Source organism: Clostridium sp. 10cd* (genome assembly GCF_044336395.1).
Lineage (GTDB): Bacteria > Bacillota_I > Bacilli_A > Erysipelotrichales > Erysipelotrichaceae > Clostridium_AQ > Clostridium_AQ innocuum.
In genome coordinates, this window is sequence record NZ_CP172347.1 from 2,647,810 (window position 1) to 2,763,152 (window position 115,343).

The 115,343-nt window shown below is 46.7% G+C and carries 100 protein-coding genes, 1 tRNA gene, 3 rRNA genes, 2 pseudogenes and 2 other annotated features (1 of these 108 running past the window's edge); of the genes and pseudogenes, 15 read left to right on the plus strand and 91 right to left on the minus strand.

Annotated features, from left to right (window positions below):
* Positions 1-823, minus strand: the 5' portion of a protein-coding gene (locus ACG3M1_RS13170; protein WP_008817154.1) for an alpha/beta fold hydrolase. Its footprint begins 116 nt before the window's first position; 823 of the gene's 939 nt are visible here — the first part of the coding sequence; the start codon lies at positions 821-823; the stop codon falls past the left edge of the window.
* 161 nt (positions 824-984) lie between these two features.
* On the opposite strand from ACG3M1_RS13170, the gene ACG3M1_RS13175 reads away from it, so the two are divergent.
* A complete protein-coding gene (locus ACG3M1_RS13175; RefSeq protein WP_021420758.1) occupies positions 985-2,091 on the plus strand; it encodes a nucleotidyltransferase family protein in 1,107 nt (368 codons plus the stop codon).
* A complete protein-coding gene (locus tag ACG3M1_RS13180; RefSeq protein WP_100933557.1) occupies positions 2,088-2,666 on the plus strand; it encodes a YdcF family protein in 579 nt (192 codons plus the stop codon). Before ACG3M1_RS13175 ends, ACG3M1_RS13180 begins: the two co-directional genes overlap by 4 nt.
* Before the next feature lie 225 nt (positions 2,667-2,891).
* On the opposite strand, the gene ACG3M1_RS13185 is transcribed toward ACG3M1_RS13180, so the two are convergent.
* The 11 genes from ACG3M1_RS13185 to ACG3M1_RS13235 form a co-directional block, all read right to left on the minus strand.
* Entirely contained in the window at positions 2,892-3,383 is a 492-nt protein-coding gene (locus ACG3M1_RS13185) for a nucleotidyltransferase domain-containing protein (RefSeq protein ID WP_008817151.1), read from the minus strand.
* A gap of 86 nt (positions 3,384-3,469) precedes the next feature.
* Complete coding sequence (locus tag ACG3M1_RS13190; RefSeq protein WP_008817150.1) at positions 3,470-4,261, minus strand: EFR1 family ferrodoxin; 792 nt, start codon at positions 4,259-4,261, stop codon at positions 3,470-3,472.
* Between the two features lie 73 nt (positions 4,262-4,334).
* On the minus strand, positions 4,335-4,808 hold the full coding sequence (locus ACG3M1_RS13195) for a GNAT family N-acetyltransferase (protein ID WP_008817149.1): 474 nt from the start codon (positions 4,806-4,808) through the stop codon (positions 4,335-4,337).
* A gap of 447 nt (positions 4,809-5,255) precedes the next feature.
* Complete coding sequence (locus tag ACG3M1_RS13200; protein WP_009270369.1) at positions 5,256-5,684, minus strand: hypothetical protein; 429 nt, start codon at positions 5,682-5,684, stop codon at positions 5,256-5,258.
* A 35-nt stretch (positions 5,685-5,719) separates the two neighbouring features.
* Positions 5,720-6,091: a hypothetical protein gene (locus ACG3M1_RS13205; RefSeq protein WP_227761412.1), complete on the minus strand. Its 372-nt coding sequence runs from the start codon at positions 6,089-6,091 to the stop codon at positions 5,720-5,722.
* 62 nt (positions 6,092-6,153) lie between these two features.
* Positions 6,154-6,654 (minus strand): GNAT family N-acetyltransferase, encoded by a 501-nt coding sequence (locus ACG3M1_RS13210; RefSeq protein WP_008817145.1) that lies wholly within the window; start codon positions 6,652-6,654, stop codon positions 6,154-6,156.
* A gap of 40 nt (positions 6,655-6,694) precedes the next feature.
* Complete coding sequence (locus tag ACG3M1_RS13215; protein ID WP_009587392.1) at positions 6,695-8,896, minus strand: RelA/SpoT family protein; 2,202 nt, start codon at positions 8,894-8,896, stop codon at positions 6,695-6,697.
* A 46-nt stretch (positions 8,897-8,942) separates the two neighbouring features.
* On the minus strand, positions 8,943-9,458 hold the full coding sequence (locus tag ACG3M1_RS13220) for an adenine phosphoribosyltransferase (protein ID WP_008817144.1): 516 nt from the start codon (positions 9,456-9,458) through the stop codon (positions 8,943-8,945).
* Between the two features lie 61 nt (positions 9,459-9,519).
* Positions 9,520-11,127: a single-stranded-DNA-specific exonuclease RecJ gene (locus ACG3M1_RS13225; protein ID WP_002609227.1), complete on the minus strand. Its 1,608-nt coding sequence runs from the start codon at positions 11,125-11,127 to the stop codon at positions 9,520-9,522.
* Between the two features lie 92 nt (positions 11,128-11,219).
* Positions 11,220-13,511 carry a protein translocase subunit SecDF gene (locus tag ACG3M1_RS13230; RefSeq protein ID WP_021420755.1) on the minus strand — a complete coding sequence of 764 codons (2,292 nt, stop codon included), beginning with the start codon at positions 13,509-13,511 and terminating at the stop codon, positions 11,220-11,222.
* Positions 13,508-13,798, minus strand: coding sequence for a post-transcriptional regulator (locus ACG3M1_RS13235; protein ID WP_002609229.1), 291 nt, complete (start codon positions 13,796-13,798; stop codon positions 13,508-13,510). Before ACG3M1_RS13235 ends, ACG3M1_RS13230 begins: the two co-directional genes overlap by 4 nt.
* A 141-nt stretch (positions 13,799-13,939) precedes the next feature.
* Here ACG3M1_RS13235 and ACG3M1_RS13240 point away from each other — a divergent pair, with 141 nt between their 5' ends.
* Entirely contained in the window at positions 13,940-15,244 is a 1,305-nt protein-coding gene (locus ACG3M1_RS13240) for an oligosaccharide flippase family protein (protein ID WP_224727199.1), read from the plus strand.
* Here the strand turns inward: ACG3M1_RS13240 and ACG3M1_RS13245 are convergent.
* Entirely contained in the window at positions 15,241-15,903 is a 663-nt protein-coding gene (locus ACG3M1_RS13245; RefSeq protein ID WP_008817141.1) for a DUF421 domain-containing protein, read from the minus strand. The two genes, ACG3M1_RS13240 and ACG3M1_RS13245, sit on opposite strands and share 4 nt — an antisense overlap.
* A gap of 63 nt (positions 15,904-15,966) precedes the next feature.
* Here ACG3M1_RS13245 and ACG3M1_RS13250 point away from each other — a divergent pair, with 63 nt between their 5' ends.
* Entirely contained in the window at positions 15,967-16,320 is a 354-nt protein-coding gene (locus tag ACG3M1_RS13250; RefSeq protein WP_008817140.1) for a DUF3792 family protein, read from the plus strand.
* Between the two features lies 1 nt (position 16,321).
* Here the strand turns inward: ACG3M1_RS13250 and ruvB are convergent, their stop codons facing one another.
* The 3 genes from ruvB to ACG3M1_RS13265 form a co-directional block, all read right to left on the minus strand.
* Positions 16,322-17,335, minus strand: coding sequence for a Holliday junction branch migration DNA helicase RuvB (gene ruvB / locus ACG3M1_RS13255; protein ID WP_008817139.1), 1,014 nt, complete (start codon positions 17,333-17,335; stop codon positions 16,322-16,324).
* A 3-nt stretch (positions 17,336-17,338) separates the two neighbouring features.
* Entirely contained in the window at positions 17,339-17,920 is a 582-nt protein-coding gene (gene ruvA / locus ACG3M1_RS13260; RefSeq protein ID WP_002609234.1) for a Holliday junction branch migration protein RuvA, read from the minus strand.
* A 489-nt stretch (positions 17,921-18,409) separates the two neighbouring features.
* On the minus strand, positions 18,410-18,994 hold the full coding sequence (locus ACG3M1_RS13265) for a hypothetical protein (RefSeq protein ID WP_008817138.1): 585 nt from the start codon (positions 18,992-18,994) through the stop codon (positions 18,410-18,412).
* Positions 18,995-19,266: 272 nt separating this feature from the next.
* On the opposite strand from ACG3M1_RS13265, the gene ACG3M1_RS13270 reads away from it, so the two are divergent.
* A complete protein-coding gene (locus ACG3M1_RS13270; RefSeq protein WP_044947570.1) occupies positions 19,267-20,547 on the plus strand; it encodes a helix-turn-helix domain-containing protein in 1,281 nt (426 codons plus the stop codon).
* Between the two features lie 422 nt (positions 20,548-20,969).
* Here the strand turns inward: ACG3M1_RS13270 and ACG3M1_RS13275 are convergent, their stop codons facing one another.
* The 4 genes from ACG3M1_RS13275 to ACG3M1_RS13290 form a co-directional block, all read right to left on the minus strand.
* On the minus strand, positions 20,970-21,734 hold the full coding sequence (locus tag ACG3M1_RS13275; protein WP_002609236.1) for an exodeoxyribonuclease III: 765 nt from the start codon (positions 21,732-21,734) through the stop codon (positions 20,970-20,972).
* A 127-nt stretch (positions 21,735-21,861) separates the two neighbouring features.
* On the minus strand, positions 21,862-22,431 hold the full coding sequence (locus ACG3M1_RS13280; RefSeq protein WP_008817137.1) for a DUF4352 domain-containing protein: 570 nt from the start codon (positions 22,429-22,431) through the stop codon (positions 21,862-21,864).
* Positions 22,432-22,474: 43 nt separating this feature from the next.
* Complete coding sequence (locus tag ACG3M1_RS13285) at positions 22,475-23,227, minus strand: serine/threonine protein kinase (RefSeq protein ID WP_008817136.1); 753 nt, start codon at positions 23,225-23,227, stop codon at positions 22,475-22,477.
* Between the two features lie 63 nt (positions 23,228-23,290).
* Positions 23,291-24,364: a serine/threonine protein kinase gene (locus ACG3M1_RS13290; RefSeq protein WP_009270367.1), complete on the minus strand. Its 1,074-nt coding sequence runs from the start codon at positions 24,362-24,364 to the stop codon at positions 23,291-23,293.
* A gap of 60 nt (positions 24,365-24,424) precedes the next feature.
* Here ACG3M1_RS13290 and ACG3M1_RS13295 point away from each other — a divergent pair, with 60 nt between their 5' ends.
* Positions 24,425-24,853 (plus strand): hypothetical protein, encoded by a 429-nt coding sequence (locus ACG3M1_RS13295; RefSeq protein ID WP_008817134.1) that lies wholly within the window; start codon positions 24,425-24,427, stop codon positions 24,851-24,853.
* Positions 24,854-25,156: 303 nt separating this feature from the next.
* Here the strand turns inward: ACG3M1_RS13295 and obgE are convergent, their stop codons facing one another.
* From obgE to ACG3M1_RS13365, 14 genes and pseudogenes are all read right to left on the minus strand, one after another.
* On the minus strand, positions 25,157-26,446 hold the full coding sequence (obgE, locus tag ACG3M1_RS13300; RefSeq protein ID WP_002609241.1) for a GTPase ObgE: 1,290 nt from the start codon (positions 26,444-26,446) through the stop codon (positions 25,157-25,159).
* Between the two features lie 69 nt (positions 26,447-26,515).
* Positions 26,516-26,800, minus strand: a complete 285-nt coding sequence (gene rpmA, locus ACG3M1_RS13305) for a 50S ribosomal protein L27 (RefSeq protein ID WP_002609242.1) — start codon at positions 26,798-26,800, stop codon at positions 26,516-26,518.
* A gap of 2 nt (positions 26,801-26,802) precedes the next feature.
* Positions 26,803-27,117 carry a ribosomal-processing cysteine protease Prp gene (locus ACG3M1_RS13310; RefSeq protein ID WP_002609243.1) on the minus strand — a complete coding sequence of 105 codons (315 nt, stop codon included), beginning with the start codon at positions 27,115-27,117 and terminating at the stop codon, positions 26,803-26,805.
* A 3-nt stretch (positions 27,118-27,120) separates the two neighbouring features.
* On the minus strand, positions 27,121-27,432 hold the full coding sequence (gene rplU, locus ACG3M1_RS13315; protein ID WP_002609244.1) for a 50S ribosomal protein L21: 312 nt from the start codon (positions 27,430-27,432) through the stop codon (positions 27,121-27,123).
* 17 nt (positions 27,433-27,449) lie between these two features.
* Positions 27,450-27,523, minus strand: a sequence feature (ribosomal protein L21 leader region).
* Positions 27,524-27,860: 337 nt separating this feature from the next.
* Complete coding sequence (locus ACG3M1_RS13320; protein WP_009270366.1) at positions 27,861-28,349, minus strand: GNAT family N-acetyltransferase; 489 nt, start codon at positions 28,347-28,349, stop codon at positions 27,861-27,863.
* Positions 28,350-28,367: 18 nt separating this feature from the next.
* Positions 28,368-31,448 carry a DNA polymerase III subunit alpha gene (gene dnaE / locus ACG3M1_RS13325; RefSeq protein WP_395814241.1) on the minus strand — a complete coding sequence of 1,027 codons (3,081 nt, stop codon included), beginning with the start codon at positions 31,446-31,448 and terminating at the stop codon, positions 28,368-28,370.
* A 244-nt stretch (positions 31,449-31,692) separates the two neighbouring features.
* On the minus strand, positions 31,693-33,081 hold the full coding sequence (locus ACG3M1_RS13330) for a hypothetical protein (protein WP_395814244.1): 1,389 nt from the start codon (positions 33,079-33,081) through the stop codon (positions 31,693-31,695).
* 8 nt (positions 33,082-33,089) lie between these two features.
* Positions 33,090-34,783: pseudogene (locus ACG3M1_RS13335) on the minus strand (Hsp70 family protein).
* Between the two features lie 17 nt (positions 34,784-34,800).
* Complete coding sequence (locus tag ACG3M1_RS13340) at positions 34,801-37,302, minus strand: SMI1/KNR4 family protein (RefSeq protein WP_216880756.1); 2,502 nt, start codon at positions 37,300-37,302, stop codon at positions 34,801-34,803.
* A 121-nt stretch (positions 37,303-37,423) separates the two neighbouring features.
* Positions 37,424-38,374 (minus strand): DHH family phosphoesterase, encoded by a 951-nt coding sequence (locus ACG3M1_RS13345; RefSeq protein ID WP_008817126.1) that lies wholly within the window; start codon positions 38,372-38,374, stop codon positions 37,424-37,426.
* A gap of 2 nt (positions 38,375-38,376) precedes the next feature.
* Positions 38,377-39,570 (minus strand): acetate/propionate family kinase, encoded by a 1,194-nt coding sequence (locus ACG3M1_RS13350; protein WP_008817125.1) that lies wholly within the window; start codon positions 39,568-39,570, stop codon positions 38,377-38,379.
* 15 nt (positions 39,571-39,585) lie between these two features.
* Positions 39,586-39,900, minus strand: a complete 315-nt coding sequence (gene ylxM / locus ACG3M1_RS13355; protein WP_008817124.1) for a YlxM family DNA-binding protein — start codon at positions 39,898-39,900, stop codon at positions 39,586-39,588.
* Positions 39,893-40,864 (minus strand): signal recognition particle-docking protein FtsY, encoded by a 972-nt coding sequence (gene ftsY, locus ACG3M1_RS13360; RefSeq protein ID WP_395814247.1) that lies wholly within the window; start codon positions 40,862-40,864, stop codon positions 39,893-39,895. Before ftsY ends, ylxM begins: the two co-directional genes overlap by 8 nt.
* A complete protein-coding gene (locus tag ACG3M1_RS13365; protein WP_009270362.1) occupies positions 40,864-43,794 on the minus strand; it encodes a chromosome segregation protein SMC in 2,931 nt (976 codons plus the stop codon). Before ACG3M1_RS13365 ends, ftsY begins: the two co-directional genes overlap by 1 nt.
* 285 nt (positions 43,795-44,079) lie before the next feature.
* Here ACG3M1_RS13365 and trhA point away from each other — a divergent pair, with 285 nt between their 5' ends.
* On the plus strand, positions 44,080-44,733 hold the full coding sequence (gene trhA, locus ACG3M1_RS13370) for a PAQR family membrane homeostasis protein TrhA (RefSeq protein WP_009270361.1): 654 nt from the start codon (positions 44,080-44,082) through the stop codon (positions 44,731-44,733).
* Positions 44,734-45,043: 310 nt separating this feature from the next.
* On the opposite strand, the gene ACG3M1_RS13375 is transcribed toward trhA, so the two are convergent.
* The 13 genes from ACG3M1_RS13375 to alaS form a co-directional block, all read right to left on the minus strand.
* Complete coding sequence (locus ACG3M1_RS13375; protein ID WP_009270360.1) at positions 45,044-45,343, minus strand: GIY-YIG nuclease family protein; 300 nt, start codon at positions 45,341-45,343, stop codon at positions 45,044-45,046.
* Complete coding sequence (gene bilS, locus ACG3M1_RS13380; RefSeq protein WP_009270359.1) at positions 45,312-45,812, minus strand: flavodoxin family protein BilS; 501 nt, start codon at positions 45,810-45,812, stop codon at positions 45,312-45,314. The genes ACG3M1_RS13375 and bilS overlap by 32 nt, the downstream gene beginning before the upstream one ends.
* A gap of 19 nt (positions 45,813-45,831) precedes the next feature.
* Positions 45,832-47,034 carry an L-serine ammonia-lyase, iron-sulfur-dependent, subunit alpha gene (locus ACG3M1_RS13385; protein WP_009270358.1) on the minus strand — a complete coding sequence of 401 codons (1,203 nt, stop codon included), beginning with the start codon at positions 47,032-47,034 and terminating at the stop codon, positions 45,832-45,834.
* Complete coding sequence (holA, locus tag ACG3M1_RS13390; RefSeq protein ID WP_009587393.1) at positions 47,031-47,990, minus strand: DNA polymerase III subunit delta; 960 nt, start codon at positions 47,988-47,990, stop codon at positions 47,031-47,033. The genes ACG3M1_RS13385 and holA overlap by 4 nt, the downstream gene beginning before the upstream one ends.
* Before the next feature lie 139 nt (positions 47,991-48,129).
* Positions 48,130-50,097 carry a ComEC/Rec2 family competence protein gene (locus tag ACG3M1_RS13395; RefSeq protein ID WP_008817115.1) on the minus strand — a complete coding sequence of 656 codons (1,968 nt, stop codon included), beginning with the start codon at positions 50,095-50,097 and terminating at the stop codon, positions 48,130-48,132.
* Positions 50,094-50,558, minus strand: coding sequence for a helix-hairpin-helix domain-containing protein (locus tag ACG3M1_RS13400; RefSeq protein WP_008817114.1), 465 nt, complete (start codon positions 50,556-50,558; stop codon positions 50,094-50,096). The genes ACG3M1_RS13395 and ACG3M1_RS13400 overlap by 4 nt, the downstream gene beginning before the upstream one ends.
* An 84-nt stretch (positions 50,559-50,642) precedes the next feature.
* Positions 50,643-51,122, minus strand: a complete 480-nt coding sequence (gene greA / locus ACG3M1_RS13405; RefSeq protein WP_002609263.1) for a transcription elongation factor GreA — start codon at positions 51,120-51,122, stop codon at positions 50,643-50,645.
* Positions 51,123-51,147: 25 nt separating this feature from the next.
* Positions 51,148-51,780 carry a uridine kinase gene (udk, locus tag ACG3M1_RS13410; RefSeq protein WP_009270296.1) on the minus strand — a complete coding sequence of 211 codons (633 nt, stop codon included), beginning with the start codon at positions 51,778-51,780 and terminating at the stop codon, positions 51,148-51,150.
* 9 nt (positions 51,781-51,789) lie between these two features.
* Positions 51,790-52,860 (minus strand): endolytic transglycosylase MltG, encoded by a 1,071-nt coding sequence (mltG, locus tag ACG3M1_RS13415; RefSeq protein ID WP_008817112.1) that lies wholly within the window; start codon positions 52,858-52,860, stop codon positions 51,790-51,792.
* Complete coding sequence (locus ACG3M1_RS13420; protein ID WP_008817111.1) at positions 52,838-53,098, minus strand: DUF1292 domain-containing protein; 261 nt, start codon at positions 53,096-53,098, stop codon at positions 52,838-52,840. The genes mltG and ACG3M1_RS13420 overlap by 23 nt, the downstream gene beginning before the upstream one ends.
* A 36-nt stretch (positions 53,099-53,134) precedes the next feature.
* On the minus strand, positions 53,135-53,548 hold the full coding sequence (gene ruvX, locus ACG3M1_RS13425) for a Holliday junction resolvase RuvX (RefSeq protein ID WP_009270295.1): 414 nt from the start codon (positions 53,546-53,548) through the stop codon (positions 53,135-53,137).
* Positions 53,548-53,805, minus strand: coding sequence for an IreB family regulatory phosphoprotein (locus ACG3M1_RS13430; protein ID WP_002609268.1), 258 nt, complete (start codon positions 53,803-53,805; stop codon positions 53,548-53,550). The genes ruvX and ACG3M1_RS13430 overlap by 1 nt, the downstream gene beginning before the upstream one ends.
* Before the next feature lie 61 nt (positions 53,806-53,866).
* Positions 53,867-56,494, minus strand: coding sequence for an alanine--tRNA ligase (gene alaS, locus ACG3M1_RS13435; RefSeq protein WP_395814250.1), 2,628 nt, complete (start codon positions 56,492-56,494; stop codon positions 53,867-53,869).
* Positions 56,495-56,534: 40 nt separating this feature from the next.
* Positions 56,535-56,733, minus strand: a binding site (T-box leader).
* 240 nt (positions 56,734-56,973) lie between these two features.
* On the opposite strand from alaS, the gene ACG3M1_RS13440 reads away from it, so the two are divergent.
* Entirely contained in the window at positions 56,974-58,254 is a 1,281-nt protein-coding gene (locus ACG3M1_RS13440) for a helix-turn-helix domain-containing protein (protein WP_008729262.1), read from the plus strand.
* A 310-nt stretch (positions 58,255-58,564) separates the two neighbouring features.
* Here ACG3M1_RS13440 and ACG3M1_RS13445 read toward each other — a convergent pair whose 3' ends face one another.
* The 12 genes from ACG3M1_RS13445 to ACG3M1_RS13500 all read right to left on the minus strand — a co-directional run bounded on the left by ACG3M1_RS13445 (position 58,565) and on the right by ACG3M1_RS13500 (position 75,286).
* On the minus strand, positions 58,565-59,662 hold the full coding sequence (locus ACG3M1_RS13445) for an AI-2E family transporter (RefSeq protein ID WP_009270292.1): 1,098 nt from the start codon (positions 59,660-59,662) through the stop codon (positions 58,565-58,567).
* 22 nt (positions 59,663-59,684) lie between these two features.
* Positions 59,685-59,861 (minus strand): hypothetical protein, encoded by a 177-nt coding sequence (locus ACG3M1_RS13450; RefSeq protein ID WP_002609272.1) that lies wholly within the window; start codon positions 59,859-59,861, stop codon positions 59,685-59,687.
* A gap of 43 nt (positions 59,862-59,904) precedes the next feature.
* On the minus strand, positions 59,905-62,076 hold the full coding sequence (locus ACG3M1_RS13455) for an ATP-dependent RecD-like DNA helicase (protein ID WP_009270291.1): 2,172 nt from the start codon (positions 62,074-62,076) through the stop codon (positions 59,905-59,907).
* Positions 62,077-62,095: 19 nt separating this feature from the next.
* On the minus strand, positions 62,096-62,803 hold the full coding sequence (locus ACG3M1_RS13460; protein WP_008817105.1) for a CPBP family intramembrane glutamic endopeptidase: 708 nt from the start codon (positions 62,801-62,803) through the stop codon (positions 62,096-62,098).
* The gene (mnmA, locus tag ACG3M1_RS13465) at positions 62,793-63,953 is read right to left on the minus strand and encodes a tRNA 2-thiouridine(34) synthase MnmA (RefSeq protein WP_008817104.1); all 1,161 of its coding nucleotides are present in this window, start codon (positions 63,951-63,953) and stop codon (positions 62,793-62,795) included. Before mnmA ends, ACG3M1_RS13460 begins: the two co-directional genes overlap by 11 nt.
* Positions 63,954-64,226: 273 nt before the next feature.
* Positions 64,227-64,340: ribosomal RNA gene (gene rrf / locus ACG3M1_RS13470) — 5S ribosomal RNA — on the minus strand.
* 68 nt (positions 64,341-64,408) lie between these two features.
* Positions 64,409-67,315, minus strand: a 23S ribosomal RNA gene (locus ACG3M1_RS13475).
* A 236-nt stretch (positions 67,316-67,551) separates the two neighbouring features.
* Positions 67,552-69,091 (minus strand): 16S ribosomal RNA (locus ACG3M1_RS13480).
* The 16S, 23S and 5S rRNA genes sit together here, the layout of an rRNA operon.
* Positions 69,092-69,873: 782 nt before the next feature.
* Positions 69,874-71,289, minus strand: a complete 1,416-nt coding sequence (locus ACG3M1_RS13485; RefSeq protein WP_009270954.1) for an MATE family efflux transporter — start codon at positions 71,287-71,289, stop codon at positions 69,874-69,876.
* Positions 71,290-71,292: 3 nt separating this feature from the next.
* Entirely contained in the window at positions 71,293-71,760 is a 468-nt protein-coding gene (locus ACG3M1_RS13490; protein ID WP_002611390.1) for a MarR family winged helix-turn-helix transcriptional regulator, read from the minus strand.
* An 824-nt stretch (positions 71,761-72,584) separates the two neighbouring features.
* Positions 72,585-74,156, minus strand: coding sequence for a glycine betaine ABC transporter substrate-binding protein (locus ACG3M1_RS13495; RefSeq protein ID WP_008817100.1), 1,572 nt, complete (start codon positions 74,154-74,156; stop codon positions 72,585-72,587).
* Positions 74,153-75,286, minus strand: coding sequence for an ABC transporter ATP-binding protein (locus tag ACG3M1_RS13500; protein WP_022300146.1), 1,134 nt, complete (start codon positions 75,284-75,286; stop codon positions 74,153-74,155). The genes ACG3M1_RS13495 and ACG3M1_RS13500 overlap by 4 nt, the downstream gene beginning before the upstream one ends.
* A gap of 290 nt (positions 75,287-75,576) precedes the next feature.
* On the opposite strand from ACG3M1_RS13500, the gene ACG3M1_RS13505 reads away from it, so the two are divergent.
* Positions 75,577-75,663 (plus strand) — tRNA-Leu (locus tag ACG3M1_RS13505).
* A gap of 299 nt (positions 75,664-75,962) precedes the next feature.
* Here ACG3M1_RS13505 and ACG3M1_RS13510 read toward each other — a convergent pair.
* The 5 genes from ACG3M1_RS13510 to ACG3M1_RS13530 form a co-directional block, all read right to left on the minus strand.
* Entirely contained in the window at positions 75,963-76,664 is a 702-nt protein-coding gene (locus ACG3M1_RS13510) for a biosynthetic peptidoglycan transglycosylase (RefSeq protein WP_002611394.1), read from the minus strand.
* Between the two features lie 144 nt (positions 76,665-76,808).
* A complete protein-coding gene (locus tag ACG3M1_RS13515) occupies positions 76,809-77,024 on the minus strand; it encodes a YneF family protein (protein WP_002611396.1) in 216 nt (71 codons plus the stop codon).
* A gap of 65 nt (positions 77,025-77,089) precedes the next feature.
* The gene (locus ACG3M1_RS13520; RefSeq protein WP_008817099.1) at positions 77,090-77,425 is read right to left on the minus strand and encodes a hypothetical protein; all 336 of its coding nucleotides are present in this window, start codon (positions 77,423-77,425) and stop codon (positions 77,090-77,092) included.
* A 216-nt stretch (positions 77,426-77,641) separates the two neighbouring features.
* Positions 77,642-79,090: a 4Fe-4S dicluster domain-containing protein gene (locus ACG3M1_RS13525; protein WP_002611399.1), complete on the minus strand. Its 1,449-nt coding sequence runs from the start codon at positions 79,088-79,090 to the stop codon at positions 77,642-77,644.
* A gap of 135 nt (positions 79,091-79,225) precedes the next feature.
* Positions 79,226-80,110 carry a DMT family transporter gene (locus tag ACG3M1_RS13530; protein WP_008817098.1) on the minus strand — a complete coding sequence of 295 codons (885 nt, stop codon included), beginning with the start codon at positions 80,108-80,110 and terminating at the stop codon, positions 79,226-79,228.
* 219 nt (positions 80,111-80,329) lie between these two features.
* On the opposite strand from ACG3M1_RS13530, the gene ACG3M1_RS13535 reads away from it, so the two are divergent.
* On the plus strand, positions 80,330-80,920 hold the full coding sequence (locus ACG3M1_RS13535) for a xanthine phosphoribosyltransferase (protein ID WP_008817097.1): 591 nt from the start codon (positions 80,330-80,332) through the stop codon (positions 80,918-80,920).
* Between the two features lie 296 nt (positions 80,921-81,216).
* Here the strand turns inward: ACG3M1_RS13535 and ACG3M1_RS13540 are convergent, their stop codons facing one another.
* The 9 genes from ACG3M1_RS13540 to ACG3M1_RS13580 form a co-directional block, all read right to left on the minus strand.
* Positions 81,217-81,738, minus strand: a complete 522-nt coding sequence (locus tag ACG3M1_RS13540; RefSeq protein ID WP_257324521.1) for an ECF transporter S component — start codon at positions 81,736-81,738, stop codon at positions 81,217-81,219.
* 9 nt (positions 81,739-81,747) lie between these two features.
* Entirely contained in the window at positions 81,748-82,365 is a 618-nt protein-coding gene (locus tag ACG3M1_RS13545) for a TlpA family protein disulfide reductase (RefSeq protein ID WP_008817094.1), read from the minus strand.
* 257 nt (positions 82,366-82,622) lie between these two features.
* A complete protein-coding gene (gene argF, locus ACG3M1_RS13550; protein WP_002611409.1) occupies positions 82,623-83,531 on the minus strand; it encodes an ornithine carbamoyltransferase in 909 nt (302 codons plus the stop codon).
* 11 nt (positions 83,532-83,542) lie between these two features.
* Entirely contained in the window at positions 83,543-84,712 is a 1,170-nt protein-coding gene (locus tag ACG3M1_RS13555; protein WP_008817093.1) for an aspartate aminotransferase family protein, read from the minus strand.
* A gap of 4 nt (positions 84,713-84,716) precedes the next feature.
* Complete coding sequence (gene argB, locus ACG3M1_RS13560) at positions 84,717-85,589, minus strand: acetylglutamate kinase (RefSeq protein ID WP_008817092.1); 873 nt, start codon at positions 85,587-85,589, stop codon at positions 84,717-84,719.
* 12 nt (positions 85,590-85,601) lie between these two features.
* Positions 85,602-86,819 carry a bifunctional glutamate N-acetyltransferase/amino-acid acetyltransferase ArgJ gene (argJ, locus tag ACG3M1_RS13565; RefSeq protein WP_008817091.1) on the minus strand — a complete coding sequence of 406 codons (1,218 nt, stop codon included), beginning with the start codon at positions 86,817-86,819 and terminating at the stop codon, positions 85,602-85,604.
* A gap of 16 nt (positions 86,820-86,835) precedes the next feature.
* Positions 86,836-87,870 (minus strand): N-acetyl-gamma-glutamyl-phosphate reductase, encoded by a 1,035-nt coding sequence (argC, locus tag ACG3M1_RS13570; protein ID WP_207636070.1) that lies wholly within the window; start codon positions 87,868-87,870, stop codon positions 86,836-86,838.
* Positions 87,863-89,257, minus strand: a complete 1,395-nt coding sequence (gene argH / locus ACG3M1_RS13575) for an argininosuccinate lyase (RefSeq protein WP_395814253.1) — start codon at positions 89,255-89,257, stop codon at positions 87,863-87,865. The genes argC and argH overlap by 8 nt, the downstream gene beginning before the upstream one ends.
* An 89-nt stretch (positions 89,258-89,346) precedes the next feature.
* Positions 89,347-90,570 carry an argininosuccinate synthase gene (locus ACG3M1_RS13580; protein ID WP_002611420.1) on the minus strand — a complete coding sequence of 408 codons (1,224 nt, stop codon included), beginning with the start codon at positions 90,568-90,570 and terminating at the stop codon, positions 89,347-89,349.
* A 552-nt stretch (positions 90,571-91,122) separates the two neighbouring features.
* Between ACG3M1_RS13580 and ACG3M1_RS13585 the strand changes: the two genes are divergently transcribed.
* A complete protein-coding gene (locus ACG3M1_RS13585; RefSeq protein WP_009270956.1) occupies positions 91,123-92,301 on the plus strand; it encodes an ATP-grasp domain-containing protein in 1,179 nt (392 codons plus the stop codon).
* Positions 92,302-92,455: 154 nt separating this feature from the next.
* Here ACG3M1_RS13585 and ACG3M1_RS13590 read toward each other — a convergent pair whose 3' ends face one another.
* Together ACG3M1_RS13590 and ACG3M1_RS13595 are read right to left on the minus strand one after the other, a co-directional pair.
* Entirely contained in the window at positions 92,456-92,713 is a 258-nt protein-coding gene (locus ACG3M1_RS13590; RefSeq protein ID WP_008817087.1) for a glutaredoxin family protein, read from the minus strand.
* 59 nt (positions 92,714-92,772) lie between these two features.
* Entirely contained in the window at positions 92,773-93,435 is a 663-nt protein-coding gene (locus tag ACG3M1_RS13595) for a lysoplasmalogenase family protein (RefSeq protein ID WP_008817086.1), read from the minus strand.
* A gap of 90 nt (positions 93,436-93,525) precedes the next feature.
* On the opposite strand from ACG3M1_RS13595, the gene ACG3M1_RS13600 reads away from it, so the two are divergent.
* Entirely contained in the window at positions 93,526-94,284 is a 759-nt protein-coding gene (locus tag ACG3M1_RS13600; RefSeq protein ID WP_008817085.1) for an alpha/beta hydrolase, read from the plus strand.
* Between the two features lie 34 nt (positions 94,285-94,318).
* On the opposite strand, the gene ACG3M1_RS13605 is transcribed toward ACG3M1_RS13600, so the two are convergent.
* From ACG3M1_RS13605 to ACG3M1_RS13630, 6 genes and pseudogenes are all read right to left on the minus strand, one after another.
* On the minus strand, positions 94,319-94,498 hold the full coding sequence (locus ACG3M1_RS13605; RefSeq protein ID WP_002611429.1) for a hypothetical protein: 180 nt from the start codon (positions 94,496-94,498) through the stop codon (positions 94,319-94,321).
* A gap of 100 nt (positions 94,499-94,598) precedes the next feature.
* Positions 94,599-95,080: pseudogene (locus tag ACG3M1_RS13610) on the minus strand (GNAT family N-acetyltransferase).
* Positions 95,081-95,083: 3 nt separating this feature from the next.
* A complete protein-coding gene (locus tag ACG3M1_RS13615) occupies positions 95,084-95,665 on the minus strand; it encodes a nitroreductase family protein (RefSeq protein ID WP_008817083.1) in 582 nt (193 codons plus the stop codon).
* 44 nt (positions 95,666-95,709) lie between these two features.
* On the minus strand, positions 95,710-96,930 hold the full coding sequence (locus ACG3M1_RS13620; RefSeq protein ID WP_022300582.1) for an MFS transporter: 1,221 nt from the start codon (positions 96,928-96,930) through the stop codon (positions 95,710-95,712).
* 111 nt (positions 96,931-97,041) lie between these two features.
* Entirely contained in the window at positions 97,042-97,239 is a 198-nt protein-coding gene (locus ACG3M1_RS13625) for a hypothetical protein (protein WP_224727327.1), read from the minus strand.
* Positions 97,240-97,275: 36 nt separating this feature from the next.
* Positions 97,276-98,226 carry an XRE family transcriptional regulator gene (locus ACG3M1_RS13630; protein WP_395814256.1) on the minus strand — a complete coding sequence of 317 codons (951 nt, stop codon included), beginning with the start codon at positions 98,224-98,226 and terminating at the stop codon, positions 97,276-97,278.
* Positions 98,227-98,678: 452 nt separating this feature from the next.
* On the opposite strand from ACG3M1_RS13630, the gene ACG3M1_RS13635 reads away from it, so the two are divergent.
* Positions 98,679-99,773, plus strand: a complete 1,095-nt coding sequence (locus ACG3M1_RS13635) for a metallophosphoesterase (protein ID WP_008817080.1) — start codon at positions 98,679-98,681, stop codon at positions 99,771-99,773.
* 371 nt (positions 99,774-100,144) lie between these two features.
* Here ACG3M1_RS13635 and ACG3M1_RS13640 read toward each other — a convergent pair whose 3' ends face one another.
* The 7 genes from ACG3M1_RS13640 to ACG3M1_RS13670 form a co-directional block, all read right to left on the minus strand.
* Positions 100,145-101,206, minus strand: a complete 1,062-nt coding sequence (locus ACG3M1_RS13640) for a threonine aldolase family protein (protein ID WP_008817079.1) — start codon at positions 101,204-101,206, stop codon at positions 100,145-100,147.
* Positions 101,207-101,624: 418 nt separating this feature from the next.
* Positions 101,625-103,172, minus strand: a complete 1,548-nt coding sequence (locus ACG3M1_RS13645; RefSeq protein WP_008819290.1) for an acyl CoA:acetate/3-ketoacid CoA transferase — start codon at positions 103,170-103,172, stop codon at positions 101,625-101,627.
* A gap of 89 nt (positions 103,173-103,261) precedes the next feature.
* Positions 103,262-104,041, minus strand: a complete 780-nt coding sequence (locus tag ACG3M1_RS13650; protein WP_008819291.1) for a short-chain-enoyl-CoA hydratase — start codon at positions 104,039-104,041, stop codon at positions 103,262-103,264.
* A 100-nt stretch (positions 104,042-104,141) separates the two neighbouring features.
* Entirely contained in the window at positions 104,142-104,981 is an 840-nt protein-coding gene (locus tag ACG3M1_RS13655; RefSeq protein WP_008819292.1) for a 3-hydroxyacyl-CoA dehydrogenase family protein, read from the minus strand.
* 72 nt (positions 104,982-105,053) lie between these two features.
* Entirely contained in the window at positions 105,054-106,082 is a 1,029-nt protein-coding gene (locus ACG3M1_RS13660) for an electron transfer flavoprotein subunit alpha/FixB family protein (RefSeq protein WP_008819293.1), read from the minus strand.
* 14 nt (positions 106,083-106,096) lie between these two features.
* On the minus strand, positions 106,097-106,885 hold the full coding sequence (locus ACG3M1_RS13665; protein WP_002611450.1) for an electron transfer flavoprotein subunit beta/FixA family protein: 789 nt from the start codon (positions 106,883-106,885) through the stop codon (positions 106,097-106,099).
* A gap of 30 nt (positions 106,886-106,915) precedes the next feature.
* Positions 106,916-108,055 (minus strand): acyl-CoA dehydrogenase, encoded by a 1,140-nt coding sequence (locus ACG3M1_RS13670; protein ID WP_002611453.1) that lies wholly within the window; start codon positions 108,053-108,055, stop codon positions 106,916-106,918.
* Positions 108,056-108,397: 342 nt separating this feature from the next.
* On the opposite strand from ACG3M1_RS13670, the gene ACG3M1_RS13675 reads away from it, so the two are divergent.
* A complete protein-coding gene (locus ACG3M1_RS13675) occupies positions 108,398-109,606 on the plus strand; it encodes an acetyl-CoA C-acetyltransferase (protein WP_002611456.1) in 1,209 nt (402 codons plus the stop codon).
* A gap of 196 nt (positions 109,607-109,802) precedes the next feature.
* On the plus strand, positions 109,803-111,008 hold the full coding sequence (locus tag ACG3M1_RS13680) for an acetyl-CoA C-acetyltransferase (RefSeq protein ID WP_008819296.1): 1,206 nt from the start codon (positions 109,803-109,805) through the stop codon (positions 111,006-111,008).
* Between the two features lie 120 nt (positions 111,009-111,128).
* Here the strand turns inward: ACG3M1_RS13680 and feoB are convergent, their stop codons facing one another.
* From feoB to ACG3M1_RS13695, 3 genes are all read right to left on the minus strand, one after another.
* Positions 111,129-113,243 carry a ferrous iron transport protein B gene (gene feoB / locus ACG3M1_RS13685; protein WP_008819297.1) on the minus strand — a complete coding sequence of 705 codons (2,115 nt, stop codon included), beginning with the start codon at positions 113,241-113,243 and terminating at the stop codon, positions 111,129-111,131.
* Complete coding sequence (locus ACG3M1_RS13690) at positions 113,233-113,478, minus strand: FeoA family protein (protein WP_008819298.1); 246 nt, start codon at positions 113,476-113,478, stop codon at positions 113,233-113,235. Before ACG3M1_RS13690 ends, feoB begins: the two co-directional genes overlap by 11 nt.
* Positions 113,479-113,840: 362 nt before the next feature.
* Complete coding sequence (locus ACG3M1_RS13695) at positions 113,841-114,977, minus strand: aldo/keto reductase (protein WP_002611464.1); 1,137 nt, start codon at positions 114,975-114,977, stop codon at positions 113,841-113,843.
* Between the last annotated feature and the right edge of the window lie 366 nt (positions 114,978-115,343).

The following is a 115,343-nucleotide window of genomic DNA, read 5'->3' on the forward strand; positions in this document are numbered from 1 at the left end:
CATCGCTGTAGCCGACTTCACGCAGAAGTCCGGCTGCCTCCTGAAACTTCCCGCGACGGATGATACAGGGATCCTCACTGCCTGCGATAAAGCGAATCGGCAGTGTCCTGTTGCGCAGCGTCCAGTTTTTGCGTTCATAGACATCCTGCATCAGGGAAAAGAGGTTTTCAAATCCGTTGAGGGTAAAGGTATACCCGCAAAGCGGATCGTGGTCATAGGCACGCACAACCTCCATGTCCGAGCACAGCCATACATTGTCGCTGCCCTCCTCTGCAAAGCCATCACAATGATTACCGAATGCCATCTTCTGTATAAGCGGGCTGCGATAGTGTGCACCCTTCATGCACTTCATAAGCTTGCACAGCAGCTTTCCGGCACCGGCAGCCGGATTTTTGCTGGGACTGCCGCAGACAATCAGTGCATCAATGGTATCATCGTAGCGTTTCAGATAGGCTCGTACCGCCAGTGAGCCCATGCTGTGTCCAAACATATAAATCTTCAAGGACGGATACTCCCTGTGCAGCTGCGCATTCAGCTGCCGGATATCTTCTATCAGTGCCGCAGCTTTCGTTGTGCCCATATAGCCCAGATCATCTTCCCTGCGAATACTTTTGCCATGACCGCGATGATCATGCAGCACACACAGATATCCCAGCTCTCCAAGATACTGCATAAAGTCCATATACCGCTCCTTGTGCTCCGCCATGCCGTGTACCAGCTGGATGATTGCCCGGGGCCTGCCTGCAGGCGTGCAGCGCAGCACGGATATCTCTAAAGCATCCGCATCGCTGATAAAGCTGTATTCCTGTAATGTTGTCGTCATTGTGCTCACTTCCTTATACCTGCATTGTATCATACTTGTGTCAATTTCAACAGCATTGCCCGCAGCATTTTGACAAAGCCGTAAATGTGTCAAAAGCAGAAGCTGGCAGTAGTCATACAACAATCGCTATGGTATACTGAAAGACAGCAGGAGGTGATACCATGCGAAGCTGTGGAATTGTAACAGAATACAATCCGTTTCATAACGGACATCGCTATCATATCGAGCAGGCACGCAGAGTTTCCGGCTGTGATGCCCTGCTTGCGGTCATGTCCGGAAATTTCGTACAGCGGGGTGAATGCGCCATCGTTGATAAATGGACACGTGCAAAGGCGGCGATCCAGGCGGGATGCGATCTGGTGATTGAGCTTCCCTACCCCTATGTTGTGCAGCGTTCGGACATCTTCGCAAGGCAGGCAGTGGCGCTGCTACAGCTGGCCGGCATCGATACGCTGGTCTTCGGCAGTGAAACAACGGACATGCAGCAGCTTCACCGGCTGGCGGATACCTCTTACGAGCACTATCAGAAGCAGAGAAAAAACGGTATTTCTATGGCTAAGACGCTGGAAATGGTGCATGGACGTGTTGCCAGTAATGATATTCTAGGAATGGCGTATCTTCGTGCACTGAAGGACAGCGCAATTCAGCCTATCGCCATACAGCGCACCAACGGTTACCATGATGAGGACATTCAGCATGCCATCAGCTCTGCGACTGCCATACGCAGAGCCGTTAAGGAGAAAAAGCCGATCAGCCATACAACACCCATGGCAGAGGATTTGCAGGAAGGGGTTTTTATGGAGGACTATTATCCTTATTTGCAGACGCTGCTGCTGTGCACACCGGCAGAGGAATTGAAGAAGCGCTTTCTGGTGGATGAGGGTATGGAGCATATGCTGCAAGGCAATGCCCGCAAACACATGGACTACGGTTCCTTTCTACAGGCATGCATCACACAGCGTTATCCACGCAGCAGTATCCAGCGAAGTCTTACCCATATTCTGACCCATACGGATAAGCAGGAAATCGACAGCCTTCCCCCCTGTACCTTTCTGCGGATTCTGGCATTCAATGATACCGGAAGGGCGTATTTGCGTGAGCTGAAGCAAAAGGAAATCGCGATCGCTTCCGCCTTTCATCAGATTCCAAAGGAGCATCGGGAAATTTTTCTGCGGACAACTGCCGCATACGCCTGTGCCTTCCCGTTATCCAAACGAAAGGAAGTCATGGACAGCGAGCTGCGCAGTCCCATGTACATCACATCATGACAGGTCTGCTTACACTTGTGCTGCTTGTGGTTGCAGCAAATCTTATTCTGTATCATTATTTTCCTACCCCGCCAAAGCCGCAGAGTGATCGAGTATACGACGTGGCGATTGTCCTTGGCAGTCCGGCAGAGGAGGACGGCAGTCTGTCCCGTGTGCAGAAAACACGGATGGATGCGGCAATTACATTGTATAAAGAAAAGCGGGTCCGCTGTATTCTGATCAGTGGCGGCAGTGTGCGAAACACTTACACGGAAGCGGATATCATGGCGGCATATGCAATCAGATGCAGCATTCCAAGCGCAGCGCTTCTTCTGGAACGTCAGGCGAAAAACACCTATGAGAATCTGCTGTATGCAAAAACACTATGTGATGCACATGCATGGAAGCACGTCATTGTTGTGACCAGCTGCTTTCATGTGCGCAGAGCCAGCTATATGGTACGGAAATTCTTTGATGACTATGTGATGCAGAAAACCGCAGAAAAGGAAAAATGCAGGCATTATATAACTGAATACTTCCGCATGTGGAACAGTCTTCGCTGTGAGTTGATGCTGTATAGAAAAAGGAAGCGCTGAATTTTTTCGGTTATCAGGATTACAGACAGGTGTTATCTTCCTGGCAATGCCCGCTTTTCATTCATAGTGAAAAGACCCCTCAGATGACAAGAGGGGGTTTTTCTTCTGTTTGTGTCATAATAGAAGCATCATGTGTTTCCGGAATATACAATATCAAAAGGATTTACCGTATGATGACTTCAAAGCCTTACTCATCATACAAAATGCAATTTGCGGTGCGATACCCTATTCCGTCATGCGTTCAAGAATCAAAATATCATGCCTGTCCTTATCTCTTAATTCATAGCCTGAATGAAAGAGCTTTTGTCCCTTTACAGATATACAGGGAATTGTTCTACCTTCAAAAACAGAGCTGCCAAAAAGGTCTTTATCAAACTGATACCAGTCCCCCTCCAATGATGCCTGCTTTGCGGTACCATCCTCATGCAAAACGAATGGGTGTATATCCAAATATCCGTATTTTTCACTATACAGCTCCATTCTTACAGGTTTCCAATCCGTATCTATTTCATATCCGTATTCAAAAAGTATATGCAACAGTTTTTCTGTATATCGGGAATCAAAATTAATATCAATATCTCTATGATCTCTTGTTTGCTTTCCAGCCAGTATATCAACACCCCAGCCGCCGTCAATCCAATATGTTATTTCTGCATTTTCCAATATATCGATAACCGTCATGATATCTTCTTTTGTTGTGACTTCTTTTCTGCTCATACAGTCTCCTTCCTTCTGCTAGCGATAACGACTATCTCATCATGGAAAGAACTTATCCAATGTCTGTAATCTTTATACGCTTTCATTTATTTTCTATCACCACTACTCCAATTCCATCCATCGTTCAGTGTTTTTAATAGAGGACGCTTTTTGGTCAATGACAGTGCCTTTTTAGGGCAATGGTGAATGCACCTATAACAATGTATGCATTTTTCATTATCAAACAACGGGTATCCCTCATCGTCCTTACAGATACATTGCACAGGGCAGTGTATTCTGCATTTCCCGCATAAAACGCAATGCTGTTTATGAGTGTATATTGGAGGAGAAAACCGCTGTCCGAAAAATTTATTGGGGTAGTTCAATATACTATATATTTTAAAACGCGGAATATCAGCAACTACCGGATCGTTACAACGCCTGATAAAAACGCTGACATCATTCTCCACTTTTTTGTCTAATCGTTTTTCATGGCGTGACCATATACGCATAGCGGGTGCAAGTAAAATCCCATCCGTAGCAGCACAGCGATAACTTCTACTTAGAATCGTAATCATGTTTTTCTTCTCACACAGTTTTGCGAATATCCTTAACGTGTTTGCCGAATATAATCCACAGGTTGTAAAAAGGAAAGCCGGAATAGAGTTTTCAAGTTGCTCCATCTGTTTGATAAAGGTAAGTATGGGGTATGCAGGAGCAGCGTGAATAGTGGGAAAACCTATCACCAGACTATCATAATCAGCTATGGTTATATCCGTTGACAAATCTTCGATAGAAACTAGAGTAGCTTCATGCGAGCCTTGCAATTCATGGAATATTTTTGTAGCAACCATTTTTGTGTTACCTACACCGGAATAATAAAGAATCAATATGTTCACAGCCACACCTCTTTCGCTATATAGTAGTCTATTCCCCCATCTGAATAAGATAAATGAATTTTGAAAAATTTGATTACTTCAAATTGCAAACCATAATATATTCTTCTTCATTCTTATCCACAATTTCAAAACCAACCTGTTGATACATTCTGACTGCATAGTTTGCTTGCTGAACAGCAAGAGAAGCCTTTCTATACCCTTTCTCCTGTAAAACTACAAGCATTTGTCTCATCATCTCTGTTCCGATTCCAAGACCTCGATATTCCTTGTATAGGGAAATCGCAAAAGAAGGAGTCCGATCATCAATATGTCCGTAATCATTCATTATGCGAGTCCAGACTGCACCAACAACTTTTCCATCAATTTCTGCAACGAAAGCATTATCATCTTCTTTGCCAAACTCACTGATGTACAGCTGCAATTCAGGTTGCTTTATAATATCTCTCGATGGCGAATCCACACCCTCTGGAATGAATATTGCTTCATATAAAAAATCTTCCAGTATCTTATACTCATTTGAGCTTAATTCTCTGATCGTATACTTCATTTCTTAACCTCTTTATGAATTCCTGTTTTTCTCACTTCTTCACTGAATTCATCAATCAATTTCATATTTAGAAGTGGGTATACATTGCCTTGTTCATCACACCAGTCCTTTTCCATATTTTACATCCCATATATTCATAAACCCTTTTGCAAGAGGGTTTTGTTCATTTACTCCAGATCATTCACTGAAATATTTATCTATTGCGTATGTAAGCAATTCTCTGCCCAAGCCTTTCCCTTATCCGGGACCTGATTTTCGTTTTCTTCAATAACGGACAAGGTATCTTTTATGCCTGTTGCACATATTTTTTCATACACACTTTTCTTCCTCTGTTATGAAGAAATGCTGCTCTGTCAATGTTGAATCCCTATCTGATGCTTTGATAATTTTCGTGTTTTTCATCTCTGCAACTTATAATTCTGCTAGATAAGCTGAACTAGTCACTCTTTAATATCCGTAAGTCATTAGTTTCCATTCCCCACCTTCACTCCGAGCTAACCACCAAGACCATGTATATTCCTCGTTAGGTTCCCAAGCCCCGCCACCTTTTTTCGGAGAGCGAAAGCTGCTATCAAACATAATACATTGTGTAAAAATCTGCTTATTATCATTAGCTCTCTCTAAATCGTTCATCCATGCAATATTTTCTTCATCCCTACAAACATCATCGGATGAATATGAAAGAGTATACAGCTCACATCCCTCAAACGATTTGAAGGTTTCTTTTATAGTATCTATTGCAGAATCCATATCTTCTTTTGTGTAGATTGCAGATGTTCCATAATCAATCTTTACATTTGTTGTCACAGCGTTTTTGCATCCGACTAATGTTACGATCAGCATACAGCAAACTACCATCTCTATCACTTTCTTCATGAGTTTCCCTCCGCAAATTCTAATAACACTGTTTTTTACAGCGCAGTAGCCCAAAAGCAAATTGCTGAAATCAGCGAAAGCGGTGTCATAACAACTTTTTCTTTCTTACTTTTTGAAATACAATTCATAACGGTATTTAACGAAAGATATGCCGCCATAATAACACAAATTATTTTTGTTATATTCCGGGAAAACCATAAAGGAACGATCCCTCCCATTTGCAAAATTATGATTACAAAAAACATTTGCAGTACTAACTGAAGCACTAACACGATTCTGAGCTTTTTCGGAAAAACCTTATATCGTCCTCCCATTGTTAATTCGCCCAATGGCAGTCCACATATCAAAAGAACAGATAAGATAATTACCACAGAAAACGTACTTGCACCTATTATAGCTATCATCATAGTCTCCTCTTCAAATTCAAATTCAGCAATCACACCAGCTGCTATGATACCGGCATAGAAAGCTATACGGCCTTTTCAAACGGATAGATATATAAAGCTGTAGTAAAGTCGGGATGAAATCGCCCTGTTTTGTACAGCTGAAATCCGTTTCGCTCATACATCCTTCGAAGCTTATCCTTATGCTCGCGCACATCCAGACGCACGTCGGGATAGCCTTCCCTGCGTCCCTTTTCAATAAAATATTGAATCATGGCATCCGCATAGCCGTTTCCGCTGTACGCGGGGTCCACACAGATTTTATGCAGATACAGTGATGTCCCCTTTTCCATGTCCGGCCAGTACAGGGCATCCTCATCCACGATGAACAAACCGCATACCACCTTCTCATTTACGGTTCCTACATAATAATCCGCAATTGAATACAGCTTGGAAAACGCCTCCCAGCTCACCTCATCCGGATTCCACTGATGGATGCCGTGCGCATCATTATAACGCACCCTTCTTCCATACATCGCCTCGATTGCCGGCTTGTCCGCTTCTCTTGCCTGTCGTATGTGCAGCATAGCCTCATCCTCCCTTTCAAAAAGACCTTCTAGGAAGGTCTTACTGTATCACTCGTTCGACGGACTTCACACTGTTCACCTTTTGCAGATTCGCCATCAGACTGCGCAGATGCTCGGAATTTTCTACGACCACCGTCATTTTCGTCGTCGCGGATATCCGGTCCTCCTCCACTGTGGAATCCACATGCTGCAGACCGGCCTTGCACTGAGACACGACCGTCACAATATCACTCAGCAGGAAATTGCGATCCGTGGATTTGACGATCAGCTTGACCTCATAGGTCTTCTGCTCGATATTCTCATCCCATTCCACCGGAATCAGCCGCTGCTTTTCGTTTATAATATTCGGGCAGTCGGCACGGTGTACCTTAACACCTGCCCCCTTGGTAATATAACCGATAATTTCATCCCCCGGAACCGGTGCACAGCATGCCGCAAGACTGATTTTCATCGACTCGATACCGGCAATGCGGATGCCGGTAGCGGACGGCTTCTTCTTGCGTTCCTGACGGTTAAACATCTTTGCCAGCTCTTCATTATCCAGCGGAACACTGGTCTTATGCTTCACCAGACGGTCGATAACCGATGGCAGCGACACCTGCTTCACACCGATTGCGTACATCAAATCCTGATAGGAATTAAAGCTTAGGGAGCCGGCAATGCTTTCCAGCTTTTTCTGCTCGGTATACGTATCCGCATCCAGATTCCGCCGTTTCAGCTCCTCGACAAGCAGCTCCTCACCCTTTTTGATATCCATGCTGCGGCGTTCGCTTTCCTGCTTCTGGAAAAAGGAACGGATTTTGTTTCTGGCGTGTGCCGATTTCACGACCTTGATCCAGTCTTCACTTGGACCCGGCGACTGCTTGGAGGTACGGATGTTGACAACATCCCCTGTTTTCAGCTTCGTATTCAACGGCATGAGAACACCGTTGATGGTCGCTCCTACGGTATGATGTCCGACCTCAGTATGCACGCGATAGGCAAAATCGATCGGAGTGGAGCCATTGGGCAGCGCAATCACCTTGCCCTTCGGTGTCATGACATACACATTTGCTTCAAAAATATCCTTCTGCAAGAGATTCATGTATTCCATGGCATCATCATTGACCTCATCGCTCATGACACTGAAATCCTTAAACCAGTGCAGCTGTTCCTCGATTTCCTTCTGATGCACCTCGCGTCCGCCATTGATGTTTTCCTTATAGCGCCAGTGCGCCGCAATACCCTGCTCTGCCACGGCATCCATCGCTTCGGTACGAATCTGCACCTCGAAGATATTGCCATCCTCCGCAACGATCGTCGTATGCAAGGACTGGTACATATTCACCTTCGGCATGGCGATATAGTCCTTGAAGCGTCCCGGAATCGGTCGGTACTTTGCATGGATATAGCCCAGTGTTTCATAGCAGGCAGTATCGGTATCCGTGATAATACGGATCGCCAGCAGGTCGAGAATTTCCTCAAACCGCTTGTTTTTCGTCATCATTTTCTTATAGATGCTGTACAAGTGCTTGCTTCTTCCAAAAATGCGATAGCCGATATGATGGGCATCCAGCAGAGAGCTGATATCGGCAATCATGCGCTGCACCTGCTCATCACGCTCTGTCTTGCGCTTTTCTACCAGCTTTGCAATCTCATAATATTTTTCCTTGTTCAAATACTGAAAGCACAGATCCTCCAGCTCGTTTTTGATATCACTAATACCGAGACGGTGTGCAATCGGCGCATAGACCTCCAGTGTTTCAGAAGCTATTTTCTTCTGCTTTTCCGGACGCATATACTGCAGTGTGCGCATATTGTGAAGGCGGTCTGCCAGCTTGATCAGTATAACTCTAACATCCTTTGCCATAGCAATAAATATCTTACGATGATTGCTGGCGAGATATTCTTTTTCATCCTTGAATTTCAGGGCACCGATTTTTGTGACCGACTCTACCAGAGAGGCGACTTCCTCTCCGAACATATCACTCATTTCCTGAATGGTAACGTCACAGTCCTCCACCACATCATGCAGAAAGCCTGCCGCAATCGTCTTTGGTCCTGTACGAAGCATCGTCAGTATGTAGCCGACCTGTATCGCATGAATAATATACGGCTCCCCGCTTTTGCGGTACTGCCCCGTATGATTTTTCTCAGCACACAGATATGCTCTCGTGATCAGATCGATATTTTCTTCTTTTTTGATATATTTTCTGACCTCAACCATCATTTCATCAAAGGTCACGACATTCTTACTTACCATAGTATCACCCGCATTCAAGAAAAGGGGAAGCTCCCCTTTGTTTTTATTATTCGTAAGACATTAAGGAAAATACATTAAAATCCTTTAAATGCTCCCGGCCCTTCAAGCCCGCAAGCTCAATCAGGAATGCACAGCCGGCAACCTCTCCGCCCAGCTCCTGTACGATTTGAATGGTCGCATCCACGGTACCGCCGGTAGCCAGAAGATCATCCACGATCAGCACCCGCTGTCCTTTTTTGATGCCGTCCCTGTGAACGTGCAGCTCATTGCTTCCGTATTCCAGATCATAGGATACGCTTACAGTTTCTCTTGGCAGCTTTCCCGGCTTGCGTACCGGTACAAATCCGATTCCCAGCTCATAGGCGACCGGACAGCCGAAGATAAAGCCGCGGGATTCCGGACCGACAATGACGTCGGCTTTCACGGATCTGGCAAAATCAATCACCTTATCACAGGCCTCCTTAAACGCCTTCCCATCCGCCATCAGCGGCGTTATATCACGAAACAAAACCCCTTCCTGAGGAAAATCAGGAATACTGGCAATATAATCTTTAAAATTCATGTGTGTAGCCTCCTAGCACTTATGCATGTATTATATCAAATTCTTTCTGAAAAAGCATTAGCTAATACGCCTCTGTTACAAAAATATTCACTTTTTTTCTTCCCATAAAGGAATTTATTCGAAGATTTCCAATAAAATTTACATTGTTTTTCTCATGCAGGCGTTCATATGCGTTGCCGCAGCGAAAATACATCGCTTCAAGGCTGTCACTCAGTATCCATTTCGCATGCTCCCGGTTGCCCAGCAACCGGCAGCCCTGCACGCTTGCTTCCTCCAGATAAAACAGCGGTTCTTCAAAGCCGCAGCCAAAAGGTCCCAGCACAGACAGGCTCTCCACCTCTGCCAGTGTAGCCTCCTGAACACGGATGGGAATCACGTCATAGCTTTTTTCCTGTTGGAAGTGAATCCCCTCCATGCGGGTATTGACATAGTCCTGCACGATTTGTTTATTCTCATAAGGAAAACCGATACCGGCAGCCGCCTTGTGACCGCCATAAGCGGAAAGCGAAGGCCGGCAGGCATCAAAAAAGGTCGTCAGATCCAGCAGATCCAGTGAGCGGATACTGCCCTTAAACATCTGCTCTCGCTGAGCGGCGACCATGACGGGAAGCTGCAGCTCCTCACTGAGCTTACCTGCCACAAGCCCGGCCATACCTTCATGAAAGGAGTCATGAAACAGCAGCTGAAACCGATATTCCGGGCGTACCAGCGTGCGTGCCACCTTGACCATGTCATCGCTCATCGTTTTCCGGCGATCATTCAGCTCCCGTATCTGCTTTGCCATATGCTGCAGCTGCTCCAGATTCGTACTCAGCAGATACCGCACGGTATTGTTGGCATTTGCAATATCCGCAAGCCGTCCCGTCGTATTCAGCTTTGGCACGATCTGAAAGGCGATCAGCGTTTCATCCCATTTCGGATAACGGTCATTGGCCAGCAGCTGAATCGGCTGACAGATGCCCTGACGGAGGTATTGCAGTCCGAGCTGCACAATTGCCCTTGTTTCCTGACGCAGCGGCATCACATCGGCAATGGCGGCAACACAGGCCAGCACCACATGCTCCTTTACCTCCCCCAGCAGTGCACGGGAAATCTCCAGCGCAACGCCGGCTCCGGACAATGTTTCAAAGCGTTCCCCCATCAGAAACGGATGCAGCAGATACAGACAGGGGAATTCCTCATCCATGGCATGATGATCCGTAACGATTACATCCACCCCTCTGTTTCTTGCCTCCGTGAGCGCATCCAGTGCCTTCACGCCGTTATCAACGGTGATCAGCAGGCTGTACCCCTTTTCATGTGCCAGCTCCACCGTATGCTTCTGCAGACCGTAGCCCTCTGCAAAGCGGTTCGGTATATAAAATCCGGCCTGTATGCCATAGCGGCGCAACGCATCCACAAGAATCGCTGTAGAGCAAATGCCGTCCGCATCATAATCTCCGCATACCATGACCCGCTCCTTATTCTGCTTCGCCTGATAGATGCGCTTTGCAACCTCCTGCATTCCGTTTGCCGTGAACGGGTCTGCCAGCTGCGGCTTCTGCAAAAGCTCAGCTATCTGTTCATCCTTTAACCCCCTGGAGGCCAGCACCTTAGCGCACAAGGCACTCACATGATGCATTTCCTGTATCTGTTGCGAGCGTTCGCTCTGTAATTTATGTATCTGCATATTTATCACCGTGAAATATCATACCACACTTTCTCCTCTTTTGCCTTAAGAAAGCAAAAGAGATATCTGCTGTCACAGATATCTCTATCGTTTTAATAGTCGTTCATGCCCGGAATGATCATTTCCTCCAGTTCATCCTTTTTCTTTTTGTGTTTCTTTTTTACATGCTTTTTCGGATTCTGATGGATACGGATCTGGTACCACAGCTGCGCTGCGACAAACAGGGAGCTCCCCGCACCGCAGGCGATACCGATGAACAGCGCCAGACAGAAGATACGGATGGCACTGCTTCCGAAGAACAGCAGGCACACAACCGGCAGAATCGTTGTCAGCGTGGAGAGAATGGATCTTGTCGCCGTTCTCTGCAGCGCTTCATTTACGATTTCACGATATTCCGCTTTCGTCGTTGTCGCAAGCTTGCGCCCCTTCATCTCATCACGGATACGGTCAAAGACGACAATCGAGTTGTTAATGGAATATCCGATCACCGTCAGCAGCACGGCGATGATTTCCGTATTAACCTCCAGACGGAAAATCGCACAGGCCGCAAGCACGAAGAAGACATCATGAATCAGTCCGACAATACCGCTGATTGCATAATCCCACTTGAAGCGGATGGAAATATAAATTAGAACGCCGATCCATGCCAGAATGGAGATCAGAATTGCACTGCGCACCAGCTCCTGCCCGATCACCGGGGTTACCACGTTGTCATTGACATCGTGCTGATAGGTTTTCTTCAATCCCGCCTTTACGGTATCCATCTTATGTTCATCAATGGCATCCTTCACAAAGATATTTGCCACATTATCCTTTTCACCGTTGATTTTAATACTGCTTGCATTGATTCCAAGACTCTTCAGCTGATCGTTCAGCTTATCCCTGGAAATCGCCGTATCGCTTTGTACCGTCAGCTTGGTTCCGCTGGTGAAATCAATGCCCCAGTTCAGAATACCATTGCCCTTCATGCCCTGAAATGCCATACATCCCACACCGATGACAAGCACCGTCACAGAAGCGATGATAAAGTATTTCGCATTTTTAACAAAATCAAAATTCTTGAAGAAGCCGAAATAGAAGCGCTCCTGCCCCTTGCTCACATCCGGAACATGAGCCTTCTTCACGCCGAACCAGCTCAGCTTGTCATTCAGCCAACCGCTGCCAACCAGAAGAGAAAGCAGGAGTTTTGTGACGAAGACAATCAGGATGATAGTAGAAATCGTAGATACGATCAGCATGGTCGCAAAGCCCTTCACACTTCCCGTACCCATCATATACAGAATCAGCGCACAGATAAAGGTTGTGACCTGCGCATCGAAAATCGTAATAAAGGACTTGGAGCTTCCCTCATAAAAGGCGGTCTTTACACTACGTCCGGAATACAGCGCGTCCTTGATACGCTCAAATGTCAGAATGTTGGAATCGGCCGCCATACCGACACCAAGCACGAGGGCCGCAATACCCGACAGGGTAAAGACTGCGCCCATGGCATTATAGATGAGGAACACGATAAAGACATAGGTTGCCAGCGTGACTGCGGAAATCAGACCCGGCAGACGGTAGTACAGAATCATGAACAGCATGATCAGTGCGATACCGATACCGCCAGCCAGCATGGTTTCACTGAAGGCGTTGATACCGTAATCGGCAGTCACCGCATTGCTGTATTTCTCACTCATTTTCACAGGCAGCGAACCGGAGTTGATCAGATCCTTCAGCTCGGTTGCCTCCTCCTTGGTGAAGCTTCCGCTAATCTGCGCACTGGTGGAATTGATCCCCTCACTCACCGTTGCAGCAGAAATGAATTTTGGATTTTTCTGATCCTTTTCCTTGGCATAGGAATCGGTATCCGGATTAAAATCCAGCCAGGCAACCATCAGATTGCTGCCGCTTCCCATCTGGGAAACCTTCTGTGTTACTTCATAAAACTTCTTCTGATCAGACAGCTTCAGGCTGACAATCGGCTTGCCGTAATTGTCGTACATCACACTGGCTCCGCCTTCCTGCAAAACGGTGGAATCCATCAGCAGGTTGTCATTCACATCGCGGAATGTCAGATTGGCAGTTGAAGAGATGACCCTTCTTGCCTGATCGGCATTTTTAACACCGGCGAGCTGCACACGGATACGATTGTCGCCTTCCACTGTGATTTCCGGTTCATTGACACCCAGAACATCGACACGTTTTTCCACTGATTTTGCGACAGCCGTCATGGAAGGAAGCTTTTTGCCCTCCAGCGGACTCACTTCATACAGGATTTCAAAGCCACCCTGTAAATCCAGCCCCAGCTTCATATTCTTGCGAACGGACGGGGTGCAGGTCACAATCAGTGTCAGTATGGTCAACACGGTTATCACAAAGACCACGAGACGTGATTTCTTCATTGTTTATCTCCTCCAAATAAATCATCAAAGTCGTTGAGGTTCATACGGGAGCCCATAATCACGGCCTGCGTAGACAAATAGGCCACCACATCGCTTGCGCTGAGCTGCTGGATATCCTCTACCGCCTCATGGATGCTTCCAGGCTTGCGAAAGCGCCAATGCTCCTTCAACGAGCTTTCTACATGCTGATATGTCAAGGAAGATAACTCTTCTCGTTTCAACTGATTTGTTTTCAAAGCAATAGCAAGTTTTATGTATTTATCTTCGATTTCACTTTGACCACTCATAAGCTCCTCCTTAATATCATAAACATTATTATAGCTTCAATTATGAATGAAAGCAATGTATTTTTTTATCCCGAATCCGCACTTTGTCTTTTAAAATCATTACATCGCCAATTTTTTTCATGATCTGCAAGCTGGATTGGAGTGATTTATTTGAAGAAAACCGTACTGCAGTCTACTGTGATTCTGGTAATTGTATCCGTGATTGCCAAGGCCCTTTCTTTCATCGTGCGCATCATGCTTGCCAGAACCCTGAGCCCCTCGGCTATGAACTATTATACCCTGGCAGCACCGACCATGGTCTTTTTCATCACCCTGGCACAGATGGGAATCCCCGGGGCCTTATCCAAGGTGATTGCGCAAAGCGACCATCCCCATCAGCCGCTGAAGGTCAGTGTGATTCTTTCCCTGTTGAATAATGCCGTTATTATTTTGACCTTTCTGCTCGTGCTTCCCTTTCTGGCTACCCGCATCCTCAAGCAGAAGGAAATTCTGCCCGTCCTGTATGCCATTATACCGCTGATTCCACTGGTATCGCTGTCCGGTATCCTGAAGGGATATCTGTTCGGTCTGCAGCATCACGTGCAGGCAACCTCCTCCCAGCTGTTTGAAGAAGGCAGCCGCATCCTGTTTCTGTTTGTGGTTTTCTATCTGCATCCCTTTACCGACGCAATCACCATGGCCCGTATCGCAATGCTGTCTGTCAGCGTTGGAGAGGCGTGCAGCGCACTGTTTATGCTCATCTCCCTGCGCAGACAAAAAAGAACCCTTTCCAGGATTCCGCGTTTGTTCAGCGATCTAAACCGCCGACAGTTTGATGAGGTGCTGACGGTATCCATACCTATGACAGGCAGCCGTCTCATCGGCTCCCTTACCTATTTCATGGAGCCGATTGTCATGGTATTGGGGCTTGGCACGGCAGCATCCGCCGCCATGGTAGGCGCCTATGGACAGCTCAACGGCTATGTACTGCCCATCATTACCATGCCAAGCTTTATCACCGTAACACTGAGCAACTTTCTGCTGCCATCCTTTACCTATTCCTATTCCAGAGGGTACTACGATCATGCACGCCGTCTGTTTTCGATGATCATCGGCTGCTGCTTTCTGGTCGGTCTGGGCTGCAGTGTGATCTGCTATCTGTTTCCGGAGCAGCTGCTTTATCTGTTTTATCACAACACCCACGGTGCCCTGCTGCTCAAGCAGCTGGCCATCCCGTTTGCTTTGTATTCCCTGCAGCCTCCCCTGTCCAGCATGCTCCATGCCTTATCCTTAAGCAAGCAGACCGTCGCAGACACCCTGAGCGGCTCTCTGGTACGGATCTTATGTGTGCTGTTTCTGACCAGAACCTGCATGGAGGCCTCTTTGCCCATTGCACTGACAGCCGGGATGCTCATTACAACCACCATGCACGCTGTCCGCCTGTTCATCGCCTTCAAGAACAATTAAAAGAAGGTATCCTTGGAATTCATTTCCTTCTTGATGACAAACATGCCGTTGTTTTGATAAATGCACAGAAACACATCATCCACACTCTCCACGCCCTCACTCTTCAGGGCGTTTTTCAGCCATTCCTCATCCCGTGACAAATCCTGCAGCGCCTTTTTGTTGATTGTTCCATCGCTGATGAGAGGATCGGGGTGCTTCACCTTGCATTTGTTTTTCGGCAGAATGGAGAGCTGTCCGTTGTTCTCCAGCACTGCAAAGGCAACCTCATCCGGTGTGCACAAATCCTTGCTGCGAATCTGAGACATGAGATCGTCAATGTTGTAGCGCTCCCTTTTCATGATGCTCTGATTGATATGTCCGTTATGAATCAGAATCGCATTCTTACCGTCAAAGATATCTCTGGTCTTTTTGCTTTTCAAAAGCACCCAGGAAATCACAATTTGTAAAAAAGCCAGCGTGAAGATTGGAACAAGTGACTTCAGAATGCTTTCATGCGTATCCGTAATGGAGATTGCCAGCAGCTCACTCATAACAAGGTAAATCACGATATCAAAGACAGAAAGCTCACCGACTTCCCGTTTCCCCATGATGCGAAGGGCAAAAATTATCACAAAATATACGATAAAGCACTTCACCATCAGATTTATATATTCCTGCATTAAACCATCCTTTCCTGCATAGTTTGTACGTAAATTTCATACAGTAGACTGAGGTGACCACTTATGAAATTCAAACTACAGACCTATGTGCGCTCCGTAGCCGTACTGCTTGCGCTCACATTGTTATTCTCTCTTGTATTTGCTGCTTTATACTATTTTCATGCAGTATCGACTTCGACTTTTCACATTTTGAACTGGATCGGCGGTATCATTGCCTATGGAGCCGGCGGAGCATTGCTGGGCATTGGCGTAAATAAAAAAGCGCTGTTTCATGCGCTTCCTGTTGCTGCCGTATTCTATCTGCTGTCCCTGCTGCTGAGCGGCTTCTCACTGCCTGCACTGCTTGAAAATCTCAGTAAGGCACTGGTTTATGTCGCCGCTGCCGTCATTGCATTCTCGCGTACGCACAAGGGATAAATCAGTCTGTGTGCAGAAACAGCCCCTCCCGCAGATCATAGCCGAGATGGCGATAGGCCTTCTCTGTTACAACACGTCCGCGCGGTGTGCGGTTGATAAAGCCGATTTGCAGAAGATACGGCTCATACACATCCTCCAGCGTCATCGTTTCTTCTCCGATGCTGCTGGCCAGCGCTTCCAGACCAACCGGTCCTCCCTTGAAGCGCTCAATGATCCCCTTCAGATACTTATGGTCGACATTATCTAATCCCAGATGGTCGACCTTTAATTTATCCAGTGCCATTTCCGCAATCTGCTTACTGATGATGCCGTCATTCATAACGGTCGCAAAATCACGCACACGGCGAAACAAACGGTTCGCGATTCGCGGTGTGCCGCGGGAGCGCAAAGCAATCTCCAGCACGGCCTCCTCCTCGATTTCCGTATCCATGACACGGGAGGTTCTGGAAATAATCTGCTGCAGCTCCGCAAGCTCATAAAATTCCAGCTGAGAAACGATACCGAAACGATCACGCAGCGGCGCTGTCAGATCGCCCGCACGTGTCGTAGCCCCGACAAGCGTGAAGGGCGGCAGCTCCAGCCGTATACTTCTGGTGGTTGCGCTGTCCTTGCCGACAACGATATCGATACAATAATCCTCCATGGCAGGATACAAAATTTCCTCAACCTGCTTCGGCAGACGATGGATTTCATCAATAAACAAAACATCCCCAGGCTCCAGTGTAGACAGTATGGCTGCCAGATCCCCGCCCTTTTCAATCGAGGGGCCGCTCGTCGTCTTAATACTGCCTCCCATTTCATTCGCCAGTATATAGGACAGGGTTGTTTTTCCCAGTCCGGGAGGGCCGTACAGCAAAACATGATCAAGTGCTTCATTTCGCTGCTTTGCGGCCTCAATAAACACCGACAGGTTTTCCTTCAGCTGTCGCTGTCCGATATATTCACGCAGACTCTGAGGGCGCAGGGATGCTTCCTCATCCATACTCTGCGATTCATTTGATAAAATTCTCTCCATTTGCTAGACTCCTTTTCTCTTCGCCAGAATGCCAAGCCCCTTTCGGATATACTGATCGCTCGTCATCGCTTCCAGAGTACCCAGCTCCTTCTTGATACTGTTCAGCTCTGCATTCTTATAGCCCAGCGCCTTCAATGCTTCCAGCGCATCCAGCAGCTGTTCATTTTCCTTAACTTCCAGCTCCGTAACCTCTTCCACGAGCTTCCCCTTCAGATCCAGAACAATCTGACTGGCGGTTTTCGCACCGATGCCCGGAAGTCCCTTCAATGTTTTCACATCATTGCTTTCGATTGCCGCAATCATGTTCCTGGCAGGACAAACGCCCAGCATTCCCAGGGCCGTCTTCGGACCGACACCCTTGACACTGATCAGCTGCAGAAACAGATCATGCTCCTCCATCGTGGTAAACCCGAACAGCGTGATCGCATCCTCGCGTACGTGCTGATAGGTATATAAAATCACTTCGGCATTAAGCCGGACTGCCATCGGATTGGCAACATAGACCCGGTAGCCGATGCCATTGTTTTCAATAATCAAAGAATCATTGCTGTAGCTGTGAATGATTCCCTTAATAAATGCTATCATTTTCATCACCGCACTTATTTTATCATGACTGGACAAATAAAAACAGTGGAAATCCACCGTGTGCTTACCCTGTATTGAAAAATCATTGGAAATAAGGGAGGAAAAGAGGTGTAATTTCACCTTTTAAAGCAGTGTATTCATAGACTACGGGAATTCTGCACGCTCAGATGTAACAGAGGCGCTAACCTGCTGATACAGAACCATCCGGTATTTCCGTTTTCTATTAGCAAAACAAGGCAGCAAGGCTGCAATATACAGTCTGCCTTTCAACCGGCTGTTCACAGCTCCTGCTGTGTTAAGCTCCCCTTATGAAGCGGAAAACAACCGTCAGAAAGCATGTCGTACAGAGCCTTCCTCTTCCTTATATCTTATCTTTTATACAATCATTTATGTTATCTTTTATGTCACGTTTTCTACTTCACAGTATCTGTTTCCTCTTATTTTCGGTTCTGTAATTCCTATAAAATAGAGAATCACTATGTACCGCCTTCATCCGGACATATCAAAAAATTCAAAGATGGTATCAAAGGGAATCACCCGTTTGCACAGACCGTATAGAAGCGTCAAAATCAGCAGCTCCGCCGGAAGCAGACACAGCAGAAACGCGATTCCTCCATCCCGCATCCATAGCGGCAGCTTATCCAGCATGATAAAGTATACAGCAAAATATACAACACAGCCCATGCAGATACCGGCAACCACCGTTCTGCGCTTTTTCTCATTTTGCAGCTTTTCCAAAAGGATCTGCTCCAGCCCCATCTTCTCAAGACAAAGCACACTGATTCCATGCAGTGTCTGTGATGACCTTGTGATAAAAAGAATATGCTTAGTCTTATCCGGAGAACGCCTCGCACGGTCCTTTTCCAGAACGCTTTGCAAATCCGGCCCATAAACGGTGCGGCAGATATATCCATAGGCAGGAAGCTGCTTCAGTGTTTCCTCCTCCCAAACATTCTCCACAAACAAAATTATCTGACGATACTGCTTTGCCAGTACCTCCATGAAATGCTCCGCCTGCGGATCCTGCAAGGCTGCAGCATCCACATAAACATATAGTTTATTTGAGAAATCCATAGTTCCCCTCTTTTCTTATAATTCTTATTTTTCTTACAATTATCATAACATAATCTTCCGTATTTTACAACTACAAAAGCGTTCAGCGAATCCATGGCTGAAGTGAAAAGTTAAATTCCACTTTCAAAGTAGCTAAGTAGAAAAGACTCTTACACAACAATCTAGTTGAATTTACACTTACAATTGCATTTAGTCTTTCATATATCCTTTTTTATATCTATGATGAAGGTAACCGCTGGTTATTATCATACACATTACAAAGGGTGATGAATATGGCAACGAACAAAAACAAACATCTGACTCAGGACGATCGCAATGTCATCGCGATCGGCATCGTTAATGGTTCTTCTAAAAAAGCTATTGCTGATAATCTAGGCAAAGATAAATCTACGATAGGTAAGGAAATCCGTGCTCACCGTTATCTCTCTCATAAATCTACACTTTCTCTAGAATGCGAGAACTATGCTCACTGTAAGTTTAAGAGAAAGAATTGTACTGTCAACTGCCCTGATTATTCTAAGTTCCGCTGTAAACGCAGAGATCGTACTCCGGGAGCTTGTAATGGCTGTGAGAAACTGAAAAGCTGCCGCTTTGATAAATACCTCTATAAACCTACGATCGCCTATGAGGAATACCGTAGCGAACTCGTTGAGTCTCGAACCGGAATCAATCTGACCTCATCAGAAGCTGTAGAGCTAGGCAATACCATCAAGCCTCTTCTATTAAAAGGTCATTCACCTTATCAGATCATAGCTGCACATCCCGAACTTGGAATCAGTGAGAAGACACTCTACAACTATATTGAACAAGGTGTATTCGAATGTGTTGGCATTGCTAATATTGACCTTCGTATAAAAGTCAAAAGAAAAATGACCGCTAAGAAGAAGACGATCTATAAAAAACGACAAGACCGTAAATTCCTTGTTGGACGGCTTTACACAGATTACCAATCCTATGTTGAGTCTGAGGAAATCACACACATTTTACAAATGGATACAGTCTATAATGACATTTCCAATGGACCGTTTATCCAGACTTTCAAATTCATCAAATATGGGCTCCTGTTTGCTGTATATCACGACACGAAGACTGCTGCAGATATGGTTGACGGACTAGCTGTTCTTGATTCCATCCTTGGAAAAAGCCTGTTTGAACAGGAAGCTCATATAACACTCACTGATCGCGGAGGTGAATTTACTGATGCTGAGCATATGGAAAAAAGAGACGATGGTACCAGAAGGACACGAGTCTTCTATTGCGACCCTATGCAGTCCGGGCAGAAAGGAAGCCTGGAAAATATGCATCGTGAATTACGTTATATATTACCTAACGAAGTAGACTTACGCAGTATCGGCCTGACCGATCAGACTTCCTTGAATGTAGCCATCTCACATATCAATTCCAGTGCCAAGGAACATTTGAATGGAAAATCCCCATTTGAGCTATGTGAGTTCATGTGTCCGGAATTAGCGCAGAAACTTTATGAATTTGGTCTACAGAAAATAGAAAAGGACGAAGTGATACTTCGTCCAAGCGTATTGACTCATAAGTAACAAACAGATGATATAAAGAATGATAAGAGCAGCGGGAAGAACAGTTATTTATAGTGTAACTATAAAATGGAAGTGGAATTTAGTTATACATAGGCATAATGGAGCCTATTTTCAGTGCGCTTATTTATTTTATCTATCATTCGCACAATGACCACTTTCTTCACATTTTTACTTACTTCTACCTATTTGAAACCCTTTCTAACGCTATATTTATGCTCTGTATAGACTTTTGTAGAAGAAAGTTCCACATTTTTTATTCGCCTTTTGAAAGTGGAATTTAACTTTTCACTTCAGCCAGCGAATCCATGCACACCCTGATCCAGATAAAAGTACAGCCTGTATATATGAAAAAAAGAGGCAGCCGCCAGAGTGTATCCTGTGGTTTGCAGCCTCCTTTTCAACAGGGAATGGAAAAGGCTGTCCTAGACAGCCTTCTTATCAAATTCAAGAGATACCGGGCAGTGATCACTGCCATAGATATCCGTGTGAATCCTTGCTTCCCGAATAGCCTCCTTCGCATCCTCGGAAACCAGGAAATAGTCAATCCGCCACCCTGCATTCTTTTCGCGGGCTTTGAACCGATAGCTCCACCAGGAATAAATCCCCTCCTGCTCTGGATACAGATATCGAAAGGAATCGATAAAGCCGCTTTCCAGCAAAACACTCATCTTACCGCGTTCCTCATCCGTGAAGCCTGCATTTCTGCGATTCGTCTTTGGATTCTTTAGATCGATTTCCTTATGTGCGACATTCAAATCACCGCACACCAGCACACTTTTTGTTTCGTTCAGCTTGTGCAGATAGGCACGAAACGCATCCTCCCAGACCATGCGGTAATCCAAACGCAGTAAGCCGTCCTTGGAATTAGGGGTATATACACAAACCAGATAAAAATCCTCGTACTCACAGGTAATGACCCGCCCTTCATGATCGTGCTCCTCAATTCCAAGACCATACGTCACGGAAAGCGGCTTCTGCTTGGAAAACACCATGGTTCCGCTATACCCCTTTTTCTCTGCACTGTTCATATACTGATAGTAGCCCGGTGTTTCGATTTCCAGCTGTCCGGGCTGCATCTTCGTTTCCTGAATACAGAATACATCTGCATCTATCTCCTTAAAGAAATCCATAAAGCCCTTTTGCATACAGGCGCGGATTCCATTTACATTCCATGATACCAATCGCATAACATCTACCTCCCGAATATACCTTAATCATACCGTATCCCATAAAAAAAAGCCAGCCAAACAACCAGCGGGGAAAAGAAAAACCGCCGCATATGCGACAGTTCTTTTTGCCTGAGCCGATATCTGTCTAATGCAGATTGATCAGCCCCTTTTCCGTGCCCCATGCTCCGGTCTGTACCTGCAGCTGCAGATTTTTATCATCAATCGTCGCCTTGGTTACATCGAACACGATTTTTCCCTTTAAAGAAGCATCCGGATTGATTTCCTTGGCAAAAATGCTTTCATCTCCCAGATACATAATAGCTGTAGAATCTGTATTGTAGGTCTTGTCTCCCTTTTTCAGCTTAAAGAAGCTGTCCAGTACACTCAAAGCATCATCTCCGTTGTTTTTCACGGTAACCGAAACAATCAGATAGGTTTCCTGTGCTTTCTGATTCAGATACTCATCGCCAATCGTATCCGTAGTTTCAATGCCGTTCACTGTGTATTCCACATCGCCTACCTTCAGCGTGTCCTTGATACCGTAGGTTTTCTCTTTCGGCTCCTTCTTTTTGTCTTCTTTCTTTTTGTTGTCGGTTTTCTCTGCTGCCGGCTCGCCGTTTTTCTTTTCCTCATCTCCTCTGCCTGCTAGTGCTCCAATGACACCGAGCGCAAGAATTACGATAAGTACAATCTGCCATTTCTTTAATTTTTTCATAGGTCCCTCCAGTTTTCTCATCCTGTGTTTTGGAATGATTTTATTATACCTTCTGTTCTTTTTGCATTGGTATGCTTTCAGCATACTTTGCTGTAGAGCTGCAGCTTCGGCATGTTATGATAAAATCATTCTGCATCTGCGATATCGTCAGGTAGCGTTCCTCCTGTCTTTTAGCTGTGCTTTTCCGTATGATGGTGAGAAAGATATCCGCTTCGTTATTCCTCCATGCCGTATGTGCACACAATTCCTTCAGCAGAATTCCCATGGAATAAATATCACTTTGTTGATCGGATAAGCCGTAATACTGCTCCGGCGCTGCATAGCCTACACTTCCGCTACGTTGAACATCCTTGCGCGTTGTCATCAGCTTCGCAATCTCAAAATCGATCAGCACCACATGTCCCTTATCGATCAGAATGTTATCCGGCTTGATATCCCGATGAATGATCGGTGGTGTCTGTGCATGCAGATGCCCCACAACCGCAAACAGCTGGAGCATGATCCCGATGCACTCCTCAACCGGCAGCCTTCTTTGACTGAGCTTATATTCCAGTGTACATCCATTTACAAACTCCTCTATCAGAATTGTCTTTTCATGACTGTAGCTGAAATCAATCACATTGGCAAGATGTTCATACGGATGGCTCTGCAGCAACTGATACAAAGAAAAATCCAGCTTTGCACGAACGACCTTTTTCACAAAGAACAGGTTTTCTATCATGTGCTGAACAAGCAGGATATCCTTTTCATCACTGTGAAACAGCATAGCAACATCATCATATACTTCTAATCTCATTTGCACGCTTCCCTCTTTATCACGAACAGAATTATATAAAAAAACCGGAAAGCTTTGGTATGCTTACAGCAGACTTTCCAGTATGGCTGCCAGAATCACCAGCAGACTGATTATGATAAACGCACAGAGAAACCACAGAATCGAACCTTTGAAGAAGCGTATGGATGCCCGTCCATGATCCTGAAGCGGAAGCAGCTCCCGAACATTCCCTGCATTTACCGTAATTGCCGGGATGATCGCCAGGCATAAACCAAAGGCGATTCTCTGACAGATCAGTGAATACGGGGATGGCGGAGGGGTCACGGTCATCGATGCTCCCAGAATTATACAAAGCCCGTAATATGCAAGAAACAGCAGCCGCTTTGCAGCGGAATCCCTTCGTATACCCGGCAGCTGCGACAGTAAGACAGAAACGGAAGCGTGCGGCAGAGATTTCTCCTCGCAATATCCAAGCGCCTTTTGCAGCTCGCCAACGCTTTGATAGCGTTTATCCGGATCCAGCTGCATACAGGTTTCAATGATGTGCTGAAACGGACTGTGGATATCCTTTGCCGTTACATCCTTTTGTACCATCGTTTTTAAGACCGCTCCGATGGCGTATATATCACTGCGGCAGTCACTTTGATGAAACCCGTACTGCTCCGGTGAAGCATAACCGGCACTCCCCATCACACGGGTATCGCGATTTTTATCCTGCTTGAAAACCCGTGCAATTTCAAAATCAATCAGCCGTATCTCCAGATGCTCCAGCACCATGATATTTCCCGGCTTGATATCCCGATGAATAACCGGCGGCTGCAGACTGTGAAGATGCTCAACTGCAGACAGCAGCTGCTGCATGATATGATGAATAGCCGCATCATCAAGTGATCGCTCACTCAGCACGTACTCCAGTGTCGTTCCATTGATGAATTCCTCCACAAGGATGCACGTTTCCCCTCTGCGCGTCGCTTCATACAGCATCGGAATGCCGGGATGGGGATGCTGCATCAGCTGACGGTAAATCTGTAGCTCCGCACAGTCCCGCATTATCTTCTTGATGTAAAATTTCTGATCCAGGCAGTTTTTCACCAGCTGCACTGTTTTTTCTTCCGTTTCGGACAATGTACATATATCCTCTAATAAATCCAGACGCATAAATTCTCCTTTAGCTTGCAATAATCGTGATTTGATTATATCATAATATCTGGTGATTGTATGCAGAAACAGAAAACGAAGGATTTGGAAGATATCCTGAAGAAGGCCGGTGCGCTGGAGAAAGATCGTATTTTAAAAGAAATCCGTGATGTATCCTTTGTGGATTACATCAATGAAATCCTGTTGGAAAAGGATTTGGAGAAGTCCGATATCATTCGGGATGCCCAGATTCCAAGAACCTATGCCTATCAGATATTTCAGGGCAGCAAGCAGGCCGGTCGAGATAAGATTCTGCAGCTTGCTATAGCTATGAAACTGAATCTAGAGGAAACCAACCGTCTGTTGACCGTGGCACATCATAACCATCTGTATGCCAAGCAGCAGCGGGATGCGATATTGATTTTCGGCATCAGCAAGCAATATTCTCTGATACAGATCAACGAATTGCTGGATGAGTTCCATCATGAGCTGCTCGGTGATTTCAGCTAGCTTCACATAGCATGTTTCATGGTTTGAAATATTTAACACAGCGTGAAAAGGCTTATCCTATAGAAAAAGACCCGGCAGAGCGTTGATAACTTGTCAGGTCTTCTTTTATTTCGGAATTGAGCATCACCGCCCGCAGGCGTGCTATCATCCGCCTGTACAAAACGATAAGATGCATGTTTTGGTGGGATAAGCAAAAGCAAAGAAAAAGGCACAGGAACCTCGCTTTAATCGTGTGTTTCTGCGCCTTTGCTTTTTTGCCATGAAGCCAACCCATGTTTCATGAAGGGGAATGTCGGTATGACGTTACTCGACAAATTCAAACTGAATATCACAGATGGTTACGACATCGCCGTCCTTACAGCCGGCTTTGCGCAGTGCTTCATCAATTCCCATTTTCCGCATTTTGCGGGCAAATCGCATGAAGTCCTCTTCATTATCCATCTTGCTCATCTTAAAGCTGCGTTCCAGCTCTTCCCCGCTCAGCTCCCAGTTGCCATTTCCCATGTTGTGTACCTCAAAGGCAGGCTGCTCAGGTTCAAATTTGTAAAGCACACCTTCCGCCTCTTCATCACTGGCATCATCGTTATATAACGGAAACTGCGGTGTTGTTTCCAGCAGATCGGCTGCGCGATAGAGAACCGGCTCCAGACCCTCTGCAATAATCGTTGTGGTCTCAAATACCTCAACCTCGGGATAGGCCTTTCTGAAGCGCTTCAGGTTTTCCTGTGCTCCATCCAGATCCATCTTATTCGCAAGAACGATCTGCGGACGCTCCATCAGACGGTATTCATACTGCTTTAGCTCATCATTGATGGTTTTATAGTCCGCAACAGGATCGCGGCCGTCATTCGCTCCCATATCCACAACGTGGATGATAACACGGCAGCGTTCGATATGACGAAGAAACTGGTGTCCAAGCCCCTTTCCTTCACTCGCTCCTTCAATCAGTCCAGGCAGATCCGCCATGACAAAGCTTCTGCCATCCGGAACCTGCACCATCCCCAGATTCGGAGCCAGCGTTGTAAAGTGGTATTCCGCGATTTCCGGCTTCGCCTTGGATACAACGGACAGCAATGTGGATTTCCCAACAGATGGGAAGCCAACCAGTCCGACATCCGCCAGCACCTTCAGTTCGACCATAATATCACGTTCTTCCCCCGGTGCGCCCAGCTCACTGTACTGAGGTGCCGTGTTTTTACTGGATTTAAAGTGGAAATTGCCGCGGCCGCCCTTTCCGCCCTTGGCGATGATTTCCTTTTGTCCCTTGCGTGTGAGATCCGCCAGAATTCTTCCGGTTTTCTCATCCTTTACAAGCGTACCCTGCGGCACCTTGATAATGCAGTCTGCCCCATCGGCACCATGCATTTTCTTTGTCTTTCCGTTCCCGCCCGGCTCTGCAGCCATCTTGCGGTTGTAGCGCAGATCCAGCAGTGTTGTCTTTCCTTCATCGACCATAAAAACGACATCACCGCCAGCCCCGCCGTCTCCGCCGCTGGGACCACCGTAGGCAACATATTTTTCACGCCGGAAAGCAACGATTCCATCTCCGCCTTTTCCAGCCTTCACATGTACTTTTACACGATCTATAAACATTCAGGCACCTCCTTGTCTCCTTCTGTTATCCTGCTCAAAAATAAAATCCCCATACCGGGGATTTTTTCATTACGCCTGTGGGTAAACGGACACTTTTTTCTTGTCTTTACCTAAACGTTCGTATTTTACAACACCATTCACTTTTGCGAATAACGTGTCATCTCCACCTTTTCCAACGTTTGTTCCCGGGTGAATTTTCGTACCACGCTGGCGGTAAATGATACTTCCTGCATGGCAGAACTGTCCATCAGCCAGTTTTGCTCCAAGACGTTTGGATTCGGAGTCACGGCCGTTCTTTGTAGAACCAACACCCTTTTTGGATGCGAACAGCTGAATATCTAATACAAATTTCATAATCACACCTCCTGATCGTTTATTGTAATATAGTCTGCATAGCTTTCCTGCATGGTTGACAGCTGATAATACATTCCCTGTAACAGGATACCTGCTGTAGCATCTGGCAGGATCGTTTCAATTTTGATGTATGCTTCCTTCAAAACGAAGTCGCATGCTTCAGGCACCATCTCATCTAAAGCATTCATCATTCCTACAGCTATGGAACTCACTCCGGCACATACCAGATCCTGACCGGCATCTGCATAGCCTGCATGATCTCTGATTTCCACTTCCTGTATAATACCCTGATGCCGCTTTACATGGACTCTTACCATACATTAAGCCTCGATTGATTCGATTGTCAGTTTTGTGTAAGGCTGACGGTGTCCCTGCTTGCGGTGTGAGCTACCTTTTTTAGCCTTGTATTTGTAGACGATGATCTTCTTTGCTTTTCCCTGCTTTTCAACCTTTGCGTTGACCTTAACTCCCTTTACATATGGAGTACCAACACGAAGAGAACGGTTGCAGTAAGCGACTACCTTGTCAAATACAACAGCTTCGCCTTCTTGAACGTCCAGCTTTTCTACGAAGATTGTGGAACCCTCTTCTACACGGATCTGTTTTCCGCCTGTTTCAATGATTGCGTACATAAATCGCACCTCCTTCTAAATAATTTAAGACTCGCCATGCAAGGTGATGATTTCCATACTTAAACCCTGTTCTGAGCGGTTGTAAATCCGGGAGGACATACAACATGATTATGTTACCATAAACAGCTTTTTAACGCAACACTTTTTTCATTTTTTTTACATGATGCAAACATGCATACATTATATGCGCCTCAAAATAACAGGTTCATCAAGGATACCCTAGAGAGCGCTCCGTTCTGTATGAGATCACTGTCATACGGCAGTTTTGTTTTCCCCTTTTCCTCTGCCAATATCTGCAATTTGAGTACGAGCATACAGGGCTGCATACAGCAATTCTTAAACGCAAAGCGCACCTTCCCCTTTATGTTGTGATTACAACTGCACATCCTGCAGCAGTAAGCAACTCCATGATGTCTGTTCGGTCTGTATCACGCAAAGCACAGCAGCATATCATACCATTCTGCACCGCCGTGAACAGAAGCACTCACTCCCATATTATGAAAGCCAAACCGCTCGTAAAAACCTACCAAATGCTTTTTGCAGGTCAAAACCATACCTGTTCTTCCCTCCTTCTTCGCTGTCTCAATCAAAGCTTGCATCAGCTCCCCTGCATACCCCTGATGCTGATGAGCGGGATGCACATCCAGACCGAAGACCGTTTGATAGGCGCCATAGGGATCATGCAGGCTTTCATCCTCATACATCGCATCACAGATCACCTGCTGATTGCTTACACAGCCATTGATCATGCCGATGATGACGCCATCCTTTTTCATGACCAGAAAGCTTTCCGGAAAAGTCTTGGCACGTCTGCGCAGCGCCGCTTCATCCGCCGCCTCCTCCTTTGGAAAGCAGCACGCCTCCAGCTGTGCCAGTTCTGCAATATCCGCTTCCTCTACTGTATCAATGGTTACCATATGCACACTCCTGCTCCTTCATTCCTTTTCTATCCTTGTCAGCTTCTTGACCAGACAGCTGGTTTCCTTGTCCACGATTCCCTCCACATACAGATAATTCCCCTTGACCAGATCATCCGCATGCTGGCGGTATATATTCGGCATACAGACAAGATCAAATTTTCCTGTTTCATCACTGCCGATGACGAACATCATCATATCGCCGTTTTTTGTACGGTACTGACGGCAGCGATCCACCAGACAAACAAATTTCACATAGCGTCCCTTGTACTTGGGCAGTGAAATCAAAATCGGAAGCTCCTTTCCCATGCGGCTGCGTACATCCGCAATCGGATGCCGCGACAGATAGAAGCCGATGGCCTCCTTTTCCTTTTCCGCGCGAATCGCTGCATTATCCCTCATCATTGTCATAGCAGGCTTGGATACCAGATCAAAGTCAAACAGCACCTGATCCACATCCTCGATTTTCACAAGATCCGCATAGCGAAGTGCATCCTCCAGTGATGCCATCAGACTCGCACGCCCGACCTTAAAGCAGTCCAGCGCCCCTGCATTAATCAGGATTTCAATGGTTTTTTTACCGATTTTATTCCCATTCATACGTGCGGTGAAGTCGAAGAAATCACGGAATTCGCCCTTTTTATTTCGTTCCTCGACAATCAGTGATGACACCGCACTGCCGATACCCTTAATGCCGACAAACGGAAAGCGCAGCGCATTGTCCTCGATTCCATATTGATTGTACGAACGATTGACATCCGGCAGCAGAATCTTGATATGCCGCTTACGTGCCTCAAATACATATTCACTTGTCTTTGTCTCCGAACCGATCACACTGTTCAACAGGCTGTTAAAGAAATACAGCGGTGCATTCGCTTTCAGATACGCCAGCTGATAGGCAATCATGCCATAGGCCACGGAATGGGAACGGTTGAAGCCGTAATTCGCAAATTTCATAATCAGGGCATACACCTTCTGTGCCAGAGCCTCATCATAGCCCTTATGCAGTGCCCCCTGTATGAATTCCTCCTGCATTCTGCGCAGCTCCTCTCCCTTTTTCTTGCTGATGGCCTTGCGCAGATTATCCGCCTTACCAAGGGTGAAGCCGGCCATTGTCTGTGCAACCTGCATGATCTGTTCCTGATAGATCATGATACCATAGGTATTCTGTAAGATCGGCTGCAGGCTGGGATGGATATAATCGACCTTTTCCGGATGCTCTCTGCGATCCAGATATTCCGGAATGTTTTCCATGGGACCGGGACGAAACAATGCAATCGTTGCGACAATGTCCTCAAAGCAGTCCGGCTGCATTTTCCGTATCAGATTTTTCATCCCCTCACTCTCCAGCTGGAAGACTCCCACCGTATCCACCGCGCGTATCAGCGCATAGGTCTTGGCATCATCCAGCGGTATCCGCATGATATCCAGTTGTTTATCCGCTGTCGCATTGATATGCTGTACGATTTCATCGATGATGGTAAGGTTCCTCAATCCCAGAAAATCCATTTTGATCAGACCGAGCTCCTCCAGATATTCCATTGTAAACTGTGTGGCACAAACACCCTCATCCACATCAATCAGCGGACACACCTGCTCAATGGCTTCATCGGAAAACACGATACCTGCCGCATGCAGAGAGGCATGACGCGGCAGTCCCTCCAGCTTTCGGGCAGTCGCATACAGGCGGCGCATCGTTTCTCCGCTGTTGATCAGCTCCTTGAAGCGCGCATCATTTTGATATGCATAGTCCAGTGTCACCTTGATTACATTGGGAACCAGCTTACACAGGCGGTCGATCTGACGGGGATTGATTTCCATCGCCTTTCCCACATCCCGCAGCACCTGCTTCGCCGCCAGTGTATTAAAGGTGATGATATGGGATACCCTGTGTTTGCCATACAGCTGCTCCACATAATGAATCACCTCATCCCGGCGGTTATCCGGAAAGTCCGTATCGATATCCGGCATGGAAATACGTTCCGGATTCAGAAATCGTTCAAACAGCAGATGATAGCGAATCGGATCCACATGCGTGATACCAAGACAGTAAGCTACCAGGGAGCCGGCAGCACTTCCTCGTCCGGGACCGATATAAATATGCTGTGTTTTCGCAAACCGGATGAAGTCCCAGACGATCAAAAAATAATCGGCATACTGCATGCGGATAATAACATCCAGCTCATAGTCCAGACGCTGCTGGTATACGGATGAAATCGGCTGGTACTGCATACGCTTCTGCAACCCCTTCTGACAAAGACTGCGTAAGAATTCCTCACTGCTTACGCCGTATTTGTTTTGAAATTTCGGAAGCACAGCCTTTGGCAGCTGCATCTCCACCTGACACTGTGCTGCAATACGATCACTCATCTGCAGCTCCGCCTCCTCATACAGCTCCTGCATTTCCTGCGGGCTGCGGAAATAACGGCGCGGACTGTAATTCAGCATTTTATCATGGAGCGATACGCCCTGATTGATGGCACACAGCGTCTTATAGCTCTCCTCATCCTCTTCCCGTTCGAAATAAACGCGGGACAATGCCGTACAGGGAATATCCAGCTCCTCGCACAGCTGCTTTAAGACCGGGTTTTTCTTTTCCATCAAGCCGGAATCATTGCGTGCTATGGATACATAAAAATCAGAAAACTGCTTTCGGCACAGCTTCAGCCAGTGGCGCAGAAGATCCAGCTCCTCCTTTACGATAAGGGTCTCCATCTGATTCTGATCGCCGTTTGTTAAAACGATACAGTCCTTTGCATAATAGGCGAGCGTATCCAAATCCGGTATGCGTCTTTCCTCTCCGGTATTCAGCCAGGTGGACAGCTTCAGCAGATTCTGATAGCCGGCATCATTTTTCGCAAGAACGACAAAGCCATACAGCTCCTCCTGCTCCAGCACGTCCACTTCCATACCGAATATCGGCTTGATATTTTCCTTTTTACATGCATGGTAAAACGCCATAGCGCCGTGCATGACATGCTTGTCTGTCAATGCGACCGCTGTATAGCCGCAGCGCTTGGCAGCCGCAACGATTTTGGGAATCGTCAGGGTGCTCTGCAGCAGGGTATAGCAGCTTCGCACATGTAAGTGGACACTCATTCTCAACACCTCGTCTCTTTCTTTATTTTATCATATTTTTATGCTTCTTAATACGGGCGTGACCATGGTTTCTGAAGTTTTACGGCGATCGTGTCCAATGCTAGCCACAGGCACATCTTGTTGGCTCAATTTCTTTTGGAAGCTTGCGTAAAGAAAACCATGACCTCAGTCACGGTGATGATTCCTTATAATTATCCGCAGCATGGACGGGATGGTGTTTGCAGCAGCCCTTGACCGCTTCAGCTCACTGATTGCCAGCTTCTATTTTCTTTTGTAATGCTTCCAGCTGCTCCTGCGATTTCCGCTGTGATTCCTCCAGCATTTCCTGCTGTATATTTCGCAGCTCCTCCTGTTTTCTATCCTCCGCTTTCCGCTGATCTAATAGGGCCGGTATGAGTACAGCAGATAAAGCAGCAAGCAGTACAAGCAGCAGAAGCATCTGTTTTTTTCTGCGATATGCCGGCGGTTCCTCCAGAATTGCTTTACGCAGACTCTGCTTTGCCGGTGTATCCGCTGTTTCCAGCTCAAAATAAGAAAACAGGAGATTTCTTACCTCTTTTTTATAATGGTGATGTTTCGCATAATAAGATAGCCTTTCCAGCAGATACAGATCCGCTTTATCCAAGCTTTGCTTATGCAGCCATTCTTCCCATACCTCAGCTCCCTTGTCTTCATGGGAGAGCTCAAAGAATTGCAGTGCCTGCTTCTGTACATGGTTCCTCCAGCTGATGAAGTTCTGCTGTGTAAAGGAGGCATCCTTACCCAACAGCTCCTTCAGCTTTGCATAGGTTTGTGCGGGGTCCTGAGCGAGATGATCTCGGATATGCAGAAAGGAATAGATTTTCCCCGCCACCGCACTGCTGTGCGCATAGCATTTTTTCATTTCCAGTGCCAGAATTTTTTCCGCTGTCAGCTCATCCACGGTATCCTTTGTCCAGTGTTTGTGGTTCAGAAATTCCAGCCAAGCTTCGCTATCTTCCTCTCTGCTTTGACAAAGCGCGCGCCATGTATCCAGCAAATATGCCGTATCTCTTTTGCAGGAGTGACGATACGACTGAAAATCCGGTATCCCCTGCCGGATACTGCTTAACAGCTCCTGCTGTGCCGGCTGCAGCTGTCCGGCATCCAGATGAAACGCCCGGATAAGCGTTTGCCGCATCGCATAGGAAAGCAGATTCACCTGATTCTGCAGTCCTTCACTCAGCGCAGTTAGAAATGCTGTATCCTGCAACAACGCAAGCCGCTGTGCCGTTTGCAGCTGTTTCTTTACTGCAAGCGTGTTGCCGCTTTGCAGTGCCTGCAGCAGCTCTTCGATCCGCTCATCTGTCGTTTTTGGTGCTGCCTGTACCAGCCCCTCACAGGAAGACACGGATCCCGCAGACACAGCCTCAAACGATTCGTCATTTGATTCTTCTGCTTTCTCCTGCAGCACGTTCACTTTGATGGCATGTCCTGCGCGCTGTGCCTGCGCATACTGCACAGCTTCACGATAGGCTGTCTGCAGCAGCTGAAATGCCTGGGGTTCCTCCTCCGGATGATGCAGCTTCACCTGCTTCGCATAGGCTTTTTTTATTGCGGTAATATCCTCTAGGTTCACAAGGTCCAACAACCCTTTTATCTGTTCCAGTTCCATATGCTCTCCTAACTGAAGAAGCTCACAGCATCCGCTTCCCACTCATCAAGGGCAGATTTCACCCTTCGAAAGACCTCACGAATATGCTGTGGCTGTTCCTGCTGCAGCGCTGCTTCTAATTCCTCCAGCAGGGCGGCAATCCGCATGCGTTTCTCTCCGATGCTTTCAGAATACATGCGCTCTCCGCGTTCCAGCAAGTGCCGGTATACCTCTTTTTCCTGTGATGGCAGCTTATATGCCTGCAGCTCCCGCAGGCGCTGATGAACCTCCTCCTCGCTCATCCGGTTCATGCGGTTCTGTATCACGACACGACTTGCGCTCTCTTCATGGAAGGTATTTGTTTCCACCTCCAGAAGTCCGTTGATATCATAGGTAAACCGGACGGAAATCGGCTGATATTCTTCGCTTGTCTTAGGTACTTTTATACGCACTGTCCGCACGACCAGATTGGCTGCCGCTTTGCGGTGCTCCTCCTGCAGGATCGATGTTTGCAGCTCTCCGCTTGTGCTGCGATAGGAAAACATGCGGTTTACACTGCAGGGTAAGGCCGTGTTGCGTTCAATAATCGGTTCCATCACATAATCCCTCGCTCCATCATCGTAAACAGCCAAACCGAGTGTGAATGGACAGATATCACTCAAGAATACATCCCGTATATCCGAACAGCGCTCCTTGATGCCTCCCGCTGTCCCACAGCCGATTGCAATAGCCTGATCCGGCTCATGCACCAGCTCTACATCCCGCTTCAGCAAAAACTCCAGATACTGTATAACAGCTGGCATACGACAGCTGCCGCCAACCAGAATGACCTTCTGCAGCTCCTGCAGGGATATCTCAGAATCCTTCAGCACCCGCTCCAGCGGTTTTTGCATGCGCTGTAAAAGAGGCATACAGATAGCTGTCATTTTCCCGCGGTTTAATTTCATACAGCAGTTTTTCTGATGCAGGAAAAGCTGCAGGCTGTATTCCTTACGGACACTCAGCAGCATCTTGGCCCTTTCCACCCCGGTTTTCAAAAGTGCCAGCTCCTGTGGGAGCAGCTCTTTTCTCTGCAACCCGTTTTCTTCAAGAAAGCAATCCATGATTGCTTCATCAAAATCACTGCCGCCCAGATGGTTATCCCCGCTGATGGCCCGTATTTCCACGACATTTTCAAAAGCCTCGACAATGGAAATGTCCAGTGTTCCTCCACCGAAATCCACAACGAGCGCAAGCATATCCTCTTCCGTTTGCTGGATGTGCTGGGATAAGGCTGCCGCACTGGTTCATTGATGATACGCTCCACACGGATACCGGCAAGCTGTCCGGCAATTTTGGTTGCCCAGCGCTGATCATCATTGAAATAGGCCGGAACACTGATGATTGCCTCCTCAATCCTCTCATTCAGGAATACACTGGCATCCTCCACCAGCTTGCGAATCACCATGGCGCTTAAATCCTGCGGATAATACGTTTTTCCATGGACCGTATACACCGTATCCGTTCCCATGCAGCGTTTGAACTCCGCAAAGGTCAGTGAAGGATGCGTATGCAGCCGCTGCTTAGCCCCCTCCCCAACCAGCACCTCTCCGTTTTCCAGAAAGCTGACAACAGAGGGTGTCAGATAGCTTCCAAATGCATTCGGTATCAATATCGCTTCCTTCCCTTTCCAAACACAGGCCAGTGAATTGGTTGTGCCCAGATCAATTCCAAGTATGGACATGAGCGCGTCCTCCTTTCTCAGTCATTCCATTCAACTCCTGTATCAACATCAAAGGGGCCGTAGCCCACAGAACCATAGGTATCCGGCTTCACCCTGATGCCGTTTTTATGCTTTTCACTGTAGAGCATATAATTTTTCTTATCCTTTGTCGCAAGCAAACCCCTGTATTCCATAGGCTCCCCATCCTCCTTCAGCTCTACAACACGCACATGCAGAAAATCTCCGTGGAGAAATTTCCTCTGCGTAACATCATAGATGCGGTCATAATTCCTGTTATTATATTCTCTTACGGCAAGCAGAGAAGAATAGGTCGGCTCGCTTTCCTGAAAGGGTTGCGTGAAATACAGGACTCCATCACTGCTGCGCAGCTGACAATCCCCGTCATTGCCCTTGCATACCACCTGATAATCGTAATTCAGATTTTCATCCCATATCATTTCCTGATTGGATACAAGAATGGAATTGATGATGAAAAGGGCAATACCTCCCAGCACAGCAGCACAGACGGCAAACAGCACCCGCTTTTGCATACGACTCATCTGCTTTCTCATTTCCGGCTGCGGTCTGCATATCTGTCCGTCTTCCTCCTGTCTTTGGGAACCCCCCGGATCTGTATCGGATTGCGTCCGTGTCAGGGTTGGCTGATTCGTTTCCTTGATGCTCCATACACCGCAATGCTGAACAAGTGTATACCTAGCGTCTTTTTTCAAAAGAGCAATGCAGGCCGTAATATTTCTTGTGACCAGCAGACAGCAGCCCTCTATACCCGGCTCATACCGCATAAGGGTGAGTCCGAGCGTCTGCAGCTGTTTCGCAAGCTCTGAAAGCGTATCTTTCGCCACACCGGGCTCATGCAGCTGTTCCCAGTGCTGCAAGGATGGATGAAACAGCTCTTTATAGTAACCTCCCATGCAATAGCGAAGGGCAGCAAGCAGCTGTGCTGCCGCATCACTTCGCTCAGCATAAACACAGCAGGTTTCCCAGTTTGTCAGAAGGTGCTGCAGCTTTTCACAAGCATAATCCTGCTCGTCAAAGCGATCGGTTACGCGGATTCCCTGCATACGCAGACTGCGTACAAAGGCAGGCTCCGCGAGCCCGTTTACAGCGACCTGCTTCAGATTTCCAAACTGCTTCAGCTCACGCTCCTTCACGTCCGCGATATCAAACAGGGAATACTCGCCGTCCCACTCCAGCATGATCTGTCCATAAATCTCATTTCCTCCATCCAGTGTCAGAGATTCCACATGCTCTGCCAATGCCACGGGTATCCTTAGCTCCTTGAAATAACGAAGCGCATACAGCAAGGGACCGTGATAACGGAAATCCCCTTCCGGATCCACATGCAGTTCATACAGTTTGTCATAAAGCTCAAAGGAAGGAAGAAGCTTCTGCACATACATCAGCTCCTCTATTACAGCAAGGCGGAATGCAAAGGTGTCAAAATGCAGGAAGCCCTCTATACGCGGCTCTGCCTCTTCCATGAGTTGTTGCACCCTTTCTGCCTTATCCGCTGCCATCTCCCCCTCCAGAAATACATCCAGTGGGCGCTTTTGTACACGTGCATCCTGACTGTCATCCTCCAGCCTGCAAATATATACCTGTGTGAGTGCAGACGATGGCTGGAGTACATCAATATGCGATTGCACCTGCATCATAAAATGAAAGAAATCACTGCTCAATGCATGAAAACGGGGAATATTGTCGTGCGCGTAAAAGAAAACCCCGCCATAGCCATTTTCACGAATACGCAGCACGATATGGTTGCCAAAGGCATCCCCTGCAATACAAAGATAGCCCTGTTCCAGCAGTTCTGTAAACCATAGGCACCTTGACATAGCAGGAAAGCCTGTATCCCCCTCATGAAAGCCGTAAAACCGATCCAGACAATATACGGTTTCCCCTGCATTCTCCATATAGAAATATGTATCCGTTGCAGCACCTCCGTTGTAGCGAATCAAAAAATCACGATAGCAGGCAGGCAGAAGGATTTGCAGTCTGGCTTCAAATGCAGCAACCTGCTGTTCAATTTTCTGTTGTAAAAGAGGCTTAAGATACAGCCTGGTTGCATATAGAGGTGCCTGCTCTGTGAACAAAACCGGTTCTTCCGACTGCGGACTGTCCAAAGCAGCTTCCACACGCTCCTGCCTTTTGCATCGCAGAAACGCTTCCCTGTCCATAGAGGGAATCAGAAAGCCATTCTCTGCATCGTGCACAACCGCCTCCTGCATCACTGCGGATATAACAACACCGGACAATGCCTCCTGCAGGGCATCCAGCATACAGCACCAGTGGGCTGCCGCTGTATATGCTGTTTCACTGTCTGCTATTCGAATATGCTCGCTATACAGCAGTGGCACTTCAAAGCAGCGAAACAACGGCAAAGAGCAGGAATCCCCGTTCCATGAAGAGAGCTGTTCCTCCGGGATGCGGTATGCGTTCAGAATCACACGAATCCTCTGTTTTTCTTCTGTACTGAGCGGCTGCTCTCTTCGCAATTCATATGAAAATATCGTATCCATCCAATCCCTCTTTCTTTGTCTTAAATTTTACCATAGCCTGCACCATCCTCACAACCTCTTATAGTCAACTTTCCAAAAGCAAATAAGAAAAAGCAGCATACCCTCGTACACTGCCTGTTTTCTATTCGTTTACACGCTCACAAAGCTCCTGCAGCAGCTCCTGTATCGTTTCCTCATACAAACCCTTTACTCCGCAGGCAAAGCGATGTCCGCCGCCCTGATACCGGTTTGCGATATCATTGATCGTGCGGTTCTTGGAACGAAGACTGCCATTGTAAATACGTCTGCCGTTTTCATCCCGTTCTTTTTCCGTGAACAGCGCCCATGCTTCAAATTCATCCACGCCGCCAAGCACAAACACCTTTTCCTTTGCTTCGTTAAAGGTAAGCTGAAAACGCTCATAGTCCTCGCGGTTAATGATCATATAGGCAACATGTCCCTCCAGCAGGGAAACATTGCTGCGGATATAGTTTTCAAAGCGATAGAGCCGATAGGAGGTGGAGAAATGATCCTCGTTGGCTTTTTTTACATCCACGCCCATTTCCAGCAGATAGGCTGCCGTACGCAGCGTTCTCGGCTTTATGGTCGCAATGGAAAAGCGAAGGGTATCCGCAATAATGCCGCCGTACAGATATTGTGCACAGGTTGCTGACAGCCGCAGCTGCTTCTGTTCAAACATATAGGCCAGCATTTCACACGTTGCCCCGAACAAATCCTCGACAACCTCCACATCCGCAAAGCTCTCAACGACGATGTGGTGATCGATTTTCAGGGTACGTGCCGCCTTACTCCAGCGATCATCATCCACACGGGCACCGTTTGCCGTATCCAGAATGATGGCAAGAGAGGCAGCGACGGTTTCATCAGGGACAACGTCCATCTGCGGAAACAATGACTGCTTGCTGCCGGCATCCCTGCCCAGCGCATACACCTGCTTTTGCGGATATGTTTCCTGTATCCACTGCTTCAGTCCAAACTGTGCACCAAGGGCATCCGCATCGGGAGACACATGGCGGTAAATCGTAATGATATCATACTGTTCGACAAGCTCAAATAAAATGTCGGTATTCATAATTACGCAATCAGACGGTATGTATCACGGGCAATCATGAGTTCCTCATTTGTCGGAATCAGCCATACCGCTACCTTACTTTCCGCAGTGGACAGCAGGACTTCCTTGCCTCTTGTCTTTCCATTCAATTCTTCATCCAGCTGGATACCGAATGCCACTGACAGACGGTCACAGATCATTTTACGCATGTTGGTGTCGTTTTCACCGATTCCTCCGGTAAAGACGATCGCATCCGCACCACCAAGCTGTGCGTAGTAGCCGCCGACAACATTGATGACACGGTTTACATATACCTCTGCTGTCAGAAGTGCTGCCGGATTCCCTTCCTTGCAGCCATCCTCAATGTCACGTGCATCGGAGCTGATGCCGCTGACACCAAGCATACCGGACTGCATGTTCATGATATCATCCATTTCATCCGGAGTTGCACCAGTCTTTTTCATAATGTATGTTACGATTGCAGGATCGATGTCACCGCAGCGTGTCCCCATCATAACACCCGCAAGCGGTGTGAAGCCCATGGAGGTGTTGATGGATTTACCACCGTCAACTGCTGTAATGCTTGCTCCGTTTCCCAGATGACACGTAATGATTTTCGTATCCTCCACCTTTTTGTTCATCAGCTCTGCGCAGCGCAGGGACACATACTTATGGCTTGTTCCATGAAAGCCGTAGCGGCGAATCTTGTATTCATCATAATACTTCATCGGCAATGCATAGATATAGGATTCCTTCGGCATTGTGGAATGGAATGCCGTATCAAACACAAAGACGTGCTTGCAGTTAGGCAGATTATTTTTAAATGCATTGTATCCGACAAGACCTGCCGGGTTATGCAGCGGTGCCAAATCGTTTAAGGAAGCAAATTTTTCTACAACGTCTTCCGTTACCGGTACACTTTCCTTAAAAATTTCCCCGCCGTGTACAGCACGGTGTCCCGCACCGGTGATTTCATCCAGACTGTTTACAATCTTATACTCCACCAGCGCTTCCAGCAGCATGCTGACTGCCTTTGTGTGATCCGGAATCGGCAGTACCTTCTTAATTTTTTCTCCGTTCACCTTGATGGTAAAGATGGCATCCTCAAATCCGATTTTCTCAACAATTCCGCTTGTCAGAACCTCCTCGCTCGGCATTTCAAATAACTGAAACTTTAATGATGAACTCCCTGCGTTCACTGAAATAATTTTTGACATGTTATCCTCCTAAAGTCATTCTAAATTTTCTAGCTGTTCTACCAGTTTTCGTATCGCATCGTTTCCGACTGTTTTCATTTTATCATAAATCCTGCTTCTTGTTTCATAATTTTGCACAAGATGCAGCTTTTTTTCGTATTCCGCAAGAATATGCGTGCTGCGCTTGATATGATCGTTGACAGCCGCACGGCTGATGTGCAGATTCTCCGCAATCTCGGAAAACGACAAATCCTCCTTGTAATACAGATTCAGGATTTCCCGCTGCTTCTCTGTCAGCAATTGTTCATAGGCATCCAGAAGCGCATTCATCCGTTCCATCTGATCAATCATGCTGTAAAATATCCTCGCACAGACCGTACAGATAGGAATCAATATCAAACGGGCGCAGATCGTCCTCTTTCTCACCGAGTCCGATGTATTTTACCGGCAGTCCCAAAAGATCGCGTATCGCAATGACGATGCCACCCTTTGCCGTACCATCCATCTTGGTCAGTATAATACCGCTTACCTTCGTTGTTTCCAGAAAAATCTGTGCCTGTGAAATTCCGTTTTGTCCGGTTGTGGCATCCAGCACCAGCCACACCTCATGCGGTGCTCCCGGAATTTCCCGTTCGATAACTCTGCGCATCTTGCTCAGCTCCTGCATCAGATTTGCTTTGTTCTGCAAACGTCCTGCGGTATCCCCGATCAGATAATCCATGCCATGCTCCTTCGCATAGCGGCAGGCATCCACCAGTGCAGCACTCGGATCGCCGCCTTCTCTTCCCTTAATGCAGGTCACACCCAGACGGTCCGCCCATTTTGCCAGCTGGTCGATCGCGCCTGCACGGAAGGTATCCGCTGCCGCAAGTACAACGCTGCTGCCCTCTGATTGAAACAGCTTTGTCAGCTTTGCCGTCGTTGTCGTTTTCCCGCTGCCGTTGACGCCGACCATCAAAATGACCGTCGGACCATCTTCATTTTTATGGAAATCCTCGTCCTCAACACTGGCATACAGCTCATGCATAACCTCAATCAGGCACTCACTGATTTCATCAAAGCTCTTCAGCTTCTGATCCATCGCACGGCTTTCGACCTCATCCACGATTTTCTGTGCTGTTTTAATGCCGATATCCGCTTCCAGCAGTACGACCATCAAATTCTCCAGAAACTCCTCGTTGACGCCGGTAAAGCCAAGTGCCAGCTTCCGAATGCGTTCTGAAAACGACTTTTTTGATTTATCCAGACCGCTCAGATAGCGATCCCCATCCTTTTTGGATGAAAATGTCTGCTTTAATTTTGAAAAAATACCCATTATGCCTTCACCTCTTCCTTATCAATCATGTTGATTGCATCCTGCAGCTTCACCTTCAGCAGCTGGGAAACACCATTTTGCTGCATAGTTACCCCATACAGGGCATCACACTGCGCCATGGTTCCCGGGCGGTGTGTCACGACGATAAACTGACTCTCCCCGCGAAACTGTGCAATATATTTCGCAAAGCGCTCCACATTTGCCTGATCCAGCGCTGCCTCAACCTCATCAAAGATACAAAGCGGCATCGTTCTTGCCTTCAGAATGGAGAACAGGACACAGATGGCGATCAGACTCTTTTCTCCACCGCTGAACAGACGGATATTCTGTACGGTTTTTCCCGGCGGCTGCACATCGATATCAATACCGGTATTCAGCACATCCTCCGGATCCACCATGAACAAGCGTGCCTTACCGCCTCCAAACAGCGCACGGAAGACATCGTTGAGCTGTGCGTTGATCTTATCAAACATCTCCTGAAACTGCTTGACCATGATATCATCCATTTCATCAATGGCCTCCAAAATCTTATCCTTGGCAGCCATCAGGTCATCCCGCTGTCTGCTTAAGAATTCAAAACGCTCACTGACCTCCTTGTATTCCTGCGGTGCATCCAGATTTACATTCCCCAAGGAGGAGATTTCCTGACGAAGAATCACAACCTGCTTGCGTGCCTCCACGATATCGATCTCCGCCTTCTGACTCTGCGCATATTCAAAGGTCATCTCATAGGTGGAGCTTAAACGTTCCAGCGTGGTTTCCAGCTTTGTTTCCGCCTTCGCCTGTGCCACCTCCACCTCACGCTGTTCATTTTGCAATATATTAAGATCCCTTCGCAGCTGGCGAATCTGGGCATCCTTGCGTTCCACTTCGCTGCCGGCCTTCATACGGCGCTCCCGCTTGCTTTTCATTGAGGAGCTGACCTCGTCAATGCGGGAATGCACATTGCTCAGCTTAACGACGATATCATCCTCCAGCAGCTCGGCTTTATCCAGATCCTCCTTTGGTGCAATCTGCTCATAATCGCTTTTCAAACGATCATATTTTGCCCATTTGGCTTTTACAATCGGATCCAGCTGTGCACTGGAAATCTGCATCTGTACCAGATTTGCACTGTTTTGCTCCTTTTTAGCCTGCAGCGCATAGAGCTGATTTTTCAATCCCTCCACCTTCATCTGCTGTCCCTCCAGACTCTGCAGCACCTGGTTTAATTCCTTTTGTATTGTCAACGGTGTGGAATTGTTTCTTCCCTTACCACCGGTCATGCTTCCTCCGCGGTTGACGATATCGCCTTCCAGCGTAACGATTTTATACTGAAAACGCAGCAGCTTGGCGATCGCATTCGCATGGATCAGATTATCCGTGATAACAACATTGCCGAACAATGCATCCCGCAGGGTATCAAACTGCGTGTCATTTTCTACAAATTCGCTGGCAACGCCCAGAAAACCGACACTGTTTTCCGCCAGCATACGGTGCTCCTTCTGCATATAGCGCGGCTTCATAACCGGCAGCGGAAGAAAGGTTGCACGTCCGGACTGATTCTTTTTCAAAAAGGTGATGGCATGCCGTGCTGCTTCCTCATCCACAGTCACGATATGATACAGCGCACCGCCAAGCGCATTGGAAATTGCTGTTTCATAATTCATCAGCGGTTTAAACAGCTGAGATACCACACCCAGAATTCCATTCAGACCGGCATCCAATACGGATTTTACTGCCTGCTGATGGTTAAACGGCTGCTTTGCCAGATTTTCCAGTACCGCCCTGCGGTTTTCCAGACGGTTCAGAATCGAGGTTGCCTGCGCATTCTCCTGCGTGCAGTAGGATACATCATGCTCCAGCCTGGCCGCTGCCTCCTTTTGCAAAGCAATATCCGTTTCCAGATTTTTTAATCGCTTCGAACGGTCTTCATATTCATAATGCGCCTCTTCCATCATTGCCTTCAGCTCTTTGGCTTTTTCGGCATTGCTCGCAAACTCCAGCGCATACTTTCGTTTTTCATCCATTTCAATTTTCCGGGTTTCCAGCATTCTGGATTCCTCGCTCAGCTTGGCATACTGCTCCTGCAGCTTGTTCACCTCGCGGTCCAGCTGATACATTTCGTTACGCAGCTCGCTGTTTTTTACATCCTCGACCTGGATGGTGGTTTCATGCATGGCCTTTTGGCTGTCCAGATCAAACGCCTTTTTCTTCAGCATGTCGATCTGCTCGCTCAGCTTCTCGATTTCATCCACCAGCACGCTGACCTCAATAACCTCCAGCTGCTTTTTCTTTTCCAGATAGACCTCTGCCTTTTTCGCCTGACGCTTCAGCGGATTCACCTGTCGCTCCAGCTCCATGATGATATCCTCCAGACGACTCAGATTATCCTGTGTCCGGTTCAGCTTTGACAGCGATTCATTCTTGCGCTTTTTATATTTCGCAACTCCTGCCGCCTCTTCAAACAAAGCACGCCGGTCCTCCGGCTTCGCATCGGCAAACGCAGAAATATTTCCCTGTGATATGATGGAAAGTGAATCTCTGCCCAGACCGGTATCCATTACCAGATTGACGATATCCTTTAAACGGCAGGGAGCCTTGTTTATGAAATACTCCCCTTCCCCGCTCGTCCTGTGCAGACGGCGGGTCACCTCTACCTCCTCAAATTCGACATTCATGATATGACGGGAATTATCAAACACCAGCGTAACCTCCGCCATATTGACTGCCTTGCGTGCTGTAGAGCCGCTGAAAATGACATCACTCATATTATTTCCACGCAGTGACTTCACACTCTGTTCACCGAGCACCCAGCGGATTGCGTCATTGATATTGCTTTTCCCGCATCCATTCGGACCGACAATTCCAATCACATCGGAATCAAAGGTGATGATGGATTTATCCGCAAAGGACTTGAAGCCCTGCAGTTCAATACGTTTTAAAAACATAGATGCCTCCATTCATTTGCTGTAAACAAAGCAAATACCAATGGTTATTATAGCATAAGTTTATACTGTTCGCATTAAAACTTGTGAAGAATTCAGTCTTTTTTAACTTTTATTCATACCACATGCATATTGCAGTTCGAAATATCGATATTCTACTATACAGTATTGATTACTATATTATTAAGTTATCATCACAAAATGAACCTTATTCAGGAAAAAGCATTGCATTCCGTTTGAGATTGTATTATACTGACCACAGGCATAAGATTTACGGAGGTGATACTCATGGAGGAAAAATCCATGCGGGATATGTTCCGACTGGGCTTTGGAGAAGAGGTCGCCAACTGTGTGACTCACGGGATCATGGCGTTTTTATGTATATGCTCTCTTCCGGCAGCAGTCGTATATTCCTATAACAAATCAGGGAGCGAACTGGCGGCCGGTGTGTCGGTGTTCATTCTATGTCTGTTTCTGATGTTTCTGGTATCCACATTGTATCATTGCATGCCGTTTGGTACCACACACAAATATGTTTTTCGCAAGCTGGATCACATCTGTATATACTTTGCAATAGCAGGAAGCTATACACCGATTGCACTGACGCTGATTGGCGGATGGCAGGGTTATCTGATACTGGCAATCGAATGGAGTGCAGTGCTTGGCGGTGTGCTGTTAAAGGCCATCAGCTCAAAAAGCTATCCCAAGCTTTCCATGACCATCTATATGATTATGGGCTGGACGGCTATCTTCTTTCTGCCGACGCTGCTGTCAAAAGCAAGTCCCCTGTTTCTCGTATTGATTGTCGGCGGAGGTGTTATGTATACGATTGGCGCCTTCTTTTATGGAAAGCCACAAAAAAAATACTTTCATTCCATCTGGCATGTCTGTATCAATCTGGCAAGTATTCTGCATTTCATTGCCATCGTATTCGTGATGTGATCTGCCAAGTGCGCACAGGTCTTAAACAAAAAATCACACCAAGGGCACTCCTTACCGGCTTATAAAGCTTAAAAGATGCAAGGGCATTCCATCCAAGAATGTATTTGCATCTTTTTTTTCATATCCGACAGTCAAAAGAAGCTATGTCTTGTGCAGGATCAATTAAGAAAGCTGTTCTTACACACCATTGAGAATGCCCAACCATGGAGGAGTTTTCCTTGCTGCAGCACTTTTTCGAATATGCCTGCTTTACTACTCTTTCCCCGACTGATAAGAGATCATCAAATGAAAAATGCAGCAAGCAATGCGGTCAAACATCCTCGCTGCGATATTTCAGTTTTAGTTTTTCCGATCTGCTGAGCTGCTTGATCTGATATTCTCTACGCATGGCAGCCTGCTTGTCGGCATGGCATTCAAAGTAGTACAGCTCCAGGGGGCGGCGGGCACGGGTATAGCGTGCCCCCTTTCCGATCGCATGCTGATGGAAGCGATGACGAAGATGCGTTGTCCATCCGGTGTATAGTGAATCATCCTGACAGCGCAGGATGTAGACATAGAAGCCCTTTGTGTATGGTATCTCAGCCAATGGATTTCGCAAAAGCTCTGGCATTGGCAAGATCCTGTTCATCCGGATGGGACTTTCCGTTTTCATAATTGGCAAGCTGCTGTTTTATATGCTCATCCTGAGGATGCTCAGCAAGCATGCTTTGATAGCGTGCAATCACCGCTTCACCGACAGCACCCTGACACAGAAAATGCCCGAGTATGTGGCAGTGTGCGGCGTGGGACTCCACCTGCTGCTTCACCCTGTCATAATACTCTGTTTGCTCTGCAGCTCCCAGCGTTCCGAACAGGACAATTCGTTTATCCTTCAGCTGAGCGAGCAGACGTAAAGTTGCAGCATCACAATCTCCCTTATCCACCCAGTATCCGATGTAAAACAGATCAAAATTCGCTAGCATCGAAGACTGAAATTCCCTGACGGAAATCAGCTCGCTGTCCTCGGCAACCTCTGCGATTGCTTCTGCAATTTTTTTTGTATTCCCGCTGAGCGAGGAGTATACAATCAGACCCTTCATAAAAACCAATCCTTCTTTCTTATTTCAATGGCACAACCCTTGCCAGTCCGCCCAGTGATGTTTCTCTGAGCTCGATTGGGATTTTTCTGCCGGTATAATTCATGGTGTTGACAACCATGTCAAAGCTGACCTTATGCTCTCTTAAATCGCTGATGCCCTCCGCTAATACTGCGGCATCCATAGCACGCAGCACGCCGACAGCATTTCGTTCAATGCAGGGTATCATAACATAACCGCCTACCGGATCACAGGTAAGACCCAGATGGTGTTCGATTCCGATTTCTGCTGCATATTCAATCTGGCGCATCGTCTGTCCGCGAAGATAGGAAACCATAGCGGCACCCATCGCAACCGCCGCACCGATTTCTGCCTGACAGCCGCCCTGTGCACCGGAAATCGTGGCATTTTCCTTAATCAGATTTCCAAACAGACCTGCCACCTTCAAACCGTTGCGGAGCTGTTCTCTGGATACTCCCAGAATGCGGTGATAATAGCATACCAGCGCCGGCAGAATGCCGCTGCTTCCCAGCGTTGGAGCGGTGACTGTCATACTTCCTGATGCATTTTCCTCACTTGCGCTGTAGGCATAGGCACACAGCAGCAGTTTTTCCCGCTCGGCGGCACTTTTTGCCGTATCCGCCTTCTGCTTCAATTCCTTTGCAATTCGCTTCAGCTTCAGATCCCCCGGAAGCACTCCTTCCCTGGCTAGACCGCCGTCAACCGTCGCCATCATCTGCTGCAGGATGGTATCCATATAATCATCCAGCGGATCGAAGTGATTCACATACTCCCAAAGCGTCATGGAGTGCGTCTCGCAATAAGCTTCGATATCCTTCATCAGATGGTGTGGATAGACATCCGCGCCTTCCTTGCTTTTTTCACCCTCAATCTGAATAGCACCGCCACCTATGGAATAGACCGTCCATTCTCCAAGCAGCCGGTCCGCTTCATCATAGGCTGACAGCTGCATCGTATTGGGATGCTTCAACTCCCTGCGATTCTTAAAAAGGACCACGCATTCCTTCGGCTTCATCGTTTCGATGATGATATAATCGGTTAAATGCCCTTTTCCTGTCAGCGCCAGTGATCCAAACAGCTCCACCTCATAATGATGTGCGTTTGGATAACGCTCCTTAAACAAGCTGGCGGCGCGCTGCGGCCCCAGCGTATGTGATGAGGACGGCCCCGGACCGATCCTGTATAATTCCTTTAGTGATTTCATTGTCGCACTCCTTGTATTCCCAGCAAAAACATTTCAAAGCCCAGCTTTTTATCCAGACGCCCGGCCTTCATATTCTGATCCAGCGTTGCCAGCTGTTCCAGAATATGCATCAGATAACCGATACCCAGCCGCTGCGCCGTCTTCATCGCCAGCTGTACACGATAGGGATGCGCCTTCAGCTCATCCTTGATGGCATCCTTCCCTTTCCCATGCAGCATCAGCGCCTTCACCTCATACAGAAATCGAAACTGTGCAGCCAGCAGGGCAATCAGGTAAATGGCATCCTTGTTCAACACACACAGATCCTGCCACATATGAAAGGATTTTCGAAGGTCGCGGTCCACCACTGCATTGACCAGCTGAAAGACATCCTCCTCCAGCGGCCGGGTCACCAGCCTTTCAACAACATCACTGCTGATCACGCCGCCATACAGCTCCAGCTTTTCCATTTCGGTCTGTATGGTGCGAATATCCAGCGGTAAGCGACGCAGCAGCGCCTGCATGGCAGAGGGCTCTATCTGAAGAGAACGCTTTTTCACCTGCTCCTGCACATAGCTTTGCTTTCCCTGCTCATCCAGCTTTCGATATTGCAGCACCTTGCATGTTTTCTGCACCTTTTTTACGATTTTCTTTCTGGCGTCCAGCTTTTCAAAATCACCGATCAGCACCAGTACTGTCGACTCCAGCGGATCGTCCAGATAACGCTCCAGCGCTGCAGTATCCACTGCATGCTCATTTGCCGCACTTAGAAAATTCGCATGATAGACAAGAATGATCTTGCAGTCTGAGAAAAACGGAATCGTCATCGCGTCCTCCAGAATCACATCCAAATCCGTCGTATCCGCATCATAAACAAGTTTGTTCAAATCATTGGCATCCGGAACATGACTCCTGACGATCCTTGTCAGTGATTCCTGCAGCAGATATTGTTCTTCTCCGTATAACACATAATTCATTCTCATCACCTAGAGAATATTATAAACGAAACACACATAGATTACCATGACTTTTCGACATAACTTCCTATATATTTTCCTTCATAACAGCCCTTGTCCACCTTATGTAAGTTTTTTCCTATTCTGTCTCATGCTTTGCTCATTCCCACAATCCGTGCAGAATACCGATTGCCCCCTCTGCGCTTACATAATAACTGAAATAGCGGCTGAAGCGAATAGAAACAGCACCATCCCGGGCACTCACCAGCGCAGGGATATTCTCCTGCCTCAGACGCTGCATGATCGCTGTACTGGGATGATGATAGCGGTTGTTTCTTCCGGCAGACACCAGTGCCAGCTGCGGCTGCAGTTCATGCAGAAAGGAAAGGGAGCTGGAGGTATCACTGCCATGATGACCGACCTTCAATACATCAACCGCAAGGTCATAGCGTTGTAAAAGGGCCGCCTCCGCCTCTGTGCCGGCATCCCCCATAAACAGCGCCTTCAGCTGATCTGTCTGCATATAGGTGACAATGCTGTTATCATTGCTATCCTTTCCCTTATAGTCTCTGAGTAAAAACACCAGCGGCAGTCCTTTGATCGGCTCTGCCTTATCCTTATGATCGATGATTCGTGTTACATTCAGCTCCTTGAGCAGCTCCTCCTTACCACCACTATGATCGAAGTCATCATGCGTGAGTATCAGGGCATCCAGTCTCTGATAGCCTTTTGCTTTTACAATCGGGACAACCACCTCTTTGGGAATATTGCGGTAGCGGCTTCCCATGATATCAATCATAACAGCCCCCTGATGAAACGGCAGAGTTATCAGGGTACAATCCCCCTGTCCCACATCGATCATCAGCACCTCCCCAAAGGGATCAAACCACGAAGAAAAGGGCGCATACAAAAATAGAAGACACAAAACAGCCAGCGGCTTTTTCTGTGCATAGCTGATATAGCACACAGCTCCCTTCCCCCATAGAAAGAGCCAGAGCAGCTGTGGAGTATAGTACAGCGTTATCCCGCACTGCTGAAGCGCATCCAGCAGGTCGGCAAGCCGTGTTGTAAACGCAAACAATGCACCAAAGGAACATGGCACACTCAGCAGACAACCCGCATACAAAAACGCATAGACATAGCGGAAAACGGGAAACAGCAGCAGCTGCAGAGGATTGCAGGACTGAAAAAAGAGAAATTGCATCGGAATAAGCAGCAGCAAGCCGGTGAGACGCCTGCTTCGCTTTCTGACATTGAAAAGTGCGAGCATGCGAAAGCCCAATGGCAGAAGAAACGCCAGCTCCCATGCCATATAGGGAAACAGCAAAAGAACGGCTGCCATACTGATACCCAGCCGGTCCTGTGGATTCCTGCTGTGACAGCATAGCGTAACAAGGCGAAACAGCAGAATGCGAATCAGAGAGGAAGAGAACACGGTGACATGTCCGCACAGCCCCAAAAGCAGCAATGCAATCACAGAGGCATTGGCTTGCGAACAGATCATAAGCAGAAGCTTTTGCAGGCATGCCGCAAGTGTTGCGATATGTAATCCGCTGGAGGTCAGAAAATAGGATACATCCTCCTCATGAATACCATAGAGCAGCATATTGAGCCAGCTGCGCTGCTTCCTGTCCGCTATCCCCTGTACATGTGCATAGAGGGTATGGCGCACGCCGCTTCCCTCCTGCAGAAGCTGATAGGATTGTGCCTGTATCTGATAGCGTATTCCACGCCTCTTCAGCCAGTCAGGAAAATAAAAGCGATGAAAATTATGCAGAGATGTAACTGGAGCATAGGTTCCCTTTACCTGTACGATATCATTAAAATTTGCATGCTTTAGCCCATAGACCATGACATCCTGCCCCTGTGTATGAGCAATTGCATAGCCTGCCTTGATTTCCCTGATCTGCAATACGGTATCCATTGGCGTTTCCGGTTCCCGCAGAAGCAGCAGCATCCGCCCCTGCAGCAGGAGCAAAAGCAAAACAAACAGCGGATGTATGCGGTAATGGCTGCGATAATACCATAGCAACCCCAGCATCAGCGCCAGAGAAAACCAGATGGAAATCCAGTGTGCCCACAGCAGAAGCAGACAGCACCATCCGCACAGCAGCCAACTGTTTTTCATAGCGTGATCTGTTCCTTTATTTTCGCAAACAGCTTTTCCTTAATACCCTTCACCTTCATGATATCCTCGATGGTTTGAAAGGGCTGCTGCGAACGATATGCAATAATACGCTGTGCCATGCTTGGTCCGATTCCCGTAAGCGTCTGCAGCTCCTTTTCCGTAGCGCTGTTGATGGAAATCTTCTTTTGCTCCTGCTGCTTTCCAACAACCAGAACACTGTGATCACTCAAATCCTGTGTCTGATTGATTCCGGACACATCCGCCCCCTTCTTCAATCCGCCTGCTTTTTTCAAAACCTCCTCGGCATCCGCATGAATATCCACCGTATACACACCGGGATGCTTCACCTCACCCTTCACCTCAATCTGTTTTGTTTTACGCTGTGTCGTGGTGAGATTCACCGGTTCATAACGCCCGTAAAAGAGCAGAAGCAAACAACATACAATCAGTACTTTTTTCATATAGACAAACACCTCCACTTATCTATACGAAATTCAGCACGAAAACTCCTAAAAAAAGAACAGAATTTTTTCTGTTCTCTTCCTCTATTTCAAATCGATGACTTTTACCTGGTAAGGCTCCTCCGCTGTTTCAATCTCAACGACATCACCAATTTTGTGATCCATCAATGATGTTGCCAGCGGTGTGATATTGGAAAGCTTTCCATTCAGCGGGTCTGCCTCAATGGAACCAACGATATTGTAGGTTTCCTCTTCATTGGTAGACATGTCCAGAATGGTAACCGTAGAACCCAGTGATACGGTTTTCTTGGTCGCTGCCTTCTTATCCTCGGAAATGATTTCTGCATTCGCAATCATAGCCTCCAGATCGCGGATTCTTGCTTCTACACGCGCCTGACGGTCACGGGCAGCATCATAATCCGCATTCTCGCTAAGGTCACCCTGTGCACGGGCTTCCTGCAGCTCACGGATGACTTCATCACGTACGACATGAATCAGATTATCCTGCTCCTTAAGCAGCTCGTCCAAGCCTTCCTTGGTTACTAAAAATTTCTCATCAGCCATGGTTTCAACTCCTATTCGTCCGCTATTATACCACGTTTTCTGAAATAATACTACTGATTTTCGTAATCAGCAAATCAATGGCAACCACGTTGTGGCCGCCCTCTGGGATGATTACATCCGCATAGCGCTTACTCGGCTCGATAAACAGATTGTGCATATCACGGACAGTGGAGGTATACTGCTCCACCACTGACTCCAGCGTTCTTCCCCGCTCGTTCACATCCCGCAGCAGTCTGCGGATAAAGCGGATATCCGCATCGGTATCCACAAAGATCTTGATATCGCACAGATTACGCAGATCTTCATTCTCCAGTACAAACAGTCCTTCAATAACGACAACATCACTCGGTTCGATTTCCTCAATGACCTCACTTCTGGTATGATGTACAAAATCATACGTAGGCTTACAGATGGGCTGACGCTGCAGAAGTCGTTGCAGCTGCGCCACGAGCAGCTCATTATCAAAGGCGAAGGGATGGTCGTAATTCGTCTTGACACGCTCCTCCATCGTCTTCTCACTTTGATCCTTGTAATAATCGTCCTGACGGATAATCACAACAGAATTTGTATCCTCATAATGCTCCTTCAGCTGTGCGGAAATGGAGGTCTTACCGGAAGCACTTCCTCCCGCAATACCGATCAGTATGGTTTTCTTCATGGTCTTCACCTACTTACGCAGATTATACTTATCAATATTCGCTTCCTGCTCATCCAGCGTTCTTGCATAGTACACCTTACCGTCCCCATAGATATCTGCTACAAAATACAGGTAATCATTCGCTTTTGGATGAAGCACAGCCTGGATTGCCATCGCCCCCGGATTCAGAATCGGTCCAATCGGCAGCCCGGCATTTTTATATGTATTGTATGGAGAGTCAATGTGCGTATTGACCTCGCAGTCCTCACCGGATGTCATATCATCATACAGTGCATAACAAACCGTAACGCTGCTGTCCAGCGTCATTCCCTGCTTCAGACGATTCTGGAAAACACCGACAATCATTTCCATATCTTCCTTCGTGCTCGCCTCGTATTGTACGATGGAAGCAAATGTGATAGCCTCCTGCATGCTCATCCCGCTCTTTTTGATATCCGCCTCATACGGGGCAATCGCTTTCTGAAACTGATCCAGAAAGGTTTCCGTTATCTGCTTGGCTGTCGCATCCTTATGGAAGCTGTAGGTTTCCGGATACAGATATCCCTCGAGCTTCACCTTGTACTGCGCATTCAGAATATCCCTGCTTAGAAATGAATATTTTTTTATCAGCGTGTTCAGATAGGCATCGTCGTTCCACAATGCGAGCAGCTCCCCGGCCTTGACACCTGTCTGCTTTTCAATCAGGGCTGCCACATCCTTTGCCCACATACCTTCCTTAAAGGTGATTTTAATATCATCCGCATTCGCCTGCTTGCTGTCATTCAGCGTTTCCAGTATTTTCGGAGTGTCCCACCTTGCATCCAGCTTGAAATTGCCGGCCTTGATATCGCTGAGTCCATGGAATTTCATATACAGCTTGGCAACGGTTTTATTCCGAATCAGCTCCTGCGTCTGCAGCTTATCCAATACCGCCTCACTGGTTTCTCCCGGCTGTACCTGGAAAGAGGTTGGCGTTTCCCTGGAGGACACCGCCTTCAATCCGGTCTTATAGTATATAAATACGGAAAGTGCTGCCGCAAGTACAATGCATACACTGATGAGGGCAATCAGCACCTTCTTATTCTTCAACTGCTTCTTCATCTTCCTGGAAGGCTCCTATCACTTCTTCAATCATCTGCCATTCCGCATCGCTTTCTACCGGAATCAGATTCCCTTCATCATCGTAGGCGGAAGCAAACACTTCTCCCTCCTCTTCCTCAGGATCCATAAATACCACATATTTCTTAGCGTGGTTGTCATCCTCAAAGGTGAACAGAATTTCCATTCGCTTTTCGTTTCCGTTTTCATCTGTTACATACAGACTGCTTGAATCTAACATCGCTTTTTCCTCCTATAAAGGGGCTCTTGCAAGCCCCTAGTGTTTACTGTCAAGATAGCTTTGCAGAATTTGTACTGCCGCCATCTGATCAATGATTTTTTTGCGTTTCTTGCGGGATACATCCGCAGAGATTAAAATCTTCTCCGCTGCCACCGTTGTCAGGCGCTCATCCCACAGCACCACTTCAAGTCCGAGAGCTTCCAGCTTTTCCTTAAACATCAGGGAAATCTCTCCCCGTATGCCTACATCCCCGTTCATGTGCTTCGGCAGACCGAGCACCGCGGTTTTCACCTGAAATTCCTTTATGTATGGTTGTACCTGCTTGCATGCGGCTTCATAATCATCACTTTCAAAACGGATGGTTTCCACCGGGCGTGCTATCATGCCCAGTGCATCACTCACACTGACACCCAGTGTTTTACTGCCAAGATCCAGACCCAGTATGCGCATCACTTGTCTTCTTCCAGGTAAGCTCTTACCAGCTCTTCTATGATCTCATAGCGTTCCACACTCTGAATGATCGTACGTGCATTGTTGTGAGATGAAATATATGCCGGGTCGTTGCTGATCAGATAACCTGCCAGCTGATTCACTGAATTGTACCCTCTCTCGTCCAATGCCTCTTTGACTAAGCGTAATACATGCTTGATATTGTCTCTTTTTAAATCATCCGATTTAAAAGACATGGTTTCCGTGATATCTCTCATAGTATTACCTCCTTTTGTTTTCTTCCTTTATTTTATCCTACTTTATACAAAATTGAAAGCCTTATGACAGCATATTTTTGATTAAATGCAGTGCTTCCTCCACCTTAGAAGCATCTTTTCCGCCGGATTGCGCCATATCCGGACGTCCGCCGCCCTTTCCGTCACAGACAAGTGCCGCTTCCCGGACAAGATCCCCGCACTTGATACCGCCACTTACAGCAGCCTTATCCGCACCGGCAACAAAGGTGACCTTATCGCCATGGACGCTCGCAAGGAAAACAACGCAGTTTTCTCTCTGGGAGCGAATATTGGAAACAATATCCTTCATCGCTTTTGCATCCGCACCATCCATGCGCTCAATCAGCACCTGGCGTCCATTCAGATCCTGCATATGATTGACAAGATCGCTCGCCTTCAAGGCAAACATGGATGCCTGCAACGCCGCAAGCTCCTTCTTCAGCTGTACATTTTCCTCCAAAACAGATGCAACCTTTTCTTCCACCTTGGAAATCCCCTTCAGCTTCAGATCGGACGCAACCGCATGCAGCGTGTCATCCTCCTTCGCGAATTCCGCATAGGCATCATACCCTGTCTTGGCCGTGATACGGCGAATACCGGAGCCGATGCTCTCCTCACTGATGATCTTGCAGACACCGATTTCCTGTGTGTTATTCACATGACAGCCGCCGCAGAATTCCTTGGAAACATCTCCCATGCTGACAACGCGGACAACATCCCCGTATTTTTCATCAAACAGTGCGGTCGCTCCGCTTTTCTTTGCTTCCTCAATCGGCATTTCCACTTTACTGACCGCATAATGTCCACTGATATACCGGTTTACCAGACGCTCGATTTCCTTCAGCTGTTCCTCGTTCACCTTTTCAAAATGCGTAAAGTCAAAGCGCAGATATTCCTCACTGACAAAGCTGCCGGCCTGCTGGATATGACTACCCACGATCTGCTTCAAAGCACTCTGTAAAAGATGCGTACAGGAGTGATTGCTCGTAATGATATCGCGCTTTTTCTCATCCACCTGTAGCTCTACTGCATCCCCTACACGCAGCTCGCCTTCCTTAATGATGACATGGGACAAATGCTGCTTATGCGGAGCCTTGATTGTCGTATCCACGACAGCCTGTACACCTTCTGCGCATATCGTACCGCTGTCACCAACCTGACCGCCGCTTTCCGCATAGAAGACCGTTGTATCAAACACGACATCCCCTTCATCACTGATGGCATCCACCTTCACACCGTCCTGAAACAGTGCAATCACCTTTGCAGAGGTGTGGCGCACATCGTAGCCTATGAAGCTGCTCTCCTGCGTGAACTCCATCAGATCAATGGACTGGCTTCCCATGGACTCCGCATCTCCGCGGGCAGCACGGGCACGCTCTCTTTGCTGCTGCATCTCAGCGTCAAAGCCGTCCTTATCCACTGTATATCCGCTTTCCTCCGCGATTTCCACAGTCAGCTCCAACGGGAACCCATAGGTATCATACAGCTTAAAGGCAGTCTTGCCGTCAATGACACGGCTTTCCTTCTTTTCTTCCATCACCTGTAACAGCAGTCTTTCCCCATCTGCCAGTGTTGCGTGGAAGCGCTCCTCCTCGGCCTTTACAAGACGAGCAATATAATCCAGCTTTTCCTCCATGTACGGATAGAAATCCTTCATGATATCATAAACGACAGGAACCAGCTTATACATAAATGCTCCCTGAATGTTCAGCTTCTTCGCGAACCGTACCGCACGGCGCAGAACTCGACGCAATACATAGCCTCTGCCCTCATTGGAGAACAGCGCCCCATCTGCCAGCGCAAAGCTTACGGTTCGGATGTGATCGGCAATCACGCGGAATGCCATTTTATGTTGGGCATCTGCATAACGCGCATCGGTATACGCTTCTGTCGCATGAATGATTGGCAGAAACAAGTCTGTATCAAAATTGGTTTCTCCACCCTGTACCAGCGCAACAAGACGTTCCAATCCCATACCGGTATCAATGTTTTTCTGCGGCAGCTCCTTGTAATCCTTACGGTCAAGCTCCGGCTTACAGTCAAACTGTGAGAACACGACATTCCATACCTCGATGTAGCGATCATTCTCCAGCTCTTCGAAGAACAGACGTTCTCCAAGACCCTCCGGATCATATGCCTCACCGCGGTCATAGAAGATTTCACTGTCCGGTCCGCCCGGACCTTCTCCAATCTCCCAGAAATTATCATCTGTCTTCAAAATGTGGGAAGGATCCACCTTACACACCTCGGTCCAGATCCGGTAAGCATCCGCATCATCCGTATATACGGAAACATATAGCTTCTCCTTTGGAAAACCAATCCATTTCGGACTTGTTAAAAACTCCCATGCAAAAGGAATTGCCTCCTCCTTGAAATAATCTCCGATAGAGAAATTCCCAAGCATTTCAAAGAAGGTATGGTGACGTGCCGTCTTTCCTACATTCTCGATATCATTGGTACGAATGGACTTCTGTGCATTCGCAATCCGATTGTTCTTCGGCTTTTCACTTCCATCAAAATACTTTTTCAAAGCTGCAACTCCGGCATTGATCCAAAGCAGCGTTGGATCGTTGTGAGGAACCAGGCTTGCTCCTGGCTCAATCATATGTCCCTGACTTTTAAAGTAGTCCAGAAACATCTGACGAATCTGACTTCCTGTCAACTGTTTCATATTTGCATCCTCCTTATAAGCATAAAAAAACGCTCCCGAATCCAGGAACGTATAGTATACGCGGTACCATCCCAGTTCACCCATGTACAGAATTCCACAGGCACACTCACTTACTCTTTTAACGCCAGATACGCGCAGAACTCCAAAGCAGCTTCCATTCTTCACCATGAAAGCTCTCACCTGCCGCTTCCTCTCTTGAATGGTTACCCGAATGTACTCCTCTTTTTCATCGTCCTGATGAACGTTATCATTATAACAAAATCCAAAAGACAGTGCAAATCTTTTATCATAATTTAAGCATAAGCTGAAGTGAAAAGTTAAATTCCACTTTCAAAGTAGCTAAGTAGAAAAGACTCTTACACAACAATCTAGTTGAATTTACACTTACAATTGCATTTAGTCTTTCATATATCCTTTTTTATATCTATGATGAAGGTAACCGCTGGTTATTATCATACACATTACAAAGGGTGATGAATATGGCAACGAACAAAAACAAACATCTGACTCAGGACGATCGCAATGTCATCGCGATCGGCATCGTTAATGGTTCTTCTAAAAAAGCTATTGCTGATAATCTAGGCAAAGATAAATCTACGATAGGTAAGGAAATCCGTGCTCACCGTTATCTCTCTCATAAATCTACACTTTCTCTAGAATGTGAGAACTATGCTCACTGTAAGTTTAAGAGAAAGAATTGTACTGTCAACTGCCCTGATTATTCTAAGTTCCGCTGCAAACGCAGAGATCGTACTCCGGGAGCTTGTAATGGCTGTGAGAAACTGAAAAGCTGCCGCTTTGATAAATACCTCTATAAACCTACGATCGCCTATGAGGAATACCGTAGCGAACTCGTTGAGTCTCGAACCGGAATCAATCTGACCTCATCAGAAGCTGTAGAGCTAGGCAATACCATCAAGCCTCTTCTATTAAAAGGTCATTCACCTTATCAGATCATAGCTGCACATCCCGAACTTGGAATCAGTGAGAAGACACTCTACAACTATATTGAACAAGGTGTATTCGAATGTGTTGGCATTGCTAATATTGACCTTCGTATAAAAGTCAAAAGAAAAATGACCGCTAAGAAGAAGACGATCTATAAAAAACGACAAGACCGTAAATTCCTTGTTGGACGGCTTTACACAGATTACCAATCCTATGTTGAGTCTGAGGAAATCACTCACATTTTACAAATGGATACAGTCTACAATGACATTTCCAATGGACCGTTTATCCAGACTTTCAAATTCATCAAATATGGGCTCCTGTTTGCTGTATATCACGACACGAAGACTGCTGCAGATATGGTTGACGGACTAGCTGTTCTTGATTCCATCCTTGGAAAAAGCCTGTTTGAACAGGAAGCTCATATAACACTCACCGATCGCGGAGGTGAATTTACTGATGCTGAGCATATGGAAAAAAGAGACGATGGTACCAGAAGGACACGAGTCTTCTATTGCGACCCTATGCAGTCCGGGCAGAAAGGAAGCCTGGAAAATATGCATCGTGAATTACGTTATATATTACCTAACGAAGTAGACTTACGCAGTATCGGCCTGACCGATCAGACTTCCTTGAATGTAGCCATCTCACATATCAATTCCAGTGCCAAGGAACATTTGAATGGAAAATCCCCATTTGAGCTATGTGAGTTCATGTGTCCGGAATTAGCGCAGAAACTTTATGAATTTGGTCTACAGAAAATAGATAAGGACGAAGTGATACTTCGTCCAAGCGTATTGACTCATAAGTAACAAACAGATGATATAAAGAATGATAAGAGCAGCGGCAAAGAACAGTTATTTATAGTGTAACTATAAAATAGAAGTGGAATTTAGTTATACATAGGCATAATGGAGCCTATTTTCAGTGCGCTTATTCATTTTATCTATCATTCGCACAATGACCACTTTCTTCACATTTTTACTTACTTCTACCTATTTGAAACCCTTTCTAACGCTATATTTATGCTCTGTATAGACTTTTGTAGAAGAAAGTTCCACATTTTTTATTCGCCTTTTGAAAGTGGAATTTAACTTTTCACTTCAGCAATTTAAGCATAATTTAATCATAATTCTCCTCCTGCATCGCCTCATCAAAATCCTGCCAGATATCCTCCCATTCTCCAATCTTATCGCTGGTCTTGGAATGCAGCCAGCTGCGAAAGGCAATCTGTGCAATCGCCGCAAATATCGGTGATAAAATAACACCGACAACCCCGAAGAGAGCTTCGGACAGAAAGATAAAAACAAAGGTTAGGATTGGACGCACATGCATCGTACGGTTGAAAATCATCGGTTGAATGAAATTGGATTCAATCTGCTGTATCGTCCATACGATAGCAAAGGCCAGAAACGGAAAAACCGGATAGCTCAGGGCACCGACAATAGCAATCAGAATCAGACCGAATGTCGCCCCCACATAGGGAAACAGGTTCAGTAATGCAAGAATGACTGCATACAGCAATGCATTGGGAAAGGCAAAGATATAAAGCGTGATACCCACCGTGACAACAATAAACAGGATATCGAGAAAGGTTCCAACCAGATACTGGTATACAATATTACTCATTGTTAGATAAAAGGTAGAAAACTGATGCAGGTTGGGAATCACCTTTTTTGCTGTACGCTTCCAGAAATCCAAATCAATGGATATGAAAAATGCGGTGATGTATGCAATTCCATAATTTGTAGCAGTATGCATCGTATTACGCAAAGAATCGATAACGATAATATAGCCCTCCTGCAAATATTTCTCCTTCAAAGTCTCCAAATTACCGATAGCGATGTGATAGCGATCCAGAAACCCCTCCAGATGCCTCATCCACACCGGCACCACTTCTGCAAAATCCATAACCTGCTTATAAATAATGGGAATCATTCCGATAACAAAGACAGCAAGAACAAGCGCAATTCCGATATATACGAGCATGACGGCAAGCTTTTGAGAAACATGCTGCTGCAAGCGGTCAATCAGAGGCTGCAGCAGAAAGGCAATGACAATCCCCATCAGGACCGGCAGACAGCTTTTATAAATATCAACAATCCAATCATACAGCTGCAGCTGCTTCGACAGTAAAACCAGCAACAGAAAAGCGGCGAGAGGAACAAGCAGCTTCCGGCAGCCACGTGCCAGTGAATCCAGAACATGCGATACTTTCATAAAAGAAAAACCCGCGACGGGGTTAATCCAGATCCATACAATCACACAGGTGATCGTAGGTCTTATGCATTTTTTTCATAACTTTTTTCTTTTTCCTTCTGGATTCACGGCAAAGATCCTCAATGCCCTCTTCCTGACTGTAACCGATATACATACCGACAGCCAGGCCCATCAGGCCTGCGACAACACACTTGTTCATAGTATCACTCCTATCACTGATAGTATGGATACTGTCCTGTCTGTTATCCCATCATTTCTTTTATTTTTTCCTGCAGTGTACTCCTACGCACATGGCGGTCCTCCACGCGCAGCGCATGCAGGAACACCTCCTTATCACCGAGCAGCACCAGACTTCGCTTTGCTCTGGTAACACCGGTGTAAATCAAACGCTTCTGCAGCATATAGCGATAATCCTTTACTATCGGCATAATGACAATTGCATATTCACTGCCCTGTGCCTTGTGGATGGAGGTCGCATAGGCATGCGTGATATTGTAAATCTGTTCCCCGCTATATTCAACAAGAACACCGTCAAAATCCGCCGTGATGCAGTTTTTCTGATGCACGTTGTCATCGCGGTAGCTGATTTCGATGATTTCTCCGATATCTCCGTTGTACACCTCATCCTCTGGCTGATTCTTCAGCTGCAGAATCTTGTCATGTTCACGGAACAGACGATAGCCTACCTTCAGCTCTTTTTTATATGAATCGGATGGATTCATCATTTTCTGTAGGGCATTGTTCAGAGCATCAATACCGGCAACACCGCCATACATCGGCGCCAGCACCTGTATTTCCTTTGGATCATAGCCCTTGTCCAGTGCATTGGATACCACACTCAGAATCAGATCACGAACCTCATAATTCTGACAGGGGAAAAATGCGATATCCTTTGCATGGTCCAGAATATCAGCCGAGCCCTCCCGAATCTGGTGTGCCAGTGTCACGACATCACTTCCCTCACTCTGACGGAAAATCTTATTCAGACGTACCAGCGGAAAACAGGCGCTCTCAATCAAATCCTTCAAAACACACCCGCAGCCGACACTGGGCAGCTGATCCTCATCTCCAATCACAACAATTCTTTTCACCATGCGGCAGGCTCTCAGCAGGTGATAGAACAGCCACTGATCCACCATGGAAAATTCGTCAATAATCAGTAAATCAGCCTGAATCGGGTCCTTGTCGTTCACCAGAAAGGTGTTCGTTTCCAAATCCCACTTCAGCAGGGAGTGAATCGTCGTTGCCGCCGTTGAGCTCAGCTCACTCAGCCGTTTGGCTGCCCGTCCGGTCGGAGCACACAGCGCTATTGTATCGGATGGATAGTAGCGCTGATATAAATCCAGGATACCCTTTACAATCGTCGTTTTTCCGGTTCCCGGTCCGCCTGTCAGAATCAGAAAGGGCTCTTTGAAAAAGGCAGTAATCGCCTCCTTCTGTTTATCTTCATAGCGGATATGAAATTTTTGTTCCATAATCCCGATATCCTCTACATCAAATGAAACTTCCTCTTCTGACTCACGATAAGGAAACCCAGCAAGAAAGGAAGCAATGCCGTTTTGCGCATCATATTGTGTATGATGATATATGCGGCCATCCTCAATCATGATCAGGCGATCCAGCTCCAGCTCCTCCAAATAGGGAGCAATCTCCACAGCTGCATCAAATTCCTTACAGAACCGTTTCTGTATCTGTTCCAGCGTTGTATAGGTATCCCCGCTTGCCATACATAAATCCAGCACACAGGATAATATGACAGCCTTGATGCGGTAGGGATGATCCTCCGCAAACGCCAGCTCCTTTGCCAGCTTATCCGCAGTTTTAAAGCCGATCCCGTCGATTTCCTCAATCAGACGGTATGGGTTTTCCTTAACCATGGAAATCATCGCATCACCATAGGCAGCCTCCATCTTCATGATGGTTTTGACACTGATCCCCATTCGCGTAAAGAAAACAACAGAGTCATCTGCCTCTTCATGCTCCATGATTCCCTGAATGATGGAGGCACGCTTTCTTGCGTTTAACGTTGTAATCTGTTTCAAAGCCTCCGGATTTTCTTTTATGATTTCGATGGCATCCTCTCCAAGCACTTCTACGATGGACTTCGCTGTCTGCGCTCCTATTCCGGGAAACAGAGAGCTGGAAAAATAACGGATCAGCGTACTTTCATCGTTCGGCATCATTTTCTCATAGGCCGCAACCTGAAACTGCATTCCATAGCGGGGATGATCCACATAATCCCCATGCAGCTTGTACAGCACATCCTCATTCAGCTCACTGAAATATCCGGTTGCTGTAAAATCTTCTTCATTTGCATCATAGGTAACAAATTTCGCAACGGTATATCCATTGGTATCATTGCGAAAAATTGTATGCAGATGCTTTGCTTTCAATATGATTTCTTCTTCATCCATTCACTTACCTCAGTTATTCTTATAAAAGCATAAAAAGCATGGATATGATATTATTTCCTGCATGTACCATACCGGGTACCAGACAGGAAGAGCTTTTTTCATATCCGTAGGCCAGAACCATTCCGATTCCGGCATATACAAGCAGATAGCTGACATCCACCAGATTTCCTGCAAGAAGTGAATCCACGATATGGATGGACCCAAACAGGATACTGCTGATGATTGCAGCTGCCCAAAATCCGATTCTGCTTCGCAGGCAGGAAAAAGCCCCTGCACGAAACACCGTTTCCTCAATAATCGGCGCAAATACACACGTTGACAAAATTGTCATCAGTGGTAACACTGTACTGGCATTGCGAATCTCTTCCTGATTGACGCTGTTTCCAGTCTGCGTCAAAAGTCCAATCAGCAAAGACAGCAGCATATTTACAGCCAGAATGACCACAATCAGATAGGCACTCATTTTCAGATTCGCCCCTGTATTCCTGCGAAATTTCATCCAGGAATCCCGTAGAACCGGCCACGCAAGCAAGATGGCTACACCGGCAGTAAATACGTAAATCAGCAGCTGCACCCATGGCAGCAGAATCGTTGCCCCAGGTTCAACGGCAAGCGTAATTTTTGTCGCAACGATACGGTATACATACAGATAGCCTGCAAAATAATGCACAAGCAGGGCAAGCATACGCCCAATGGATAAGCTGTAAACAGCTGGTTTAGTTTCCATTATTGACTCTCCCTGCGATACGGTGCTGCAAGCTGATTCCTTCCTTGAATACATCCTCAATCACTCCCCCGCCCAGGCATTCTTCCTTCTGATAAAATACCGCTTCCTGGCCTGCTGTCACAGAGCTGACCATTTGCGGATAGCGTAAAAACACAGTGGTTTCATCTATGAAGCGCAGGATAACATCATTATCCGGCTGCCGGTACCTAAATTTCGCCGTACAAACATAATCCCCCTGCGGCCTTTCAGAGGAGAACCAGTTGACACCGGATACAATGCAGCTATCGGAATGCAGCCAGTCACTTTCACTCCCGTTTGTCACATACAAAATGTTTTTTTGTACATCCTTGCCAACCACAAACCACGGTCCGCGATTGCCTCCAATGCCAAGACCCTTTCGCTGTCCGATCGTATAGTACAACACACCACTGTGTCTTCCAACGACCTCCAGTGTTTTGATATCCATAATATCTCCATCCCGGCTCGGCAAATAGTTCTTTAAAAATTCCTTGAAATTGCGTTCTCCGATAAAGCAGATACCTGTAGAATCCTTTTTCTCTGCAACACTGTTCAACTCCATGCGCTCTGCAATTTCGCGCACCTCTTGCTTTTCCATATGTCCGATGGGAAACATGGAGTGCCGCAGTGCATCCTGCGAAACCTGACAGAGAAAATATGTCTGATCTTTATTATTGTCAGCACCCCTAAGCATGCGGGATTCCTCAGCGCTATGATCCACCTGAGCATAATGACCCGTTGCCAGGGTATCAAAGCCAAGCCTTCTTGCATAGTCCATAAAGGCATCGAACTTTATATACTTATTACACAAAATATCCGGATTTGGTGTTCTTCCTTTCCGATATTCCTCCAGAAAATACGTGAATACATGATCCCAGTATTCCTTTACAAAATCCACGCGAAGCAATGGAAGCCCCAGCTTATCCGCAACCGCCTTGGCATCCAGATAATCCTGTTCCTGCGGACATACATCATCCTGAATCGTAGGATTTCCCATGATATCATTATTTGCAAAGGAATCCCAGTTCCGCATAAACGCACAGGTCACATCATATCCCTGCTCCTTCAGCAGATATGCCGCAACAGCAGAATCTACCCCACCTGATAAACCTAATAACACTTTCTGACTCATATTCATCACCTGTCTTTTCATAATACCATCAGTTTTTATTCTTTTAAATCATGTTCAATAAAAATGATATGTTCTATTATAGCATGGAATTGCTATATTAGTTGAATGTTCCCAATATTTTTTCAATGCTGCTTCCTTGGGATTCCACAATACAGCTTTCCTTAAACCTATGTATTTTACACCTACGGTATGCTATGCATTCCTGATACCTGACGCTTATAGCAACAAAGAAATTCCAAACAAAAAAAGACCCATCCAAAGATGAGTCAGATTACCCGGCAGCGTGCTATCTTCACTGGAGCCAGTCCAGATATTGTCGCCGCTGATATGCTTAACTTCTGTGTTCGGGATGAGAACAGGTGTGTCCACATCGCTATCGCCACCAGATCACTTTGAGGTCTATCCCTCAAAACTGAATAACAGTTGACAGTTTCTTTTTGTACCACCTGGTACGTGTGATTAAGTCCTCGACCTATTAGTATCAGTCAACTCCATGTATCGCTACACTTCCATCTCTGACCTATCCACCTCGTCGTCTTCAAGGGGTCTTACTTCGTTATACGAATGGGAGATCTCATCTTGGAGTAGGCTTCGCGCTTAGATGCTTTCAGCGCTTATCCCTTCCCTACTTAGCTACCCAGCTATGCTCCTGGCGGAACAACTGGTGCACCAGCGGTAGGTCCATCCCGGTCCTCTCGTACTAAGGACAGCTCTCCTCAGATCTCCAACGCCCACAACAGATAGGGACCGAACTGTCTCACGACGTTCTGAACCCAGCTCGCGTACCGCTTTAATGGGCGGACAGCCCAACCCTTGGAACCGAATTCAGCTCCAGGATGCGATGAGCCGACATCGAGGTGCCAAACCTCGCCGTCGATGTGAACTCTTGGGCGAGATCAGCCTGTTATCCCCAGGGTAGCTTTTATCCGTTGAGCGACGGCCCTTCCATTCGGCACCGCCGGATCACTAATCCCGACTTTCGTCCCTGTTCGACTTGTTTGTCTCACAGTCAAGCACGCTTCTGCATTTGCACTCGTCGATTGATTTCCATCCAATCTGAGCGTACCTTTGGGCGCCTCCGTTACTCTTTAGGAGGCGACCGCCCCAGTCAAACTGCCCACCTGACACGGTCCCTCACCCAGTTCATGGGTGCAGGTTAGAACTTCAATCAAACAAGAGTGGTATCCCAACAGCGGCTCCTCGTATACTGGCGTACACGTCTCTTCGCCTCCCACCTATCCTGTACATCTTTGATCAAAATTCAATATCAGGCTACAGTAAAGCTCCATGGGGTCTTTCCGTCTAGTTGCGGGTAACCTGCATTTTCACAGGTACTAAGATTTCACCGAGTCTGCTGCCGAGACAGCGCCCAAATCGTTACGCCTTTCGTGCGGGTCAGAACTTACCTGACAAGGAATTTCGCTACCTTAGGACCGTTATAGTTACGGCCGCCGTTCACTGGGGCTTCAATTCATTGCTTCTCCTTGCGGATGACAAATCCTCTTAACCTTCCAGCACCGGGCAGGCGTCACCCCCTATACTTCGTCTTGCGACTTTGCAGAGAGCTGTGTTTTAGTTAAACAGTCGCTTGGGCCTCTTCACTGCGGCTCTCTTTTACAAGAGCACTCCTTATCGCTAACTTACGGAGTCATTTTGCCGAGTTCCTTGGCAACAGTTCTCTCGCTCACCTCAGGATTCTCTCCTTGCCCACCTGTGTCGGTTTTGGTACGGGCCGCTATGGAATCAATACTAGAAACTTTTCTTGGAAGCTGGCATCATGTGCTTCAGTACTTGCCCGGAGGCGTTCCCTTACCTGTCACATCTTACATCCCGCTGACGCATTTCACTGTCAGCCTGCTATATGCTTCGACCACAATCCATTAAGTGGCTCACACTAGCCTTCTCCGTCATTCCTTCATTTCCATCGCGGGTACAGGAATATCTGCCTGTTTTCCATCCACTACGCCTTTCGGCCTCGCGTTAGGTCCCGACTTACCCAGGGCGGACGAACCTTCCCCTGGAATCCTTGGGCTATCGGTGTGTAGGATTCTCACCTACATCTCGCTACTCACACCGGCATTCTCTCTTCCATGCTCTCCACCGCTCCTTACGGTACGGCTTCTACGTGCATGCAACGCTCCCCTACCACTCAACTCTAAAGTTGAATCCGCAGCTTCGGTAGTATGCTTAGCCCCGGTACATTTTCGGCGCAGGGTCACTCGACTAGTGAGCTGTTACGCACTCTTTGAAGGATGGCTGCTTCTGAGCCAACCTCCTAGTTGTCTGTGCATCCCCACATCCTTTTCCACTTAGCATACATTTTGGGACCTTAACTGGCGGTCTGGGCTGTTTCCCTTTTGACCATGGACCTTATCACCCACAGTCTGACTGCCGAGTACGTCTTCATGGCATTCGGAGTTTGATTATACTCAGTACCCCGGGATGGGGCCATCGTACATTCAGTGCTCTACCTCCATGCGACTCTACCTCGACGCTAGCCCTAAAGCTATTTCGGGGAGAACCAGCTATATCCGTGTTCGATTGGAATTTCTCCCCTAGCCACAACTCATCCGCCAACTTTTCAACGGGGGTCGGTTCGGTCCTCCATTCAGTTTCACCTGAACTTCAACCTGGTCATGGCTAGATCACACGGTTTCGGGTCTACATCATCGTACTGTCGCCCTATTAAGACTCGCTTTCGCTTCGGCTCCGTATCTTCTACTTAACCTCGCACGATAACGTAACTCGCCGGTTCATTCTACAAAAGGCACGCCATCACCCTTTAACGGGCTCTGACTTCTTGTAAGCATACGGTTTCAGGTTCTATTTCACTCCGCTCCCGCGGTTCTTTTCACCTTTCCCTCACGGTACTGGTTCACTATCGGTCACTTGGGTATATTTAGCCTTGACGGATGGTCCCGCCTGCTTCCGACAAGATTTCTCGTGTCTCGCCGTACTCAGGATACCACTAGGCTTCGCTAGACTTTCAGTTACGGGACTTGCACCCTCTCCGGTCGGCCTTTCAATGCCGTTCTCTTAGCCATGCTCTTGCCATTTCGTGGTCCTACAACCCCAGATCAAGATCTGGTTTGGGCTCCTCCGCGTTCGCTCGCCGCTACTTACGGAATCATTCTTATTTTCTTTTCCTCCGGATACTTAGATGTTTCAGTTCTCCGGGTACCTCCCTCATGAGCTATGTATTCACTCATGGGTGACAGCTCATTACTGCTGCCGGGTTTCCCCATTCGGATATCGACGGATCTTTGTGTACGTACCACTCCCCGTCGCGTTTCGCCGTTTGTTGCGTCCTTCTTCAGTTCCAAGTGCCTAGGCATCCACCGTACGCCCTTATTCACTTAATCACGATTAAGTTTTAAAGCGTTCATTTCTTTGCTTAGGTTTTTGCTTGAGTTTCTGTTTTTGTTTAACTATCTACTCGTGAATATCTATGTTGTTTACAACTTTCGTTATAGACCTTCATATGTCTTCTGTTATTCAGTTTTCAAAGATCGACTTCTTTTCGTTTGGAAGATCAGTCTTCCAAAACTGAACAGGAAATGTTCGATAACTCTTTACTTCTTTTGTACTTTCTCCTTAGAAAGGAGGTGATCCATCCCCACGTTCCCGTAGGGATACCTTGTTACGACTTAACCCCAGTCATCGGTCCTACCTTCGACGGCTCACTCCTTACGGTTATGCCACCGGCTTCGGGTATTACTGACTCCCATGGTTTGACGGGCGGTGTGTACAAGGCCCGAGAACGTATTCACCGCAGCATGCTGATCTGCGATTACTAGCGATTCCGACTTCATGAAGTCGAGTTGCAGACTTCAATCCGAACTGAGACGACCTTTATGAGATTCGCTTCACATCACTGTGTCGCTGCTCTTTGTGGTCGCCATTGTAGTACGTGTGTAGCCCAGGCCATAAGGGGCATGATGATTTGACGTCATCCCCACCTTCCTCCGGTTTGTCACCGGCAGTCTCGCATGAGTCCCCAACTTGATGCTGGTAACATGCGACAAGGGTTGCGCTCGTTGCGGGACTTAACCCAACATCTCACGACACGAGCTGACGACAACCATGCACCACCTGTGTGATCCATAATTATCTCTCTATCTCTAGAGCCTTTGCATCTATGTCAAGGCCTGGTAAGGTTCTTCGCGTTGCTTCGAATTAAACCACATACTCCACCGCTTGTGCGGGCCCCCGTCAATTCCTTTGAGTTTCACACTTGCGTGCATACTCCCCAGGCGGAGAACTTATTGCGTTAACTGCAGCACTGAATTCCTCCAACACTTAGTTCTCATCGTTTACGGCGTGGACTACTAGGGTATCTAATCCTATTTGCTCCCCACGCTTTCGTGCCTCAGTGTCAGTTACAGACCAGGCGACCGCCTTCGCCACTGGTGTTCCTCCATATATCTACGCATTTTACCGCTACACATGGAATTCCATCGCCCTCTTCTGCACTCCAGCATACCAGTTTCCATAGCTTACAATGGTTGAGCCATTGCCTTTTACTACAGACTTAGTACGCCACCTACGCACCCTTTACGCCCAATGATTCCGGATAACGCTTGCCACCTACGTATTACCGCGGCTGCTGGCACGTAGTTAGCCGTGGCTTTCTGGTAAGCTACCGTCACTCCCATAGCATTTCCTCTATGAGCCGTTCTTCACTTACAACAGAGCTTTACGATCCGAAGACCTTCTTCACTCACGCGGCATTGCTCGTTCAGGGTTTCCCCCATTGACGAAAATTCCCTACTGCTGCCTCCCGTAGGAGTTTGGGCCGTGTCTCAGTCCCAATGTGGCCGTTTACCCTCTCAGGCCGGCTACGCATCATCGCCTTGGTGGGCCGTTACCTCACCAACTAGCTAATGCGCCGCAGGTCCATCCATGTTCACGCCTTGATGGGCGCTTTAATATACTGAGCATGCGCTCTGTATACCTATCCGGTTTTAGCTACCGTTTCCAGCAGTTATCCCGGACACATGGGCAGGTTACCTACGTGTTACTCACCCGTTCGCCACTAAGTCTCTTTGGAAGCAAGCTTCCTCGAAACTTCGTTCGACTTGCATGTATTAGGCATGCCGCCAGCGTTCATCCTGAGCCAGGATCAAACTCTCCATTTGATTTAGCTCTAACGCATGACTTGCGTTTGAATTTCATTTTTGTTATCGTTATACCGAGAATATTGTTTTCTCAAATAATTGACGTTTCCTGTTCAGTTTTCAAAGACCGAAATTTCTATTTCGTGCGCCCTTGTTTCTCATCAGCGCTCGTATATAATACAACACATATCCCTGTGTGTCAACAGCTTTTTTTATTTTTTTGACTTTTTTGTCATAAATCAGCAAACTGTGTCACAACGCCTTGGATACGCCGCATACGACAGCTGATTATCATATACCGTACAAACCTTCCCCATCGCCTATAGGATGGCGGATCCAGTGGAATAAGATCACGGTTTCGTAAGATCCAGTCTACTGTTCATTCACACAAGCGTTCCTTACCTGCTTCATCCGAAATACCACTTCATCACATGCAGCAGTATCACAACGGTAAAATTCTATATCTTTGCCGATTCGTTCCACTGTATCCTGTCTCTGCACTGTCTGCTCTTCATCTTACTTCCATAATTTTTTAAAGAAATCTTTTACCCTCATAGTATCTCTCTTTCCTCTATGTTTTAACTATATTCGTATTCTATATATAGAAGTATACCATACACAAGGCAATACCTATGGTAAAATCAGCTTCTTCCCCAATATTGTAGTAGATTTTCACAGTTCCCTTTCCTTCTTTTGATGACATAATAAAAGGGCTCCTATACGATTGCTTAATATCCTATAAGAAGCCCTTCTATATATCAGAATTGCAGGAAAGCTCTTTGGCATTCATTCCCTCTAACGGTTTATGCTTCCTTTTCCTCCAGTTGTGTTTGCTGCTTTGCTTCTTCCACATGTTCTTCATCCATGTTACGAAGCAGTTTTTTGAAGAAGAGCACGAACATCGTTACCGTAGTCAGAACGGCCAGTATATCCGCGATCGGCTCTGCCAGAAATACTGCCATAACCTTATCCTCTATAAACATCGGAAGGATATAAATCAGCGGGATCAAAACGATAATTTTACGAAACATCGCAAGAAATGCTGAGGTTTTTGCGTTGCCAAGGGCAATAAAGGTTTGCTGACAGGCAATCTGTGCTCCAAACAGCAGGCAACCTCCCATATAAATACGCAAAGCCCACACGGTAATTTCTGTTAGAGCGGGATCACTGGTAAATATCGCCGCAAACATATTTGGCACCACCATGGCAAGCAGCCAGAGTATAGCAGAGTAGGTCAGACAGCTGATCAGCAACAGACGAAAGGCCTTTTTCACACGATAGGCATTGTTTGCGCCATAGTTATAGCTGATAATCGGCTGTGCTCCCTGGGTAAAGCCGGATAGTGGTAGCATGGCAAACTGCATAACACTCGATAGTATCGTCATAGCACCGACTGCAAGGTCTCCCCCATACTTCAAGAGGGAAGAGTTAAAGCACAATACGAGAATACTTTCCGTTGATTGCATTATGAAGGGTGCAACACCTAAGGCAAGTGAGGGTAACAGCACCTTTGCTTTTATACGGAAATTGCTCATGCGCAGCTTCAATATCGTCTGCTTTCCCATCAGAAAGCGCATGACCCAAACGGAAGAAATACCCTGCGATATAACCGTGGCGAGCGCAGCACCCTGCACTCCCATATCGAAAACAAAAATCAGTATCGGATCCAAAATGATATTGGTGATAGCTCCGATTACAACGGTCAGCATACTGATTCTGCTGAAGCCCTGCGCGGATATAAAGGCGTTCATCCCAAGCGTAAGCTGGACGAAAATCGTGCCGGCAGCATATATGATCATATAGGACTGTGCATAGCCGATCGTATTCTCACTTGCTCCAAACATATAAAGCAGTGGTGTATGAAAACCGATGACAGCTATGGTAAGCACCAGAGCGGTGATGATCAGAGCACAGCAGCAGTTTCCGAGAATCTTCTCCGCACCCTTGATATCCTGCTGCCCCATCAGAATAGAAGCACGTGGTGCTCCCCCCATTGCGACAAGTGCCGCAAAGGCGGATATAATCATGATAATAGGAAAGCTGATTCCGACACCTGTCAGGGCCGTTGCACCCACTTCCGGTATATGACCGATGTACATACGGTCTACCATATTGTACAGAGCGTTAACCAGCTGTGATAAAATAGCCGGTACTGCCAGCATAAAAAATAATCTGCCAATGCGTTCCTTTCCCAAATCCACTTCTTTTGACATCTTCATTCATCATTCCTCCAATGTGTGTTCATTTGTTTCTATAATATTTTCGATATTCGCATTGATGCGATCAAAGGTCTGTAGGACGATATTTATATGCTCCTGTGGGATCCCCTTCAGAATGTGAGCTTCCACCTCACTGCGTTTTTTCAAAAGCACCTGAATGACCTCCTGTGCCGCTTCTGTCAGAAACAGGTGCTGTATACGCCGGTCACTATTGTCTGTTTCTATGTATACATATCCCTTTAGCAACAGGGATTCAATCCCTCTGGCAACCAGCCCCTTGGATATACCAAGAAATGCACTCAGCTCCTTTGCCGTATTGATTGTACGATTGTTGGATAGGAAAATCAGAATATCCACTTCGCTGGGAGAGAGCTGGTAATGCTTCAGCTCAGGCGCACTTATTCTGGCATAAACCTTACGAAAAGCCGCACAACGCTTTACAAGTGTTTCCAGATTGGTATGTTTGAGCATGTCATCACCTCCATTAGTTTACTTGTAAACGATTATAGTATATCATGTTTTCACGAACTTGCAAGCAGCAATATAGAATATGCATTGCCAAAGGCATGCTGTATTGATTCTTTACAGCTGATATAGCCCACTACCTTATCAATGCGAAGAAAGAAAATTCATAAATGAAAGGAACCACTGGCGAAGCGGCTGGAAAAGTTTGCTTTGCAGCAATCCCTTCCCGTATTCCATAAGCAGAAACAATCCCTAGCGCCTTTCAACAGAAAATATGTTGAGTTAAAAGCAGCGCATAATCCAAATGCGGACCTCTTGAATGCAAGCTGCTTCTTTTAAGACAGCTTTTATTTAACGGGACGGTAATTGCCTGTATGATATATTTATTTCCTATTAGACGATACGCCGATTTTGCATATTGCAGGATACTGCCGGAAAGACATAGGCAGGTGTTGTGATATTTACTTAGAAAGTTAAAAGCAAACCCCGACAGCACCATCCTGGAAACGGATAGAGGTTTATAACAGCCAAAGAATAAAGTGTGAAACAAAACAATTATGCAATATCTGCGACCGCACAGCGAAATGCTGGAGAAATGGAAAAAGATATGAAATATTTCGATCCTATTCTAAAGGGCATTGAATGTCTATAACGGATAGTCAGGTCATTTTCCTAATTTTGCTGTTCTATCCCGGAATAACAAAAGGGCCTCCGCTTCCATTGGATATCATCCAACAGAATAAGAGTCCCATTCTTTTTATAAGCAGATCACAGTTTTACGCAGGTAAGCGTACTGATACAGGAGGTAACTTTTTCTATGCACTGTACGCTTATTTTTCCAGCAGCCCCTCCTGTACCAGAAATTCGTGTGCAACCTCTGCCGGCTCACGTTTTTTTACATCCACCTCATAATTCAGCTTTCGCATCCCTTCGCTGCTCAGATGCTTGCTAAGCTCATTGATCACCCCAACTGCATCCGGATACTCCGTAAGCAGATGCTCGCTTACCATAGGTACCCCATAGTATGGAAGAAAATACTGTTTATCATCCTCCAGCACGACCAGATCATAATAGTCGATCAGTCCGTCCGTGGAATATGCATCAATCACATCACTTTCTTTATTGGCCAGAGCTACATAGCGTGTCGCTCCATCCATTGCAATATTATCCTGAAAGTTCATGTTCGGATATTTGCTTTTGATGCCTGGCAGCGCCTCTTTACGATTATTGAATGCCAGGGTTGGTGTGATGGTAAGACGATCGGATACCTTTTCCAGATCACTGACTGTCTTTAAATTGTATTTCTCTGCTGTATCCTTGCGCACAGTAAAGGTATAGGTATCGTTAAACGGCGTCTGATCCAGCAGTGTAAGATTATATTGTTCTTTGATTTTATCTTTCGCAATGCGATACACCTCATCTGCATTGCTGTTTGATTTCATTTTTAAAATATCGCCATATAATGTTCCGGTATAATCAACATACATGTCAATCTGACCGTTTTGCAGTGCGCTGAAGCATATCTGTACCCCGCCAAGAGAAAGATCTCTTTGAACCTTGTAGTCCGTTTTCGCTTCTATCATATCGGCATACATGTTACCGAGAATCAGCTGTTCACTCATATCGGAGCTCCCGATATGCAAAGCGTCCTTACTCACGCCCTTCATAAGTCTGCCCCCAACAGAAGCCATCAGCAGGCAAAGACACAGCAGTGATACAATAAGTTTTGTTGATTTGCGTACAGGTCGATTGGTCTGTGAATTTCCAATCGTCAGTCCTTCCGGAACAACCACACGCTCCAGGATTCCCATAAAGGAATCAATAACCAGCGCCAGAATACAGGCAGGAACTGCACCGGCCAGAATCTGCATATTGTTGGATGTTCGGATACCGGAATATACAAGGTAGCCAAGACCTCCTGCTCCGATAAAGGCCGCAATCGTCATCAGTCCGACAGCTGTAACAGCAGAAATCCGTACACCTGCCATAATAATTGGCAATGCCATGGGGATTTGTACCTTTATAAGAATCTGCGCTCTTGTCATACCGATACCCTTAGCCGCCTCCAGTGTCTGATCCGGTATGCTTTGAATACCGGTATACGTATTTTTAATAATTGGCAGCAGTGAATACAGAATAACCATAAAGATGGCGGGCTTGGAGCCGATTCCAAGGAACGGGATTGCAAACCCAAGCAGGGCAAGGCTCGGTATGGCCTGAACGATATTGGCAATTCCCAGAACCGGCTTTGTCAGCTTTTTAAGATAGGAAATCAAAATCCCAAGAGGAACACCAATCGCAATGGCAAGAATCACAGAAAACAGCGTAAGCTCCACATGCTCCCAGCTCAACGATAAAATCTGTCCCTGGATGGATTGTACATATTCGAGAAATTCACTCATGCCTGTTCACCTTCTTCCAGATCAAACTGCTTGGAGAAGGTTGTCACCAGAGAGCTTCTGGTAATCAGTCCACGCAGCTTTCCCTGCTCATCCAATACAGGAACATTGTAAAAGTCATGCTGTCTTGTCTGCTGCATAACATCCACAAGGTTATCATCCTCCTGAGCACAGTATGCAGGATTGACCATAATATCACGCACCAGCAGGTGATTGTCCCGCGGCTGTCTGCGAATCATTTTGGCCGTGATCATTCCCTGCAGCATCTGGCTGTGATCAACCACCATCAGCGTATCCACCTTGTTGTAACGCATGTATTCATAGGCACGTACCAGAGAAACACCCGGATAGGTTGTAATGACACGCTTAATCATGATATCACTGGCACGAATCAGCTCCGGCGAATCCCAGATGCGGTTTTTACCGACAAAGCTGCTGACAAATTCGTTAACCGGATACTTTAGAATTTCCTCCGGTGTATCGAATTGCACGATATTTCCATCATGCATAATGCAGATACGATCTGCAATTTTAATTGCCTCATCCATATCATGTGTTACGAATACGATCGTTTTTCTCACGTTTTCCTGAATCTGTAAAAGCTGATCCTGCAGTGATGATCGCGTAATCGGGTCCAGTGCGGAAAACGGCTCATCCATCAGGATGATATCCGGATCAAGAGCAAAAGCTCTGGCCACACCGACTCTTTGCTGCTGACCGCCGCTGAGCTCCTGCGGATAGCGTTGGGAAAATTCGGCATAGTCCAGTCCGACCATTTCCATCAGCTCCCTGGTCCTTGCCCTGCGCTGTGCCTGCTCCACATGCTCCAGCTTTGCAATCACCTCCATATTATCCTCTATATTCATATGCGGAAACAAGCCTGTCTGCTGGATGACATATCCCATATTTCTTCGCAGACGAATCACATCCTCATTTCGAATATCACTGCCATTCAAAAGTATCTGACCTTTCGAGGGAGCGATCAAACGATTGATCATTTTCAGGGACGTTGTCTTCCCGCAGCCGCTGGGGCCGATAAGTACAACAAATTCACCGTCGTGAATCTCCATATTGATATCATGAAGAACCTCCTGATTTTTAAAAGTTTTGGAAACATGCTGAAATTCCAACATCTATATTCCTCCTCTCTTTTCCAAATAGAAAAAACTGTCTGTCGACAGCGTACCGGCGACGTAAGATGAAAGGCGATTTCTGCGTCCCCATCCTTTTTCACCATGTGTAGTTATAAGTATAACACAGTTTGAAAAAAATGTAAAATCCATGGTAAAAAGCAAAGATTTTTTCATTTTATTTCAGTCACAGCAATTCTTACATTATCTGCAGGAGCTCACCATTATCCTATGTTTTTCATAAAAAAAGGATTGCAATTCCTAAATAAATACGCTATAATAACAAAGCAATCGCCCGAGTGGTGAAACTGGTAGACGCAACGGACTCAAAATCCGTCGGTAGCAATACCATGCCGGTTCGAGTCCGGCCTCGGGCACCAGTAAACCAGACAACAGATACATCGTATCTGTTTTTTTATTTATGAGAATTCCGATTCCATTTTCAATTGATCCGCATTGTACACACCGGCTTATGCGATGGCACAGTCATTGTCTGCTGTTTCAAGCTTCATATATATACCCGCCAGCTTTTTTTTGCAAATCATTCCTAAAAAAAAGAAAACCATCGCAACAATCAATGAAAGATATATCCTTATTCATCGATTGTGTTGAAGGTTTTTTTATACCTGCTGCTATGCCTTATGCAGACAATGCGTGCTTACTGATTCAGGAATAGCGCTTACTTTTCCACCTGCTTCATGACTGCCGCCTTCTGCTGCTCATCGATCATATTTTCACGAATCATTGCATTCAGTACCTGAATCTGCCGATTTCTGGCTGCGGATTCATGATTACTCAGCTGATAATTTGCGGGAGATTGTGGAAGACCTGCCAAAAGCGTTGCCTCATCCAGCGTCAGATCCTTTGGCTCCTTATGAAAATATCCCTCACTTGCCGCCTTGATTCCGATATAATTATCTCCGTAATTGATCACGTTGACATACAGCTCCAATATTTCTTTTTTGCTCAGTTCCCTTTCAAGATCGTATGCGGTAAAAATCTCACTGACCTTGCGCAGATAGGACGGCTGATAGGTGTAATACATATTTTTTGCCAGCTGCTGCGTGATGGTGCTCCCTCCTCCGCGAATCTGCCCCGCCAGTACATTCTGGTACAGTGCTCTGGCCATGGAACGGTATTCCACCCCATGATGCTCATAAAAGCGCCGGTCCTCGATTGCAACCGTTGCCTGCAGCAGCTCTTCGCTGATTTCATCATACGTTACATAGGACTTTTTATGTTTAATTTCCTCTACCTTTTCACTGATGCTGACCTCATTGGTAGCCTTGACATAATTCACAAAGCCAAGTCCTACAAACAGTGTGAGAGCAATCAAAACGATCAGCAGCAAAATCAGGAACAGTTTTCTTATAATCTTCACTTTATCACCATACTCATTATAGCATACTTATTTCCCTGTGAAGCTAACTTACAGATTCGTTATAAAATCGTCAGGAAACAGAAAGATTCTTCAAAATCAGAATACAAGAAACAAGATAAAATAAAACACGGTCATCACCGTGTATTATCTGTTTGCGTTCACTGACTTCATTATCTGTTTAATCTGAGCCTCAGATGGTTTTCTTCCCATTTGTAAAAACATCGCACGAATCATTTTCTCGTTGATAGGCGGGTTTTCTCTAAGTTCTTTCTCGAATTTCTTTTTTGTGAAATAGAAACCGAGGAATCCCCCAATTGCCAATCCTACAAGGGTAAATAACACAGAGCTTAAAAAATCCATATGTAATCCTCCTTACAATAAGCATATTTTACTATTTTTATGGAGATTTTACAATAGTTTTCGCCCTATTTATCCACTTCTTGGACCAGAAGGCAGCGATATTTTCTTTTCAGCAGCTGATAAAACGGATTCGTGCAATCCTCCATGCATGCCGCTCCCTCCCGTATGTACACCACATATACCCGGGATTTCAAAAAATGATCATAGCTGAGACAGTCCTTTCTGCATTCGATTTCCTTTTGAAAGAAAGCCTCCGCACTCTCTTGCAGGGACTGCATTTCTATCGGAATCTGGATTCTGCTTCTTTGCTGCTCATCCATCCCTTCCAGCAATACCTGTATGTTCCCACTCTGCTTCATGATATCATAAAAGGCAGGCTGAATCGCATAACACAATTTCATAGATTATCACCCGCTTACATTGTACATCGCCCATTAGTGTGAGATTTGTAGAATTTTGTGGAACGGATTGCTTTTATGGCAGAAACCGCTGCAGCTTGAAGGTGCGGATTCTGGCCGATCAGACACAGCGAAAAACTGGTATACAGCATGTAAAGCCCTCAACGTTAAAAGGGAGGAATCGGGTTACGAATGTCCCGATTCCCACCTCATCATTCTTTATCTGTGTAAATCAATATCCGAGAAATCATATTTCTCAAGGGTAGATGCAATCGTCTTATCCTTGATTGCCAAATTTTCCTTGGTCATGCGTGCTTTCGCTTTCGGCATATTTTCTATAGTCGCCGGTCCGCAGATACAGCCGCCCTGACATGCCATACCCTCCAGAATGTCTGCCTGAAACCGATTCACCTTCATCATGAGCAGCGCTTTTTTGCAGGCATCGCTTCCATCTGCATATTCCGCTGTTACCGCCTCATCATTATTCTCCTTTAAAGCAACGGCAACCGCCTTGGATACACCACCGCCGACAGAGAAGAATCGTCCATAGGCAGAAGCGGTATCCTCTTCCTTCGCAGGAACATTTTCCGGAGAGATATGCCTGGATACAAACATTGCACCAAGCTCTTCGAAGGTGATACAGAAATCAACCTCACTGTCCTGAACCTCCTGCTTTTTCGCAACACATGGTCCCACGAATACGACCTTGCAATTCGGGTGATGCTTTTTCAGATAGCGCGTTGTCGCAACCATTGGGCTTACCATATGTGAAACACTGCTTTCATATACCGTCGGGAAATGCTGCTTCGCCATGTTTACGAAGGCAGGGCAGCAGGAGGTAGTGATTTTCTTTCCCTCTGCCTTGTGCTTTTTTGCATCTTCCTTTTCATACCATGCCACAGCATCCGCTCCAATAGCCGCTTCGTATACGTCGCTAAAGCCCAGCTCACGCATTGCCTGCATGATCTGCGGCAGTGTTGCGCTGTCAAACTGCCCCTGAATAGCAGGAGCAAACACCGCATAAACCTCTTCTTTTTTCTTCAGTAGCTCGATAACATCCAGCATCCAGGACATATCCTCGATTGCGCCAAACGGACATTTCGCCTGACAGGCACCACAATTTATACATTTTGCCTCATCGATTTTCGCCAGTCCGTCTTCTCCCATACGGATCGCATCGACCGGACAGCTTTTCATGCAGGGACGCTGTGTTTCAACGATGGCATTGAACGGACATGCATTTTTGCAGGCCCCGCATTCCTTACATTTATCATAATCGATGAAAGCGTGATCCTCCCCCATATGAATCGCATCAAATTTACATGCAGACAGGCAGGCCTTTGCCATACACTTCCGGCAATTATCCGTCACCTGTATTTTATGGATGCTGCAGCCGTCACATGCTGCTTCAATCACGCGTACAATCTGACGCTTGTTGTCATTCTCCACCGGTACCGGCGGCTTACCAAGCGCCATTCGCGTCCGCTGGCGTATGATTTCTTTTTCCTTATAAATACAGCAGCGGAATTCTGCATGTTTCCCCGGAATCAACAGATTCGCTACCTCATCACAGACGTCATCATTCAGTTTTCCATCAAACGCACGCTTGCTGACCTCTCTCAGTACGTCGAATTTAAACTGTCTGGCTTCGTGATCAAATAATGACATAATATCCTCCTCTATGCGCAAGCAGTATAAACAGCTTGTGCTTTTTTTAACATGATAATTATATCACAAAGCGTACGTATAAAAAAAGCGGTAAATCGTAAAAATTTACAGCTTTTTATGTATTTATACTTTTTTTCAGCAGATATCCTGCTGCTTCTCTTTCTTCTTTCGTCCCGGCTTATATTCAATATATAGAATGGAGGAGAAAATCAGACAGGCTCCGAGTATCATCGGAGGACTCATTACCTCCCCCAGCAGCAGGAAGGAGAAGATGGAAGCAAACAGCGCCTCCATGGACAGGATCAGGGATGCGCTGTTGGCAGTTGTAAATTTCTGCGCAAAGGTCTGCAGCAGATAGGCAAGCAGAGTTGACACAAAAATCAGATAGGCCACATTTCCTGCCGCATGCCAGTTAAAGGAGGTCGGCGGCTGTTCCAGCGTCAATGCACATATCGTGGAAATAACGCCGGCTGTCATCATTTGCAAAGCGGTCATGCACACCGTATCCACATGGGCAGAGTAGCGTTCCAGCGCAATGATATGCAATGCGAAGAACAAGGCGCAGATAAGGGACAGCATATCGCCGAAGCCCAGCATGAGTGCATCCTTTTTCAACGTCAGCAGTGCAATACCCACAATGCACAGCAATGAAGCAATCAGCTCCTTGCGGGAGGGACGCCGATGCCAAAGCAGCCAGAGCAGATAGGGCACAAACACCACATTGGTAGCGGTCAGAAATGCATTCTTACTCGGCGTTGAATACTTCAAGCCAAAGGTTTGAAAGGCAAACGCCAGAAACAGAAATATCCCTGTCACGATTCCATGTCCAATCGTTGCACGATCCAGCCTGCGCAGCTTTTTCCAGCAGATCAGCAGTGGAAAAACAGCAGCCCCTACAAAACGTATCATCATGATATAAAACGGAGACAACGCATCCAGCGCTCCGTCGGTAGCGATGAAACCGCCTCCCCAGACAACGGTAACAACCACCAGTATCATATTTGCGTATATTTTTTTCATAATTCACCTCATTGGTCAACATCATACCACAGCCTTTTCGCTGCCGCAAGTATTCTTTATCAGGAAATATAAGCTTTTTTCGTATCCTTTTTACAGTCGAAGTCCCCGTCCCATGCAAGCAAAAAAAGGATTGCTATTTCTCTATCTCCATATTATAATAATACCCATGAGAAATCAGTCTCGTTTTTTTATACAATTTAAGAGAGAGGAAGCGTTTGTATGAGATTACTGGAAGAATACATAAAAAAATACGGCAATGCTCTGAATGAGGATGTTTTGAAGGTGGATGCTTTTTTGAACCATCAAATCGATGCACAGCTGATGATGGAGCTGGCAAAGGATTTCAAAGAGCATTTCAAGGATAAGCACATCACCAAAATTGCGACAATTGAGACAAGTGGTATCGCACCCGCAGTCATGCTCGGTTACTTGCTGCAGGTTCCCGTTGTCTATTTCAAAAAGGATACCTCCCGGATCATGAAGGACGATCTGTATACCTGTCAGATCCATTCCTTTACCAAAAACAAGGATTATGATATCATCTGCAGTAAGAAATATTTGTCCGCTGATGACCATGTCCTGTTTCTGGATGATTTCATGGCGAATGGTGAGGCATGTCTTGGCGGGATTGAAATACTGAAGCAGGCAAACGCTGTTATCGAAGGCATAGGAATCGTAATTGAGAAAGCCTTTCAGCAGGGGCGCCTGAAGGTAGAGGCGCAGGGGTATCCGGTGTATTCTCAGGCACGCATCGCTTCCCTTTCACAGGGAATGATTACATTCGTTTCCGAAGAGTACGAGGTTGCATAGGCGAATATTATACATAATCCGGACACTGTCCGGTTTTTTTTCTGCTTTTGGTATGCCCCACACCCCCGTACATAGTGATTGCGAGACTGTATCTTTTTATTGAAGCTGCACACGCTCCCCCTCTGCCGCACCCTCGCTTATTTCACCGCTGAAATATCCTAAGGATTATTCAATCTGCAAAGGATGCAATACTTCAATAAAAAAGGAAGACTGCACAGCGATTTCGTAATCGCATACACTCTTCCCTTCTACATATATGTGAAAGCATACACAGCAGAACTGCCTGTTCGGCTGCATCAATCCTCTGCTTTTCTGACCTCCAGCTTTTTCACGACACTCACAAGAAGCGGTATCATCACCAGCTGCAGCACAATGCCGGGTATCGCAGTAACAAAGGCGGCAGTTAAAAATATCTGCACGGTATATGCCTTGTGTGCCATGCTCAGCAGCACCAGGTTGGCAAGTCCGCTGACTGCCCTTCCTGCCAGCATCGTGATAATTAAAGAAGGATACAGCGGCAGCTTTTTTGTCATCCATCCGCTCAAAAAGCCATACGTCGACAGCTCCAAACACATGGCAATTCCGGTCGGCATGAGCGGCGGCATGCCGGTTAATGCACTCGACAGCAGCGGTGTCAGCATGCCAACCAGAGCGCCATAGGCGGGGCCGCACACAAATCCGCACAGCAATACCGGTATATGCATCGGCAGAAAAACTGTGCCTGCCTGCGGTCCGAAGGAATGAAAGGCAAAGGGCAGTACAAGCCCCAATGCCAGAAAGAATGCTGACAGTGTCAGCTGTTTGACCTGATTACTCATAAAATCCCCCTATTTTGTTACGGCAGAAAACATATCCTCATAGATTTTTTTCAGCTCCTGCGTTTCCTTCTCTGTCATTTTCCGTTCATGCGCATCATGACCATCCACCGTACCAATGTGTCCGGAAACAGCCTTTCCATCCTTTACGACCACGACAAAGGGCACGTAAAGCTGATACTCACCTTGATCATCCTTTTCCATAAACTGCTTTGTATAAGAAATCATCTCCAGCTTCTGCTTTGGTGTATAGAGAAGCTCCTTCTTGTCATCTCTTGTTCGTATGTATAAGATATGCTGCTTATCTGCCTTCGCGACTTCATTCATCACAGGCAGTGCCTCCACACACCACGGACAGCTTGGATATCCGAAATACAGGATTGCACTTTCCTTTTTCTGAAATACGGAAAGAGCCTCCTGCATATCCGAATCTACAAACTGATTTTTTGTTTCCCTAAAATCCTTATATCCGCTCATATCCGCACTTTCATCAATTCCGCAGGCACTGCTTTTATCTGTTTCATCTGAGCAGTAGGCATCCTTTTTATTCGGTTCTGACTTATCTGTCTCCGTATTTGCACTGCATGCGCATAACAGGCTGACCATGAGCAGCAGAACGATTTTTTTCATAAAATCACCTCATTTGTCTGTGTTGATTATATCATACCTGTCTGTAAAATCACATAAAAACCATATAAAATATATCATCAGGAAAAGAACCGACTCCCTATCCAGTCAGTGGGATACTGTAAATTTCCTTCAGCTCATATCAAGCACAGATGTAATGTCGTTTTTACTGAACAGTATTATGTATTGCTTTTCACCATATGTTCCAGCGTATCGAAAGGGAAAAGAAAACGGACAGCTTCACCATCCGTTTCTTTCGATCAGTCCTTCAGCAGTGTAACAAGAACCGCCTTTTGCGCATGTAGACGATTTTCCGCTTCGTCGAAGATTTCATCCGCATGAGCTTCAAATACCTTCTCTGTAATTTCCTCTTCCCGATGTGCAGGCAGGCAGTGCAGTACCATGGCATCCGCTTTTGCCACAGCCATGCATGCATCATTGATCTGATAGATGCCCTCAAAGATCTTCCTGCGTTGAGCAGCCTCCTGCTCTTCCCCCATGCTCGCCCACACATCCGTCACCAGTACATCCGCATCCTTCGCGGCCTCCAGCACATTCTGGGTCAGTGTGAAGCGTCCGCTGGCCTGTGCACGCTTCGTGATTTCCTCATCCGGCAGATATTCCAGCGGGCAGGCACATGCCACCTCCATGCCGGCGAGAATTCCACCGTTGATCAGGGAATTCGCCATATTATTTCCGGCACCGATAAAGCACATTTTCAAACCCGTAAGAGTACCCTTGTGTTCCCGAATCGTCTGTAGATCTGCCAGCACCTGACAGGGATGCACATAGTCTGTCAGACCATTGATAATCGGAATGCTTCCATATTCCGCAAGCTCCTCTACATCGGAATGCTTGTACGTGCGAATCATAATGCCATCCAGATAGCGGGACAGCACACGTGCCGTATCCTTGATTGGCTCTCCGCGTCCCAGCTGCATATCATTGGCATTCAGATACAGTGCAGTGCCACCCAGCTGTGCCATTCCCGTTTCAAAGGAAACACGGGTTCTGGTGGATGATTTGGTAAAAATCATACCAAGCGTTTTATTTCGCAGGTATGGCGTAAACACACCCTTTTTCACTTCTTTTTTCAGACTGTCTGCCAAATCCAGCAGATCATACAGCTCTTCCTTTGTCAAATCTGCAAGTGTCAGTAAATGCTTCATCGTCTTCCTCCTTACGCAATCTGCGTCAGTACAGCTTCCATAACATCCATCGCTTCCTTCAGCTCATCCAGCGTGATGGTAAGCGGAGGCAGCAGGCGGAGCTTGTCCTTAGCCGTTAAAAGCAATACGCCCTTTTCAATGCATGCAGCCACAACATCCCTGGCTGTAACACCATCCAGAACCACACCACGCATGAGTCCCAGACCATTGACCTGTACGACATGCGGCATTTCGCTCAGTCGCTGCTCTACATAAGCACCCTTTTTTTGAACAGCGCTCAGAAACGCTTCATCCATGCGCTTTAATACAACACATGCACCGGCACAGGCAATGGGATTGCCACCGAACGTTGTACCATGATCGCCGGGATGAAAGGTGTCGGATACCTTTTCCGACAACAGGACACCACCAATCGGAAGACCGTTCCCCAGCCCCTTTGCTGTGGTAACGATATCCGGATGAATCCCATACTGTTCATACGCATACAGGGTACCGCAACGCCCGATACCGGTCTGCACCTCATCCACGATCAGCAGGATGTCCCGCTCCCTGCACAGCTCTGCCACCGCGCTCACAAACGCCGGCTCCAGTGGAAGTACACCGCCTTCTCCCTGAATCATCTCCAGCATGACAGCACAGGTACGCTTGCTGACTTTGCTTTTCAAATCCGCGATATCATTGGCAACCGCATGTACAAATCCGGGTGTAAAGGGATCAAAATGCTGGTGGAAATGATCCTGTCCGGTTGCACTCAACGCCGTAATGGTTCGTCCGTGAAAGGAATTCACCAGCGTGATGATTTCATGCCGTCCAGAGCCATAATGATCACTGGAATATTTTCTGGCAACCTTGATTGCACCTTCATTCGCCTCTGCTCCGGAATTCGCAAAAAACATATTGGTAAAGCCGCATCGCTCACACAGCAGCTCTGCCACATCACTGTCCGGCTGTGAATAATACAGATTGGACACATGCGGAAGCGTGGCCGCCTGGCTCGCAACAGCCTGTACCCATGCATCATCCGCATAGCCAAGTGCATTTACACCGATACCGGCTGTCAGATCCAGATATTCCTTTTCATTTTCATCATATACCCGACAGCCCTTGCCATGCGTCAGCACAACATCAAAGCGTGCATACGTGTGGGCGATATAGTGCTGATCATTCTCTTTTATACCCATATTCTCACTCCTCTACCAGGGTTCCGATGCCTTCTTCACTGAACATTTCAATCAGAATGGAATGCGGAACCCGTCCATCGATAATCACCGCCCGCTGCACAGAGCCCTGTACAGCTGTCACCAGACAGTCCACCTTGGGAATCATCCCGCCGCTGATGACACCATCCTTTTTCAATTCCTCGATTTCGGATAACGTCGCTCTTGGAATCAGCGAGCCTTCATCCTCGGGATTTCGTAAAAGCCCCGGTATATCGCTAACCAGAATCATATTTTCCGCATGCAGCTTAGCCGCAATACTGGCCGCTGCCGTATCTGCATTGATGTTATAGGCATGTCCTGCCGCGTCACAGCCGACACTGGCCACCACCGGAATATAGCCCTTTTCAATGATATCCAGAATCAGCTCCTCATGAATCTCCTCGATTTCACCGACATAGCCGAGATCGCCCTCATCCACCGTATACTGCCTTGCCTGAATACAATTGGCATCCATTCCGCTGATGCCGACCGCTCTGGCCCCCTTCTGGTTGATCAGGGACACCAGATCCTTATTCGTTTTTCCAGCCAGCACCATCTGTACAACATCCATTGTTTCCTCATCTGTATAGCGCAGTCCTGCGACAAAGCGTGACTGCTTACCAACCTTATGCAGCATACCATTGATTTCCGGCCCTCCGCCGTGCACCAGCACGACATGCACACCGATTTCCGACAGCAATACAATATCCGTCATGACATTTTGCTTCAGCGTTTCATTTTTCATGGCGTTTCCGCCGTATTTAATGACAACGATTTTACCGTTATACTTCTGTATATACGGAAGTGCCTTGGACAATATGGTCGCTTTCTGTATGGCATCTATTTTCAATGTACTCACATCTCCCTTATCCTATGTTCGATAGTCTCCATTGATTTTCACATAATCATACGTCAGGTCACAGCCCCACGCCGTAGCCTGTGCACTCCCCTGCTTCATATCAATCAGAATATCAATTTCACTCTCACTTAAAATACAAAGTGCCTCTTCCTCATCAAAGCCGCAGCCTGCGCCATCCTTACATACCAGCATACGGCCTGCCTTACTGGCTAGCGTGACATCCACCTTATGAATATCAAAATCCCCCTCTGCATATCCGATGGCACACAGGATACGCCCCCAGTTGGCATCACGTCCGAACATGGCAGCCTTGAACAAAGAGCTTGTGACAACGGATTTTGCAATCGCTTTCGCTGTTTTCGTATCCTTGGCAGAGGCTACCCTGCAGGTCAGCAGCTTGGTAGCTCCTTCCCCGTCCTTGGCGATATTTCGACTTATTTCCACACAGATTTCCATCAGTGCCTGCTTAAAGGCTTCATAATCCTCATTACGCTCACAGATTTCCGGATTCTTTGCCAGACCATTCGCAAGAATACTCAGCATGTCATTCGTTGAGGTATCTCCATCGACACTGACCATATTGAAGGTGTCTGCGACTACCTCATGCACAACGGCATCCAGCAGCTCGGCAGAAATCGCCACATCGGTTGTGAGGAATGCCAGCATCGTTGCCATGTTGGGGTGAATCATACCGCTCCCCTTGGCCATACCGCCGATATGACATACCCTGCCCTGCAGCGTAAAGGTCACTGCGAATTGTTTCTTAAAGGTGTCTGTGGTCATGATTCCCTCACATGCATCGCTTCCGCCCTTCACATCCAGTGCAGAAACCAGCTCCTGCATGTGCTCTTCAAACGGTGTAATGCTCAGCGGCTCACCAATGACTCCGGTAGAAGCAACGATGATATCCTCTGCGTTTAGATTCAGTTCCTGTGCGCAAAGCTCACACATGCGATTTGCGATTTCCTCTCCATTGGCGTTGCAGGTATTTGCATTGCCGGAATTGCAGATGATCGCCTGGGCATGACCGTCCTGCAGATGCCGCTTTGTAACAGCGATCGGTGCTCCCTTCACCTTGTTTAATGTATATGTGCTGGCAGCCGTACACATGACACTGCTGTAAATCAGAGCCAGATCCTTTTTCGAGCGGTTCCTGCGTATCCCGCAGTGAATTCCAGCAGCCTGAAAGCCCACAGGTGCACAAATACCGTTTTCCATCCAAGTAACCATAATCAATTTCCTTTCCCTAGAAGGAGGCAGGCACATACATCAGCCCGCTGTCCTCCTTACAGTCGAACAGAATGTTCATATTCTGTATGGCCTGTCCGGCAGCACCCTTCACCATATTATCGATGGCCGATACCAGAATCAGGCGGTTATTGCGAGCCTCCATATGCAGGGATACATCGCAGAAATTCGAATACTTAATATATTTCAAATCCGCACAGCTGCCCAGAGGCAGTACGCGGACAAAGGGTTCGTCCTGATAGAACAGCCGATACATCGTCCAAAGCTCCTCCAGAATTGCTTCATCCGTCAAATCCACATAAATCGTTGAAATGATACCGCGGTTAATGGGCAACAGGTGCGGTGTAAAGGTAATGCTGGCTTTGCTGTGGCACAGCTCGGACAGAGTCTGTTCAATTTCCGGTGTATGGCGGTGTGCCGCAACCTTATACGGAGCAAAGGCTTCGTTGCAGCGCGGGAAATGTGTGTTATCACTCAGTCCCTTGCCTGCCCCGGTTGTCCCTGACTTCGCATCGATGATGATATGCTGCTCATTGACCAGCCCCAGCTTCATGAGCGGTGCAAGTGCCAGCGCGATGCTGGTTGGATAACAGCCCGGATTACCAATGATATCCGCCCCTTTGATTTGCGCACGATACAGCTCCGGCAAGCCGTACACAGCCAATTCATGGAGCTCACTGTCATGATAATCCAGCTTGTACCATTCCCTGTAATCCTGCTCATCACGCAGACGGAAATCCGCCCCCAGATCAATGAATTTCACATGAGCATCATAGCATTTGCGTGCCAGCGGCTCACTGAGTCCGTGCGGCAGGGATGCAAATACGATATCCGATGCTGCAATCACCGTGTCCTCATCGCTGAACACCATATCACAGAGCTGGTAAAAGCCCGGATATAATTCACTGATAGGCTTTCCGGTATAGCTTTGGGAGCTGATTGCCGTCAGCTCGGCATATGGATGCATCAGCAGCAGCCGCACAAGTTCTGCACCGGCATAGCCGCTGGCTCCAATGACCCCCGCTTTAATCAATTTCATCTGCATCCATCTCCTTTTGTATCGCTTTCACATGTTCAATATGTGCGGCAACGATTTCCGGAGCCGGTCCGCCGATGACCTTTCGCTGTTTCACACAGGTCTCCATAGAAATCGCTTCATAGATGTCTTCTTCAAACTCATCACTGAAGCTTTTATACTCATCCAGTGTCAGTGTTTCCAGTGTTTTTTCCTGTTCCTGTGCATAGCTTACCAGTCTGCCCAAGACCCGGTAGGCGTCCCGAAATGCCATGCCCTTCTTCGTCAGATAATCGGCGCAGTCGGTCGCATTGATAAAGCCCCTGGCGGCTGCATTACGCATATTATCCTTGCGAATTGCAGCGCTTTTGAGCATCGGTGTAAAGGTGGTCAGACACAGCTGCACTGTATGAAGGGCATCAAAAACTGCCTCCTTATCCTCCTGCATATCCTTATTATAGGCAAGCGGAAGTCCCTTCATCATCGTCAGCAGCGTCTGTAAATCGCCATAGACCCGTCCGGTTTTTCCACGAATCAGCTCTGCCACATCCGGATTCTTCTTCTGCGGCATAATGCTGCTTCCTGTCGCAAAGGCATCGTCCAGCTCCATAAATTTAAATTCCCAGGAGCACCAAAGAATCACCTCTTCCGCAAAACGGGACAGATGCATCATAACCATAGAAAGATCGGATGCAATTTCTATACAGAAGTCGCGATCACTGACACCGTCCAGAGAATTCATGCTGATGCTGTCAAAGTGAAGCTGCTCCTTTACAAATTCCCGGTCAATCGGATAGGTGGTAGCTGCCAGAGCACCGCTTCCCAGCGGGAGTGTGCGAATTCGCTTCTGTGCCTCCTGCAATCGCTGAAGGTCGCGTAAAAACATCTCCGCATATGCCATCAGATGATGCGCAAAGGTGATGGGCTGCGCACGCTGCAGATGCGTGTAGCCCGGCATGATGGTTTCCGTATGCTCCTGTGCCTTTTCACACAGGACCGTAAGCAGCTCCTGCAGCTTGTCACATACCGTACGTACCTCATCACTGCAATACATACGGGTATCCAGTGCCACCTGATCATTACGGGAGCGCGCTGTATGCAATCGCTTTCCCGCATCCCCGATCCGTTTTGTAAGCTCCTGCTCCATGAACATATGAATATCCTCGGCTGAGGGATCAATCAAAAGCGCGCCGCTCTCAATATCTCTTTGAATCGCTTCCAGCCCCTGCGCGATGGCAGCACCGTCTGCTTTTGAAATAATTCCCTGCTTTGCAAGCATGGCCGCATGCGCCATGGAGCCTTTTATATCCTGTGTAACCATAAGATGGTCAATGGAAATACTGGAGTTGAAATCATTCAGCCGCTGATCCGCTTCCTTCTTGAATCGTGCATCCCATAAATTCATATGCTCTCATCCTCTCTTTTCCTTGTATGCCAGAAGGCAGTGCAGTCTAAATGCTGCAGCATTCAACAGACTCCCCTTCTTATCTATATTTATTTCTTCCTTTTTTCATCCATGATCGCCTTTACCTTGATTGGCAGCCCATACAGATTGATAAAGCCTGCGGAATCATTTTGATCATAGGAATCATCCTCACCAAAGCTTGCAATCTGCTCGGAATATAAGGTATATGGCGAGGAAATGCTGGCCGGTGTAAGATTTCCCTTATACAGCTTGATTTTCACCTCACCGCTCACGGTTTCACTTGTCTTATCGACAAAGGCACTCAATGCTTCACGAAGCGGAGTGAACCATTGTCCGTTGTAGAGGATTTCACCGAATTTAATTCCTACCCCCTGCTTGTAATGCATGGTTTCCTTATCCAGACAGATGGATTCCAGCCACTGATGCGCCTTATATAAAATGGTTCCGCCCGGTGTTTCATAAACACCACGGCTCTTCATTCCCACCAGCCGGTTTTCTACCATATCAATGATACCGATGCCGTTGGCACCGCCAATCTCATTCAGCTTTGTTACCATTGCCTGACCGCCCAGCTTTTCACCATTTAATGCTGTCGGAATTCCCTTCTCAAAGGTCAGAGTGATATAAGTCGGTGTATCCGGAGCCTGTTCCGGGGTCACTCCCATCTCCAGTATGTCATCATACTGCGGCTCATTCATCGGATCCTCCAGATCCAGCCCCTCATGGCTTAAATGCCACAGATTTTTATCCTTGGAATAATTGGTTTCTCTTGAAATCTTTAACGGAATGTTATGCGCTTCTGCATAATCAATTTCATCATCTCTGGATTTCAGCTCCCATGTTCTCCATGGCGCTATAATCGGCATATCCGGTGCAAACGCCTTGATTGCCAGCTCGAAGCGTACCTGATCATTCCCCTTACCGGTACAGCCGTGACAAATAGCGTCTGCCCCCTCCTGTTTCGCGATTTCCACCAGCTTCTGTCCAATCAGCGGACGTGCAAAGGCTGTACCCAGCAGATATACATCCTCATAAATGGCATTGGCTTTTAAACAGGGATAGATATAATCCTCCACAAATTCATCCTTCAAATCCAGAATATACAGCTTGCTGGCACCGGTCTTGATCGCTTTTTCCTCAAGTCCATCCAGCTCTGTTCCCTGTCCTACATCCGCAGAAACCGCAACGACCTCACAGTTATTGTAATTTTCCTTCAGCCACGGGATGATAATGGAGGTATCCAGCCCTCCGGAATATGCAAGTATTACCTTCTTAATGTCTTTTGTTTCCATGTTCTTCTCCTCTTCTTTCTGTTATTCTTTCTCTACGTTCATTGTAACACGTTTTCAGCCCTTCTCGTCGTTTTCATCGTCGTTTCATCATATTTTTCATATCCTCACCTCATGTACAAAAAAAGCGCCGTTCGATATACTCGAAAGACGCTTGCACGCGGTACCACTTCCGTTGCTCTGTCAGAGACAGAACCCCTTGTTTCATAACGCAGAAAGATCGCGTCCCATGATACTTGATTCCCACAGGCTCTAGCAGGTGCGCTTCCCCATACGTTTCACAACAGCCTTCCACCATCGCTGTCTCGCTTTTGATTCCGGTATGACTACTCTCCTGCATCATCGATTTGTTGAATACATCATACTACTGTGAAAACTCAATGTCAACCTTTAATTTCATAAATTTACATTTCGCTATCATTTCTTTCAATTTTATTACAAAATAAACTTATTTCTTTCATTTCATATCATTTCAAGCAAGACTGCTTTGACAATCCCTGCGGAATACAGTAGAATTTAACCATACATATGAAATAACCGTCAGGAGGGAATTTTATGAACTTTATCTTTATTTCTCCGCACTTTCCGGAAAGCTACTGGCTGTTCTGTCAGGGACTGAAGAACAACGGTGTCAATGTGCTGGCGATTGCGGACACTCCGTACAACTCGTTAAGCACCAATCTGAAGAATTCCATCAATGACTTCTATCAGGTTTCCAGTCTTGAAAACTACGATGAAATGCTGCGGGCAGTTGCCTGGTTCACCTATAAGCATGGAAAAATTGACTGGATCGAATCAAACAATGAATACTGGCTTCGTCAGGATGCAGCGCTGCGCAGAGATTTCCATGTTGAAACCGGATTCCCCTGCGAAGCGCTTGACAACTGTCAGAGCAAGCATCGCATGAAGGAGTTTTTCGCGGCTGCCGGATTGAAAACCGCCCGCTGGCAGCTGGCAACCAATCTGGAGGATGCACAGAAATTTACAGAGCTTGTCGGATATCCGATTGTAATCAAGCCGGATATCGGTGTAGGTGCCAGTGATACGCACAAAATCAAAAACGGGGATGAGCTGCGCACTGCCTTTGCTCATGGCTTTAAGGAAGCTATGATTATGGAGGAATACATAAACGGGAGCTGTTTTTCCTTTGACGGTATTACAAACAGTAAAAAGGAGCTGCTGTTTGTGACCTCTCATCAGTACACGGATAGTATTATGGATGCTGTCAATGAACAGAAAAATATCGGCTGTTATTCCTATAAGGATATTCCTGCCGATATCATGGAGGCCGGTACCCGCAGTGTGGAAGCCTTTGATACACGCAGCAGATTCTTCCATTTTGAATTTTTCCGTCTGCTGGAGGATCAGCCGGTTGGTAAAAAAGGCGATATCATCGGCCTTGAGGTCAATATGCGCCCGCCTGGCGGCTTCCTGCCGGATATGATCAACTTTGCCAATGACAGCAATGTCTATCAGCTGTGGGCAGACATGATCGTTCATGACACGATCCATTACCAGCAGGTGCGCAAGTATTCCTCCGGCTTCATCGGAAGAAGAGACCGCCTGCACTATGCACATACCACGCAGGATATTCAGGACACCTATCGCGACAGTATTCTGATGATTCGCCGTCTTCCTGCGGCCCTTGCCACTGCTATGGGGGATGAGGTGATTGTGGCACGCTTTAAAACCGAGGAGGAAATCCTTGATTTCTTCCGCTATGTACAGGAATAAAAAACCGATAAAGCAGGATACCCCTTTTATGAAAAAGGTCATAAAAAGAGATTTCTTAAATGATGAGCTTCATTTTTGAAACCTCTTTTTCTATTGGCCATACATAATCTGGATGACACAGCCTGTTCTTTTATTAACTCAAAGGTCTGTAGTCCTATAATGCGGCACGCAGCACAGCCTCCACCTTTTCCTTTGTCGGTACACCCTCCAGCAGCTTAACACCATCCACGAAATAGGTTGGAACATACCAGTAATCCAGAGAATCCGCAAGCTCCTTCTGTTCCTGTTCCTCAATCGCCTCTATGTTTACACCCCGCAGCTCAGGATAGCTGTCCTGCAATTCCTTTACCATTGCGAATGCCGCTTTGCAATGCGGACATCCCTTCAAATACATCATACGTACATGCTTCATGAACATCATCTCCTTTATATTACTATAGCACAGCATGCCCAAAAACCACAGAAATATGCCTACAGCAGCATTGTCAGCGCCAGCAAAAGCTGTGCAGTGTAGTACAGACTCAGATTCCATCGTGTCATGCGCGTTGTGTTGCGATTGCCAAACAGCATAAATGCCAGAATCAAATCGCTCAATACAAAGCACAGGGATGCAATATTCAGGATGCCACCATACAGCATGCCATCCTGCAAATGCCACAGAGCGCACGCTTCCATAAATAAAATAACAGCAGCATACACCGTACTCGGAAGACGCATCTCCTGGAAATCTACCTGTTTTTTCTTCAGAACTTCAATCACGAGCAATGCCAGCAGAATTGAACATATTGCGACCAGAATCCCCGCTTTCACCGGCATGACAAAAAGTGCAGCTACATACGCGAGATGCCCGAACAGGAAAAAAAGCAATCCACCCAGAAAGAAGAGGTTCTTCCTTTTTGGATAGCAAAACGGCAGGGCCAGCAAAACATCCCCAATCGCTCCCGATACAAGTCCTATCAGCATCCATTCACCATAGCGCCTGTCAACACATGCTGCAAATGCGCAGAAGCCGACGAGCAGAAAACAGAAGGAGGAAGCACTTTTCCAGAACAGGGATGTAAATGCGGAGGAATGCTCCTTAAAAATATAATACACAACAACGAAAAGAAACAGCAGACATGCAATTTTGATCATAGCCTCGCTCCCCTTTCTATCCCAATTATAACAAACCCAACATCATCTGACATCATTTTTGTGCTATAATACTGACCATGAGGTGATGGTATGATTGAGAAACGAGATATTTATATCCCCTGCTTTCAGGATATGAGAATGCTGCATATCTATCTGCCGGAGGATTATGAGAAGGAAACAAGACATTACCCTGTCCTGTATATGTTTGACGGGCACAACCTGTTTTATGATGAGGATGCGACATTTGGCAGAAGCTGGGGGTTAAAGCGATGGCTGGATGAGCATACGATGCCTCTCATCGTTGTCGGTGTGGAATGCAATCACGAGGGAAATCGCCGGCTGGAGGAATTTTCTCCCTATGATTTCAGTGATGCGACGGTTGGCTTTATTCACGGACAGGGGAAAGAGCTGATGGAGTGGATGAGCAGCGACCTCAAGCGGTGGATCGATCATGCCTATCGAACATTGCCAGGAAAACACCACACAGCCATCGGTGGAAGCTCTATGGGTGGTTTGATGGCACTGTATGCGGTTGTCCATCACTGTGATATTTACAGTAAGGCGGCAGTCCTCTCCCCTTTCATTTATCGTTTAAAGGATGAGCTTCTAACTGAAATCCGGGCCTGTCCCAAGCTGCGTTCTCATAAAATTTATATCTCATGGGGGAGTGATGAATTTCGCACCAAGCAGCAGCTGGCGCTTGCCAGTGGCAGAATACTCGAGCTGATGCGCTGTCTTGAGGAGAAGGAGGCAAAGGTATATCCCAACCTCGTTTTCAAGGGACGGCATAATGAGGAAAGCTGGGAACAGGAGCTGGATACCGTCCTGACATGGCTGTTTACCGAATAAAAAAGCGGACATTTGAAATCCGCTTTTTCTGTATTCACAGCAGAATATTCGCAATCACCAAAACGAGCATAATCAAGAGGAGCACAGCCAGCAGAATCAGAAAATCTCTGCGATACCGGTTCCAATATGCCTGCATATCATTTCCGTATGCAATATCCTTCTGCAGCCGCTCTCTGACAGCCTTTGTCATCACGATTTTCTTACGTCCTGACATTGCCGTCCCCTCCTTTCCCTATCTATATCATACCATAGGATATGCGGATGTACATACTTCTGGAATAATCAGATGAGTTTTGGGAAAGGTTGTCCGCATACTACTCCGTCAGGGAAATATAATAGGGTACGATATTCACATATGCTCCATCGCTCTGCAAAAAGCCGCCCGGTATCGTGCCCAGAGAATGAAATCCCAGACTCTCATACAAATGCCGTGCGGAAGCATTGCTCTCTACGACTGCGTTAAATTGCAGAATGCGAAAGCCTAAACTTCTTGCGGTCTTCATACAGTCCAGCACCAGCGCTTTGCCGATATGCTTTCCTCTTTGCTTCTGATTCACAGCAAAGCTGGCATTGCATATATGTCCGCACCGGCCGACATTATTCGGATGCAGGATATACAGCCCCACCACAGTATCCTCATCGATGCAGACACGCGTTTTGCTCTGCGAGGAAAAAAAGACATCGCCGCTTTGCTCATCCAGCTGCTCCAGCTGAGGAAAACATTTCCCTGGGCGACTACAGCATTCCATATGCGACACATCTGTGACAGATCATTCACTTGATAATCCCGCAGCATCCGCTATTCTCCATTGATGATCAGCTCCCTGGTTGTTCGCTTGGGAACATGATGCACATCCTGTGCATCCCGGTAATATGTCGTATCTCCCTGTACATTTACATCCTCAAGTACAATCGTTTCGTCCGGTTTTCCAATAGCCACAACCAGCAGCGGCACGAGATTTTCGCTCAGCTTCAGCACCTCATGCAGCGCATTCTTTTGAAAGCTGCCGATCATACAGCCGCCAAGCCCCAACTCAGCAGCACGCAGCAGCATCGTCTGAGCGACAATGCCGACATCCTTCTGATAAGCCTCCAGTGCAGTTGAAATGGCAGTATCCTGACAGATTACAATAAAGGCTCTGGGACAATGTCCCTCATACGGCACCTCTTTCTTTAGGGCTTTTGCCCACGCGGTTAAGGGCTGAATCTGATTCGTCTTTTCCCTCTCACATGCCAGATAGTATTTCAGCGCCTGTTTATTAACGCTGGACGGTGTCAGTCTGGCATGCTCTACCAGATCGACCAGCTCTTCCCTGGTAACCGCTCTTGTTTCATCATATCCCCGATAGCTTCGGTTTTTCAATAACAGATCCTTCAGCATAAAGATCCCTCCTCGTATCCATTATAGCACTGCACATGCACATCTCATAGCTCCTGATTATAGATTTTTGAAACCTGCTTCCTGTTGCGGATAATCAGCAGGAAGATAGCAAGCATCGAAAACGAAGCAAACAGCAGTGCCGTCAACGGGTAGGATACGTATTGTGCAATTACACCTGCGCTGAATCTGGAAGCCATCATAATGAGGGCAACCAGCACCTGAAACAACGCATTCACCCTTGCCCGCATGTGAGAGGGCAAATAGTTTTGTGTACTGGCCTCCCGTATATTCAGGGAATTGATGCCCAGAAAGCCGCAGGTAAACCGATTGACAACCATGAGCGGATAAGGAAGAAACAGGAAAACCATATCCAGGGATTCATAAACCGCATAGACACTGACAGCAACCCGGTAGCGTTTCTTCGCCGGAATATGCAGGACGTAATGCATCAGACCGCCAGCCATGCGTCCAATGGTATCCGCTGTTGTCAGAAACGCATACATCGTCGTTGTGAGTATGGGAGATGATTGAAACATCGCCATGGTCACCAGATTGATCCCCTCTGCCGAAGCATTGGTTACCGCCATGTAGCCGTAAATGGAACGGATTCCCTTTTCTTTTTTCAAATAACGAAAGCCATCCATTAAATCTCCTTTATATTTCTGCAAGGTAAACACCCGCTTTCCGATTGTTTCCTGATAGCGTATGCGCGCTTCAAACAGAGCTGCTGTCAGCAACAGAATTCCCTCCATCGCACAGATCCAGGCAATCCCCAGATGTACATACAGCAGGGATGCAACCGGTGTGAATAACGCTGTCACACTGGGATAAATCAAGGAGGATACGGAATAGCCCTTCTGCGCAAAGCCCTTGGGAATCAGATCAGGATACAGGGAGGAATATGCCAGAGAATAAATGGCTCCAAAGGATGCGGTAAGCAGGGAAAATATCAGATAGCCCGCATAAGAAAATTCCTGCATAAGCAGAAAGGCGGCAAACAGCAGATACAGAATGCCATTTCCACTATCCAGCATAACAATCAAGCGCTTTCTGCAGCATCCATCGACCAGCGGTGCTGCCAGAATGGGAATCAGAACCGTCGGCATCAGGGATATCGCAGTGAAGATTCCGGTCATAAGGGTTGATGAGGTATGGTCGAATACCACAAGCGACAGTGCAAAGCTCATAGCGGTAGAACCGATTGCACTGATCAGTGTCCCCAGTGTTATAATTATAAAATCATGTGACCATAGGGTCTTTTTCATAGGTATCATCTCCTGCGTTTAGTATACCGTATGATACGAATATAAAAAATACCCTGTATTTGGGAAAATAGTGTCCAAATATCAGGGTTAAGCCATCATAAATTAGCTTGTTCAGGAAAATTTCGTTTCCTCCATCAGCTTCATGACCTCCTTGTACCTGCGCTTCTTCTTTAACGCAGCAATGAGGTAGGACAGATGAAACTGACAGAAGCCATGGAAATAACGGGAAGTGTCACAGAGCGTATACAGGCAGTCGATATAGACCTCTGCATCCACGGCAGTTCCATAGCGGTATCTTACAAACTGCACGATTTCCCTGCGACCGTCTGCCCCATGTGAATCCAGCTACCTCTCCATCTCCTGTACATAGCGAAGGCCCTCCTTTTTCTGATTCAGCTGTTCATATAAAAGCGCCAGCTTATGACAGCATAGAAAGGTGTCATCCAGTATCTGATAGGCCTTTAGAAGCAGTGGCAGCGCCTTTTGGAAATCACCCCACTGCTGATATGTGGATCCGATATTATACCACACATGGGCCTGCATCTGCTTGTTTTTGCTGCTGCGGCAAAGATGCTCACAGCGTTCGTAATACATCAGCATGACACCTTCTGCATGCATAGCGGAATAGCAGTTTGCAATATGCATGGACGCATCGATCATACAGGGCAGAAAGCCTTCCTCACATGCAAGGTCATAGGCCTTCAGATGGTGATGCAGCGCCTGAGAATAGTCCCCCATAAGCACATACACATCTCCCTTCATCTGATATAAAATACTCCACCCTCCATATTTCTGTGCTTCCTGCAGCTGGGCAAGTATCGCTGAAAGAGTTTGTTCCTCCCTGCTTTGAAGTGCCTGTCCCGCACATAGAAAATGATACAAGAACCGCTGTGCATCCTGCATATATGGAAGAAAAACAGACGCAGAGGCCAGCGGCTTATCCGCATGCTCCTTCGTATACAGTGCTTTGATGAGCAGCGCATCAACACAGAGGGGAGAGTTCAAAAGGTTCTCCATCTGCTTTTCCAGCTCAAACGCTTCGCGTTGTTCTCCATAAAACCAAGATGACGCCAGCTCCTGAAGCTTTTCCTTCCAAACAGCAAGCCATTTTTCATTTTCCTGAAACACGATTCCCAGCCTGTGAAACAGTGCCTGATAAATTTCATCCGCAGCCTGTACCTTCCCCTGCTCCAGCTTACTGAGATAAGAAACTGCACAAATGCCACGACACAGACCCTCCTGTGAATAATTCCTCTGCAGCCGATGACAGCGCACTAGGAAGCCTCGTAAATCCATAGAATCACCTCATATCCATGCAAAATATAGTAACACATTCCAGTTTTTTTCACTTCACAGAAAACAGCAGCCTGCTTTACCTCCTTAATTGCAGTATCCATACCGATGGGAAATTACATCCTATCTGCCTTCAGTCCCTGAGTTTATCCGGGAACATCACTACCTTCTTCATATTTCCTGCAGGTACTGTCCCAGTACTCCTATACATGGAGTATATCCCTCATTCAATACTCACAAAAAGATGCTATGCGCTTGCCTCTTCTTTACCGCAATCAGAAATATGACATATTTTAAAAAGCATGCTATTCGGCTGTTTATTCACCAAGCAACATATCCTAGACTTGTGTCTTTCCTGGTTATAGGATAGCGCAGAATGTAGAAGTTTACAACGTTTTTCTTGCATGATACAAGGAAATTCTCTATAATTGAGCCAGAGATAAAGGAGGCTGCCTATGTTTGATCGTTCCATTCATTCGTATTCTGTTCTGTCTGATAGCAGAAGAATCATCGCCATTAGTGATATTCATGGCAATCTTCCGGTATTTAAAAAGCTGTTACGTAAAATCGCCTTTGATCCGGAAAAGGATGCGCTGTTTCTCGTTGGTGATCTATTGGAGAAGGGACCCTATAATCTGGAAACACTGTATTATATCATGGAGCTTTCCAGACACCCGCACGTACATCCCATGATTGGAAACTGTGATGTGGTATGCCGCAATGTGCTCTATGATACCCGTCTGGAATTTCTGCAGAACATCCTGTTGAATCGTCCAAACAGCATTCTGCATGAAATGGCACAGCGTGTCGGTCAGCGCATAGACAAAGAGACAGATATGGCTGCTCTCAGCAGGGAGCTGCGAAAAGTATTTCTCAGGGAATTGACCTTTATCGACGGACTTCCCCATGTGATTGAAACCGAGCGCTTTATCTTTGCCCACGCAGGCATACGGGATGAGAAAACCTATGGCCATGATATGCGTGATATCATGGTACAGGATCTGTTTATGAAGGAGGCCGGCAGCTTTCATAAATACATTGTTGTCGGGCACCTTCCGGTTAGCGAATATCGGAAGGATATCTGCTGCTTCAATCCCATCATTGACACACGCCGCCATATTATATCCATCGACGGAGGAAATGAAGTGAAGTCAGCTGGACAACTGAATGCATTGATCTATGAGCAGGGCAGATTTCAGTTCGCATGCAGTGATCATCTGAAAAAAGCACGGATAACAAGAGATATTCTCCCTGTCAACAGGACGCCCTTTTTTATCACCTGGCATGAAGGACAGGTACATATGCTGCGTGATGAAGGTGCATGCTGCCTTTGCCGGCATGAAGCCAGCGGCAAAGTAATGCACATCGCAAAGGAATTTTTATTTTACAAAGGTAAGGAGCTGCACGCCTGTGACTTCACCAATTACCAGATACCGGCAAGGTGTGGAAATCTCGTAAAAATCGTTTCTCAAACAAGGAATGCTGTATTAGTGAAAAAGCAGGGTCTGATGGGATGGATTCCAGCAGATGCATTAGCTTTGGAAAGCTGAATCGGCAGCTGCAGTGCAATGCTATGAAGAGAAACATCAAGCGAACAGGCAAATAAATAAAGCATACCGCAGTCTTCAAATCATTAAAAATAAAATCAAAAGGATTTCATTTTGCTTTTCTTCGCTTTCAGATTTATAAAGATCATAATAAAAGAAATACAGTTCCTAATAAAATTCAGGATTTGTATTTCTTTTTTCCTATGTTACAGCTTTACAATTCTCCGGCATCATGCAGGTATCTCGCTTCCACTGTTTATTTTCCTACCGCATAATCATGCAGCCATCCCATTTTTCTAGTACCGTAATCAAGGTGTTTTGTGATTACTTCTTATTTCTGTTTTTTCCTTACGATTGCTTTTAAAAACACATTTCTATCTCTCAGATTCCTGTCCGCTTTCCCGCATCCGTTGAAGAAGACTGTTTAGATATTCAATAAATCGATCCACTTCCTTTTCCTCAGTTGCCCAGGATGTCACAAAGCGCATTGCCGTATGTTCTTCATCCATTGTTTCCCAGACCTGAAACGCATATTCCTTCTGCAGCTCTTCAATCAGCAGGTTGGGCAGGACTGGAAATATTTGATTTGTCGTTGTCTTTATAAGAAACGGCAGCCCAGATGCCTCCATGGCATCCTGCAGCTTCTGAGCCATCCGGTTTGCATGTGCTGCGATTTCAATATAGCGGTTTCTTTCAAACAATGCCGCAAACTGTACACCCAGCAGCCAACCCTTGGCAAGCATGCCGCCTCGCTGTTTGATCATATAGCGGAAGTCTTTTTTCAATTTATCATTTACAATGATAACCGCCTCTCCGAAGAGAGCACCGTTCTTAGTCCCGCCAAGATAGAAAACGTCACAGTATGTACATAAATCGTTAAAGGATACATCATTGTCCTTTGCTGCCAGAGCAGCTCCCATGCGGGCACCGTCCATAAACAGATACAGACCGAATTCTCTGCAAACTTCCGCAATCTGCTTCAATTCCTCTTTGTGATAGATGGTACCGATTTCCGTTGCGTTCGAAATATAGACCATTGCCGGCTTTACCATATGCTCATCCTCATGGCTAAGTACCGTTTTACGGATTCCCTGCGGTGTGATTTTACCATCGACACCTTCAGCAATCAGCACCTTGTGACCTGTCGCTTCCACAGCACCTGTTTCGTGAACATTGATATGTCCGCTGTCCACAGCAATCACTGCCTCATACGGACGAAGAGCACCCGCAATCACCGTCAGATTGGCCTGGGTTCCGCCGACTAAAAAATGTATATCACAATCCTCACAGTGCAGCTTCGCCTTCAGCTGCCGCTTCGCCTGTTCGCAAAGCGCATCCTCACCATACCCGACATTCTGGCATTGATTCAGTTCCAGCAGGCGCTCCATGATAACAGGATGGGCCCCCTCACTATAATCATTACGAAAACTATACATATGCATTCCTCATTTCTTTTTCACTCTACCATTATAATACAGGCTGAAAGAAAAGGAAACGAAAAGGCGGCCGGAATCTCATCGTCCGTACCGCCCATCGTTTGCCCTGTATTGTCTGTGATTATTTCTACTACCATTGAGACTTCTACATGCTAATGCTACTCACTACAAGCTACCTTATCATTCCAACACAATGCTATGCCAGACAATACAATGGCTGAGTCAGCCTGAGAAGCAATCTCCTTGACCAATGGTCTCCACTGCCTCCTCTGCATGAGCTCTATATCATCACTTTCATCAAGTGTGATAATCTTTAACCACCCTTATTATATAAAATACAGCAATAATGTAAAGTGTTTTGGAATTTTTGGCAGAAAAATGGAAAAAAAGGGAATTACATCCCTTTTCTTTATTCAATTTATGCCTTTAATCCGATCAATTCTTCACGGAACAGACGCTCATCCATAGTTTTCAGATTATCAGCGACAGCAGGCTTGAATTCCATCTGTCCCAGAACATCCTTTTCCAGATCAACACCAGGTGCGATTTCCGTTAATGTCAGCTTACCGTCCAGCAGCTCGAATACCGCACGCTCTGTAACGTACAGAACCTTCTGTCCTGTTTCGGTTGCGAAATCTGCAGAGAAGGTAATCTGTTCCACTTCCTGTTTGAACTTCTTGATTCTTCCCTCCTGCAGAATATGCAGCTTACCGTCCTTGACCTCAACCTTGAGTCCGCCTGCAGTAAAGGTACCGCAGTACACAACGACCGGTGAAGTCTGTGTAATATTGATAAACCCGCCGCAGCCTGCAATTTTCGGTCCGAAACGGCTGACGTTGATGTTACCGGAGCAGTCGCATTCCGCAAGTCCCAGGAATGCCTGATCCAGTCCGCCTCCGTCATAGAAGTCAAACTGATACGGCTGATCGATGATGGCATCCGGATTTGTACAGGTACCAAACGCAGTTCCTGCATTCGGTACACCGCCGATTCCTCCAGCTTCCACCGTCAGCTTCAAGCCTGGAAGTCCCTCTTCATTTGCAACATTGGCAATTCCCTCCGGCATACCGATACCAAGATTGATAATAGCTGCAGGATCCAGCTCCATAGCCGCACGACGGCAGATGACCTTGCGCTCATTCAGCTTCATCGGTGCAATGGAATTTACTGGAACCTTCACTTCTCCGCTCAATGCAGGATCATACGGGTTCGCATATGTCTGCCAGTGATTTTCCGGGCGTGCAACAACGATACCGTCCACATAAATTCCGGGAATTTTCACTTTTCTTGGATCCAGTGTACCGTTCTGTACCACCTTTTCCACCTGCAGCAACACGATACCACCGGAATTCTTCGCAGCCTGGGCTATGGAAAGAGAGTCCAGAGTAGCTGCTTCCTTTTCCATGGTAGCATTGCCGTCCTCATCACAATACGTGGCACGAATCAGCGCCACATTTAACGGGAAGGATTTATAGCGCAGCCACTCTTCCCCATCGATATGCATCAGCTCAACAAGATCTTCCTTGGAGCGTTCATTCATCTTCGCTCCTTCGATACGAGGATCGACGAACGTTTTCAGACCGACCTTTGTAATCGTACCCGGACGATGTCCGGCAATATCACGGAACATCAAAGAAATGGTACCAAGGGGAAGGTTGTAGCCTTCTACCTTGTTTTCAAATACCAGCTTCTGCAGTTTTGGAATTAACCCCCAGTGACCACCAATGATACGCTTCAGCAATCCCTCATGTCCCAGCTTATTCAGACCCAGACGGTCCGTTCCATCACCAATACCGGCAGAAAACATGATAGTCAGATCCTTCGGATGTCCGCTCTTGAGAAAGGATTCCTCGATGCCTACAGAAAATTCCTGAGGATGTCCGGATCCGATAAAACCGCCAATTCCGATAGCAGCGCCATCCGGAATCATGGAAACTGCCTGTTCAATACTTATTACTTTACTCAAATCGATTACCTCCTTTGTATTATCTCCTGTTTCCAGTGTACCACAACTGAAAGCGTTTACGGAAATAATAAGCTCAAGAATTTACTTGCTTATTTGTTAGAGAATTTTTTATCCTTCGTTTTTTCCAGGAAGCAGGTCATACCATAGGTCTGATCTTCTGTCGCAAAACAATTGGAGAATTCTTCCACTTCGATTGCAATTCCACCATCGATATCTGTCTGCAGCCCGTTGTTGATTGCTTTTTTACTGTATGCAACAGCGATTGGCGCATTCTTTGCGATACCGTTTGCCATCTTCATAACAACAGCCATCAGTTCTTCGGCAGGGACAACGTTATTTACCAGACCGATGGCGTATGCACGCTCTGCTTTGATGTTTCTTGCTGTATAAATCATTTCCTTCGCAATGCCGGTACCGACAAGACGTGCCAGACGCTGTGTTCCACCAAAGCCCGGAGTGATTCCCAAGCCAACTTCCGGCTGTCCGAAGACTGCATTTTCACTTGCCACACGAATGTCGCAGCTCATTGCCAGCTCACAGCCTCCGCCTAATGCGAAGCCGTTTACAGCAGCGATTACAGGGCAGCGGAACGTTTCAATCTTACGGAATACCTCATTACCGAATTTCCCATAAGCAGCAGCCTCTTCCACGCTCTTATCCTTCATTTCAGCGATATCTGCACCTGCAACAAAGGATTTCTCTCCTGCTCCGGTAAGTACCAGTGCATATACATCGTTGTTTGCCGCAACTTCATCCAGTGCCTGATTCAGCTCTGTTAAAACCTGTGTGCTTAATGCGTTCAGTGCTTTTGGACGGTTGATTGTGATGGTTGCTACATGTCCTTCATAGTTTACTAAAATTGTTTCCATTGTATTCATCTTCCTTTCCATTTTTAAAAAAGTGAATCCACAATTTCAATGGGTTTCATGTGAAATTACAGATTCACTCGTCATGTGTTGTATGCGTGAATTATTTAGAGTAGTCGTAGAATCCGATACCGGATTTCTGACCGAGCTTACCTCCGCGAACCATTTTGCGGATCAGCGTACAGCAGCGATATTTAGAGTCTTTTGTTTCATTGTAAAGAACATCCATGATAGCTTCCACGATATCCAGACCAATCAGATCACCCAGTGCCAGAGGTCCCATCGGATGGTTAGCCCCCAGTTTCATAGCTATATCGATATCTTCAACAGATGCAATTCCTTCCTGCAGAATGAAGGCAGCCTCGTTGATCATCGGAACCAGGATACGGTTTACAACAAATCCAGGACCTTCTGCAACTTCAACAGGAGTTTTTCCTAAGGATTTAGAGATTTCAAGAATAGCTTCCTTTGTTTCAACAGGCGTGTTGATTCCGGAAATAACCTCAACCAGCTTCATACGGTCAGCAGGGTTGAAGAAGTGCATACCGATGACATTGTGCTTGATTCCGGTAGCGATTTCGGTAATGGATAAAGAAGATGTGTTAGAACCAAAGATACAGGAATCCTTACAGATTTCATCCAGTGTTGTGAACAGTTCTTTCTTAACTTCCATTTTTTCAAGAACAGCTTCCACGATCAGATCGCAGTCAGCCAGATCCTTGTATTCTCCAGCCTTCAGATTTCCTTTTACTTCTGCAGCCTTGTCAGCCGTCATTTTTTCTCTGGAAACCAGTTTGTCCAGTTTTTTAGCGATTTTGTCGATTCCACCCTGTGCCCATTCGATTTTAATGTCACATACGGTTACATCGTACCCATTGGAAGCAAATGCATTTGCAATACCCTGGCCCATTGTTCCGGCACCAATTACACCAACTTTTTTCATGTTTATTATCTCCTTTACTATTTTTGTATACCAAGAGGGGTAGTTTCCCACCCTCTTGTATAAACGTATTTATTATCCCTTTTTCGCAGCGATGATTTCATCCTTCAGCAGAGGAAGGATTTCTTTTACATCACCGATGAAGCCCATGTTTGCAATGCTGAAGATTTCAGCCTGCGGGTCACGGTTGATCGCGATAATCATATCGGATTTTTCCATACCGGCAACATGCTGGCATGCTCCGGAAATACCACATGCGATGTACAGACTAGGACGAACGGTCTTACCGGTCTGTCCTACCTGAATTGCCTTGTCAGCAAATCCATCGTCAACTACGGCACGGGAAGCACACAGCTCTCCGCCCAGTTCTTCAGCAACTGCCTGTACCATATCCAGACAGTCTTCAGCACCACGACCTGCACCTACCAGGATGTCAGCCTTTGTGATGTCAACGCCTTCTACTACTTTAGCGATCACTTCTTTAACGATTACTTTTGGATCTGTATCTGTCCATTCCGGAGTAAATTCTACAACCTCTCCGGTTCTGGAAGCATCCACTGCATCCATAGAGAATACGTTCGGACGAATTGTTGCCATCTGCGGACGAGTATCCGGACATACGATCGTACCAAACAGGTTTCCGCCGAATGTAGGACGGGTAACCAGCAGCAGCGCTTCTCCGTCTTTTGCCTTTTCCTGATCGATTTCGATTTTGGTAGCATCTGCAGTCAGACCGGCATTCAAACGTGCAGCAACACGTGGTGCAAGGTCACGACCAAGTACCGTAGCTCCTGTCAGGAAGCTGTCCGGCTTGAAGCTGTTGATGACCTGTGTCAGGGCATCCGCATAGAACTGTGTGGAATATCCTTCCAGCAGCGCGTCATCCACAACGATTACCTTGTCGGCACCATGTGCAATTACGTCATTCGCCTTGTCTTTGATGTTGTGTCCAAGCAGTACACCGACAACCTGGAAGTTCATCTGAGGAATGGATGCAACCAGTTTTCTAGCTTCGGAAATCAGTTCGTATCCAACGTTGGCAACTTCGCCGTTTTTCTGTTCTACGAATACGTAAATGTCTTTATATCCTTCAAATTTAGCCATTGTTCCTTCTCCTCCTATTTCGTAATAATCTGCTTGTCTTTCAGTGTCTTTGCAATCAGTTTGGCAGCTTCTGCAGCTGGCAGATCGAATGTTTCTGTTTCAGCAGATACTTCTTTGGTGAATGTAGCGTGAACCTTAGTCGGAGAACCTGCAAGACCAACGATGCTCTCATCGATTCCCAGATCATCAAATGTCATAACGTTCACTTCTTTAGAGAAGGAGTCAACGATATCGTTACAGTTCATGTAACGTGGCTCGTTCATTCCACTTAAGGTTGTCAGAACACAAGGCAGCTTCGCCTCAATGATCTCTTCACTGTCTTCCAGTGATTTTCTAACAGTAACAGCAGTATCGCTAAGTTCAATAATGTCGTCTACGTAGGTAACCTGAGGGATTCCCAGACGTTCAGCAGTCTGCGGACCAACCTGTGCAGTATCCCCATCGATAGCCTGACGTCCTGCAATGATCAGGTCGTAGCCTGTTTTGTTCAATGCAGCAGCCAGTGTGCTGGAAGTTGCACATGTATCAGCACCAGCAAATTTGCGGTCTGTGATCAGGATACATTCGTCAACTCCACGAGCGTATAATTCTTTCAGCATTCCCGTAGCCTGAGGAGGTCCCATGGAAATGATAGTAACAGTTGCCCCGTATTTTTCTTTCAGCTGCAGTGCAGCTTCCACACCAGCCAGATCATCTGGATTGATGATACTAGGAACTCCGGCACGAATCAATGTACCAGTAACTTTGTCAACACGGATTTCAGTAGAATCCGGTACCTGTTTTACAAGAACGATAATTTTCATAATCTTCGTATCCTTTCTTTTCTCTCTGTATTACTTCAGCATTGCGCCACTGATAACCATGCGCTGTACTTCAGAAGTACCCTCATAGATTTCAGTGATCTTCGCATCACGGAACATTCTTTCAACCGGATAGTCACGAGTATAACCGTATCCACCCATCAGCTGAATTGCCTTGGTTGTAACTTCCATTGCAACCTCTGCTGCGAACAGTTTCGCCTTAGCAGCTTCGACAGAGTAAGGAAGACCTTTTTCTTTCTTCATTGCTGCATCGTATACCAGCCATCTGGCTGCATCTGTTTTCACCTGCATATCAGCCAGCTGGAACTGTGTGTTCTGGAATTTTGCAATGGAACGTCCGAACTGCTTACGAGCTTTTACATAAGGAACGGTTTCATCAATTGCACCCTGTGCAATACCAAGTGCCTGCGCAGCGATACCGATACGTCCGCCATCCAGTGTCATCATGGCAATCTTGAAGCCTTTGCCTTCCTGTCCGAGCAGGTGGTCCTTGCTTAAACGCACGTTGTTGAAGATCAGCTCACTGGTTGCACTACCGCGGATACCCAGCTTCTTTTCATGCTGACCAACAGTGAATCCAGGCATTCCCTTCTCTACGATAAATGCAGAGATACCATGAGTTCCCTTTGTCTTGTCAGTCATTGCAAAGATTACATAAACATCTGCTTCCCCAGCGTTGGTAATGAAGATTTTTGTACCGTTCAGGATGTAATCGTCACCGTCTTTTACAGCCGTTGTCTGCTGTCCGGCAGCATCTGTACCGGCATTTGGCTCTGTTAAGCCGAATGCAGCCAGCTTCTTGCCTGTACATAAGTCAGGCAGATATTTGTTTTTCTGTTCTTCTGTTCCGAAGTGTTCGATTGGCCATGTTCCAAGAGATGTGTGAGCAGACAATACAACACCTGTTGTACCGCATTTCTTGCTCAGCTCCTCGACTGCCAGAATATAGCTCAGGTAGTCAGCACCTGCTCCGCCGTATTCTCTGCTGAACGGAATCCCCATCATTTTGCAGGCTTTCATTTTTTCGACGTTTTCTCTAGGGAAACGTTCATCTTCGTCTACTTCTGCTGCAAGAGGTTTTACTTCTTTTTCAGCAAACTCAGCGAAAAGTTTCTTCATCATCTGTTGTTGTTCTGTTAACATGAAGTCCATAAGTGTTCTCCTCTCCTTGATTTACTTGAACTTAGGATTGCTTGCATGCGCCTATATAAATATAGTATAAGCAGCGTATTCATCGCGTTGTCGAGAATACATAATCCATCTACATTTTAGACCTCTTTTTTGTTCACGTCAATATGTTTGTTAAAGTTTTAACAAGTTTTTGTTACAAAATTAACAAGTTGACATTTGTTCAGAATATATTCCTACATTCTCATTTGTTAATTTATTAACAAGTTTCTTGACAAACGTTTTTTCTTCCGTTACCATAGCCTTGACAAAGGGTCCTCTTCCCCTTCCCCAAGGAAGACCAATATAGAAAGCGGAGGTTATTACATGAGAAAAGCATATGTCGTAGCAGCAAAGCGAAGCGCTATCGGAAGCTTCATGGGCGGGCTTACCAACATGCCCCTGGTAGATCTGGGAGCTGCTGTTTTAAGCAGAACCATCGAGGAGGCAGGCATTGATCCTGCCAATATCGACGAGGTGATTGTCGGAAACGTGATTGCGGCAGGTCTTGGTCAAAACATCGGACGTCAGGTCAGCATCAAGGCCGGTGTCCCTGTTGAGGTATGTGCACAGTCCCTGAATATGCTGTGCGGTTCCGGATTAAAGGCGGTTATGGAAGCCACCATGCGCATCCAGTGCGGATTCGGCGATATCTTTGTAGCCGGTGGTGTGGAATCTATGACCAATGCACCGTATCTGGTGCCTAGTAAGGTGCGAAACGGTGTGAAGATGGGTGACATGAAGATGGTGGATTCCATGCTGCATGATGGATTAACAGATGGTATGTATGGGATACACATGGGTGTTACCGCAGATAATATAGCGAAAAAGTATTCCATTTCCCGTGAGGATCAGGACGCCTTTGCCTATGCATCCCAGCAGAAGGCAATCGCTGCCATCGATTCCGGGCGCTTTCAGGATGAAATCGTGCCGGTAGAAGTACCCGGCCGTAAGGGCAGTGTGACGGTATTTGACACCGATGAGCACCCGAACCGTGCCTCCACGCCGGAAAAGCTGGCAAAGCTGCGTCCCGCTTTCACAAAGGACGGTACCGTTACTGCCGGAAATGCTTCCGGTATCAATGACGGTGCCAGCTTTACAATCATCGCCAGTGAGGATGCCGTTAAGAAATATAATCTGACACCGCTTGCGGAAGTCATCGGCATCGGTCAGGGCGGTGTAGATCCACGCGTCATGGGTCTTGGTCCTACGCCTGCGATTCTGCATGCGCTGAAGTATGCTGACCTGTGCATCGAGGACATGGAGCTCGTAGAGCTGAATGAAGCGTTTGCTGCACAGTCTCTGGGTGTCATTCATGAACTGGAGGAAGCAACCGGCATGGATCGTAACGCCTTTATGGAAAAAACCAACGTCAATGGCGGAGCAATCGCACTGGGACATCCGGTCGGTGCATCCGGAAACCGAATTCTGGTGAGTCTGCTTCACGAAATGCAGAAGCGCGATTTGAAAATCGGACTGGCTTCCCTGTGCATCGGCGGCGGACAGGGTGCTGCAGTCATCATCAAACGCGTATAAACAAAAGAACAAGCTCACAAGGGCTTGTTTTTCCTGCTTTTGTGTTTCAAAATCGTAAAAAGAGAAATCCGACAGATGCATTCACTTATGAATTTTTTCACAAGTTATTGACAAATGCATGAATTTTCGTTACTATGTTGATGTATTGAGTGTCGTATGCGACACGTTACATTGAAAGAAAGACAGGTAGAGAAAAATGAGAAAAACTTATGTTGTTAGCGCTAAACGTAGTGCAATCGGTAGTTTCTTAGGATCTTTAACTACCGTAAAACCAGTTGATTTAGGGGCTACAGTAGTAAAGGCACTGCTGGAAGATGGAAAGGTTGCTCCTGAGCAGGTAGACGAGCTGCTGTGCGGGAACGTGCTGAGCGCTGGTCTGGGACAGAACATCGGACGTCAGGTTGCCCTTGCTGCAGGAATTCCGGAAAGTGTATGCTCACACTCCGTGAACATGGTATGTGGTTCCGGACTTCGTACCGTTATGGAGGGTGTTATGTCCATTCAGACAGGATTTAATGACATTGTCGTTGCCGGTGGTGTGGAATCCATGTCCGGTGCTCCTTACCTGATTCCTGCAAATACACGTACAGGAAACAAAATGGGAGATTTCAAGTGTGTAGACCATATGATCTACGATGCCCTGACAGATGCTATGAACGGTATCCACATGGGTGTTACGGCAGAGAACATTGCCAAGAAATACAATATCACACGTGAAATGCAGGATGCATTCGGTTATGCTTCTCAGCAGAAGGCTATCGCTGCTGTTGATTCCGGACGTTTCAAGGACGAAATCGTTCCTGTTGAAGTGAAGCTGAGAAAAGAAACAATCGTATTTGATACAGACGAGCATCCAAACCGCAAATCCACTCCTGAAAAGATGGCAAAGCTGCGTCCGGCATTCGTTAAGGACGGTAGTGTAACGGCTGCCAACGCATCCGGCATCAACGATGGTGCTTCCTTCGTTCTGCTGGCAAGTGAAGAAGCTGTCGAAAAATACAACCTGACTCCGCTGTGCGAGGTAGTCGGCATCGGTCAGGGTGGTGTGGATCCGTTAACAATGGGTCTGGGACCTACTCCGGCAATCCGCAATGCATTGAAATATGCAGACATGAAGCTGGATGAGGTTGAACTGGTAGAGCTGAATGAAGCATTTGCCGCTCAGTCTTTAGGTGTTGTACACGAGCTGGTGGAAGAGCACGGAATCGATCGTGAAGCATTCCTGGAAAAAACGAATGTAAACGGTGGAGCAATCGCTCTGGGTCACCCGGTTGGTGCGTCCGGAAACCGTATTCTGGTTACACTGATTCACGAAATGATCAAGCGTGATGCGAAATCTGGTCTTGCATCTCTGTGCATCGGTGGTGGACAGGGTACCGCTGTTATCGTAAAGCGCCCATAATATATAAGAAAAGAGGAACTCACACACGGCTCCTCTTTTTTTGTACCCGTTTATTTGAATTTATCTTTCTATAACATACATGCGCTCCCTTTACAAATCATCAAGGATCGGCAGACATAGTTATACCAGCAGAAAGATATGCGCAAGCAGATTGATTCCCATACACAGCAGGATACCAAGTACGGTTGGCAACAGAAAGCTGACGGCAGTCCATTTCCAGCTTTGTGTTTCCTTGCGTATGGTGAGCAGTGTAGTAGCACATGGAAAGTGTACCAGAGAGAACATTAGGGTGCAGATGGCGGTTACCCATGTCCAGCCGTTGTTGACGAACAGCTCCTTTAATACGGCAAGATCACCGATATCCGTCATCGATCCATTTGCCAGATACGCCATGATCATGATCGGTACAACGATTTCATTTGCCGGGAAGCCCAGAAGGAAGGCCAGCAGAATGACACCGTCCAGCCCCATCAGATGAGCAAAGGGATCCAGAAACAGCGATATATGCTGCAGCAGGCTTGCATCCTGAACCTGAATATTGGCCAGCAGCCAGATAATTGCTCCGGCAGGTATGGCAACACTCACTGCCCTGCCCAGCACGAACAGCGTACGGTCAAAGATGGAACGCACGATCACCTTGCCAAACTGCGGTCGCCGATACGGAGGAAGCTCCAGTGTAAAGCTTGACGGCACTCCCTTCAGCAGCGTTTTCGACAAAAAGCGTGAGGTGAGAAAGGTCAGGATGACACCAAATACAATAACGCCCGTCAACAGCAGTGTTGACAGAAGACCATTCCACGGTGCCGCCACCACCCCTGCAAAGAACATCGTAATAATACTGATCAGCGTAGGAAAGCGGCCATTGCAGGGTACAAAGGTATTGGTGATAATTGCAATCAGACGCTCCCGCGGACTGTCGATAATACGGGCTCCACTGACCCCGACGGCATTGCAGCCAAATCCCATACACATCGTCAGCGCCTGTTTCCCGCAGGTGCAGGCCTTTTGAAAGAAGCCGTCCAGATTAAAAGCGATTCGCGGCAGATAACCAAAGTCCTCCAGCAGTGTGAACATCGGAAAGAAGATTGCCATCGGCGGCAGCATAACGGAAATTACCCAGCCGCAGGTTTTCACGACTCCATCCACAATAAAGCTGGTGATATATGGATTCATACTCCAGGAGGCAAATAGCTGATGCAGCCATACCTGCAGATCCTCAAACATTCCTGAAAGCATTTCGCTTGGAACATTGGCTCCGGAAATGGTAATCCAAAATATTACAGATAACAATACGACCATCCATACCAGTCCCCAGCCTTTGCTGGTAACAACATGATCAATACGCATATCCCGGTTCTGGTAGGATGCATTGTTAAATATAATACATTCTTCACTGATTTCCCTTGCTCTTTCATGCAGGGCGTGTACTACGATATCTTCAAAGCGTTCATACAAATCCTTATCCTTTAAGCGAGCAATCTGTTTTTCCACCTCTGCCCTTGTTTCCTCCTGGTTTTCGATATCCTCATAAAACAGCGTGCTGTCAACCTCCGGATCCAGCAGCTTCAAGGCCGTGAAGCGTGTATTGAGCCGCCGTGTTTTCATAACATCAGCTACCGCAGCAATGGCCTGCTCCAGATCTTTGGCATAACGGACTGCAGCCCCTTGCGTATCACTTACACGGTTTCCCACCTCTTCAATGGCTTCCTTGACATCCTCAAAGCCCTCATGATTGCGTGCGCTCATTTCTACGACACGAACCTTCAAAAGCTTGGCAAGCTTTTCCGTATCAATCGTAATGTTCTTCTTTTTGGCTTCATCCATAAGATTTAAAACAAGTACGACATGATCTGTGATTTCCATCGTTTGCAGAACCAGGTTCAGGTTACGTTCAAGAACAGTGGCATCACAGATAACCAGGCACACATCGCATGGCTCAAAGCACACATAATTTCGTGTAACCTCCTCCTCACTGGAGTGTGCAAGCAGGGAGTAGGTTCCAGGAAGATCTATCATCTGATTCTGGCGATACCTATGTGTATAGTGTCCTTTCGCAAGCTCCACCGTTTTCCCCGGCCAGTTACCGGTATGCTGATTCATGCCGGTAAGCTCATTGAATACCGTGCTTTTACCAACATTGGGATTTCCAAGCAAAGCAATGGTATATCCCTTGCGCTGCTTCAAGTACATTTCATTGATATTGTCGTTCGCCTGAACGAGCTTTTCAAACAGCATATGCAGCCTCCTTCCCTTTTATCAGAATCCGCTCACTGTCTTCACTGCGTAAAGCGATTTTACAGCCCTTGATCAGATAGGCACGCATATCCCTGCTGGGACTTTCCAAAACCGGTGTCACTCCAGTGCCCGGTACGAACCCAAGATCCATCAGCCTGCGTTTCATCAAAGCTGTATGCTCGATATCTACCACAAAAACCTCTTCGTTGAGAACAGCATCTTTTAAACAGTTCATTTCTACCCTCCTGCACCTATACTATCAACCTACGGGCAAATGCGCCTCCACAAATGCCTACAACCACCATCTCCCTTTCCGTAAGCAGGCAGAAGCAGCAGCGTCAAAAAGTGGAGTTTCTCAGGTATGCTGCTTACAGGAGACTGTGCAAATACTTAAAAAAATGATAGAGGTACCCCAGCACATACGCAATAAAAGCTGACAGCATAAGCGGCTCTTTTGCTCAGCTTGCTGTCAGTGCCACATAGCTGTAATTTCTGCAATGTAAATGGAAGACTGCTTAGAAAGGTTCACTAAAAAAGGAATGCCGCCATGATATCACGCGAACACTCCTGTCTGTATTTATGAGTTGCTTTTCATGCTTACCCAGCTTTGCTCTTAAGAAGCTCCATATCGCTGCTCATATGTGCCAGATCCTCACGTATAGCGATATGCTGTGGACACAGTGCTTCACATTTCCCGCATTTCTTACACTGGCTGCTTCTTTCTTCCTCCTTCATTTCTTCAAAATAACGTTTTCTTGCCACTTCCGTATTTCCATATTTTGCATGCTCATTCCAGATGCGGAAATTCTTTGGAATATCCAGACCAAATGGACACGGCATACAGTACGCACAGCCTGTACAGCCGTTCATCGTTCTCGCCTTGATTTCTTCTGCGATTTCCTTAATCAACCCCTGCTCCGCTACGCTCAGCGGTTTAAAATCTTCAAAGGTTGACAGGTTATCGAGCACCTGCTCCATGGTGGACATGCCACTGAGTACCACCTTAACATTTGGCTTACTGGCTACCCAGCGAAGCGCCCAGGAGGAGATGCTGCTATTGGGTGCAGCCTCCTTTAAGCGTGAAGCAAGATCCTGTGGCAGCTTGGAAAGCGAGCCGCCCTTCACCGGCTCCATGATGACCATCGGAATTCCCAGTTTCTCAGCCAGGGCATAGCCGCGATCTCCGGCCTGCTCTTGTGTATCCACATAATTATACTGTATCTGGCAAAAATCCCATTTGCGATAAGTCAGTATCTCTTCAAATACGTCGTATTCATCATGAAAGGAAAAGCCGAAATTCCGTATTTTTCCCTGCGCTTTTAATTCTTCACAATATGCAAGAATGCCCAGCTGCTTTGCTTTTTCCCATTTCGCCTTATCTACCGCATGGAGCAGATAAAAATCCACATACGTTACATCAAGGCGCTTCAGCTGATTTTCAAACATCGCTTTCGCATCCTCCAGCGTGTTCAAATCCCAAAGCGGCAGCTTTGTTGTCAGATAGTAGCTGCTTCTATCGTATTTTTTCAGCACACGGCCTACAAACGGTTCACTATCTCCATGATGATACGGAAACGCTGTATCGATATACTTCACACCATGTGCGATTGCGGTATCCAGCATCCGTTCAGCTTCCGCCTCATCAATCTTCCCCTGTGCATCCAGCGGGAAACGCATACATCCAAATCCCAGCAGGGATGGCTGATACTCCTCATTCAGCTCTCTGTATTCCATACTTCAAACTCCTCCTTTAACCAGCATCTTATAATACCTATATTATAAACGCAGAGGAAGAAAAAGGAAACAGAGCAGGCAAAAATATCTTACAAAAAGCTGTCCGACACTTACAATGGTGTTTCAAAATGCAGGATACAGTTCAGGGAAAGCTATTGTTTCCTTTGCAAGCCATCCTATCTGAACAATGAAAGCTGCAAATCATCAAAATAACTGGGGCACATCCCTTGCTTGCTATGCTGTCTATAGGGTCTGATTTGTCAATGCTGCGATCTCATAACGAGTATCTGAGAAATAAAAAAAGGATAGAAATCATCCAATCAAAGCTTGGTTTCTACCCATTCGCTCGGTGACTGCAGATAGATG

What these genes read in the sequence shown, in the direction of transcription:
- ACG3M1_RS13175 (WP_021420758.1), top strand. Translation starts at nt 985, where the DNA reads ATGCGAAGCTGTGGAATTGTAACAGAATACAATCCGTTTCATAACGGA.
- ACG3M1_RS13180 (WP_100933557.1), top strand. Translation starts at nt 2,088, where the DNA reads ATGACAGGTCTGCTTACACTTGTGCTGCTTGTGGTTGCAGCAAATCTT.
- ACG3M1_RS13185 (WP_008817151.1), bottom strand. Translation starts at nt 3,383, where the DNA reads ATGAGCAGAAAAGAAGTCACAACAAAAGAAGATATCATGACGGTTATC.
- ACG3M1_RS13195 (WP_008817149.1), bottom strand. Translation starts at nt 4,808, where the DNA reads ATGAAGTATACGATCAGAGAATTAAGCTCAAATGAGTATAAGATACTG.
- ACG3M1_RS13200 (WP_009270369.1), bottom strand. Translation starts at nt 5,684, where the DNA reads ATGAAGAAAGTGATAGAGATGGTAGTTTGCTGTATGCTGATCGTAACA.
- ACG3M1_RS13205 (WP_227761412.1), bottom strand. Translation starts at nt 6,091, where the DNA reads ATGATGATAGCTATAATAGGTGCAAGTACGTTTTCTGTGGTAATTATC.
- ACG3M1_RS13210 (WP_008817145.1), bottom strand. Translation starts at nt 6,654, where the DNA reads ATGCTGCACATACGACAGGCAAGAGAAGCGGACAAGCCGGCAATCGAG.
- ACG3M1_RS13215 (WP_009587392.1), bottom strand. Translation starts at nt 8,896, where the DNA reads ATGGTAAGTAAGAATGTCGTGACCTTTGATGAAATGATGGTTGAGGTC.
- ACG3M1_RS13220 (WP_008817144.1), bottom strand. Translation starts at nt 9,458, where the DNA reads ATGAATTTTAAAGATTATATTGCCAGTATTCCTGATTTTCCTCAGGAA.
- ACG3M1_RS13225 (WP_002609227.1), bottom strand. Translation starts at nt 11,127, where the DNA reads ATGCAGATACATAAATTACAGAGCGAACGCTCGCAACAGATACAGGAA.
- ACG3M1_RS13230 (WP_021420755.1), bottom strand. Translation starts at nt 13,511, where the DNA reads ATGAAGAAATCACGTCTCGTGGTCTTTGTGATAACCGTGTTGACCATA.
- ACG3M1_RS13235 (WP_002609229.1), bottom strand. Translation starts at nt 13,798, where the DNA reads ATGAGTGGTCAAAGTGAAATCGAAGATAAATACATAAAACTTGCTATT.
- ACG3M1_RS13245 (WP_008817141.1), bottom strand. Translation starts at nt 15,903, where the DNA reads ATGCAGGAATATATAAATCTGATGGTGAAGTGCTTTATCGTATATTTT.
- ACG3M1_RS13250 (WP_008817140.1), top strand. Translation starts at nt 15,967, where the DNA reads ATGAAATTCAAACTACAGACCTATGTGCGCTCCGTAGCCGTACTGCTT.
- ruvB (WP_008817139.1), bottom strand. Translation starts at nt 17,335, where the DNA reads ATGGAGAGAATTTTATCAAATGAATCGCAGAGTATGGATGAGGAAGCA.
- ruvA (WP_002609234.1), bottom strand. Translation starts at nt 17,920, where the DNA reads ATGATAGCATTTATTAAGGGAATCATTCACAGCTACAGCAATGATTCT.
- ACG3M1_RS13265 (WP_008817138.1), bottom strand. Translation starts at nt 18,994, where the DNA reads ATGGATTTCTCAAATAAACTATATGTTTATGTGGATGCTGCAGCCTTG.
- ACG3M1_RS13270 (WP_044947570.1), top strand. Translation starts at nt 19,267, where the DNA reads ATGGCAACGAACAAAAACAAACATCTGACTCAGGACGATCGCAATGTC.
- ACG3M1_RS13275 (WP_002609236.1), bottom strand. Translation starts at nt 21,734, where the DNA reads ATGCGATTGGTATCATGGAATGTAAATGGAATCCGCGCCTGTATGCAA.
- ACG3M1_RS13280 (WP_008817137.1), bottom strand. Translation starts at nt 22,431, where the DNA reads ATGAAAAAATTAAAGAAATGGCAGATTGTACTTATCGTAATTCTTGCG.
- ACG3M1_RS13285 (WP_008817136.1), bottom strand. Translation starts at nt 23,227, where the DNA reads ATGAGATTAGAAGTATATGATGATGTTGCTATGCTGTTTCACAGTGAT.
- ACG3M1_RS13290 (WP_009270367.1), bottom strand. Translation starts at nt 24,364, where the DNA reads ATGCGTCTGGATTTATTAGAGGATATATGTACATTGTCCGAAACGGAA.
- ACG3M1_RS13295 (WP_008817134.1), top strand. Translation starts at nt 24,425, where the DNA reads ATGCAGAAACAGAAAACGAAGGATTTGGAAGATATCCTGAAGAAGGCC.
- obgE (WP_002609241.1), bottom strand. Translation starts at nt 26,446, where the DNA reads ATGTTTATAGATCGTGTAAAAGTACATGTGAAGGCTGGAAAAGGCGGA.
- rpmA (WP_002609242.1), bottom strand. Translation starts at nt 26,800, where the DNA reads ATGAAATTTGTATTAGATATTCAGCTGTTCGCATCCAAAAAGGGTGTT.
- ACG3M1_RS13310 (WP_002609243.1), bottom strand. Translation starts at nt 27,117, where the DNA reads ATGGTAAGAGTCCATGTAAAGCGGCATCAGGGTATTATACAGGAAGTG.
- rplU (WP_002609244.1), bottom strand. Translation starts at nt 27,432, where the DNA reads ATGTACGCAATCATTGAAACAGGCGGAAAACAGATCCGTGTAGAAGAG.
- ACG3M1_RS13320 (WP_009270366.1), bottom strand. Translation starts at nt 28,349, where the DNA reads ATGGTAACCATTGATACAGTAGAGGAAGCGGATATTGCAGAACTGGCA.
- dnaE (WP_395814241.1), bottom strand. Translation starts at nt 31,448, where the DNA reads ATGAGTGTCCACTTACATGTGCGAAGCTGCTATACCCTGCTGCAGAGC.
- ACG3M1_RS13330 (WP_395814244.1), bottom strand. Translation starts at nt 33,081, where the DNA reads ATGGAACTGGAACAGATAAAAGGGTTGTTGGACCTTGTGAACCTAGAG.
- ACG3M1_RS13340 (WP_216880756.1), bottom strand. Translation starts at nt 37,302, where the DNA reads ATGGATACGATATTTTCATATGAATTGCGAAGAGAGCAGCCGCTCAGT.
- ACG3M1_RS13345 (WP_008817126.1), bottom strand. Translation starts at nt 38,374, where the DNA reads ATGAATACCGACATTTTATTTGAGCTTGTCGAACAGTATGATATCATT.
- ACG3M1_RS13350 (WP_008817125.1), bottom strand. Translation starts at nt 39,570, where the DNA reads ATGTCAAAAATTATTTCAGTGAACGCAGGGAGTTCATCATTAAAGTTT.
- ylxM (WP_008817124.1), bottom strand. Translation starts at nt 39,900, where the DNA reads ATGATTGATCAGATGGAACGGATGAATGCGCTTCTGGATGCCTATGAA.
- ftsY (WP_395814247.1), bottom strand. Translation starts at nt 40,864, where the DNA reads ATGGGTATTTTTTCAAAATTAAAGCAGACATTTTCATCCAAAAAGGAT.
- ACG3M1_RS13365 (WP_009270362.1), bottom strand. Translation starts at nt 43,794, where the DNA reads ATGTTTTTAAAACGTATTGAACTGCAGGGCTTCAAGTCCTTTGCGGAT.
- trhA (WP_009270361.1), top strand. Translation starts at nt 44,080, where the DNA reads ATGGAGGAAAAATCCATGCGGGATATGTTCCGACTGGGCTTTGGAGAA.
- ACG3M1_RS13375 (WP_009270360.1), bottom strand. Translation starts at nt 45,343, where the DNA reads ATGCCAGAGCTTTTGCGAAATCCATTGGCTGAGATACCATACACAAAG.
- bilS (WP_009270359.1), bottom strand. Translation starts at nt 45,812, where the DNA reads ATGAAGGGTCTGATTGTATACTCCTCGCTCAGCGGGAATACAAAAAAA.
- ACG3M1_RS13385 (WP_009270358.1), bottom strand. Translation starts at nt 47,034, where the DNA reads ATGAAATCACTAAAGGAATTATACAGGATCGGTCCGGGGCCGTCCTCA.
- holA (WP_009587393.1), bottom strand. Translation starts at nt 47,990, where the DNA reads ATGAATTATGTGTTATACGGAGAAGAACAATATCTGCTGCAGGAATCA.
- ACG3M1_RS13395 (WP_008817115.1), bottom strand. Translation starts at nt 50,097, where the DNA reads ATGAAAAACAGTTGGCTGCTGTGCGGATGGTGCTGTCTGCTTCTGCTG.
- ACG3M1_RS13400 (WP_008817114.1), bottom strand. Translation starts at nt 50,558, where the DNA reads ATGAAAAAAGTACTGATTGTATGTTGTTTGCTTCTGCTCTTTTACGGG.
- greA (WP_002609263.1), bottom strand. Translation starts at nt 51,122, where the DNA reads ATGGCTGATGAGAAATTTTTAGTAACCAAGGAAGGCTTGGACGAGCTG.
- udk (WP_009270296.1), bottom strand. Translation starts at nt 51,780, where the DNA reads ATGAAGAAAACCATACTGATCGGTATTGCGGGAGGAAGTGCTTCCGGT.
- mltG (WP_008817112.1), bottom strand. Translation starts at nt 52,860, where the DNA reads ATGAAGAAGCAGTTGAAGAATAAGAAGGTGCTGATTGCCCTCATCAGT.
- ACG3M1_RS13420 (WP_008817111.1), bottom strand. Translation starts at nt 53,098, where the DNA reads ATGTTAGATTCAAGCAGTCTGTATGTAACAGATGAAAACGGAAACGAA.
- ruvX (WP_009270295.1), bottom strand. Translation starts at nt 53,548, where the DNA reads ATGCGCATACTGGGTCTGGATCTTGGCAGTAAAACACTGGGTGTCAGT.
- ACG3M1_RS13430 (WP_002609268.1), bottom strand. Translation starts at nt 53,805, where the DNA reads ATGAGAGATATCACGGAAACCATGTCTTTTAAATCGGATGATTTAAAA.
- alaS (WP_395814250.1), bottom strand. Translation starts at nt 56,494, where the DNA reads ATGAAACAGTTGACAGGAAGTCAGATTCGTCAGATGTTTCTGGACTAC.
- ACG3M1_RS13440 (WP_008729262.1), top strand. Translation starts at nt 56,974, where the DNA reads ATGGCAACGAACAAAAACAAACATCTGACTCAGGACGATCGCAATGTC.
- ACG3M1_RS13445 (WP_009270292.1), bottom strand. Translation starts at nt 59,662, where the DNA reads ATGAAAGTATCGCATGTTCTGGATTCACTGGCACGTGGCTGCCGGAAG.
- ACG3M1_RS13450 (WP_002609272.1), bottom strand. Translation starts at nt 59,861, where the DNA reads ATGAACAAGTGTGTTGTCGCAGGCCTGATGGGCCTGGCTGTCGGTATG.
- ACG3M1_RS13455 (WP_009270291.1), bottom strand. Translation starts at nt 62,076, where the DNA reads ATGGATGAAGAAGAAATCATATTGAAAGCAAAGCATCTGCATACAATT.
- ACG3M1_RS13460 (WP_008817105.1), bottom strand. Translation starts at nt 62,803, where the DNA reads ATGGAAACTAAACCAGCTGTTTACAGCTTATCCATTGGGCGTATGCTT.
- mnmA (WP_008817104.1), bottom strand. Translation starts at nt 63,953, where the DNA reads ATGAGTCAGAAAGTGTTATTAGGTTTATCAGGTGGGGTAGATTCTGCT.
- ACG3M1_RS13485 (WP_009270954.1), bottom strand. Translation starts at nt 71,289, where the DNA reads ATGAAGATGTCAAAAGAAGTGGATTTGGGAAAGGAACGCATTGGCAGA.
- ACG3M1_RS13490 (WP_002611390.1), bottom strand. Translation starts at nt 71,760, where the DNA reads ATGCTCAAACATACCAATCTGGAAACACTTGTAAAGCGTTGTGCGGCT.
- ACG3M1_RS13495 (WP_008817100.1), bottom strand. Translation starts at nt 74,156, where the DNA reads ATGAGTGAATTTCTCGAATATGTACAATCCATCCAGGGACAGATTTTA.
- ACG3M1_RS13500 (WP_022300146.1), bottom strand. Translation starts at nt 75,286, where the DNA reads ATGTTGGAATTTCAGCATGTTTCCAAAACTTTTAAAAATCAGGAGGTT.
- ACG3M1_RS13515 (WP_002611396.1), bottom strand. Translation starts at nt 77,024, where the DNA reads ATGGATTTTTTAAGCTCTGTGTTATTTACCCTTGTAGGATTGGCAATT.
- ACG3M1_RS13520 (WP_008817099.1), bottom strand. Translation starts at nt 77,425, where the DNA reads ATGAAATTGTGTTATGCGATTCAGCCTGCCTTTTATGATATCATGAAG.
- ACG3M1_RS13525 (WP_002611399.1), bottom strand. Translation starts at nt 79,090, where the DNA reads ATGTCATTATTTGATCACGAAGCCAGACAGTTTAAATTCGACGTACTG.
- ACG3M1_RS13530 (WP_008817098.1), bottom strand. Translation starts at nt 80,110, where the DNA reads ATGAAAAAAATATACGCAAATATGATACTGGTGGTTGTTACCGTTGTC.
- ACG3M1_RS13535 (WP_008817097.1), top strand. Translation starts at nt 80,330, where the DNA reads ATGAGATTACTGGAAGAATACATAAAAAAATACGGCAATGCTCTGAAT.
- ACG3M1_RS13540 (WP_257324521.1), bottom strand. Translation starts at nt 81,738, where the DNA reads ATGAGTAATCAGGTCAAACAGCTGACACTGTCAGCATTCTTTCTGGCA.
- ACG3M1_RS13545 (WP_008817094.1), bottom strand. Translation starts at nt 82,365, where the DNA reads ATGAAAAAAATCGTTCTGCTGCTCATGGTCAGCCTGTTATGCGCATGC.
- argF (WP_002611409.1), bottom strand. Translation starts at nt 83,531, where the DNA reads ATGAAGCATTTACTGACACTTGCAGATTTGACAAAGGAAGAGCTGTAT.
- ACG3M1_RS13555 (WP_008817093.1), bottom strand. Translation starts at nt 84,712, where the DNA reads ATGGGTATAAAAGAGAATGATCAGCACTATATCGCCCACACGTATGCA.
- argJ (WP_008817091.1), bottom strand. Translation starts at nt 86,819, where the DNA reads ATGGTTACTTGGATGGAAAACGGTATTTGTGCACCTGTGGGCTTTCAG.
- argH (WP_395814253.1), bottom strand. Translation starts at nt 89,257, where the DNA reads ATGAATTTATGGGATGCACGATTCAAGAAGGAAGCGGATCAGCGGCTG.
- ACG3M1_RS13580 (WP_002611420.1), bottom strand. Translation starts at nt 90,570, where the DNA reads ATGGAAACAAAAGACATTAAGAAGGTAATACTTGCATATTCCGGAGGG.
- ACG3M1_RS13585 (WP_009270956.1), top strand. Translation starts at nt 91,123, where the DNA reads ATGAACTTTATCTTTATTTCTCCGCACTTTCCGGAAAGCTACTGGCTG.
- ACG3M1_RS13590 (WP_008817087.1), bottom strand. Translation starts at nt 92,713, where the DNA reads ATGAAGCATGTACGTATGATGTATTTGAAGGGATGTCCGCATTGCAAA.
- ACG3M1_RS13595 (WP_008817086.1), bottom strand. Translation starts at nt 93,435, where the DNA reads ATGATCAAAATTGCATGTCTGCTGTTTCTTTTCGTTGTTGTGTATTAT.
- ACG3M1_RS13600 (WP_008817085.1), top strand. Translation starts at nt 93,526, where the DNA reads ATGATTGAGAAACGAGATATTTATATCCCCTGCTTTCAGGATATGAGA.
- ACG3M1_RS13605 (WP_002611429.1), bottom strand. Translation starts at nt 94,498, where the DNA reads ATGTCAGGACGTAAGAAAATCGTGATGACAAAGGCTGTCAGAGAGCGG.
- ACG3M1_RS13615 (WP_008817083.1), bottom strand. Translation starts at nt 95,665, where the DNA reads ATGCTGAAGGATCTGTTATTGAAAAACCGAAGCTATCGGGGATATGAT.
- ACG3M1_RS13620 (WP_022300582.1), bottom strand. Translation starts at nt 96,930, where the DNA reads ATGAAAAAGACCCTATGGTCACATGATTTTATAATTATAACACTGGGG.
- ACG3M1_RS13630 (WP_395814256.1), bottom strand. Translation starts at nt 98,226, where the DNA reads ATGGATTTACGAGGCTTCCTAGTGCGCTGTCATCGGCTGCAGAGGAAT.
- ACG3M1_RS13635 (WP_008817080.1), top strand. Translation starts at nt 98,679, where the DNA reads ATGTTTGATCGTTCCATTCATTCGTATTCTGTTCTGTCTGATAGCAGA.
- ACG3M1_RS13640 (WP_008817079.1), bottom strand. Translation starts at nt 101,206, where the DNA reads ATGTATAGTTTTCGTAATGATTATAGTGAGGGGGCCCATCCTGTTATC.
- ACG3M1_RS13650 (WP_008819291.1), bottom strand. Translation starts at nt 104,041, where the DNA reads ATGGAAACAATTTTAGTAAACTATGAAGGACATGTAGCAACCATCACA.
- ACG3M1_RS13655 (WP_008819292.1), bottom strand. Translation starts at nt 104,981, where the DNA reads ATGAAAAAAGTTGGTGTAATTGGTGCCGGAACAATGGGCCAGGGTATT.
- ACG3M1_RS13660 (WP_008819293.1), bottom strand. Translation starts at nt 106,082, where the DNA reads ATGGCTAAATTTGAAGGATATAAAGACATTTACGTATTCGTAGAACAG.
- ACG3M1_RS13665 (WP_002611450.1), bottom strand. Translation starts at nt 106,885, where the DNA reads ATGAAAATTATCGTTCTTGTAAAACAGGTACCGGATTCTACTGAAATC.
- ACG3M1_RS13670 (WP_002611453.1), bottom strand. Translation starts at nt 108,055, where the DNA reads ATGGACTTCATGTTAACAGAACAACAACAGATGATGAAGAAACTTTTC.
- ACG3M1_RS13675 (WP_002611456.1), top strand. Translation starts at nt 108,398, where the DNA reads ATGAGAAAAGCATATGTCGTAGCAGCAAAGCGAAGCGCTATCGGAAGC.
- ACG3M1_RS13680 (WP_008819296.1), top strand. Translation starts at nt 109,803, where the DNA reads ATGAGAAAAACTTATGTTGTTAGCGCTAAACGTAGTGCAATCGGTAGT.
- feoB (WP_008819297.1), bottom strand. Translation starts at nt 113,243, where the DNA reads ATGCTGTTTGAAAAGCTCGTTCAGGCGAACGACAATATCAATGAAATG.
- ACG3M1_RS13690 (WP_008819298.1), bottom strand. Translation starts at nt 113,478, where the DNA reads ATGAACTGTTTAAAAGATGCTGTTCTCAACGAAGAGGTTTTTGTGGTA.
- ACG3M1_RS13695 (WP_002611464.1), bottom strand. Translation starts at nt 114,977, where the DNA reads ATGGAATACAGAGAGCTGAATGAGGAGTATCAGCCATCCCTGCTGGGA.